A 115,343-nucleotide genomic window follows, 5' to 3' on the forward strand; every position below is an offset into this window, starting at 1 on the left:
GAAATCACGACGTTTTAAATCCTCTTCTAATGAACGAACAAATTGAACACTACTAGGTCTTCGAAAATCTTCATATTCGCTCTCTGTTCGAAAAGTGGTTACCTCATAAGGTTCACCATTTTCTACCACAATTACAGTTCCATGCTCAAGACCAACAGGAACATGTCTTGGAAATATAGCCATCACTTCTTCTGGTAAAGCAGATGTTGCAATATCAATATCTCCAATCGGTCTATCGATAATAAGATCTCGTACGCTTCCACCGACAAAGTAGGCCTCATGTCCTTGTTGCTTTAAAGTCTCAATAATAGAACTAGCTTTTTTAAATCTTTTCATTTTTGTCATCCCTTAGTACATCATAATAAATCGTTTCATATTGTGAGACGATTTTTTCAGAGCGGAACTGCTCGTAAACACTTGCTCTTGCTCGCTCTCCCATATCACGGTGAAGTTCTTCATCCTTTAATAGCTGAATGGCTTGATTTGCCACTCCTGCTGGATCGCCAACTTCACATAAATATCCTGTTTCACCATGTTGAATGACTTCTGGAATACCTCCAACCCTTGTTCCGATACAAGGTACACCACACGCCATCGCTTCTAATAAAACAAGACCAAAACTCTCCTTCTCTGATAGAAGTAACATTAAATCACTCATCGCAAGTAGCTCTGCAACATTATCTTGCTTTCCTAAGAATAAGACGCGATCTTCAATATGTAGATTTTTCACTAACTGTAAAATCGTGCAAAATTCTGGTCCATCTCCTACAAGAAGTAACTTCGCATCTACTTCTGTAACAATTTTAGCAAATGCCTGAACAACATCTTGCACGCGTTTCACTTTACGGAAATTTGAAATGTGAATGAGTATCTTTTCACTCTCACTTATACCGTATTCTTTCTTTAATTGAGACATATCACGCTTAAAATATACACGTTCGTCTATAAAGTTATATACCGTTTCAATGTCTTTATTTGGTTTTACTAGCTCATGCGTTTCGTTAATTAATGAATGCGAGACAGCCGTCACAACATCAGATTGCTCAATACCAAAACGAATTAAATTATTTAACGAAGGGTCGGAACCTAACACGGTAATATCTGTTCCATGCAAGGTTGTAACAATTTTAATTCGCTCTCCAATCATTTGTTTTGCTAAATAAGCACAAATTGCATGTGGTATTGCGTAATGCACATGTAAAATGTCTAAGTTTTCTCTTTGTGCAACTTCTGCCATTTTACTCGCTAACGCTAAATCGTATGGTGGATATTGAAATACAGAGTATTGATTTACCGTCACTTCATGAAAATAAATGTTTGGATACACTTTATTTAACCGGAATGGTAAACCCGATGTAATAAAATGAATTTCATGCCCGCGTTCCGCTAATTGCTTTCCTAATTCTGTTCCAACAACCCCAGAACCACCTACAGAAGGATAACATGTAATACCTATTTTTAATTTCATTTACATCCCCCTATTAAATCAGCATGTAATAAAACCGGTTTCTTACTCATAAATCCCTCGGCATATAAAACTCCAACTTCTTTTCCAAACATTTTCTCTCGAGCGACCACAGTTTCAACATAACCTTCTGTTAACGGCGTTTTCACACCATCACTCCCTGTTGAAAACTGACTTTCATACGCTTCTAATGCTTTCACTTTTATAGAAAGGTACTCACTTATATCTATACAAAAATTCGGTTTATGAAAACCATTAATCATATAATGATAAAAAGACTCCACACGATGTGGTGGAACCTCTGGCATATATTTACGAATTCCCGCTGAAAAAATAGCTTCTTCCACAAGTTTTGCACAATTTGCATGATCTGGATGACGATCTTCATAATACGGTGCAAAAACTAGTTTTGGTTTATATGTACGAATCACCTTTACAATTTCACGTATATACTCTTCTTTCATATACAAACCACGGTCTGGCATCGCTAAATTCAGTCTCGTTTTTACTCCCATTATACGAGCTGCCGCCTTTGCTTCTTCTTTTCTCAACTCTATTGTTCCATTAGAAGAAAGATCAGCTTCTGTTAAATCACAAATACCTACTTCATACCCTTGCTTCGTATATTTAGCAATGGTACCAGCCATGCCGATTTCAACATCATCGGCATGAGCACCAAACGCTAATATATGTAATCCACTCATAATTGTTCCCCTCATTTTCTTAACTTGCGGTAATCTAAATCTCCTCGCTCTAATGCGTGCATTAACATTTCAGCACTTGCCATATTCGTTGCAAGTGGAATCGCATATACATCACATAGACGAAGCAATGCATTTACATCTGGTTCATGCGGCTGAGCAGTTAGTGGATCCCGGAAAAAAATCACCATATCCATATCATTTTTTGCAATCATTGCACCAATTTCTTGATCGCCACCAAGAGGACCCGATTGAAATCTTGTTACAACTAAACCAGTCGCTTCCATAATACGAAGTCCTGTCGTTCCCGTTGCAAATAATTCATGTTGTTCAAAAATTGGTTTATATGCGTATGCAAACGAAACCATGTCATTTTTCTTTTTGTCATGTGCGATTAAGGCAATTTTCATCCGTTGTCTCCCCTTTAGTCGATAATATTTTCTAAACCGTACACAAGATGATCTAGATTCATTACTGTATCAATTGATAGTTTTACACCCGACATAAATGATGCACGATTGAATGAATCATGGCGAACCGTTAACATTTGTCCATCTCCACCAAACATTACTTCTTGGTGTGCAATAAGTCCTGGTAAACGTACACTATGAATGTGAATGCCGTCTACATTTGCACCACGAGCACCTTCTAGTTGTTCTACTTCATTCGGATGACCTTGCTGCTTTGATTCACGGTTTTGACGAATTAATTCTACTGTTTTTACAGCTGTACCAGATGGCGCATCTAATTTTTGATCATGATGCAATTCAATTACTTCAACATCTTGGAAGTACTTCGCTGCCATTTGTGAGAATTTCATCATAAGAACTGCACCAATTGCAAAGTTTGGAGCGATAATAGTTCCTACTGCTTTTTCTTTCGCCTTCTCTGTTAATTGCTTTAGTTCTTCTTCTGTAAATCCAGTTGTACCAATAACAGAACGAAGTCCACGCTCAACTGCAAGTGTAACGTGTTGTTTTCCAACTTCTGGCGTTGTTAAATCTAACAACACATCTGCTTCTACTTCCTCTAAACAAGTATGTAAATCTGCGTAAATAGGTACATTTAGCGCTGGCATGCCCGGTAAATCAGAGATTTTCTCTCCGCCATGCTTATAATCCACTGCTGCTACTAAATTAAAATGCTCCGTTCTTTCCATAAGAAGGACTGCCTCATGTCCCATACGTCCTCTTGGTCCAGCGATAATTACTTTAATTTCTTTCATTATTCTTTCTCTCCCTCATCAATACGTGTCCAGCGATCTTTATCACGTGTATTAAATTTATTCATTACAATGTTATGCGCTGTTTCTAAATCAATATTTAAACTATTTGCCATACAAATCATAACAAATAATACATCTCCAAGCTCTTCTTCAATACTACGTTCTTTTTCAGTTGTTTTCTTCGGTTTCTCACCATAATAATGATTAACCTCTCTTGCAAGCTCCCCCATTTCTTCCGTTAAACGAGCCATCATTGCAAGTGGACTGAAATAACCTTCTTTAAACTGACCAATATATGCATCTACTTCTTTCTGCATATCCTTCATCGTTTTCGCTTCCATACAACTCACCTCTAATCCTTCCTCTTTCATGTTAGCCAATTCATCGCGATTTGACAAATATTATTCCCTGCCAAACACCTATTTGCGACCCTTTTTGGGATAGACTATAATAAAGTGAAACTTTCTTTTGTGATTTTTGCAAAAGATTAGCCCAGATCCATTATTTTTATAGCCTTCTTTATTTTTACTAACAACTAGAAATTACTTATCATTATGTTTTACCATATCAGCGGAGCAATGCAATCTACATAATTAGGGGGATTTCTATATGACATCAAATTTGAAGATTCGAAATATCATTTTCATTTTAATCGGTTCCGCTATTTTTTCTTTCGGTATTGTGAATATCAATATTGAAAATCACCTTGCAGAAGGTGGATTTACCGGTATTACACTATTATTGTATTTTCTATTTAAGTTTGATCCTTCTTACTCAAACTTAATTTTAAATATCCCTATATTTTTCATTGGTTGGAAGTTACTTGGAAGAACAACATTTATCTATACACTAATCGGCACCTTTAGCGTATCTTTATTTCTATGGATTTTTCAGCGTTACGAAGTTCTCAACTTACATTTAAATTTACAAAATGATATGACACTCGCAGCTTTATTCGCCGGGGCATTCATTGGTATAGGTCTTGGAATCATATTTAAATACGGCGGGACTACTGGCGGTGTAGATATTATTGCGAGACTCGCTCATAAATATGTTGGCTGGAGTATGGGGAAAACGATGTTTATGTTTGATGCTATCGTCATTATCGTCTCGATTCTTACCTATTTATCATACCGCGAGGGCATGTATACGTTAGTTGCTGTTTTTATCGGTGCGAAAGTCATTGATTTTATGCAGGAAGGAGCCTATGCGGCGAAAGGAGCCACTATTATCTCAGATAAAAACGATGAAATTGCTGCCAAAATTTTATCTGATATGGAGCGCGGAGCAACCTTTTTAAAAGCTGTTGGATCGTATACGAAAGTGGAACGGAATGTATTGTATTGCGTTGTCGCTAAAAATGAAATCGTGAAATTAAAAAATATAATTACTTCTGTAGATCCTCACGCCTTTGTTGCTGTAAGTGACGTACATGATGTAGTTGGTGAAGGTTTTACATTAGATGAAAATAAAAATCCGTTACATACATAAACCGAACTAGAAAAGCTCTTTAGCTTTTCTAGTTTTTTATTACATATTTTTCAAGTTTCTCTAAATCCTCATAAATAAGCTCCAATAAACTCCGATTATAAAAAATGGAAGCAGGATGAAAAGTCGGGAAAATATGATATTCTTTCTCTGACCATGTAAACTCTACACTTTGCATATCCTTTAATTTTTGAATAGGCTTTTTTAATAATTGTCCGTGCACATCTGTGATTTTTGTATTTTTTCCTATTAAACGTTGAAGGCCGATATTTCCAAGCGTGACGATAAGCTTCGGGTTTATTTTCTCTAATTCATAATCTAACAAAGGGGCATGGGCAAGTATTTCCCCTTGATTTGGCGTTCTATTATACTTTTTCTGTATGATTTCACCATTTCGTTCTTTTTTCTCTCGCCACTTATAAGGTCTACTCCGAACAGTGCTCGTAATATATACTTCTTCCCTTGTAACGTGAATCCGTTCTAAAAACTCCATTAATTGTTTTCCCGCTCTCCCGCTAAATGGAATCCCATTATGAATTTCTGTTTCACCAGGCGCTTCTCCTAGCAACATAAATTTTGGATTTTCAGGACCTTGTCCACTTAAAAATCCTTCTAGCTGATAAGAAGCACTTTGTTCTCTCACTTGTTTTACTAAATGGCTTGGATATTTCATTTCCCTCACCACCTTTCCGCATTACTTCTATTATTTCTATTTACAATACATTATATAATTCAATCCACAAAACAAAAAAAGACTATCAAAATTGATAGTCTTTAGTCGTCGCTACGCTGCATACCAGTATACATTAATACGAGACGTAATAATTCAAATACCGCTACAGCTGCAGCTGCTACATATGTTAATGCTGCCGCATTTAATACTTTACGAGCTTGGCCATATTCATCTGTTGATACGATACCTAATGCTTCAATTTGTTGCATTGCACGCTTTGATGCATCAAACTCAACTGGTAATGTTACGAGTTGGAACACAACACCTGCTGCCATTAAAATAATTCCTAATAACAATAGTTTTGACATTGTCGCAAATATACCAATCATAATAAATACCCATGATATATTCGATCCAAAATTCGCCACAGGCACTAACGAATGACGAATACGCATAAAGTTATAATCTTTTGCATCTTGAATTGCGTGTCCTACTTCGTGTGCTGCAACTGCTGTACCAGCAACTGAATGACCATAATAGTTATCTGTTGATAATCGAACTGTTTTTGCAGTTGGATCATAATGGTCTGATAAATGACCTGGTGTTTCTTCTACAGCTACGTTGTATAATCCATTTTCATCTAAAATTTTTCGAGCCACTTCCGCTCCTGTCATACCTGATGTTGAATAAACTTGTGAATACTTGCTATAAGCACTACGTACTCTTGACTGTGCATACAACGGTATGATCATTATGATCGCGAAGTAAATTAAATAAAACATCATGAACCTCCATTGAAGTTTTAATTATAGTACTACTCATTCTATTTTCTTCTGCCATCATTGTCAATGAATAAACCTTACAATCCGTATCTTTATTTATTGCATTATCTATTCTTAGAGTGTACATTACCCTTTCTTTTTTCTCTCTCTCCTTTATACTTTCTCCACCCAACATAAGTTAATGTGAATAAAATAAGACCCCCAGTAATTGTCATAAACCAAATGAGCGAGGGTGCAATTTCATCTTTTTTTACTGTGTGAAATATTTTTTGCAAATCCCCTTTAATGATTCCTAGTTGCATTTGCCCACCTTTCGTTTTTAACATAACGTTACGAAATTCATCCAAATAAGATAAATGGGCATTTACACGCTGCACTTCGTTTTCTGGCAAAGCAATCATTAAGCTTGGATAAATAATATTAAATTCATGTAAAAATGTGTTTAACGTTTGTTGAAACTGTCCCGTATCTTCTTTTTTCATCGCTTTTTCCATTTGAGAAAAGGCACCCATTATTTTTGTTTCTCTTTCCATCCAAAGTGGTTGATATTTCGACACTTGCGCATCAACAGCGAGCTGCAGGGCTAACACATTATCGATTTTAACTTGTTTACTTAAATCTGTTTCCACGAGAGATTGTTTGGCCTTGTCGTAAGCTAAAGAAATAACTCTAACTTGATCTGGCGTTACTTCTTGCTTCTTTTCATTCCCCTTTATTACAAACTGCTCCGAGAAATGTTGTAATACTTGTACTGCTTTTTCATCTTCATTACGCTTCACTAATTGTAATGAGTCATCTAACAACCCTGTTAGTTCACCCCACTCTTCAGCATATATACGTAACGGAAACATTATAATTAGAAATGCTATCAATCCAATTAATGTTCTCTTCATCACGGTCCCCCCTATAACTACTAGTACAAAATATGTTAATTTGGACAAGAATAGAACAGAACTGAACCGAAAAATATATTATCGTTTTACAAACAAAAAAAATTCTCTTTAAACAGAGAATTTTCCCTTTGAAACCCTTTTCTTTTTTACGAAATATCTATACAAGCTATAACAAAGTATGCTGCCACATAAAATAAATAATAAAATAGCACACGCTGCATGCATAAAGAATTCTTCTGGTAGCATTAATATAATCGGATCCGTTTCAATATCAAACATCCAATAATCATTACTAAATAAAAGTTTATGAAATAATACAAAACTCTTTTCAAAATTAATAGCGATTGGTAGCATCAGCGCTATCGGAAAAATAATTGTTAAAATCGATCCGTGTAGTAAAAACTTTTCATTTTTCTTTTTTAATAAATAAATCCCGCCTATTATAGCAATCATAATTGTCGCATACATCACATATTGAATCTTTACTAAAATATTTTTAACATCTACAAAATGAATACGGCCATTTGTAGACATATCTAATGTTGGCAACTGCAATACACCATCATAAAACGGCGATAAATATGTGATAAGCACATCATAATTTCTTTTAATATCATCCTTCGTCATATCCGCTAAATCTGGAATGTTTAAAAAATCAATTTCAAAATAATACAGCCATTTCCCGTATACAACCGCCGTTGTTGCGAGTGCAAATATAGAAAATGCTATGCTGTATGAAACAGCTATCGTAATCAATCGGTCCCATATTTTTGTACCACTCTTATTTTTCTTCATTTTCTCCCCCTATATGTTTTAACTATCATAAAGAAAACTGTTTTCGGTTCTCACGCAAGCAAGAATAATATGTAATACATAGTGTAGCGATGCTTAGCCAGAACGTAAAATAACCAATTTCTTCTACAAACAAATGCATAATTCCATATCTCGGCATTTGCCAAAATAAATAATCAATTGCATCATTATGTAATGTCCATATAGCTGCTACCGCAAAATGCCATTTTTTTATACGGTAAAACGGTGCATATAACAATCCTTGTACTGCCATCGCAAAATGCGAAAGCATTAACATATACCCTATAACACCAATAGGACCTTTTACATAGATCATAATTGCATTTACAACAACAGCCCATATACCATATTTTATTAAAGTAACAATCGCTAGCGCCTCTATTAATCCCCAATTTCTCTTTATTAAAAAAGCAATTAAAACAAAGACAAAAAAGAGACTCGCCATCGGGCTATCAGGTACAAACGGCCAAAAAATAGGTGAAGTTTCTTTTAATTGATTTCCATACCATATAAATCCGTATATTGTACCTAATATGTTAACAACTAATAAAAATAATAATACGGAGCGTTGTCTTAACATTGCATACAAGTAAACCAAGCTGTATGTCCAACACCTTTCAAACAAAGTCATTCTTTCCTCAAACTCTACTCTATTATATAGTAAACTTTCTTTCATCAAAATAAAAAGCTGACTACAATTTTTTTGTAGTCAGCTTTTTATTATTTTTTATTATACTTTGCAACGAATTCCGAAAGTTTCTTCAGTTCCTCATCTGTACCTTTAAATACACCTTTAGGCATTGAACCTTTTCCGTCTTTCGCAATTTTAGCAATTTCTTCTGGCTTTAAAGTTAAGTTTTGCAGTGCAGGCGCTGCTGCCCCGCCCTGTAAATTGTCACCGTGACACGTTAAACAAGTATTTTTTTGCATTAATTTATAGCCGTCATCATTTTTATCAACTGGTGCTGTTTTTACAATTGCTCCTTGTTTTTTTGCAGCTTCCCAATCGTGGTGCGCTACAGATTCCCAAGTTAAAAAGATAATCGATGCAATTGCTAAAAGCATGAATCCAGTTGCTACAGGACGCTTCAACGGGCGTCTTTCTGGTCCTCGATCGAGAAATGGAGCTAGCAGTAATGCGCCAAACGCAATCCCTGGCATAATAAACGCTCCAATTACAGTAAATGAACCAGAAGCATAAGAATACTTTAATAACTGATACAAAAATAAGAAATACCAATCTGGAAGTGGTATATATCCAGCATCAGTTGGATCCGCCATTCTCTCAAGTGGTGACGGATGCGCCACTGTTAAACATAAATAACCGATTAAAAAAACTGCACCAACCATCCATTCTTTTAACAAGAAGTTCGGCCAAAATGCTTCTGTTTTCCCTGGGTATTCAGAATAGTCTTTTGGAATATTTGGTTTCCGAGCTACTGGTACCCGAGAATCTCCTACAAACTTCATCCCTTTGCCGCGATGCATAATCTCCCTCCTTTAGTTCTTTCCCCTTTTATTTAGCAATCTCTTATAGCGGACCGGAAATACCTTGTTTGCGAATCATGATGAAGTGGAAGGCCATTAAACCTAGAAGTGCTGCTGGTAAGAAGAAGACGTGAATAGCAAAGAAGCGAGTTAATGTTTGAGCGCCAACAATTTCGGAATGACCAGCGAGTAATGTTTTAATATAAGGACCAATGAGCGGTGTTTGCTCTGCAATTTGAATCCCTACTTTCGTAGCAAATAAAGCTTTCATATCCCACGGTAATAAATATCCAGTAAATCCAAGACCTAACATAACAAAGAAAATAAGAACACCAACAATCCAGTTTAGCTCACGAGGCTTTTTATACGCACCCTGGAAGAAAACTCTAAGTGTATGTAAAAACATCATTACAATGACGAGACTAGCACCCCAGTGGTGCATACCACGAACAATTTGTCCGTATGCAACTTCATTTTGTAAATAATAAACCGATTCCCAAGCATTTTTAATATCAGGCACATAATACATCGTCAAAAACATTCCAGATAAAATTTGAATTACAGTAACGAAAAAGGTCAGTCCTCCAAAGCAATAAACGAATGCAGAAAAGTGATGTGCCGGGTTTACATGTTCAGGTACTTCATGATCAGCAATATCACGCCATATCGGTGTAATATCTAACCTTTCATCTACCCAATCATAAATTTTATTTAGCATCTACTTTGCACCCCCTCTTGGCTTCGCTTTTCCTAAATACAGCGTTCCATCTTTCACTTTAGACTCGTATACATCAAGTGGAGCAAGCGGCGGCGTGCCTTTAATGTTCATCCCGTCTTTTGTGTAACGGCCCCCGTGGCATGGACAAAAGAATTGATTCGGATGTGCTTTGTCCGAATTCCAGTTCACTGTACATCCTAAATGTTTACATACCGGAGAGAACGCAACAATGTCTCCGCTTTCATCTTTATGAACCCAAGCTGATTTTGGCTCTTCGGACTTGTACCAACCATCAACCTGCTTCACCTTAAAGTCGAAACGTTTCGGCTCTGTTGTAATATCCTTTACTTGTGCAACAGCAACCATATCCGTTCCCGCTTCTTTTCTTAACACCGGATCAAGCGCAAATCGCGTCATCGGCATTAAAATACCCGCTGCCATAAAGCCTCCTACCCCTGTAAGGGTGTAATTTAAAAACTGTCTTCTTGATACACGATGTTCTTTCTCGCTCACGAAAATTTCCCCCCTCTATCAGAAATTGTCCCCTCGTGATAAATTATATAAAAAATAAAAACTAGGACACTATCATGATATAATACGGTCATGCACAGGTCAATATCATACTACTCATAATAATAAGAACTTTCTGTTTATTATTATTTTCCCCATTTTTCTTCTAACATCACCATTATATTTTTTATATGCGCATGAATAACTTCTCTTTTCGCTTGATCACTAAATTGTTCTAACGCTAATGAAGGAAACCAAAATAAATCTCCCTGCAATTCTTGCATATCTTCTTTCCATGAAAAATCACTTGTAACATATGCAATATGCTTAAAACCTTGCTCTTGTAAATGATTTGTCCATTCTTGCAAACGAACTTTTTCGTTTTTTTGACTTTCTACTAAATACGTAAATGCAGGTAGTAAAAGCACTCTTCCTTTATATTCTCTTTCCAACTCCATACTCAACAATTCGATAAATTCACCTTGTTCTACTACCATTTTCATTTCTTTTGCTGCCGAAATTGATAAAAGTGGTATAACACCTGTATCTACATACTCTCTTGCTTTCTCAAACTGTTCCACATCTTTTACAATCCATTTCAAATTTCTTCCCTCCCCTCACCTACAAATGACAGAACTTTCACTTTATATATATTAAACCATACTAAAAGAGGTAAAAAAAGAAAAACTACCTATATTAAGGTAGTTTTTCTCAAAAAGTCTGAAATTTGTAAAATTTTATAAATCCAAATGAATTCTATAACATCTTTAACTCAGCTGTTAACCTATGAAACGCTTCCTGATCTTGCTTATCCAGCGCTTCATCAATTTGTTTCAAAAGACGTTCTCTTCTAAAAGAAAATACACTTTCTTCTAAAAATCTTTCTGCAAGTAAACGATCTTTTTCATTTACTTCAATATGCTTCGGTAAATACGGGTTTTCTTCTAATACAGCTACATAATTGGCATTTTGAAACGATGATTTAAAATTGAGTTGAATATAAATATCCTCATCTCGATTTAAACGAATATCATGAAACGATTTTTCAGCATCTGTTGTCATAACATTTTGTTTAAAGAAGTGAAACGGTGTATCTTTTACACAATTCGCGGACATCACTAAGCCACGCGGACAATATTTTGCATGCTCTACGAAGTGGACTTTATGCATTAATTGGTCGTGACTCATTAAATAATTCAAAATCCATACACATTCACGCTGTTTCAGTTGGTAATTATTCAAAAACCATTTTACAAAATCCTTCTTCTCGTTTACAGAAACAGGGGTATTCATAGCAATTAAGTCCCTCCTCTGTCTTTCTCTTTTCTTTTTAGATTCAAGAAGCGGCATTCAGTTTCCTTCCAACTTATGAAAAATCCTCTAAATTATATAACAATTCTTCAATATGAATTTGTGTCGGGTCTAGTTGTATTAACTGAGTAAATACTTCTTTCGCCTCTTTTCGCATACCTTCTTCCAATAAGAAATAACCGTACTCTTCCAAGAAGTCTGGATGATTCTTAAAAGAAGTATATGCACTTTCATAGTGTTTTAATGCATCCGAATACATTTCTAATTGTTTTTTTGCAAACGCAAGATCCCAAAGTAGTTGTGTATCTGGTTCTCCGCTATCAATCGCACGCTCTACAACTGCAATTAGCTCTTCATACTTTTCTTGTTCCTTTAAGATATAAGCATATTTTAATATTGCACCTAAATGTCCTGGATCTAACTCAAGCGCTTTTTGAAGCACTTCCTCTGCTTCCGCTATTTTTCCTAATTTCGCTGCAATGTTCGCTAATTCTACATAAAATGGTACAGAAAGCTCATCTACTTTAATTCCTTCTTGAAGTGTTTCATAGCTTTCTTGAAGCATTCCTTCTTTTTCATAGCTTTTCGCTAAATACATGTAAAGCGATGCATACTCCGGATCTAATTCTTTTAGTTCTTGCCAAGCACCAATTGCTCTTTGGTATTCTTCGCCTTGGTATAATGTGAAGGCATATCCAAATAATGAGTGGATATCTTTTTGTTCCTCTAAACCTGCTTCATAGTAAGAGATCGCTTCTTCCCAATTCCCAATCGCACTTAACGTTTCTGCGAGGCGAAGTGCAATGACAACACCACCCATTACTTTATGTTCCACTAATAGCGACTCATAATGAGTAATTGCCTTTTGTTCTTCCCCTTTACTACTATATAACTCTGCTAATCCAAACGTAATAACAGGTTCGTCAGGCATCATTTCTTTTGCCTTTAATAGTTTTTGTTCTGCTACATCATCGAAACCTTGCATTTGGAATAAATCCGCAACAAGTAATAACGATTGAACATACAATTCATCAGTTTCTGGAATATCATGAAGTACTTCAATCGCTTCATCTTCTTTGTCTAGATCAATATATAATTCTGCTAAAAATACAGTGAATTCACTTTCTTCCGGGTACAATAAACGCAAGTCTTCTGTAATAGCTAACGCTTCATCCGTAAATCCAAGTGTATGATAGTAACGAGCAATATCATACTTCTCTTCATCATTCGCAATTTTTAATTGTTCTTTTAATAATTGTAATCCTTTTTCCGCTTCACCATTTTCAATATATGAAACAGCTTGTTCAAACTTTTGCATAAACGTCTCCTTTAATTCTAACAAATATTATTTTCTGTTCATTTATCATAAGCAACTAGGTGTAAGAACGCAACCTTTAGAATGAGCATACTTCTTCTTGTACTTTCACTAATAACGATTCGAATATGACACCGATACCGCATTACTACTTTCTATTGTACCGTTTTCTTTCATTACCGTGCAAATAACTTCCCTTATTAATTATTAACACGCACGGATCGAGCTTTACAGGCCTTCATTTAAATAAAAAAGACTCCTATAATAGGAGCCTTCACACACTCTTAAGAGTATGTTTCTTCTTTCTTTACTTGCTCTTTTACAAGCTCTGTCAATAATTCTATAATTTCATCATTTTCTTCTTTCAAACCGACAGTAATACGAATACCATCATGTATACCAAATGCAGCACCAGAACGAACAATGTAGCCTTTCTTCATTAATCGTTCGAAAGCCTCATTACCAGGAATACCTAGCTTTAAGAAAATGAAATTTGTTTGAGATGGATAATAGAATACATTATATTCCTTACAAAATGCGTAATATTGATTTAATCCTTCTTCATTCTTTTTCACACATTCTTGTAAAAACGCTTGATCTTCTAATGCAGCAAGGGCTACAGATTGGGCTACAGTCGATGTATTAAATGGTAACCTTGCTACTTCTAGCTGCCCAATTAACTTCGCATTACCAACCGCATACCCGATACGGAAAGCAGCTAAACCATATGCTTTCGAAAACGTACGTAAAACCATAAGATTTTCATATTTTTTAAGAAGTGGTAATGTTTGTGGATAGTCTTCTGCTCCCGCATATTCATAGTATGCTTCGTCCATAATAACGAGCGCTGACTTAGGAACTGATTCTAAAAATGAAAGTAAATTTTGTTTCTCTACATATGTACCTGTCGGATTATTCGGGTTACAAATCCATACAATCTTCGTTTTATCATCTACTTGCTGTAACATCGCATCTAAATCGTGAATGCCATCTTTAAGTGGTACTTCACGAACTTCTGCTCCTTCAATTACAGCATGGTGATGGTATTGCGAGAATGTTGGATTCGCCATTACAACATTTGTTCCTTCTTGTAGTAATGCACGGCTAATCATTTGAATGACTTCATCTAATCCACTACCAAATAACAGTTGTTCTGCTTTAACACCTAACTGCTCTGCTACTTTTGTCCGAAGTTCAAAGGCATATCCATCTGGATAAAGAGCGTATTGACTCACTAAAGAAGTTAATGCTTCTGTTACACGTGCTGAGCAACCGAATGGATTTTCGTTCGATGCTAATTTCACAATTTTTGATAATCCATATTCCCTTTTTACTTCTTCAATGTTTTTCCCAGGTACATATGCTCTCAAAGTTAACAATTGCTCTTTCACTCTCATTTTTCTTCCCCCAGTCATTTTATTCAATTCGATTACAATACGGTGGTAATCCCGCACTGTAATCGTTTATCTTAACCGTCACTATTACGAGAATACCTCAAAACAAGCACTTCACACTTCTTAAGCCATATCCTTTTGAAATGCCTCTAACGCAATATGAACAGTCTCATCTGGAATAGATACGACATTCACTACCCCATATTCCTGCATTAGCACCATATGAATTGCTCCAGCATTCGCTTTCTTATCTTGTTTCATCAGCTGGACGAGGCGCTCTACATTCAAATCACTTGGTATTTTTGGATAGCCGTACTTTAAGAACCACTGCTTCATCTCTTCATAGGAAAGATCAACCTTGTACACTTGCTCACTTAAAAACAAGGCAAATAACATTCCAACCGCTACTCCGTCACCATGAGTAATATTTCCATATCCTAGCTCTTTTTCAAGAGCATGGCCTAACGTATGTCCAAAGTTCAAATGAGCACGTACACCTTTTTCTGTTTCATCTTGAGCTACAATATTCGCCTTTACAGGAATCGCCTTCGTTAATATATGGATTAACTTTTCATCACGAAGGTCTGCTAATGTTTGCACTTCTTCTTTTAGCCAATGATACAGATTTACATCACCAATAAGAGAATGTTTTATCACTTCTGCATAACCTGAACGCCACTCTTTTTCAGGAAGAGACTGTAAAAACGGCGTATGATATACAACTGCTTCTGGTTGATGGAATGCACCGATCATATTTTTACCTAACGGATGATTGATCGCTACTTTCCCACCTACTGCGCTATCATGAGCTAATAAAGTTGTTGGAACTTGAATAAAGCGAATTCCACGCATAAACGACGCAGCAACAAAGCCAGCTAAATCTCCAATCATCCCGCCTCCAAGTGCAATAATTAAAGAATTTCTATCTAATTTATTTTCAAGAGCTGACGTATGAGCCGCATAGAAGTTTTCAAAAGACTTCTCTTTCTCGCCACTCGGTACAACGAATGAAAATACGTTTTGCTCTATTTTCAATGCATCTACAACTGTCTGTAAATGGAAAGATGCAACAGCTTCATCTGAAATGATCATAACGTTTGATACAGATGGCTGCATATTTTGAACGATTGTTTTCAAATGTGACAATGATTCTTTTCCTACGTGTACATCATATTCTTTTGATTTCGTTTGAATATGTATGTTTCCCATTAAAATCCCCTCGCATATTCATTATGTTTCTCAATATTTTCACGAATAAGGTCCATACGATCTAATCCGAATTGTTCTATTAAAGCTGTCGCTAACTCCCAAGCCACAACCGCTTCTGCAACGACACTAGCTGCTGGAACAGCGCAACTGTCAGAACGTTCAATACTCGCTGTAAAAGGCTCTTTCGTATCAATATCTACACTTTGAAGAGGTTTATATAGTGTAGGTATCGGTTTCATCACACCGCGCACAACAATTGGCATTCCAGTTGTCATACCGCCTTCTAATCCACCTGCATTATTTGTTCTTCGTGTATATCCATGCTCTTCATTCCACAGAATTTCATCATGAACTTCACTTCCCGGTCTATGCGCTGCTTCAAAACCAATTCCAATCTCGACACCTTTAAACGCATTAATGCTCATAATTGCGGCTGCTAATTTTGCATCCAGTTTTCGGTCATAATGCACATAGCTACCAACCCCAATTGGCATTCCTTCTACAATCACTTCAACCGTTCCACCGATTGAATCACCATTTGCTTTCGCATCATCAATTGCTTTCATCATTTGGTTACCAGCTTCTTCATCTAAGCAACGTACAGGTGATGCTTCTGTAATACTTTTTAATTCTTCAATTGAACGATACATCATTTCCTTAGCCTGTACACCGCCAATTTCAATCACATGGCCCGCCACTGTAATACCAAGTTCTGCTAACACTTTTTTAGCAACCGCACCAGCAGCAACACGCACTGTCGTTTCGCGCGCTGAAGAACGTTCCAGTACATTTCTCATGTCTCTATGTCCATATTTAATCGCACCATTTAAATCAGCATGTCCAGGTCTTGGCTTTGTTACTTTTCTTTTCATTTCTTTTTCTTCTTGTTCCGTTAAAGGCTCTGCGCCCATAATTTTTGTCCAATGTGCAAAATCACGATTTTCAACAACAAGTGCAATTGGAGAACCTAATGTCTCTCCATGTCTAACACCACTTACAATTTGCACTTGATCTGTTTCAATTTGCATGCGTCTACCACGCCCATATCCCTTTTGCCTTCTAGCTAACTCTTCATTTATATCATCTGCTACTAAAGGTAGACCTGCTGGTACACCTTCTATAATCGTTGTAAGTTGTGGACCATGAGATTCACCAGCTGTAATATATCGCATACGTTATTCCTCTTTTCGTATATGTATTTATCCCGCTATATTAAGCAATGATATTATCCTTCATTACTCTAAAAATATGAAAGAAATTATATAATACATCAGCCATTCGTTTATTCTCCGATAGGCCTTTTACTTTACATATCAATATATCATAACCGCTCTAAATTCGTAACTAAATGAAATAAAAAAAGTGCAAGAAGAATACCCCTATTCTCCTTGCACTTTCTACTATTATCACAGTTATTAAAGCGTTTACAAATTATTTCAAAATAATTAGTAAATCCATTCATTCATTAATTTTGAGTAGTCAACTAATTCTTCTTCTTTAAAGAAAATAGCAATCTCGCGCTCTGCACTTTCTAACGAATCAGAACCATGGATAATGTTTTTCGCAACAGTTACACCGAAATCTCCACGAATTGTTCCAGGAGCTGCTTCATGTGGTCTTGTTTTACCCATCATGTTACGAGCTGTATCTACTACACCTTCACCTTGCCATACCATTGCGAATACAGGGCCAGATGTAATAAAGTCTACTAATTCACCAAAGAAAGGTTTTTCTGTGTGCTCAGCATAGTGTTGTCCAGCAATTTCCGGAGTTACTTGCATTAATTTTGCACCAACTAATTGAAAGCCCTTCTTCTCAAAACGAGCTACGATTTCCCCAATGAAGGCACGTTGTACACCGTCTGGTTTTACCATTAGAAATGTTTTTTCCATAAAAAATCTCTCCACTTCTGAATTATGTATGTAATTGTATATCCCCACACACATATTAACACCCTTATCACAATTGTGCAATAGTTTTGAAATAGAGAGATTATTTTATTTTTTAGAAAAAACACTAAAATTTTCGTTTTCCAATATACTTTGCTACATTTTGTAATGCATACTTCGCTTGTCCACGTGGAAGTGGTTTTATAATTTCTAATGCTTTATGTAAATAACGTTCACTAAATGCAAATGCTTTATCAATAGCGGCACTATTCTTTACAGCCTCAATAATTTCTTTCATTTCATCCGCTGTTGTATTTTCATGTACAGATGTAATTTTTTTGCGAAGTATCGGATCTTCCATAGCGTATAGAGCAGGAAGCGTAATATTTCCTTGTAACAAATCACCACCAGCAGGTTTGCCCAGTTTCTCTTCTGTGGAAACGAAATCTAAAATGTCATCAATAATTTGATACGACATCCCTACGAAATATCCGTACCAAAACAGACGACTTACCGTATCACGATTAGCGCCAGCAGCAATTGCTCCTAGTTGGCAACTCGCAGCAATTAATAACGCTGTTTTTCGCTTTATTCTTCTTAAATACGTTCTTAAATTTTGATCATAGTTATATTTATCTTTAATTTGTTCTATTTCACCTTTACATACTTCTAAAATGGTATGCGATAGCGCCTGATGCGCCTCTGGAATTTCGATATTTGTTATACATTCAAGAGACTTAGCAAATAAATAGTCCCCTGTATACATTGCAATACGATCTCCCCATTTCGCATTCACAGTCGCACTACCACGTCGTAAAAAAGCAGCATCAATAACATCATCATGAACAAGAGAAGCCATATGAATAAGTTCTAATGCAACAGCTACATGCTTAATTGCATCTAACTTATAGTCTCCAAACTTTCCCGCAAGCAACACAAATACAGGACGAATTCGCTTCCCACCAGCTTCAATAAGTTGTAATGCCGCCTCTTCTACTAATGGCTGTTCAGAAGCAACTGTCTTTTTTAATTCTTTTTCTATTACATTAATATCCGATCGTAAAAAAGAGTACATAAGTTGTAACTTCATATTGTTCACCTTAACCTAAAACTTCTTTTTTCTATTTTGATTCTGGTTTCATACCTAAATGCATCGCTGCTACCCCAAAAGTAAACGGCTTCACTTGTACACGTTCAAGTCCAGCTTTTTCAAACATATTAGCCAATTCTTTCATACCTGGGAATGTACTAGCAGATTCTTGCAGCCATGAATATTCTTTATAACTTTTCGCAAATAACTTTCCAAATAACGGCATGATATATTTAAAGTATAAAATATATCCTTGTCGAAAACCAATCATTGTTGGTTGAGATGTTTCTAAACAAATTACTTTTCCACCTGGTTTTACTACACGCGTCATTTCTTTTAATACGTGCATATAATCCGGTACGTTACGCAAACCAAATCCAATCGTTACATAATCAAATGTGTTATCTTCAAATGGAAGTTCCATTGCATTCCCGTGAAGTAGTTCTACTTGTTTTAATTGTAACGCCTCGACCTTTTGTTTACCGACAGATAACATATTTTCACTGAAGTCTAAACCAACAACCTTGCCCTGTTCACCTACTGCTCCAGCTAGCGCAATTGTCCAGTCCGCTGTCCCGCAGCAAACATCAAGTGCCTTGTTACCTGGTTTTACATCCATAATGCGCATCGTCTCTTTACGCCACGCTTTATGTCTTTGAAAACTAATTACAGAATTCATCACATCGTATTTATCAGAGATTTTCTCAAATACATCATGTACTCTTTCTTCTTTTGATTGTTGCATGCTCGTACCTTCTTCCAATGTAAAATTGCTTATGTCTTCGATTTATCTCTTAACACAGAGTTTATTTCGCTTATATCTGTGTGGTTTTCCAAAAATTGATTTTCTTTCTTTCTGAGTTCCATCATCCATCCATTAATAACTGTTTCTACCTCCGCTTGATCCTTCATAATCCCTTGAACAGCTTGAAAAACAGGTGAATGTTGTTTTTCAGCATGCAGTTCACATTCTTTTTGAAGACGGTTTTTTCCTAGTACATACGTTATAAATGGCTTCCAATGCGATAAATGAAAATGATCACATGTTTTTTGCAAAAGTGCAGACTCAATCGCAACTACACTTTCCATTATGTCATCCATCGTTTCATGCGCTTTTTGATATAACATTATTTTGTGTTCATTAATTTCTTTAATTCCTTCAGCAAGCGCACGAATTAAAACAATATCACGATTCATAGACAATAAGTAATAATATAACCCGCTATAGTAATCACCAGCAAGTACTGTTAGCTGACGACGTTTATGCGATTCATTTGCTTCTTCCCCTGCTTTATTTGATACTCTTTCATGTGTATCAAGCGCAATTTGCACAAGCATAATCGTTACTACATAATGCTCAATTTGTTCTATATGTAAATTTGCACTTTTTAAAGCACCATATAACAATGCTATTTTCTCTTCATCAATAAATGGTTCTTCAATATAGTTTATAAAATAAGGATGGCGTAATTTCTCCATCAATTTCTCTCTTATACCCGCATACCCTCCGTAGATGTCACACACAAAAATCACCCTTGTTTTCTAATTCATAAAACTTATTATAACACATACATACTATTTTCTATAACCAAAACTTGGCTACTCTTTCCAAACTTCCACCGAACGAAATAACATCTTCCATTCTTTTTAGTAGTCTTTCTATTCTCACTCTGCCTTGCTAAAACTATATCATTTATTTACATAAAAAAAAAAGAAAAGCAGTTTCCTACTTTTCTTTACTTCGATTTAATAAAAGATAAAATTTCACTACGCGCTGCAGCATCATTTTCTAGCACACCACGCACTGCTGTTGTTACTGTTTTCGCGCCTGGCTTCTTCACACCGCGCATCGTCATGCACATATGTTCCGCTTCTACTACTACCATTACACCATGCGGCTCTAGTACTTCCATAATAGAGTTCGCTACTGTTGATGTAATACGTTCTTGCAGTTGTGGACGACGTGCAATTGTATCTACAGTTCGAGCTAATTTACTTAACCCTGTCACTTTTCCGCCTTGCGGAATATATGCAACGTGAGCAACTCCATAGAATGGAACTAAATGATGCTCACACATCGAATAAAACGGTATATCTTTTACTAGTACAAGCTCCTCGTGATCTTCTCCGAACACTTTATGCAAATGTTCTTTCGGATCTTCATGCATACCCGCGAACACTTCTGCGTACATTTTTGCAACACGCTTTGGTGTATCAAGTACTCCCTCACGATTTGGGTCATCTCCGATTGCCTCTAAAATAAGGCGTACTGCATGTTCAATTTGTTCTAAATTAACTTTTGCCATCCGCTAGCCCTCCCGAAAACCTAAAAGTGATACGAACACATTCTAGCATATTTATGTTTTTAAAAGCAAAAAGAAGAGTTTCCAAAAAGGAAACTCTTCTTCCCTGTTAATATGTAAGGATTATTTAACCGCATCTTTTAACGCTTTACCAGGTTTGAATGCAGGTACTTTACTTGCAGCGATTTCAATCTCCTCACCTGTTTGTGGGTTACGACCTTTACGAGCCGCACGCTCACGAACTTCGAAGTTACCGAATCCGATCAGTTGTACTTTATCACCTTGTTTTAAAGCTTCTAAGATAGAATCAAAAACAGCGTCTACTGCTTTTGTTGCGTCCTTTTTAGAAAGGGAACTTGCTTCTGCAACAGCATTGATTAAATCTGTCTTGTTCATGCCATTCACCTCCTCCCAAAGATAAGACTGTATAATGATCATAAAATGAGTCTTACTTTCATTTGTAGGCAATTTTTGCAAATTCTATACTACAAAGATGTAGATAAATCATTATCAACGCCTATATTATACGATTCTCCTTTATAATTCAATATTTTTAAGGAAATTGTTACTCTTAAAATGTGAAAATCTGATGAAACTTGACAATTTACAACATTATATTAGATAATGACTGTTTATTTTTCTATTATATACGCGAAAATTAAAAAAATCCCTCTGCGATGAGAGGGATTTTTTCTTATAATATAATCGCAATTAATCCGCCAGATCCTTCGTTAATAATTCTTTCTAGCGTTTCTTTTAATTTATATCTCGCATTTTCTGGCATTAAAGATAGTTTCGCTTGTATGCCTTCTCGAACAATAGAGCTAAGCGAACGTCCGAATATATCAGAATTCCAAATTGATAATGGGTCATCTTCAAAATCCTGCATTAAGTAACGAACTAATTCTTCACTTTGCTTTTCAGTACCAATGATTGGCTCAAACGTTGACTCCACATCTACTTTAATCATATGAATAGATGGAGCTACAGCTTTTAATTTCACACCAAACCTTGAACCGTGACGAATAATTTCTGGCTCATCTAAGCTCATGTCAGCTAGCGCAGGCGCTGCTACACCATATCCTGTTTGCTTTACCATACGCAGGGCATCCGCCACTTGATCGTATTCTATTTTTGCATGAGATAAATCGAGCATAAGCTTCAATAAATGGTCTTTCCCTCTAATTTCCACTCCTACTACTTCTTTTAAAATTTGATCATATAATTCATCTGGTGCATATAAATCAATCTCTGCTACGCCTTGCCCCATATCAATGCCAGCTAGGCTCGCTCGATCAATAAATTCATACTGACTAAACTGCCAAACTACGCGGTCCACATCACGAAGGCGTTTTATATCCTTTACAGTCTCTTGAACAGCTTCTTGATAGCTTTGGCGTAACCAATGCCCTTCATTTAACACCATCACCCAGCTCGGAAGGTTAACATTCACTTCTAAAACCGGGAACTCAAATAACGCTTCTCGAAGCACATTGTACACATCTGTTTCCCTTAAACTCTCTACACTCATCGCAATGACTGGGATATCATATTCTTCAGATAAACTTTGGCGCAATTGCTCTGTATCTGGATGATACGGCTGTACAGTGTTGATGATCATAATGAAAGGTTTTCCGACTTCTTTTAACTCATTTACTACGCGTTCTTCTGCCTCTATATAATCTCTTCTTGGGATTTCACCAATCGTTCCATCTGTTGTAATTACAACACCGATTGTGGAATGTTCTTGAATTACTTTGCGTGTTCCGATTTCTGCCGCTTCATGGAATGGAATAGGTTCTTCATACCAAGGAGTATTAATCATGCGTGGGCCATTCTCATCTTCATAGCCTTTTGCTCCTGGAACCGTATATCCAACGCAATCTACCAATCGAATATTCACTTCAAGACCTTCATCTACTTCGATAGAAACCGCTTGGTTTGGAACAAACTTCGGTTCCGTCGTCATGATTGTACGACCAGCAGCACTTTGAGGCAGTTCATCCTGCGCCCTTTGACGGTCAGACTCATTCTCAATATTAGGAATAACTACAAGTTCCATAAATTTTTTAATGAATGTTGATTTCCCTGTTCGAACAGCTCCTACAACTCCAAAATAAATATCACCGCCTGTGCGTTCCGCAATATCTTTAAAAATATCTACCTTTTCCAAGTGATTCCCTCCCTCAATATTTTTGGGAATAATTCCACGTTTATAGTCAACTAATACCTTCTCTAATGTTGCCTATAATATCTGATATAATATAATGGTATTCTAGAAGTTCGGACAATATATCATATAATTTTGTCCAATTTCATATGACTATTAAAAAATACCTTTTGTTTGCATCGTAAGTTGTGTAACATAAAAAACCTTTCTTCTAGAACTTATTCACTAAAAGAAAGGTTCATGACTTATGATTTTAAAAAAATTGGTTCTCCATTCTTTACCGTATACGGTAAAGAATACGCAGGTACAAATGGAGAATCTTTCGAAAGTATATTCCGAATATCTTCCCCCTCCTTAAATTGTCCTTCATTTTTTTTCAACACTTCATATAAGTCGATTCGATAATCAACATAAATTTCTCCCTTTTCATTGATTACAAAAGGAAGCCCTTTACCAGAATACGGACTTGTCACTTGCGGTACATCTTTATATCCTAGTTTTTTGAAATCTAATTCATACACACCATCTGAAATTACCTTTTTAAAAGGTGGGTATTGATGTTCATCCCGATACATCCTAAGCTTTAATGATAATTCCTGAATTTGTTCAGCCATCCTAACATCAATTAACTTTACTGTCGGATTTGTTTCAACGTCTATTAATACGTATTGGTACACCCCTCCGCTTTCATACGCATTTCCTGGCGCTTCTTGTATGTAACGCGGAGCAATCTTTTGAAAATCGATTGGATACTTTTGATAAATAGGCGTATTCATATCCCGCGTCTTAATTGGCAATATCCCATCATTTTGCTCCTTAAATGTCGCTACAGCCTTTTGAACAACCTGTAGCTGATCTTCATAAGGAACAGCATTTTGTCTCATATTTTCTTTCGGATACAAACACCCCGTTAAAAGGCTCATACAACAAAATATTAAAATAATATGGACTTTTTTCACTAGCGATCACCTTTTCATACTAATATGACTTGCTCCGTATGTAACATTTTCGGACCATCCCCTTTACTGCTGTACAGGTCCACTAAATACAACAAGAAAAATAACAATTCCTGACACAATCATAAGGGTGTACGCTACTAATGCTGTAATCCCTTTCAAAAATTTATTCTTTATTTTGTATCTACTTAGTAAAATAAAGCTTACTGCAAAAAACATAAATCCAATTGCCCCTAAAGCAAACCACATTTTTAAAAGCCCTTCTGACATATACACACCCCTTTTTATTAATCTATTTTTATACTATTTTAACAAATTAAAATCTTTAAACAAATACAAAAAGAATATTTTACTACAAATTACGAATATATAACTTTAATCAACAGGTTTTTTCGCATCTTCCACTAATCTAGATAAAAATAAAACCGAAGCGAGTGTATCTCTCGCTTCGGTTGACCAAATATGCCCAAAACAGCTCTATTCCCATACTTTCATGGCTATCATATGCAATCTACAAACTCTTTGTTTCTCATATATTTTATTTTTTAAACATTTTACTTAACGAACCAAAATCAGCGGGCATATTATTGTTAATAATCGCTTTTACAATTTGATCCTCTTGTTCTTTCGGCACTTCACGTCCTGCCATAAGAGCCACTTGATGAATCAATTGACGAAGCACAGTCTCATCACGTAAATTCGCATTTTGTACAGATGATGCTAATTTAAAAATATCTTCTTTATTCACTTTCGCTTCTTTTTCAATGTTATTAAAAATGTTATTATCCATTCTTTTCACCCTCTCCTCAAGTTACTCTTCATCCTATGCAAAAATAAAAAAATGGTGAAAATACCCAAAAAAATAAAAAGCGACAGAAGTACAAATGTACTTCTGTCGCTTTTCTTTAAAGTAAGTCTGGTATAGCTTCTACTTCATGTTTTCGAACACGTCCCATCAATGAGCCTACTGCATCTTTCACATTATTCCCATTGAATAGCACGTCATATAAAGCAGCTGTAATCGGCATTTCAACTTCCATTTTCTCCGCTAATTCATGAGCAGCCTTCGTTGTTCTTACACCTTCCACAACCATACCCATGCTTTCTAACACTTCTTCTAAAGAGTGTCCTTTTCCAAGCATATTTCCAGCACGCCAATTTCGGCTATGAACACTTGTACAAGTTACGATTAAGTCTCCCATACCAGTTAGACCAGCAAACGTTAACGGATTTCCACCCATTTTTCTGCCTAAACGAGCAATCTCCGTTAAACCACGTGTCATTAATGCCGCTTTCGCATTATCACCTAATCCAAGACCATCAGTTATCCCAGCAGCTAAGGCGATAATATTTTTTAAAGCACCACCAAGCTCAACTCCAACGATATCTGGATTTGTGTATACACGGAAGTAGCTATTCATAAACAAGTCTTGTACTTCCTCAGCCGCTTCCATACGCTTTGCTGCAGACGTAACTGTCGTCTCTTGACGTAAACCGACTTCTTCAGCATGACTCGGTCCAGACAGCACAACAACGTCTTTAATCAAGTTCTCTGGAATTTCTTCCTCAATCACTTCCGAAATACGTTTTGACGTACCAGGTTCAATTCCTTTACTTGCATGAACCCAAGTAATCGGACCCGCTACATATTTCTTCATATCTTGCAATACTTCTCTGTACGCTTTCGTTGGCACTACAAGAAGTACTACATTTACATCTACTAATGCTTCTTCTAAAGAAGAGTAGGCTACGATTGTGCTTGGCAATGTAATTCCTGGAAGGTATCGACTATTCTCATGTTTCGTATTAATCTCATCCATAAGTTCAGATCGATTTCCCCAAATTCGTACATCATGTCCATTGTCAGCCAATACCATCGCTAACGCTGTTCCCCAGCTACCTGCTCCTACTACTGTGATTTTTGTCATAAAATCACATCCTCTCCATTAGTCTCTTGCTCTAGCGATAATGTGAATCGGCGTTCCTACAAAACCGAACGCTTCACGTAAACGATTCTTTAAGAAGCGCTCATATGAGAAGTGCATTAACTCTGTATCGTTTACAAATATAACAAATGTTGGTGGTTTTACCGCAACCTGTGTCGCATAGAAGATTTTCAGACGGCTACCATTATGAGTTGGCGTTGGATTCATCGCTACCGCATCCATAATTACATCATTTAATACGTTCGTTTGAATACGAATGCTATGGCTTTCATTTACTTCATTAATAACTGGTAATAATGTTTGTGTACGTTTTTTCGTTTTTGCAGATAAGAATACAATCGGTGCGTACTCTAAAAATTGGAAATGAGCACGGATGTTTTCTTCAAATGCTTTCATTGTTTTTTCATCTTTTTTCACTGCATCCCATTTGTTTACGACGATAATAACAGCACGTCCTGAATCATGAGCATATCCAGCAATTTTTTTATCCTGTTCAATAATTCCTTCTTCTCCGTCTAAAACGACTAAAACAACGTCAGAACGTTCAATCGCTCTAAGTGCACGAAGTACACTATACTTTTCTGTGCTTTCGTATACTTTCCCTTTTTTACGCATACCAGCTGTATCAATGATTACATAATCTTGGCCATCTTTACTATATGGCGTATCAACAGCATCACGTGTTGTTCCCGCTATATTACTTACAATTACACGTTCTTGACCAAGAAGTGCATTTACAAGTGATGATTTCCCTACATTTGGACGTCCAATTAAAGAGAAACGGATTGTTTCATCGTCATACGCTTCTTCTTCAATCTTTGGAAAATGATTTGCAGCTTCATCTAACAAATCACCAAGTCCTAAACCGTGTGTACCTGAAATCGGGAATGGCTCGCCAAATCCTAATGCATAAAAATCATAAATATCACTACGCATTTCTGGATTATCAACCTTATTTACCGCAAGTACAATTGGTTTTTTAGAACGATATAAAATTTTAGCAACCTCTTCATCTGCTGCAGTTACACCATCGCGACCATTCGTCATAAAAATGATAACATCTGCTTCATCAATTGCTACTTCCGCTTGTTGACGAATTTGTGTCAAGAACGGCTCGTCTCCAATATCAATTCCACCTGTATCAATAATGTTAAACTCATGATTTAACCATTCTCCCGCACTATAAATACGGTCTCGTGTTATACCTGGTATATCTTCTACGATTGAAACTCTTTCTCCAACAATTCTATTGAAAATAGTAGATTTTCCTACGTTCGGGCGGCCTACTATTGCTATTACTGGTTTCGGCATATACTTTCATCCTTTCAACTTGCTTCTGTTTATTATGTAAAAAACCCTTCTTTGTGCAAGAAGGGATTTGCATTCCAGAATATTTCTCAGCGTATCAAAACACCTCACATTATACCACACGTTGCTAATGTTTCACAATAATATATACATTCTCTTGTAAGCGATGCGCAATGCCATCTAAAATTGCCTCTAAATTATTTGCAACAAATTCTAATTCCTCTGTCGATTCACAAGTAAACAAAGGGGCACCACCAGCAAATTTCTCCGGCGTTGTTGTAATAACCGCGAGAATTACACTTTCTAACATCATCCCTTATCTCCCCTTCCTTTCGGGGCTTCCGATGACATATGAACAGCACTTTCTAATGTCGGCACATTCCCTATGACACCTATCGCTTTCTCCGCATCTTGATCTTGTGGCAAGACAAAAATTCCAACCCTACCATCTTCTAAATCACGCTTTGCTAACGGCACAAGCGCCGGCGTACCAGAATCTCTATAAATCCCTAAAGCGACAGAAACATCATGTAAAATAGCCTGTCGTTGTCCTAAGTTTGAGATGGTCACCATCGCATCAATTGATTTCGGCCTTAAAATAAAGCCCATTCCATATTTCATAATTTCCTCTTGCCTTGCCGGCAATCCAATATTCATAATGTAAATATTATCAATATACAGCCCCGCTCCTTCAAAACGAAGTGGAACATGCTCGATATCAACAAGATCATGTAACCTTCTGCCCGACATTAATGTTTTCGCGATAAAAAATGCGATGATAGCCATAATTACTCCAGCAATCCATGAACGGAACCCTATATACGCAAACGTCGTTGCAAACGACGTTAACATCGCCAAATAGTTGCGACTTTCAAAAACTAATGCAATTCCTTCAATGTATGTATTTCCACGCGGTACGAGCTCATATCCATCTAATTGTTGAAGTGTATTTCTTTCCATATTACGCACATCACGAAACTGTGTTGCTGCCAACGTAAGAAACGTAATAGCAGAAAAATCTTTTTTCAAAATTGACGGAATCGCAATCGCACCTAGAGCCGCTGCAATTAACCCCATCGCAATGTGAATAATTTTCCCGTGGAGCCTTGTCGGATATTGCCGCGTATCTGTCCTGAGCATTAGCACTCTCGTTACTGTCCCCGCTATTACGCCGCATAAAATGGCCGGTGTATATTCAGTCATGTATTACCCTCGCCTTTCTTTTACGTGTTTTCCCTTTGAACCGTTCCATATATACTGATGCTTTTGCAATCCAAAACAAAATTGCCATGAACAATGTAGAAACGGCGACGATATCAAAAAACGCTAAACTACCGTAATCATAAGGAAAGTGTAGTTTTCGAAAAATAATTGTCACAAACAATTCTCCCTGTAACATCCCTACATAAAGAGAACATAATCGTAATATACGATCTTCGTGTAATAAAACCGATGCATACACAAGAGCACTACTTAACAAAAACAACCTATCCACCACAATCCAAATTGGATCATATACTTCTAACAAATGAAAACTTGTATATAACATTGCAATAATAAGTGCCGAAAGTAAGGTATATAATTTTTTCCAAATAGAATAGAGCGTGATTCCTATAAAAGCAACCATACAAAGCAAAAGTGCATTTACTGATACAGTGAATGCAGCAATCGTTACATGCAACGGAGAGCAAATAATAAAAATCAATATACAAGCGCTTAGCTTCCACCGAATAGAATCCTTTTTCATAAAAAAAGTTACGACAATCCACCCTATCCAAGCTATAAAATAAAAAGTACTCCCTTCCATCATTTCACCTCCTATGTTTTCCATTATGGGAACTTTTTATGAAAGTTAATCCACTTTCTTCGCGCATAGTTTTTTCATATAACAGCAACACTTTTAATAAGGAGGTGCTATTCATTATGGGTAAAGATCGTCAAGAACGAAAACTAAGAGAATCACGCCGCGTTGAGTCTGACCGTGACCAATCACTACAATATCCAGGTGCAACTGGACTGGATACACCAGAGCAAGCTCGCAAGCAGAATCAGCACTAATGAATACAAAAAGACGGTTTCGATATTGTACGAAACCGTCTTTTACATTTTTATTTATATCGAAATAACATTTCATATATAAATTTTTCTAGGATTTTTTTACCTTCACCTATTTTCTTCGGCAAAATTAAACCCTTCCCAATCATTCATCAGTACAATCTTTACATTTTTCATCCTCTATTTCAGTCGTATTTTTCCCAAGCTAATGTTTATATACATAATAATAATTTTATTTTGATAGAATATTAATTCATTCCTCACTTTACATTACTAAAAAGAACAGAAAACAAAAAAAATCAACCGTTTGGTTGATTTTTTATCTTCTACTATAATGCGTCGTATCAATACCACGCTGCGTTAACCAATGATATGTTTCGCCCTTTACAACAAGAGGTACAGCCTGTAACTCTTCTATCGTCTTCGCACCAAGAGCTGTCATAATAAATTTCAAATCTGTATGTAAAAGATCAATTTCATCCACTAACTTCTCAATACCATCTTGCATTAAAATACGTAAAAAGTAACCAGCAAACGCAGTTGTATTCGCCCCTAATGCGATTGCTTTCGCTACGTCAAGCGCTGTTTGTATACCCCCAGATGCAATAAAAGAGAGGTTATTATTTGTAGAGGTTGCTTCAATAATCGAGGTTGCTGTTTGTATGCCCCAGTTATTAAAATAAGAAAGCATTCGCTGACTTCTTTCATTTTCAACAGCAGCAAAATTCGTACCACCTTGTCCGCCAATATCAATTGCCGTTACACCTACGCTCGCTAACTGTTGTACCGTTTCCTTACTCATCCCAAATCCAACTTCTTTTACAATGACAGGAACTTTACTATTTAAAACAATTTTCTCAATGCGCTGAAGTACACCAGTAAAGTCACGGTCTCCTTCTGGCATCGTTAACTCTTGTATGACATTTAAATGAATTTGCAATGCATTCGCTTCAATCATATCAACGGCACGCTCTGCCTGTTCGATAGTTGCCTCACTACCTAAATTAGCAAAGAAAATACCCTTTGGGTTTACTTTTCTGATAATCTTATAAGAAGCAGCCTCACTTTCATCTTTTAACGCCGCCATTTGCGAACCTACAGCCATAGCAAGATTATGATATTTCGCTACATATGCTAATTGCTCATTAATATGTAACGTTTTCTCTCCTCCACCACCAGTCATCGCATTGATAAAAATCGGCGAACTTAGTGAAAGTTCGCCGATTTTTGTTTCACATGTTATTGTGTCATAACTTGAATTTGGCAAACCTTGATGCACAAAATCAATATCATGAAAGCCATGCGTACGAGACTGACCAGTAGAAAGAGCATATTCAATATGATCTAATTTACGTTTTGCCCTTACCACTTGTACCCCTCTTTATTTCTTTAATTTTTTCAGTTGTTCACCAATAATATCACTTAATTGGAAAGTAGCAGAATCAGCATTTGGTTCATACTGACTGTAATCTTCAATTACATTATTTTCCTCAAGCGCTTCTTTTATACTTAAAGAAATACGTTTCTCTGCTACATGGACTTCAAGCACTTTCACTTTTACTTCCTGTCCCATTTCCAATACTTCACTTGGATTTTTCACGTGACGATTTGCAATTTGAGATACGTGCACAAGACCTTCAACGCCAGGTAAAACTTCAACGAATGCACCGAATGTAACAAGACGTTTTACTACTCCCTCACGAATATCTCCAGCTTTTAGTTCGCCAGCAACATTTTCCCAAGGTCCTGGTTGAGCTGCTTTAATTGATAAAGAAATACGTTGTGTATCAGCATCAACAGATAACACCTTTACCTTTACCTTTTGCCCTTGCTCTAACACTTCAGAAGGTTGCTCTACACGTTCGTGTGAAATTTGTGAAATATGAACTAAACCGTCCACACCACCAACATTTACGAAAGCACCAAAATCAGTTAATCGTTGTACTGTTCCTTCAACAACGTCGCCTTCTTTTAATGAAGAGATTGCTTCTTTTTTCTTAGAATCTAGCTCTAATTCTACTACTGCTTTATGCGAAAGGATTACACGATTTTTTTCGCGGTCTAATTCAACAATTTTCACGGCTAATGTTTTGCCTTTATAGTCAGTAAAATCTTCTACATAATGTACTTCTACAAGTGAAGCTGGGATAAAACCACGAACACCAAGGTCCACAACTAATCCACCATTCACGATATCTTTTACAGTCACATCAAATACATGACCAGAAGTAAATTTCTCTTGTAATTCTACCCATGCCTTTTCTGCATCAACAGCACGTTTAGATAAGACAAGATCATCCTCTTCTAATTTAATAACCTTTAATTCTAGTGTTTGATCTAATTCTACTACATCGCTTGCTTTTTCAATATGAACGTTAGCTAATTCACTAATTGGAATTACGCCATCTGTTTTGTATCCAACATTTACAAGCACTTGTTTCTCTTCAACCTTCGTTACAGAACCTGTAACAACGTCACCAACTTGTAATTCTTTTGAATCCATAACTTCTTCATTCATTTTCTCTACCATGGAAATACCTCCCTACAGAATTGACAAAGCATTTTTTATGTATATACGAAATGAAAACGAATGTTTTCATTTGCATGTTTAAGAATTTATCATCACATACTCAGTTTTCATACATTTCACTAGAAAATATATTAAACCTATATAAATAGTATACAGCAAAATCATCTTGAAGAAAGTATGTTTTGAAATATAATAGCGAATATATTCTGAAAGTTTTATCCCTCTTTTACTAACTTCTTACAAATCCGATCATTTGTCAAGGAAAGAGGTTCACAATTCACGTATCCTTTACATTTCTATACAAACAAAAAAGAAAGAGGCTATCCCCTTTCTTTATTTCGCAAACACTCCTGAAACAATACTCATAATTTTTTGGACAACTTCTTCAATTGATAAAGAAGTTGTATCTAATTCCAATGCATCATCAGCTTTTTTTAGAGGAGAAACTTCGCGTTCTGAATCTAATTTATCACGCTGAGCAATTTCTTCTTTTAACTGCTCTAAATTAGAATCGAAACCTTTATTCATATTTTCTAAATGTCTTCTTTCTGCTCTTTCTTCAACAGAAGCAAGCATAAAGATCTTCACTTCAGCATCCGGTAACACATGTGTACCAATATCACGGCCATCCATTACAACGCCGCCTTTTTCCGCTAACTCTTGTTGACGACGTACCATTTCTTCTCGAACAAGACGATGTTTTGCCACAATAGATACTCGATTCGTCACATCAGGTGTACGAATTACTTCAGAAACATCTTGTCCATTTAAAAATACAAGTTGTGTATTTTCACCTTGCTGAAACTCAATATTCACATTTTTTACAACTTCCATTAACTGCTCTTCATTTTCAATGTCCACTTTTTGCTCAAGGGCTGCATATGTAATCGCACGATACATTGCGCCTGTATCAATATAAACGTAAGAAAGTTTCTTCGCTACTACTTTCGCAACTGTACTTTTTCCAGCAGCTGCTGGACCATCTATAGCAATTGAAATTCGTTTATCCATTGTAACACCTCATTTTTTCACTTATAAAACAAAACGAAAAGCAGGTATTCTCCTGCTTCTTCTCATTTGCTTCACGTCATTAAATCCTCAATTATTGTAGCATAATCCTTCATAGAAGAAAATGAAAACTACCTATTCACCTGTAAGGTTTCTACTTTGTTTTTTACCATGACACCTTCATAATAAACAATTTTAGATAAATATTTCACTGATGACTTATGTATAAATAACAATTGCACAACCGAAAGACAAATGAATTGTATTACTAATATACGAATAATAATTTGCTCCACCTTTTTCAACGTAATTGCTCCCTCCTATCCTATATTTACACTTTCCGTTTCGTGGTTTTACACATCGTACATATAGCAGTTAATTTTATTGTCATTTTCGAGGCATACTTTTATACATTTCCATTGTCGAATTTACTCAAAACATGTTATGTTCTAAATGTATTTTTTTACTTGAAAGGGGTATAAGCATTGAAAAGAATCCTAGTTTTACACACAGGTGGAACAATTGCAATGGAGGAAGATAAAGAAACTGGGGTCGTACAACCAGGTGAAAAAAATCCTCTTTTAAAATTTATTCCTGATTTAGAAGGCGATGTTGATTTAATCGTTGAAGACGTGTTCCATCTACCATCTCCTCATATGACACCGAGCGAAATGTTACAATTACAAGTCATCATCGATGAAAGAGTAAAACAAGACAACATTCATGGCGTAGTCATTACGCATGGTACGGATACATTAGAAGAAACAGCCTATTTCTTAGATTTAACAGTACAAGCAACTATTCCAATCGTTGTAACAGGCGCAATGCGTTCTAGTAATGAATTAGGCGCTGATGGTCTATATAACTTCTTATCGGCTGTAAAAGTCGCTAGCTGTAGTGAAGCAGCTGAAAAAGGTGTTCTAGTCGTATTAAACGACGAAATTCATTGCGCTACAAATGTAACAAAAACACATACAAGTAACGTGGCCACATTCCAGAGTCCACAGTATGGACCAATCGGTATGGTAACAAAGCGCGGAGTTGTATTCCATCACGCCTTAGTACATCACGAAACATATTCAGTAAATAAAGTTTCTAAAAACGTAGTTGTTCTAAAAGCATACGCTGGTATGGACGATACATTGTTAGCAGCAATTGAAAATCTTCCAGTAGACGGGATTGTTATTGAAGCACTTGGACAAGGTAATTTACCTCCAAGAACACTTCCTAGTCTAGAACGATTAATAAACAAAGGAATTCCTGTCGTATTAGTTTCTCGTTGTTTCAACGGCATCGTTCAAGATGTATATTCATATGAAGGTGGCGGCAAGCAATTAAAAGATATGGGTATTGTATTCACATACGGTTTAAATGCTCAAAAAGCACGCATTAAATTATTAGTTGCATTAGAGAATACAACTTCTCATGAATCAATCCAAAATATGTTTATGCACGATTAAAAAAGAAGCTGTCGAAGTTTATTTCGACAGCTTCTTTTTACATTTCTCTCGTTGCAATGGTTTGCGCAATCGCATCCCCATGAAATCGACCGTTCTCAATAAATATTTCATTTGCATTATTTCCAGCAGCAATTACACCTGCAATAAAAATATTTTCAGCGTTCGTTTCCATTGTATCCTCTGTATAAATCGGGCGTCCTGTTTCCTCATCAATCCGAACACCCATCCTCGTTAAGAAACTATGATCAGGATGGTAACCAGTCATCGCAAATACAAAATCATTTTGGATTGTATATGCCTCATCATCAACTGTAAACGTTAATGTATGTTCAGTAACTTCTTTCACGTGAGCCCCGAAATGCATTTGAACTGTGCCACTTCGTACTAATGCCTCAAACTCCGGCAAAATCCACGGCTTAATGCTCGGAGAGTACTCACTTCCGCGATATAAAACTGTTACACGCGCACCGGCTTTAACAAGTTCTAACGCCGCATCTACACTCGAGTTTTTCCCACCTATAACTACTACATCTCGATCAAAATAAGGATGTCCCTCTTTAAAATAGTGAGCTACTTTCTTCAATTCCTCACCTGGAACATTCATATAATTTGGATTGTCATAATATCCAGTTGCTACAACAATATATTTCGCTATATATATTTCTTTACTTCCGTCACGCTTTGTCGTTTCAACTTGAAAAACGTCTCCATCCTTTTGAACTTTCTCCACTCGCTCAAAAGCATTTACACGTACAGATTTACGCTTTACTACTTCACGATAATACGCAAGCGCTTGATTTCGAACAGGCTTACGATTTTCTGTAATAAAAGCTACATCACCAATTTCTAATTTTTCACTAGAAGAGAAAAATGTTTGATGTGTTGGATAATTATAAATCGCATTTACAATGTTTCCTTTTTCAATTACTAACGGGTTTATCCCTACCTTTTGCAACGAAATTGCTGCTGCTAATCCGCACGGACCGCCTCCAATTATGATAGCTGTTTCTTTCTGCATACTCAGCTCACTCCTAGTCTTCTACCAATACGCTATTTATAAAAACAAGAAAAAACCTACTTACAGCAGTAGGCACCTATCTTTATTGTATTCATTTTTCATATATTTGTCATCTAAACGAAACGTACATCCGATAGACATCTGCTAAAAACTGCTGAAATTTAATACCTTGTTTCCCTAATACATTTTCAGGATCAATCTTTCTAGCTGGGTCAAGTGTTTTATGTGATACGATATCTTTTTTCGGATTCAAGCCGAAGTTTTGACATAAATACGCATGATACCACGTAAAACGGGTATATGCTTCCCAAAAGTTAACATCACCGCCATAACAAAGTTCCACTCCAATGGCAGCCTTATTGGCATCATAACCATATAAGTCATTATCTGTCGGCACACCATATCGAACATGATAGGCTACTTCATTTATAGGAACAATTTCCAATATTGTTTTATCATCTATAAATGTATGTGCCGAAGCTTTCGGTTGTATTTCATTAAAGTAATCCCGATTCCCTATCGCATTGCTACCAGGGTTCCCCGTATCATGACTTACAATAAATCTTACTTTAGAAAGAGGAATTCCCGGTCGTGAACTTCCATACCCAATATAGTTACGCTCTATAGGAAACATCGCCATTACTACCAACTCCCACTTCAGAAGATTACCTTACTTCTTTATATATGTATTCGGTAGCAATGTCCTTATCGCATATTTCTTACGCGAAGAGAAAATCGAAAATATTTGATGTGAATACCATAAATAATAAAATACTTACAGCAACTCCATAAAAACCGTAAAACCAAACACAATCTTCTTTCGTATCTAATCCGAAAAATTTATTTACTGATTGTAATAATGTGCCACGCTTACTTTGTTTGTTTCTTAATACTTCCACTCGTTCTACAACATCTGCTGGCATCATAAATCTTTGGTCTACTGTCATTTTCATCATTTATCTCTCCTTAAAATCATTTCCGTTTTGTTTATCTAAGGAAAGTATAGCACGTTTGTTCGTGCAGAACAAGCGTTCTTTTTTATTTTTATTTTATTTTTCAACAAACCAATTAATAATTACCAATATAACAGCGATAATTGGTCCTACTATAACCGCACCAAATATTAAAAACAGCAGTCCTTCCCCGAACACCCGAACGATACTTGTTTTTGGGGCTTTCGTCGTTCTCGCGAGTTCTCCCTCTAACCTCTTAACTTTTTCTTCTAATTGTTCTACTCGTTCCATCATTTCATTTTCCATATACACCACCTCATTCTTATACTTCAACAAAAAAACGTGATTCCCTCGAAAGGAATCACGTTTTCTCATAATATAATATTATACCCAACCTCTGAAGCGACTTGCTTCAGCCATTTTACGAACACCAACCATATACGCCGCTAAGCGCATGTTCACTTTACGAACTTGTGCTGTTTCATAAATAGAATCAAATGATCTTACCATTACTTTTTCTAAACGTTGTTCTACTTCTTCTTCAGTCCAGTAGTAACCTTGGTTATTTTGTACCCACTCAAAGTAAGATACCGTTACACCACCAGCACTTGCTAATACGTCTGGAACAAGTAAAATGCCGCGATCTGTTAAAATTTTAGTTGCTTCTAATGTTGTTGGACCATTTGCAGCTTCAACAACGATTTTCGCTTTAATATTGTTAGCATTTTCTTCTGTAATCTGGTTCTCAATTGCAGCTGGAACTAAAATGTCACAATCAAGTTCTAACAATTCTTTGTTTGAAATTGTATTATTAAATAGTTTTGTTACTGTACCGAAGCTATCACGACGGTCTAATAAATAATCAATATCTAATCCGTTTGGATCATGCAATGCACCGTAAGCATCCGAGATTGCAATAACTTTCGCGCCTGCATCATGCATAAATTTAGCTAAGAAGCTTCCAGCATTACCGAATCCTTGAACAACAACGCGTGCACCTTTAATATCAATGTCGCGTTTTTTTGCAGCTTCACGAATACAAATTGTTACACCTTTCGCTGTTGCTGTTTCACGTCCATGTGATCCACCTAATACAAGTGGCTTACCTGTAATAAATCCTGGTGAATTAAATTCATCGATACGGCTATACTCATCCATCATCCATGCCATAATCTGAGAGTTTGTGAATACATCTGGAGCTGGAATGTCTTTTGTCGGTCCTACGATTTGGCTAATTGCTCGTACATAACCGCGGCTTAATCTTTCTAACTCACGGAATGACATTTCACGTGGGTCACAAATAATTCCACCTTTACCTCCACCGTATGGTAAATCAACAATACCACACTTTAAACTCATCCAGATTGAAAGTGCTTTCACTTCATTTTCTGTTACATTCGGATGGAAGCGAATTCCACCTTTCGTTGGACCAACAGCATCATTATGTTGTGCACGATATCCTGTAAATATTTTAACAGTCCCGTCATCCATACGAACTGGTATTTTCACTGTCATCATACGAATTGGTTCTTTTAATAATTCATATACTTCGTTTGGATAACCCAATTTTTCTAATGCTTCACTAATAACAATTTGTGTCGAATTCAATAATTCAAAATGTTGTTCCCTTTGTTGTTGTGTTTTTGTTTGAGTTCCCTTTTCGGCTACCATAGTAAGTAAACCCCCTGTAATTTCACTTGTTTAGTAAACCTTCATTGCCTAGTATACACCGTTAAATTTGGAATGCAATAGAAAACGCTAACAAATATATACAAACTATTTTCTGTTGCAAGCGTTTTCACTATCATTATAGTCCTTTTATCACTTTTAGAAAAGTAAAATACTTAAATATTTAAATATTTTTTATTTTACTTATATACAACACCTTAAGAAGATACTTTTAAGCAAAAAACGCCCCAGTATTTATGATTCCCACTTTACCATTGATCGTTTTGACATTTCCAGACCAATATTTTAGATTTTTCCAAATAAAAAACAAAACCTTAGCTTTGTTATATTAGCTAAGGTTTTGTTTTTTCACAAAGTAATTGTGTATTTGTTCAATTGCTTGAGAAGCCATTAATTCTTTACCATACTCCATTAGACGATAAATAGTTGCTGTAGACGGATTACCATATTCCGCTAAAATAGCTATAAAATCTGCCTTCAGTAATTGAACTTGCTCCTCTTCTTCCATCCAAAGATAGAAACGACCATCCCACGTATATAGTTTTCCGCCAGTTACATCAAGGTTATATAAACGATTCGACAGGTTAATTACGTCATCTAGTGTAGCAAACTCATAAAGTATATGCTCGCTTTCATCTAGAGTCACTTGCATTTCAATAAACTCGTCACGGAACTCATCATCTGTATCCACATCTTGATGTTCTTTCGTTACAATTACGACCATTCCTTGCGCTTGTAGAGAAAATACTTCAACTGCAATCGGACCATCCGCTTCAAATCCTAGTTCCTTATTTGCTTCCTGCATCATATCACGAAATAATTGCTGTACTTTCGGTGCATTTCTCCACAAATCTTCTTTCGTTAATCCTCGTTCAGATAAATCATCAAATGTTAAGAAAATTTTTATCTTATTGTAATTTAATCGTTCCAGCCTCATCTCATACCCTCCCTACGTAACCAATGAATATAATTTTTATTATATGAAATAGAAAATAGATGGTTCTTTTCGAACAACTATTCTAACATTTTTAACCAATCATCCCATTCTTCTTTCGTATCACCAATTAGGCGTGTTTGAATGTTCAGCTGATCTCGAGCACCTATTTCTCCTATAAACCCAACCGAAAGGTTCTCATTTTTTTCTTGCAACAAATTCATGTCGTCCATCACGTTCTTAAGTTCTCGTCCGTCAGCAAAAGAGACTACTACATATGTAGGTTGTATTTGCTCAACAGCTAACAAAATACCATCTTCTGCTAAGCTTGACCTAATATATATCACCTCATATCCCTTTAAGCGTAAATACGTTGAGAAAACAAACCCTTTCAACATATTATTTTCTAACACGACAACTTTGTGTATAGAAGAAAATGATGATGCATTATGATACACCATTCCTAGACGAGTTTGTAAAAATGATACGACATATTGGAATTGCACCAATGTAACTTCATTATTATTTTTTAACGTTAACAATTTATTTGACAATTGAAGAACAATACTTGCTATAACTTTTTCTGTTGCATAAATACTAAAAGCCTCGTTTAACAATGCAGAAGTTGTAATTTCATCAAATTTTAACAAAGCTTGTAGTAAGTCGTCCACTAAAACAACTTCTCTATCGGAATATATTTCTTTTTGAACACTACGCTGCAAACGATTCCCTTCTAATAATTGAACTGCTTGTCCAATCATCATGCCGGAAGAAACCTTGTCCATTAACCATTTCAAAATTTGAATATGCTCTTCTGTATATAATCGATGTCCCGCATGATTCCGCTTTGGGGCAATAATTTGATATCGTCTCTCCCATGCACGAAGCGTACTCGGCTGAATTCCAATTATATTTGAAACAGCTTTTATGTTATATTTCCCGTTTAGAGTTGGCATCATTTCCCTCCGCATAACGTAATAATATGTGTTTGAGCAGGTGCTCGGAAGCGAAGTGGAATCAACGTTGTTCCATACCCATTACTAACAAAAAGAGTCATATTTGAATGCTTATATACGCCACCTTTTAAATATTTTTTAGATGGGAATAATCGAATCTGTCCTCCATGTGTATGTCCACTTAAAACAAGTGAAATTTGTTCTTTTCCAGACATTTTATTTATTATATCAGGGTTATGGCTAATTAATATGCGAAAACCATCTTCTTTGCAATCAGCCAACGCCAAATCTAAACGATCACGTTTCAAACCAACATCATCTACACCAAGTAAACAAATTTGTTCTCCTAGTTCAGACTCAAATACAACTCTTGTATTATCTAAAACTTTCACATTATTCTCTAATAACAAAGCATCTAATTCATGATACTCAATCTCATAATCGTTATTTCCCCATACAAAATATACAGGAGCTATCTCTCTTAATTTTTGTATATTCGCAGAGATTTTCGATAAAGGGACGCCTCTTTCCGCTAAATCACCGCCAATAATTACAAGGTCTACTTTTCCTTTTACTTGTTCAATTAACGAACTTGAAATGACCCTTCTATGAATATCAGAAATAAAAAACACCTTTACTTTTTGAAAACCTTTCGGAAATTCTTCAAATATTAAAGTATGTTCTAACACAGTATTACGCATCGCTTCTGTATACATTACAAGAAGAAATATAATACCAATACATATGAGAGTACTTAATAAGATAATCCATATCATATATTCTTTACTCCCCTCCTCATAAAGATAATCCTCAGTTTTTATAGCAAGTATGTTACTAACTCTCCTGCTTTGCGGACTTATCTTTTATCGGAATTTTTATTTCTTGACCTACACTCACTTCGTCTTCTTGTAAATCATTATACTTTTTAATCACTTCGATTCCAGTATCATCTGAAAAATATTGCTTCGCTATACTTTCTAAAGTTTCTCCCTCTTTCACCGTATGCGTTACAACTTTCTCAGATGGTGCCCCTGATTCAGATTTAGCTGAATCAAAGAAAATGACCTCAAACGCACTTTTCCCAGCGTTATTACCATCACTTTTCACCTGAATATATTTATCTGTATACCATAAGATACTAATTGGTAGTAATATGAATAGAAATGTTAAAACTCGTACGAAAATATGATTCATTTTAAACTTTTGTTTTTTCTCTTTATTTCTATGAATTTCACTACGCGGCGGTAAACTTTCTTTTTCTTCCACTCGCTCAACTTCTAATTCCTCTTCAAAATCAGGAATTCGTTTTCTCATGTTGTTCACCACCACCTTCCATTTATTTTCTTAATTGGAGTCCCATTATAAAATCAACAAGAAAGTGTGCAAAGATTGTTATAAACAAATTTCCTGTCCATTGAAATACATAACCAAAGACAAAACTAATGAAACAGACGAAACAAAACAAAAATGGCTTTTTTATATACCGAATATGTAACACTGCAAATACTAAACTCGCTATTATAATTCCAAAGTGTGTCTGCACTACACCTCTAAATAAAAATTCTTCTGCAAAACCGATAATGAACGTAATAACGAGTAGATGCATAACTGACATTCCTTGAAACATCCTATCGTTAATACCACCATCATCAAACCAAGACTCTGGAAACACTCGCATTGCAACATAATCTAATAACACAATACCAATTGCTAATAAGCCACCTATTATAAGTATAGACACCGGTTCCCATTTCCACAGACTATACACCGATTTTATATCTGGGAATAATATATATGCTAGCAAACAACCGATACCGATAATAATGAACTGTGTAATATACAGATTCAGCCTTATTTCTTTCGGACTCATATCTTCAATATTATGCCTTTGAATGTTCATCATTCCCCCATCTTTTCTAGACCGAAAAGCTTTTGTAACTCTGTTTCCCAATTATAGTCGAAATCCGATTGTTGCGCTTGTCTTTTTTTATAGTCTGTTTTTGTAATACTACAATAGTCACAGCAATTTTTTAACTCGGTCTCTTTTCTATAACCGAACTGTTGCAGCAAATATTCACGTCTACATCCTTTCACTTGTATCCATGATTTCATGTTTTCTAGCTCACTATATTTATTACGCAGCCTTATCTCTACTTCAGCTATTAATCGGTTCATAATTTCATCTGACAAGCTCTCTAATTTTAATTTTCGCTGTTGTATGATTCCAAGCTGCTCAAGATGATAGCGGGTGAAGCGCCAATATTGTTCATTAAATCTTGCTGCATTATAACAAATTTCTTCTACCTCTTCTATTGGCAATTCTTTCGTTTGAAACATTCTTTCTTGTAGTAAAGAAAATAAAAATTGTATTTGCGACTGACTCGGCAATTCATCTTCAATTATTGAAATTGGCAAATCGTGATCTAACGGACTACATAGTAAGATAGCTATACTCGGTTCACCATCTCTTCCAGCTCTTCCGATTTCTTGTAAATAGGAAGCTATATTAGTCGGATAATGGAAATGAATAATATATCTCGTATTCGACTTATTTACTCCCATACCAAAAGCACTTGTACATATTACAAGCTGCAACTGGTCATTCATAAACTGTTGTTGAATTAACATACGCTCTTCATGTTCCATACCACCATGATAAAAAGCGACACCAGTCACGCCTTTTCCTCTTAAATATTCCGTTAAACGTTCTGTCCACGCTCTGCTTGAACAATATACAATTCCTGGCCCTTGTAAATACATCACCTGGTCCAAAAGCGCTTCTTTCTTCTCTTCTATCGTATCCACAAATTGTACTTCCATTGCAATATTTGGACGATCAATAGAGTATACATGTTGCGTCACATTCTTCAAATCTAAACTCTCTGCTATATCTCGGAGTACATCTTTCGTCGCTGTTGCTGTTAATGCTAGCACCGTAGGAGACCCAATATTCCCAATGACTACATTTAGTTTTTTATAGTCTGGCCTAAAATCATAACCCCATTGTGAAATACAATGAGCCTCATCCACAACAAATAATGAAATATGAACTTTCTTCAATTCTCTTATTAACACTTCCGACTGCAACATCTCTGGTGAAACAAAAATAAATTTATATGAAGCTAATTTTTTCATCGCTTCTCTTTTTTCATGCAATGTCCGAAAACTATTAAATGCAATCACTCGGTTTTTCACAACATATTTTAATTGTGTAACTTGATCTTCCATCAAAGATAATAATGGTGATACAACAAGTACTGTTCCTTCTTGCATTAGCCCTGGAAGTTGATAGCACATAGACTTTCCTCTTCCAGTCGGGAGCATTGCTATAACATCTTTTCCTTCTAATAAATCTGTAATTACCCCTTTTTGCCCTGGACGAAATTCAGAATATCCAAACCATCTATATAAATATTCCTCAAGCTTCATTTATAACCTCCATCCGCGCCAATACAAGACGGACCTCAAAATAAGAAATCCCCTCTCCAACCGCTTGTTTCAACTCACGCAACTTACGTGTTTGTAATGCCACAATTACTTTTGTTACTTTATCTATTTTATCTTTTTCCATAAACATCTCGATTGAAAACTCTTTTTCTCGTAAAGCAATTTCAACAAAATGATCTTCTATCGTTGCAACCTTTAAATTTCTAATTGTCGCTATTTCTTCTAAAGAACGTCCTTGTCTCCAAAAATTATATGTTTTTTTCGTTGATAAACTAAATAATTCAGCTCTCTCATTTGGGTAAGATATAATTTCCGCTAACAGTGGAAATTCATTTTCTTTATCGCGAACTTCTTGTATAAAGAAGTGAATTGTACCCCAAAATAAAAAATACACCCGAAATATATCTTGTTTCGTAATTTCCGCTAATTGCTGCAATGTACAACCGATACGTTCATATCCTGTTAATCGATATGTTACAATTGTCGCTTCTACCACATCACCTTTTCCTAAAAGATTATGTATTTCTTTCCATAATCTTTTAGCCAATTCACTTCTCCTATACGGTATACCTGTTAAAAAGCGTTTCACCCACACCGTTATTTCTGTATCTTGTTGAATGGGAATAAACTTCGTATTATTCTGTTGTAAATTAGATATAGTTTGAATGATTAATGATACTCTTTTCCAAAATGTTTCACCTAATTCGCCATAGTGCAAACCATGTAAATGCGCGGGAAAAGCATACACTTCCTCCCATGTTTGCAACTGCATTTTACCTTTAGATGTTAACAAATATGTATTTTCACGTATTTCTTGAATCAAATCTGCTTGCAACAACTTTGCAACTTCACGATCATAGTCTGTTCTATTTAACGATTTATATATTCCAAACAAAAAAGAAATTCGGAACATATTTCCATCTTGTAACGTTTGTGAAGATCGTTTTCCTTTTAATAAATAATAAATAGAAGAAACGGTCCTTTCACCATTCAATTGTTTTAAACAATACAATACTGTATATTGTAGTTGCATTACCGCTTCCACCTTTCAATCTAACTTAGTTACTTTTTAGTATGATCGCATTATTAAACTTATCATATCGGCACTATGTACTTGTATATAGTATATTGTACCAAACGAAATAACATTTACGTATTTTGAAAATCTTGTGACATAATGCAAAAATTAGTTGACACTCTAATTGATAAGGATTATCATTATAATTTTATGTTGAAAAGTTTTAAAAACCGTTTTACAATAAGGTTATAATTTTTATGGCGAGCTTTTCACATACATATTATCAGGAGGGAAAAAAGATGGCAAAATATACAATCGTTGATAAAGATACTTGTATCGCATGTGGTGCTTGCGGCGCTGCTGCACCAGACATTTATGATTATGATGATGAAGGTATTGCATTTGTAACGTTAGACGATAACCAAGGTATCGTTGAAATTCCAGATGTATTAATTGAAGATATGATGGATGCATTCGAAGGTTGTCCAACTGACTCAATTAAAGTTGCTGACGAATCATTCGACGGCGACTCTTTAAAATTCGAATAGTCTTTTATTAACTTCAAAAAATATCCCTCATTAATATGAGGGATATTTTTTGTTTTCTATTTTCATTCTACTTAATAAAAAACCATTAGTAGTTCCATACTACTAATGGTTTTTTTATATTTTATGCATTTTTCATTTTTGCAAACACCCATACTTTCAGGCGTGAGAATAACGCTACAAATACAATTGTCACAACAATTCCTTTAATCAAATTAAATGGTAAGATTGCCGTTACAACCGTTGTTCTTATAGCCTCACTAGACATAGCTGGTGAATTTAAAAACCAAGTGTAAGCTGGGAATATAATGATGTAATTTAATACACTCATGATGAGCGCCATTGTAATTGTCCCTAGCATTAATCCTGTCGTTAAACTCTTAACAGTACGATACTTTCTAAATAAGAAAGCTGCCGGTCCAATAAATAAACATCCTGCAATAAAGTTAGCAATTTCGCCAACTGGTACTCCCGTTAAACTCCCTTGAATCCCGTAATGTAAAATATTCTTTATCGCCTCTACAATTATCCCTGCAACTGGCCCAAAAATAATCGCAGCAATTAAAGCTGGTACATCACTAAAATCAATTTTTAAAAATGGCGGAAGCCCTGGAAACGGGAAATCCAACATCATCAGTAAATATGCAATACTACTTAGCATCGCTACACTCACCATCTGCACTACACTGTTTTTTTGTTTCATCTTTCTCTCTCCTTTTCCATCGATCATCTCATGGAAAGTGGAAAGGTTCTGCTATGCCTATTTTTTCATAGAACGAAAAAACCCTTTGTGTTTTACACAAAGGGAGAATTTAAGGCACATCAAACAGACGTTCAAATCCATATCTTTTTTGAACGCTTGAACCTCCATCTTCTCCCATCCAGACTATACTGTCGGCTTTGGAATCACACCAAATCCTGCCTTAACGGCTCGCGGGCTTAGAACAAAATCACATATAGTTCATCACCGCCGGTCGGGATTTTCACCCTGCCCCGAAGATAGACCGATATTCTATTTTCCACTTCATTATACAACAACATGATCATGTTGTGAACAAAAAAAGTGTAACTTATTAAAAATAAGTTATTAATTTTATATAACCGAAACCAATCACTATATTTTACAATACACCCCATATTTTTTAGTATTAGGCATTTCTCCTATGAATCCACTAGTCATATATAGTTAAAAGTGATAAGATGTTGAATTGTTAAGATAAGAACATTTTCTGGATTATGGAGGAAATGTCATGAAAAAAGAAAAGAGACACTCTATTCGAGAAGTAATGAAAAAAAACTTAAGAAAAGAATACTTTTACTTAAAAAAAGAATTACTTTTCTACTGTCCAATTGATTTAGGCACATTCTCAAGTGAGACATACTATGCTGCTTTCGACGAAGATGGCATCAGTATTTATCAGTATGATAAAAAAACAGAGAGTAAATTAAAACTGTGTGAGCGTCACCAGTGGAAGAGTTGGAATAAAGTGAAGGTGGATCATTATTTGACAACTTCTCAATTTATTTTTCAAGGTGAGCGAAACTGGATATTATCCCTTTTCCAAAAAGGAAAAGAAGCTCAAAAAATAATTGAAAAGCACACATCTTTACAAACTGAAGTTGTTTCCCGCTCTTTCTTAAAAAAACTTCCAGGGTTCCGTTCTAATGCACCGTTGAATAAATACATCGGCAGCATTTGCTACACTGCACTTATTGCATTTTTATTAAAATGGATGATTCCATTTCAAGCACCACAAATTGCCCTGTACTCCATTTCAATCGGTTGTATGCTTCTTGGTTTACTTTGTTTGACAATCGGTTTAATTGAACCGACTATTGTACTATTTCGAACGAACGAAAAAACAAGAACGAAAGTATTTTACTTATATAGCTACTTAGCTATTTCTGGATTTATATGTGTCTTTATTTTTTGGTAAAAAAAGAGCTAGTTTAACTAGCTCTTTTTTTACTTTACGTATAATTGTTGATTTGGATAAATCCGATCTTGCTGCAGTCCATTTTTTTCTTTAACTTCCTTAACTGACATACTAAATTTCCGTGCAATACTAACTAAAGTGTCCCCTTTTTGGACGACATATAAGGATGAGGAAACAACTTCATTTCTCTGTTCATTTAGAACAAGCAATGGATTCATCGCATTCTTTTTCGCCATCGTCCATCTTCCTTGATGAACTTCTAAATGTAAGTGTGCACCTCTCGATTCTCCTGTATTTCCTACTTCTCCAATTATTCCTCCTTTTGAAATATAATCCCCTTGAACTACATATCTCTTATTTAAATGTGCATACACGGCCTCATATTCTCCATGTTTAATAAATACAACGTTTCCATAACTACTTGAATAATAAGACTTTGTTACCTTACCTTCTTGAATAGCTGCCACAGGCGCGCCAATCGGTGCCGCTATATCTATACCGTAGTGTTTTCCATGCCTTGTCCCAAAATAATCACTTATCTGCCCTTCAACAGGCCATGTCCATTGGTTTCCCTCTGCGTACACATGTAATTGAGATAAAAACAGTACTGTCAATAACATGACGCCACATTTTAACACTTTCATATACATCCTCCGTTTTCTAATTAACACCATACCTTCTCTATTTTGGTATATTACAGAAAAAAGTATACAAAAAAAGAAAGTGAATCACTCCACTTCCTTCTCTTTTTTATCACGAAAAACGATTGCACTGCGATTATACTCCACGTCTTTTACTTGTAATCGAGCATTTATTACTCTAGCTACCGCAAACAAATAATCCGATAGTCTATTTACATACTTTAGAACAACTTCATTTGTTTCCCCTTCTTTTTGCAAGGACACTACACATCGTTCTGCTCGCCTTACAACTGTACGTGCAATATGAATAGCAGCTGCCGCTTCGCTTCCACCTGGTAAAATAAAACGCTCTAACGGCGGTGCTTCTTCTATATACGAATCAATCCTTCTTTCTAAGCTTTCAACCATTTCAAGCGTTACTTTATAAGGAGCTTTCCCCTCTACTATCGCCAAGTCTCCCCCGCAATCAAATAGTTCATGTTGAATATTTTCAAGTTCATTGTAAATATCTCCAAAAGACCCGCCTTGTAGCTTCGTCATTGCATATCCAATATGAGAATTCGACTCATCTATCGTGCCATATGCTTCAACTCTAATATTATCTTTATCCACTCTGCCGCCTATTACACTTGTTGTACCTTTATCTCCTGTTTTCGTGTATAATTTCATCGCTTCACGACACCCCTCTTATTATTCTTCATTCGACTAAGATAGAAAAAAGTTCTACTATTATTTATTTAATTGATTTTACAAAAAAATAAAAAACAGTAGAACTTTATTCATTATCAACTTTAAAAACACATATCTAAATTATACGATTCGGTAAATATACAGAGAATGTAGTTCCCTCTCCAACAACACTTGAAACAGCAATTTTACCATCATGGCCTTGCACAATATTTTTTGCAATCGCAAGCCCGAGCCCTGTTCCACCTTTTTTCCCACGTGTTCTTGCTTTATCAGCTTTATAGAAACGATCAAATAAAAATGGAATATCTTCTTCTGGAATGCCAGCGCCCGAATCTTGTACTTCAAAAGTAAGACCATTATTTTTCGTATCAATTACAAGCGTTACATGTCCGCCTGCATTCGTATGACGAATTGCGTTATCAATTAAATTCGTCAATACTTGTTCCATACGATCTGCATCAAACGGGTATTGCTCAATTGGATTTTGGAAATCAACCGTTAATGCGACTTCTTTATCCTTTGCAATTCCTTGGAATTTACGACCTATTTTTTCAACGAAAGGATGAATATCAACTTCACCTATATGTAACTCTACATTACCACTTTCCATACGCGCTAAATCTAATAATTCATTTACAAGTTTACCTAAACGAACGGATTCATCATAAATGATTTGAACAAACTCATTAATTTCTTCTTTCGTTTGCACAATATCATCTAAAATTGCTTCACTATATCCTTGAAGCATTACCATCGGTGTACGGAGTTCATGTGATACGTTCGCAATAAAGTCTTGACGCATTTTCTCAAGACGACGTTCTTCCGTCATATCACGCAATACAGCTACCGCCCCGCGAATTTTCGTTTGGTTGTAAAGCGGCGTCATAAGAACTACATAGTTCCCTTTTTGTAAGTTAATTTCAACCACTTGTTGTTGTTCACTTTCTACAACGAGATGGAATAGTTCAACAAGTTCAGAAGGTAGCTTTTTACTTAGCTCTATTTCTTTTTCTTCTTGCCAAACTTGTAAGAAATGTTCAGCCGGCGGATTGATTACAACGACTTCACCTTCTTGATTTAACGTAATAACCCCATCTGCCATACTACTTAAAATACTAGCTAACTGTTCTTTTTCTTGCTGCAGAGCATTCATATTAAACTTCAACTGTTTTCCCATTTGATTTAAGGCCGTTGCAAGCTCACCAATCTCGTCCTGAGACACCATAGGAGCTTTCGCATCAAACTTCCCACGCGCCACCTCAAAAGCAACCTCACGCATTTTACGGAGTGGTGCTGTAATTCGAGTAGATAAGAAGAATGCAAAGAACGTTGTTAAAACAATCGCAATCCCTGCTGATAAGAAAATAAAATCAGTCGTTCTCTCCATACCTTGTTTTGGAACTTGTAAAGATTCATATACAAACACAGCACTTTGATTTTTGGACTGCACTGGTTTCCCAACAATCATAATATCATCTTCAGTGTTTATATTTTTCCTACTATTAGAAGCTTTTCTAATGTTATTCTTAATTTCCTTTTTATCTGTAAAAACAGCTGCTAACTCTTTATCATTTTTTAAATCATCTATTGTAAGAGTGACTAATCCTTCTTGCTTAGGAGAAGAAGAAATTTCCTTACCATCTTCTACAATAATAATTCTTGAGAGTTTATCAGAGAATTTGTAAGCAACATTCTCAATCGTTTTTACATCGGCACCCTCTTCAATTAATTGCGTAACACTTGTTGCAACTTTTTGAAGCTTATCTTGACTCATATCAACATAATACGTTCTAAAGTACTGCGAAAGTAAAATCGCAACAAATCCAAGCACAAACGAAACGAGAAGTAATATGGTCATCCATAATTTCCCTACTACACTTCTCCAAAGCATCAGTCGTTCACAACCTCAAACTTGTAACCTACGCCCCAAACGGTAACAATCATTTTCGCAGCATCTGGTGATTTTTTGCTTAACTTCTCACGTAAACGCTTTACATGCGTATCAACTGTACGTAAATCTCCGAAGAATTCATATTGCCATACTTCTTTTAACAATTGCTCACGATCAAATACCTTATCAGGCGCTTTCGCTAAGAATAATAGTAATTCGTACTCTTTCGGTGTTAAGTTTACTTCATTACCATCTGCTGTAACACGGTGTGCATCATTATCAATTGTTAAATGAGGGAACACAGTAACATCTTTTGTCGTTGTATCTTGTGTAAAGAATGTTGTTGGTACAGAACGGCGTAATACCGCTTTCACACGAAGCACTACTTCACGTGGGCTAAATGGTTTCACAATATAATCATCAGTTCCTACCTCAAACCCTTGTACTCGGTTTACTTCTTCACCTTTCGCTGTCAACATAATAATTGGCGTCGCTTTCTTCTCACGAACCCCTTTACACACTTCAATACCATCTTTACCAGGCATCATAAGATCTAATAGGATCAAATCGTAATCATTTTGTAACGCCATTTCTAAAGCTGTATCACCATTATCCGCTTCTTCAATTGTGTATTGTTCTCTTTCTAAATACATTTTCAACAAACGACGAATACGATCCTCATCGTCTACAATTAAAATTCTTGATTCATTTTCCATTTTTACCCGTTGCGTACTTTTACGACAACGGTTTACACCTACCCTTCTACACTATTATGTTGCGCTATTCTCGTTTATTTAAGCAATCTTCTAAATGTTTCGCTTCCCATATTATGCTTCACAAGAATAATAAAGTTTGTTCAATTTTTTTCCAAAACTATGTATTTTTTTTGAACAGTATATAATGTCCTCGACATCATTTTACAAAATCAACCGCTACTTTGTCATGTTTTTCTCAAAAAAGAAGAAAAGTTGACAAAAATAAAATAGGAAAGTGACATTCACTCTCCTATTTTATTTCTCTATGCGTATGAATGTAAACCCGCGATAATTAAGTTTACTACAATAAAGTTAAACATAATGATCGCAAAACCAATTACCGCTAACCACGCTGACTTCTCTCCATGCCACCCTTTTGATAAACGTAAATGTAATACCGCCGCATAAAAGAGCCAAGTAATAAGCGCCCAAACTTCTTTTGGATCCCAGCCCCAAAAACGTGTCCACGCTATTTGTGCCCAAATCATCGCAAAAATTAATGCACCTAATGTGAAAACTGGGAATCCAATTGCAATAGATCGATATCCGATTTCATCTAGTAAATCACTATTCGTATGCTTTACTAACGGCTGAAGCGCCGCTGATACTCGTTTCCGTAAAACAAGTCTTAATACAATATAAAGTAACGTTCCTACTAACACAGACCAAATTACAGTATTTAATTTTTTCGCATTTACAATCGCTGGAACTTCAACTGTCGGCTCTAATTTATTTTCTGTCAATAACTTCCCTTCATGCGGTCCAACTAAAGCAGGAAGGTTGTACTTCATCTCCACTTGTTGTTCATTTTTATCAATCCATTGAAATTTCGCTTCATATTTCATACTAGAAAATACCGTTGTTACTCCAATAAATCCAACTGTACAAACAAGTGTGAACACGACCGCTTCTAACCAAAATGTACGTTTCGTTCTTTTTGATTGATCTACATTTTTCAATAAATACATAACGCCTGTAATAAAACTAATCGCTAAGATTGCTTGTCCTGCAGCCGCAGTCGTTACGTGAATATGTAACCAATTACTTTTTAAAGATGGAATAAGCGGAGATATTTCCCGCGGAAACATACTCGCATAGGCAATTAATAAAAGCGCAACTGGTAATGCAAATAGTCCGATTATACTTACACGGTACATAAAATACATGACAATAAATGCTCCGACAAGCATCATGCCGAAAAACGTACCGAATTCAAAAAAGTTACTAACCGGTGCATGTCCTGATGCAATCCATCTCGTAACAAAATATACTGTTTGTGCAATAAACCCTAAAATTGTAATCGTTATTCCTATATTTGCCCATTTATGACCTTTTTCTTTAATTGCTCCCCCGAAAAATAGAGTTGCAATTAAATATAAAATAAATGCGGTAAAGAGAAAGTTACTACTTATTTGCACCATATCGTTTCCCCACCTTAACTAATTTTTTTATCTACTACTTTATCGCTTGGCTGCGGAATTGCTGTACCTTCTAGTACTCTTTCAATATCTTTCTTTAAACCGAACCAATTTTTATTCGTATGTCCTGCAATCCACCATTCATCATTAACGCGTTGTATCCAAATACGGCGATGATTCCAATACATGCCTTGAATGACACCAACCATAAATATAAATCCTCCAATACCGAGAATCCAAAGCGTTAAATCTTTCCTTACAGTAAGTGCTGTTGCATTTTGCATTTCCACACCTGCAAACGACATTTTATATTTATTATTTCCATCAGGTTCTATATTTTGCTGAATACCAACAAAACTCACTTCACCATCTGGTGTTTCAGGCGTAAACATTTTAAACACAAATGCAGGGTTGTTTGGTAATTTCGTTTTTGTATTTGGTCTTCCACTCTCATCAAAATAAAAATCAGGGAAATAGCTTAATAATTCTAAAGAATAACCGTTTCCTAAATCATATTTTTCTGTAGGATTCGTTAAATCAACTTTAATCGGTCCCCACTTTTGATTATTTTCTTTGTTTTGCAAGTTAAAGGACATACTTTTAAATTCATTTTCTTTATAATCCACTTGATAAACAGCAAATCGATCAAATTTCATTGGCTCATTTACTCGAATTTCCGCTTCTTTTACTTTTTCTAATTTTGGTTTTTGTCCTGCTATATTTTCGCCGACCGCTTTATACAATACAGCATTCGTTTGGAAGTTTTTCGCAATCATCTTATCGCCTACACGATCAATCGCTTCATCATAAACTTCCTTGTCCTTACTTTTATCATAAACTTCCTTTATAAACTTCTCGTTTTTTAAATAGTATTGTCCATCCGTTCCGGGTATTTCTTTCGTTTCACCATCACGTAACCAAAGCGCTTCATCTACGTACATACTCGGTAAAAAACGGAGCATTGCACCGAATAAAAAGATAATGAGACCGATATGATTCACATATGGACCCCAGCGTGAAAACCGTCCCTTTTCAGCTAAAATGTTACCGTCTTCCACTTTCACGTTATAGTTCGTTTTCTTTAAATTCATTTGGATTTTTTCCAAATCACCATCTTGCGTTGTACCAGTGCCGTATAATCTTTGTCTCTTTAAAAAACTAGGGTGTCTTTTCACCCCTTGCTTCTTTAAGGCTTTATAAAGCGGAATGACACGATCTAAACTGCATATCACAAGTGAAATACCAATTGAAGCAATTAAAATCATATACCACCACGAACCGTATAAATTATTAAATCCTAATTGATAGTATAATTGCCCTAAAAATCCATATTCTTGCTTATAATATTCAGCTGGTGCAATCCCTGGAGTTATGTACATTTCTTGCGGAAAAATAGTTCCAATCGCCGATGCAGCTAAAGTAATTACAATGAGCCATACACCCACTTTTACAGAAGAGAAAAAGCTCCAAATTTTATCGACTATCGTTTTTGTTTGCGTGAGAGATCTCCGAGCACTTCCCTCATAGCGCATATCCAATAGTTTTATATTTTCATTGCTTTCAAATGGTTTCCCACATGCTTCACAAAAAACAGTTCCTATTGGATTAACATGTCCACATTCACACTTAATTTCTTTCAACACTCTCACCGCCCCTGTATCTATATGTACTATTGTATATTCTAACCTCAAGTTACCGCAATACTCAGAATTTTTAAACCAGAGGCACTATATGAATGCACCTCGTATGTAAAGGCTTTCTTTATTACGGAGTAATTTTCTTTAAATACTCCTCTAATTGTTCTATCGTTTGTTCACCTTTAATCTCTTGAATCACCTTACCATCCTTATCAATCAAGAAGCTTGTTGGTAATGGTATTACTCCATACGTTTTTATAATTTCTCCACCTTTATCAATTGCGACTGGGAACTTAAGATCGTATTGTTTCACAAAATTCTTAACAGCAATATCTGTTTCATCTGCATCTAACGCAATAATTTCAACTCCTTTTTCTTTATACTTTGGATATAATTCATTCATATAAGGCATTTCTTTTTCACACGGTTTACACCAAGTGCCCCAAAAGTTTAAAAATACACCTTTTCCCTTTAAATCTTTTAATTCAATTTTCTTTCCTTCTAAATCTGTTACAACAAAATTAGGTGCTTCTTTTCCGATTTGCATTTTCTCTTCTTTAGTGAAATATCCTTGATAAAGTGTAAATCCTACAGCACCGCATAAAATGAGTAGAATAATAATGCGAAATAATAAGCGATTTTTTTTCATATTGTCTCCCCTCTCTTCGACGAGTGATAAATATATGTATGTTTTAATAAATCACCAGCGGAACATTCCACTGGTGAAAGTTTCACACTATCGATTAGCGCGGCTTTGTAGAAGCCAATGCACGTAATTGTTTCACCTCATGTGGTGACAATTCTCTCGCATCACCAGGGCGCAAGCTACCCACTTCTAAAAAGGCGTAGCGTTCACGCTTTAGTTTCACTACTTTACAATCTAACGCTTCAAACATGCGGCGTACTTGACGATTACGTCCTTCGTGAATCGTTAATTGTACAATCGCAGTCTCTTTACGCTTGTCCCAAGAAATAATTTTCACTTGTGCTGGTGCTGTTTTCCCATCTTCTAATGCAACACCTCGTTCTAACATGCGAATTTTCTCACCTGTTAATGGCCCTTTAATTTTTGCAACATACGTTTTTTCAACTTTATATCTTGGATGCATTAATACATTTGCAAATTCCCCATCATTTGTCATCAATAATACGCCAGACGTATCATAATCTAAGCGTCCGATTGGGAATAAACGTTGTCTAATTTCAGGGAAAAAGTCTGTTACAACACTTCTTCCTTTATCATCTGATACACTTGAAATTACGCCAGTTGGTTTATATAGTAAAAAATAAACAGGTTCTTCTTTTTCAAGAGGGATGTTATTTACTTCTACTTTATCTTGAGGAGTGACTTTCGTTCCTAACTCCTTCACTATTTTTCCATTTACTTTTACTTTTCCTTGCTGAATTAATTCCTCAGCCTTTCTTCTCGATGCAATACCTGCTTGCGCAATCACTTTTTGTAATCGTTCCATTTCTTTTTTTCACCTCGAATTTATCTTACCTTACATTAGAAAGACTTGGCAACCGCATACACTTAACGGCTTTTTGCTTCATCTTACTTAAACAACATAGCGATGATAATAAACATATAAAGGGCAAATCATGTTTTTACCTTTTATTATTGTCCATATTCTTCATATTGCTCACAATAAAAGTTCATCATTTTGTCAAAAATACCGCATAAAAAAACCACTATTAAGCAACACCTTAATAGTGGTCGTATACGTATTATAAGCGAAATATCATAAAAAATGAATAGCCGCCTTACTTAAACATTAAAGAAACAAACACAATCGAACAAATAATTCCTATTAAATCGGCGAAAAGTCCTACTTTTAATGCATCTCCCATTTTTCTAATTCCAACAGCTCCGAAGTATACTGTTAAAATATAAAAAGTCGTATCTGTACTCCCTTGCATCGTAGAAGCCAATCTTCCAATAAACGAGTCTGGCCCATATGTGGCAATTAAATCGGTCGTAATACTTAAACCAGCAGAGCCTGAAATAGGGCGTATAAGTGCTAGTGGAACAATTTCTGCTGGGACATGAATTAAATCTAACATCGGCTTCATTACTGATATCATTGCATCTAATGCACCTGAAGCTCGAAATATTGAAATAGATACAAGCATCCCAACCATAAACGGTAAAATGGAGATTGCAATTTGAATTCCTTCTTTTCCTCCCTCAACGAACGATTCATAGGTTGGCACTTTCTTTATCGTGCCATATAAAAGGATAAAACCAATTACACAAGGGATTACCCATAATGAAATTGTATTTACAATACTCATTTTTTCCGCCCCTTCCTACTCCTTCTTCGGTAAAAATAGCGGTCAATCCAAATCGCTCCGATCATAGAGAGTACTTGTGCAATGAATGTTACCCCAACAATTTCAGTAGGATTCGCTGATTCATACGTCATTCGAATCGAAATGACAGTAGTAGGAATTAAAGTAATCGCTGATGTATTTAACGCGAGAAACGTTACCATAGAACGGCTCGCCGAATCCTTCCCTCCATTTAATTCTTTCAATTGTTCCATCGCTTTAATACCAAGAGGGGTCGCTGCATTCCCTAATCCAAAAAAGTTTGCCATCATATTCGATAAAATAAATCCCATTGACGGATGATCTTTCGGTATTTCTGGAAACAATCTTTTTACCATCGGCATAAAAAGTGACACTAACTTTTTTAACAACCCTGCTTCCTCTGCAATTTTCATTAAACCAAGCCAAAATACTAAAACACTAATGAGTCCTATACAAATTGTTACTGCGTCTTTTGCTCCGTCAAATACAGCTTTATTTATTGCTTCCATCGTTCCATTTATCATGGCATATACGATCCCTATGACTGCCATCGCTACCCATACGAGATTAACCATCGCTCCCAACACCTATCATATGAGAAAAAATTTCTTTCACATTATTCCAGTACATTCCCGTTGTAGCTACTAACTTTCGTTTACTATAAAATAAATTCCGTTCTCCAACTTTCTCATTGCCAACATAAATTTCTGTCTTCCCAACCTTTACGCCATCCTTAAGTTTTGCACTTTTATCGAGTTCAACTTTTAATACGACATCCTTTCTTTCTTGCTCAGTTAATGGCACCGCAAAACTATTTTTCGTATAAACATGATTGGCATATTTCTTTTCAGTTATTTCAGCAAGGGCTCCTTGTCCTACAACGTTCGTTTGCTTGAAACGTTCAAAACCTTTATCAAATAAATTCATATGATCATCCCAATCGCTAGAAGCACTCAAAGTTACGACAATTAGATCTAGTCCATCTTTTGATGCTGTTGTAACAAGCGTCCGCCCTGCTTTCTTCGTAAAACCTGTTTTTCCTCCTGTTGCAAATTCATAATACGACGTCACGAGTTTATGTTTGTTTTTCCACGGATAATCCCACGAATCTGATTTATACGTTTTGGTCCCAAAAATCTTCTTAAATGTTTCGTTCCCCATTGCATACTTCGTTAAAAGTGCCATATCATAGGCCGACGAATAATGGGACCCATCTCCATCCAAACCATGTGGGTTTGAAAAGTGAGTATCTTTCATTCCAATTTGTTTCGCCTTTTCATTCATTAAATATACGAACCCTTCTATACTCCCTCCTACATTTTCAGCAATTACTTGTGCTGCATCATTACCAGATCTAAGCATGAGTCCGTATACTAAATCCTCTAACTTCACTTTCTGTCCAGGTTTTAAATAAATTGCTGAGCCTTCTACTCTCACCGCTTCATTACTAACCGATACCATTTCTTTCATTTTTCCTGATTCAGCAGCTAACAACGCTGTCATAATTTTTGTTATACTAGCAATTTTTTGTGACTCATGTTCTGCTTTCCCGTATAATACACGACCTGACTGTTGTTCCATTAATACAGCATTTCGAGCACTGACATTACTGTTCATCTTTGCATATGTAGGAATTGGCATAACGCTTGCGTACATAATAAGAAGCATGATTATTACACAAATTCGTCTCATATTTCCCCCCACGTCCTTTTGGCACTTTTTGTACAAGTGTATGCTTGGCCTTTTAAAATATGAACGAAATCTCTTGTCCCTCCCAATAAAAAAGACGCAGAAAACCTGCGTCTAATACGGTGTCCATTCAATTTGTTTCGCACTTTCAAATCTTTTTTCGACATCAGGCCAATTTACAACATTCCACCAGTTTTTAATATATTCATCTTTTCGATTTTGGTATTGTAAATAATACGCATGTTCCCACACGTCTAGTACGAGGAGCGGTATGGTATCCCATTGTGTAAATAATTGATGAAGTGTACTCTGCAAAATTTCTAATCTTCCAGATCGTGGCACCCAGACGAGAATCGCCCATCCTGATCCTTCTACTTTAGAAGCTGCTTCTGTGAAATGTTTTTGAAAACGTAAAAAACTCCCAAAATCTTGTTCGATCTGTTGCGAAAGAGCCCCTCTTGGACTTCCGCCGCCATCTTTTTTCATGTTATTCCAAAATATCGTGTGTAAGTAATGACCTGATCCATGAAAAGCCGCTTCTCTTTCCCAATGCTTAATTAAATCAAATTGATTCGTTTTTCTCGCTTCTTCCATCATCTTCTCTGCCTTATTTAATCCTTCCACGTAACTGCGATGATGTTTATCATGGTGTAACATCATAATTTCTCTAGAAATATAAGGTTCTAATGCATTATACGGATAAGGTAATGGTGGAAGTGTGTGCCCTCCAATTGGAACAGCTCGTTCACTATCCCCTCTTTCATATAGTTCATATTCCTCTTCTCCTTGCACGAATACTTCCTGCAAATGATGCTGAATATGTTCTACATCATCACTTATCTCATACATAAACTCTGCATCTGTATCATACTCATGCTCTTTCATACGATCTAATAACGTTTGAATTTTATAAGCAAGCATATGGACATCATACACTTCCATTGCACGGCTATCTAATACGTGAAGAACACTTTCACACCAGCTTTCTACTTCATGAAAGTAATCTGTAAATACACCTTGCTGACTCATGTTACACCTCCTTAATGCTATCCCCATAAATATATTCAAAGGAAATCCCTTATATAACTTTACAAAAGGAAAAGAAGCTAAGTTCCCTTAGCTTCTTTTTCGCAATTAATATTTGTGTAACATCTTTGTTTGGTAATCCGTCTCATAATATTCTAGTTCTTCACGCATCAATTGAAATTTACCTTCTAAACTCTTCATCACTTGCTCTACAGACGCTGGTGGCGTTTGTTGAAAAACGATGGAGTTTTTCCCTGTATAGGCAGACCTACTATTTTCATACCAATGATCACTCTTTGGTGAGAAAAACTCTGCAATTACTTGATGATAAATTTTATATAAAATTTTTTCAGCTGCTGTTTTTCGAAATGGCTGGCTATTTAACAAAACAAAACATGCATCATGTCCTTCTTCACAAAAAACGAGAAGACGTCTCATTGATGCTAATAGCCCTTTATAATATTGCTCGTGCCCTGCCGGTGTTTCTTCTAATAAAGAAGGTAACGTATGATAATTTACATAATTGGTTATCAGTGTAATAACATCTTCTAAAAACATAGAAACTTGTTCCGTTTGATTTTCAACCATAAGATTAGACATTTTTCCCTCTCCTTTGCCATTTCACGCTATTTCTACTCTTTTATTTTTATGTAATTCAGCCAATATTTCTTGTACTTTCACCACTGTTCCCTCATCAAAATATTGTTGGAATTCTTCTATATTATTTACATACAAACGTTTTCGCAGGCGATGCTCATTCTCTTTCAGTAAACAACATATCGCTACAATATCCCGTAAATATATGTCTTGTTCTTCTACTTTATATACTGGATTTCCTTCAAAAGGAGTAATTTCTTGTAAAACTTCTTCAAAATATCGAACGTATAAAACAGAAAAAGTTCTCTCTTTATTATTTAATATATATGTCACTTCAGATCTATTAAAGAAATCTTCTGATGTATTAGGCTTTGCTTTCTCTAACTCATATCCCGCATAACCTATTATAATCATCTGCTTCCCCTCTCTTCCTTCTTTCAATTCATTTTAACTTAATTTTCTGACAAACGAAATACTCTTTTAAATATAACCGTTATAAAAAATAGCTACCTATACAGGAATTTACCTTTTTATTTTTCTTGAAGTTTGTCATAATAATATTATTGTCTCAGTTTTCTTATACAAGGAGAGTTGTATTTATGTCGTTTTCATGGAAACGTTTCTTACAAATCGGGAAAATTATCTTCCCATTTGTTGTATTAACAATTGTATTCTTTCAAGCAAAAAAAGAATTAGCAGGCATTTCTTTTTTAGAAGCAATCAATACAATTAAAAACATTCCAACCGGAGGAGTCTTTTTAGCAATTACACTTGGCGCATTTGCCGTATCAACAATGTTCTTTTATGACTATGTTATGCTTCGTTATTTAAAAGCTGATATACCAGTCCAAAAGATTTTCCGTATCTCATGGATTGCTAATACTTTAAATGGATTTATTGGATTTGGTGGTCTCGTTGGAGCTGGTGTACGCACAATGCTTTATCGTCCTTACATAAAAGAAAATGGCAAACTTATTAAAAGTATCGCCTGGATGACAACTGCTTTTATTAACGGATTAGCCATTCTTTCATTCCTCGGTCTTATTGGAATATTAGACACAAGTTTTATTTTGCATGAAAAACCGTGGCTATGGCCTGTTCTTATCTTTTTCGCTCTTTTCGTCCCTATATATATCGGTTTTTCTAAACTTAAAAATAGAAAAACAAACCAAACCGAAGGACAAGAAGAAGCAGAAGAGAAAAACCCAACTGTTTTATACTCATTAGTTTCATTAGTCGAGTGGGTATCTGCTGGTATTGTTATGTACGTCATATTAATATTATTTGGCATCGATATCGAATTTCAAAAGTTTTTAGGTGTGTATGTAATTGCTGCTTTAGCTGGCGTTGTGAGTCTTGTGCCTGGTGGCCTTGGTTCATTTGATCTTGTCTTTTTAACTGGACTCGGACAGTATGGCATTGATACAGGCGTATTATTACCTGCTATGTTATTATATCGCCTCGTCTATTACATTTTACCTTTCTGTCTTGGTCTTATTTTTGCAGCTTTTGAAATGACAGGCGTGGCCATTAAAAAGTTTGAAGATAAACCTTTTATTGCGCCTGCATTAGAAACAACTGGTGTTATATGGACTTTGCAGCGTGATTTTCTAGGAAAATTAGGTTCATGGGCATCTGCTGCCTTAACAGTATTTGCTGGACTAATGGTTATTTTATCGACCATTCTACCAACAAGTATAAACAGAGCACACGCCTTACATATTCTAGCTCCAAAACCTCTTATTCAATTTTCTTTTAGCTTATCACTAACATTTGGTATTCTCCTGCTAATCCTTTCACGAGGCATATATTATGGAACAAAACGTTCTTACTATATGACGATTATTTCTTTAATCGGAGCAGCAATCTTTAATACGCTAAAAGGAATTGATATTGAAGAAACGTTTATTTTATTAATCGTACTCGCTGTATTATATATGCTTCGTAAAAGATTTGTACGCGAAAAAATGGAAGTCTCACTTTCTGATATGGTAAAAGTTTTTATATTCCTACTTATAACTTTATATTTATATAAAAACTTAGGTATTTTATTTGCAGGTGCAAAAGAAGCCTTTAAACCTGATTTTGTCGTTCGTAATATTACACAAGTGAAACGAAGTGCATTAGCAGCTGCCTTTTTCGTTCCTACTTTTTTACTGATTGGCTCACTCATTGCCAACCGTTATCGAAATGAATTTCCCGGGCAACCAGCGAATGATAAAAGATTGCAAAACTTCTTAGATGAACATGACGGAAATGTACTTAGTCATTTAGGATTTTTAGGGGATAAACAATTCTTCTTCAGTAGTGATGGGAAAGCGCTCCTTCTCTTCTCTATAACGGGAAAACGTCTTGTTGTGCTAGGTGATCCAATTGGGGATCCTTCCTCCTATCGTACTGTGTTACAAGAGTTTTTAGCTGAGGCTGACCGATTTGGATACATTTGTGTATTCTACCAAATCGAAAGTAAATGGATGAGTTTATATCATGATTTTGGTTATAACTTCTTTAAGCTTGGTGAAGAAGCTGTCGTTGATTTAAATACATTTACAATAACAGGAAAAAAACGCGCCGGTATGCGAGCGACTTTCAACCGTTTTGAAAGAGAAGGCTATACATTCTCTATTCACCAGCCACCATTCTCAGATGAACTTTATGAAGAGTTAAAAAAAGTTTCAGAGGCATGGCTCGGCGGTAAAAAAGAGAAAGGCTTTTCACTTGGATACTTTGATCGTGAATATATTAGCCGAGCACCTATCGCTACATTATCTGATGCAGATGGAAAAATCATCGCATTTACAACCTTTATGCCGGTATATCAAGACGGTTCATTGTCTGTTGATTTAATGCGATATTATCCAGATGCACCTAGTGGCATTATGGATGCAATTTTCATTCACCTATTCCAGTGGGCCAAAGAAAATGAATACCATTCCTTTAATATTGGTATGGCACCACTTTCAAATGTAGGTTTATCGACACAATCTTTCTGGTCTGAACGAGTTGCTGCTGCCATCTTTAATAATGTTCGTTATACGTATAGTTTCAGCGGGCTACGTCATTTTAAAGAAAAATATAAACCAGCATGGAGCGGCAAATATTTAGCATTTAGAAAGAATCATTCTTTACCAATTACAATGCTCTCTGTAACAAAATTAATAGGAAAACGAAAAAACAGCTAAACATTTAGCTGTTTTTTCGTTTTTGAACTTGTACAATAAATTCTTTTTCATATTTCTTACCATTTATATAGAAATCTCCCCATATTTTATACGTTCCTTCGACAGGAAATGTAATACGATATTGTAATTGCTCATCTGTATCCACAGGTATTGCATATAAAAAGGTCTCTCTTGTTTCGTCCACGATATAGAGCGCCTCTACTTCTCCTCTCTCTGAATGTAATTTCAATTTTTCACCCTTTTTCGCTTGGAATTGAAATGTTAACGTCGCTGGTTCATTCGGATGCAAGGCACCAAATAATAGAGAAACTTCATACTCCCCTATTTTTTTTGTAAGCACACTATCGATTGGAAATTTTACTTTTTTCTTATTTTTCTCCTCTATTTCTCTCCCAAAATCTTTCTTTGCAAATGATTCTACAGACTTATTTTTGTCTTCATATAAAAATATTGTATATCCTTCATCTTTCACTATTTTGGAAGAAACCTTATATGATCCATTCCCTGCAAATGTAGGTTTCATTTGTTGTACATGTTTTAATTGTCCGTCTACAATAACTGCCCGAATTTGATCATTCACACCACGAACTTCGTTATTTTTATTATTTAGTAATTGAAACGAAATAGCTACTTTCTCATTTCCTTTTCCATTTGACACATCCCATTTTACTTCCTGAACATCACCTACAGTCTCTGTAGTTTCCTGATACTTCTTTATGTAAAATCCTCCTACTACAATAAAAAGCAAAGCAACAAGTCCAATGACAAGATTTTTCAAAACATCACCTACCATTTTTATTGTCTCTGTTCATACAAAACTTCTTACATATATATTCTAGATTATGATTTATGAAATCCTCCTGCTTTGCACATATTACAAATAATTAAAAGATTTTAATTGAAAGGATTGATAGTGTATAATGCAAATGATATTGATTTCTATCAATACATTATAAGGAGGACTTTTCATGAGTGTACATATTGAAGCCAAACAAGGCGAAATTGCTGAATCTATTCTATTACCTGGTGATCCATTACGTGCAAAATATATTGCTGAAACATTTTTAGAGGACGTTACTTGCTATAATAACGTGCGTGGTATGTTAGGTTTCACTGGAACTTATAAAGGAAAACGCGTATCTGTTCAAGGTACAGGTATGGGTGTTCCTTCTATTTCTATTTATGTAAACGAATTAATCCAAAGCTACGGAGTTAAAAATTTAATTCGCGTTGGAACTTGCGGTGCGATTCAAAAAGACGTAAAAGTACGTGACGTTATTATTGCAATGACAGCTTGTACGGATTCTAATATGAACCGTTTAACATTCCCAGGTTTTGATTTTGCACCAGCTGCAAACTTTGACCTGTTAAAGAAAGCTTACGATGCTGGAACTGAAAAAGGCTTACACGTTCGTGTTGGTAACGTTTTAACAGCAGATGTATTTTACCGCGAAAGCATGGACATGGTTAAAAAACTTGGAGATTACGGTGTACTAGCAGTAGAAATGGAAACAACTGCTCTTTACACATTAGCAGCGAAATATGGTGTAAATGCGTTATCTGTATTAACAGTAAGTGACCATATCTTCACTGGTGAAGAAACAACATCTGAAGAGCGTCAAACTACATTTAACGAAATGATTGAAATCGCTTTAGATGCAGCAATTCAACAATAATACATTAAAGAACTCGTCATACGTCTGTCGAGTTCTTTTTATGTGACTTTTTATATAAAACTACTTTCGGAAGAGACAGATTTTCTCCTCTACTTTTTTGTAACGTTTGTTATAATAAAGAAATCATTTACAGTATTTCTCACAAGAGGTGACGCAGTGAAAAACAGAAGTATAGTCTTTAAACTATTTTTATTAACATCAACATTATTTACAATCATATTCCTCCTTTTTTTCCTAGGACAATCTCTATTTTTAGAGAAATTTTATATTAATAAAAAGGTAAAAACCGTTCAAACTTCTTTTGAGAAGTTCGTAGATAATTACGAAAAAAGTGGTAAAAGTTATGAAGAAATTCGAAAACTAAAACAAGAATTTCATGATAAAACAAATGCCGAAATGCAGTTTTTAAATACGAACGGCATTATTAAAAGCGACAATAATTTTTACATTGATGTAATTAACCCTAAAAATAATAAACCATATTCCATTCCACTCAATAATCTTTTAACGCCCGAAGAATATAATAAATTCGAAAACTTAGGACTGAAAAAAGATGGGGTGATAAACGTCGTCGGTTTTGTACAAGATTCCACCATAACACCAATAGAATTGACGACAAACTATAATCGATGGCAAAACGAATATATCAACTCAGATTTTCAATCCATTAATGGCAACCCTGCTAAAAATAGACTTACAAGTCGATCCAAAACTGTAACTCAAATTGAGTTTACTGGTATTGTGTCTAAGTTACAGCTTCCATCCAAAGCGGATGTTCGTCTTGCAAATGACCTTGAAACATTACAAGCCGTTCAATATTTTGCAGAAATTATTAGAGATGGCACTACTAGCCCACAGCAATTAAGCCATTTCCTGCTAGATAGTGGAGAAAATATAAAGAATAGTATCTTTGTAAAACCTATTATGGAAAATGGAAAGATTAAAGAATACGCTTTTGCGGTAGCATCCTTGCAACCTGTTAATGAAGCAATGCTTGTTTTAAAGGATTATTATGTCTATGCCTTAATCATCGTTTTTCTAGTAATTATTTTGTTATCCTTCTACTACTCAAAAATCATTGTGAAACCATTGATTAAAATGAATCGTGTTACAAAAAAAATGGCCAATTTTGATTTTAGCGAGAAATTACCTGTGACAGCAGACGATGAAATTGGTGGGCTTTCCGGCAGTATTAATACGCTATCTGTAAACTTAAAAGACCGAATTGATCGATTAAATGTTGCGAATACAAAATTACAACAAGATATTGAACGTGAACGTCAATTAGAGAAAACGCGAAAAGAATTCATTTCTGGTGTATCACACGAATTAAAAACACCACTCAGTGTAATTAGAAGTTTCGCTGAAGGAATTAAAGATGGCGTTAGTAAAGATACGACGTATTACACAGACGTTATTTTAGAAGAAACCGAAAACATGAACAGACTTATTGTTGAAATGTTAGAATTAGCAAAATTAGAATCAGGTACGTACAAACTAGATATGACGACATTCTCAATCGGTGAATTAATTCAACAAGTCTATACAAAGTTATTATTTAGCATGGAAGAAAAGCATCTACAAGTGAACATAGATGTAGACTCTTCTATATTTGTGAAAGCGAATCGTAGTCGTATTGAGCAAGTGGTTGTGAACTTACTTAGCAATGCAATTCGATATACGCCAGATGGAGAAAAAATACAAGTCTCTGTTATAGAAATGGAATATACTGTAAAAGTCGAAATCGAAAACACTGGAAACCCTATCCCAGAAGACAGTCTTGAAAAAATTTGGGATCGTTTCTACCGTTTAGATGCATCTCGTAGCCGTCATACTGGTGGTACTGGTCTCGGATTATCTATTGTAAAAAACATTTTAGACCTCCACCATGCCGAGTACGGTGTATATAACACGAATAACAGTGTTGTATTCTACTTTAATTTACAAAAAGTAAAAGAAGTCAAATAATTTGTCTTAATTTCACTAGGAGTTCACATGAAATTCACACTCTCCCTTTATAGTAAGAAACAAGTTAATCCTTTCCTTTACACACATAAAAGAGGAGAGTGCGTGAAATGAAACAAGCAGGACAACCTATTCAAAATGAAAAACAATTAGAAACTATCAAAAATATACTTTTACAATCTTCGAAACGTGATGGCTTATTATTCGTATTAGCTGTAAATTCTGGCTTAAAAGTAAGTGAAATCTTACAATTAAAAGTTAGTGATGTAATCGATGAAAATGAAAATGTTCGCCATTCCATTTTATTTTACAATGAAAAAGTAAAGAAACATAAATGGTTTGCTGTAAATGAAGACTTACAGCACGCGATCGAAGACTACATGAAAGAACGTAAAACTTGGAAACGTAATGAACCATTATTAAAGTCTCAAAAAGGAACAAAATCTATTACGAGACAACATGCATGGTACATTTTAAACAAAGCTGCAAAAGAAGTTGGATTAGAAGGGATTAGCTCACATACACTTCGAAAAACCTGGGGATATTGTGCATACAAATCAGGTGTTGATATCGCATTTTTACAACATTTCTTTGATCATAGTACTCCATCAAAAACTTTAAAGTATATCGGTATTGCTTAATAACTCTTATACATAAAAAAGGTTACCATTTATAAAATGGTAACCTTTTTTATGTTTCACATTCTCTTTTCTTGTCTCTCCTATATTGTAGTGGTACTCTAATAATAAGGGGGAGAAATTATGAACACATTAACAATTGAATTACCGAAAGAAACGGCTGAAAAACTTGATTTATTAAAACAAGCTTATGAAAAGAAAACAGGTGCTTCCATTTCTGAGAGTACTCTTGTTCAAACACTTATTTCAAAAGAGTTTATCCAAGCGATAACTCCTTTTGATTTACAACAATTCGTTACTGGAAAAGAACAGCATTAATTGCTGTTCTTTTTTTGATACTTTATCAGGAGTTCACTAGCATTCTCCCCCGAAAAACTTCTTTGCTTCTGCCTAACTTTTTATCAGGAATCTTCCTAACCGTTACTGTCTCATAAAAAGTTTTTTATTTATTTTTCGGAAAACTATTGACAATGATAATGATAACCATTATCATTTATTACGAAGCCAACAATTGATGAATCAACCAAACGCTCAGTAACATTGTTACCCCTCTTTTTCATATAGAAAGGCATTGTACATTCCCCCTGTTTGTACAGTGCCTTTCTTGTTTATTATCATTCAAATAAATTTAATTGCTCGGGCTTCGGCTCACCATATGTAATGTTCATCATTTTCATAAGTTGTTTCGCATTATCCGCTGCATCTCCGCCCGAATTATTGTTAAATAGTACATATATGCCCTTTGTCTTCTTTTTCAATTGCTCTAGTCTTTCTACCCATTCTTCTAATTCTTTATTGTTGTAGCGATATAAGCAGCGAACCGCTCTCCAATTTTCCCCTTTATCCAGCCAGCCATGAACATTTCGACCATGAAAACGTATTAACACCATCTCTGCATTCGTTACTTCTAAAACGAGCGGTACCGAACCTATCCCCGCCTGTGGCTCGTCACAAATTGTATGAATCCATTTCTCCTGTTCCAAAAACCGTAAAGTCTTATCTCTCATTTCTGGATAAAACCATGTTTGATTTCGAAATTCTATGGCACACGGCAAACCTTCCATTTTCTCTTTCGTATATCGAAGAAAATCCACATTTTTCTTTTTACAATCAAACCATGGTGGATATTGAAATAAAATCGTTTTTAATTTATTAGCTTCTATTAAAGGAAGAATAGATTGTTTATACACATCAAACATATCGTCGAACGTAGAAAACGGAATTTCACCTTTCATATGTCCCGTCATCCCTTGATATGCTTTTACGACAAAAGAAAAATCTTTCGGTGTCTCCGTTGCCCATTTTGTATAGTTTCGCGCAGGTTGCATCGCATAAAATGAACTATCCACTTCCACAATAGGAAAATGCTCACTATATGTTCGCAATTTATTTCTATTTTCATAGGGATCTATATATAAAGAATCATGATCTCCCCACCCTGTCACTCCAATGAAAAGCAAATATATCCCTCCCTTTTTAACTTCACCTTCTATCCATTCCACTCACTTACCGAACACTTCGACTAATCAATTTCATTAAGTAGCCCCTTCTTTAAGAGTATCCGTATAAAAATATGATATACTAGATGGAAGAATTTTTAAATTGAGGGGTTATTTATTTATGCTTCCAAACGATGATACTGTATCTCATGAAAAACGAATAGAAGAATTAGAAAATAAAGTACGTTTTTATGAAGAACTTGTGAATCAATTACCACATCATTTTACATATAAAAATCCACATATTGGTTTACAAATAAAGAAAACGAGAACGACTCATTCCATCCAAAACATAAAAAGAGAAAATAAAGAGGCTGAATTTCAACTTACTTGTGATTCATTATTTTTATTTAAACAACTTGAAACATACTTTGTTCATATTTTTGATGCTTTTTCACATCATGTAACCTTTGTTGATAGTAAAGGAAATATAACTTTATGTAATCAAGCTGCAGCAGATGATTTTGGTGTAGTACGAAATGATATAATCGGAAAACCAATTCAACAATTATTAAAATTGCCAGAAGAAAAAATTAAAGCTCTTGAAACATTAAGAACGGGAACAGAATTATATAATGAAGAAGTTTTAGACAAAAACTACGGCATATTAAATAACCGAATTATTCGTGATTATAACGGAGAAATATTTAGAGTTATTAGTGTCTTTCATTATTTAAACACAGAACGTGATGCAGAGAAATTTTCGTTAGCAGGGCGAATTGCAGCTGGGATTGCACATGAAGTAAGTAATCCTCTTACAACCGTACGGGGTTACTTACAATTTTTACAAGAAAGTGTTTCTCCATCTAATAAAGAATTATTCGAAAACTTACTCATTCCTGAATTAGACCGCGCAAATGGTATTATTACAAAATTTTTAGCTATTTCAAAAACACGGGAATTTACAAGAGAACCGTTTCCTATTAACACATTTTTACGTGAATATATTCAACAGTTACTAGCTAGTGAAGTCTTTTTACATAACATTGCAATTGATTATAATTTTTCTACCGAATTGGATGATGTATTAGTCCATATTGATCGTCATGAACTGGTGCAAGTTTTTTTAAACCTATTTCAGAACGCTGTCGATGCTCAAGGCGAAAAGAAACTTTCTATCCAAATTACTAGTTATCGCCTTGATAATTTTGTTCGTATTACTTTCACTGATAATGGAATTGGTATTCCACCAGCCATTCAAGAATATATCTTTGATCCATTCTTCTCAACAAAAGATTCAGGTACAGGACTGGGCTTGTCAGTAACAAAGAAAATTATTCAAAATCATAACGGTACATTAAAAATGACCAGTAATGAAGATGGTACAACTTTCGCTATTTCAATTCCAATTTTACCTAAAACGACCCTTGAAAGATTAAATGAATACTAATGAGGTACTCCTCCACAAGAAGCATGCCAATTGTTATATACTCTCAACAATTGGCATGCTTTTTTATGTTGAAATAATCTTCTTTAAGTTCTATAAATCTTTCTCCATAACTTAATTGTTTTTGCTTGGTAGGCAAACTTCTTATTTTTTTAGAAATGGTAGTTTGTCCATCACGAATTCAGTATGAATTTCATTTTAATATATAGTAATGGCTATTGATTCTATGAAAGAAAGGAATGAAAAGATGAACAATAAAAATAAAGGAAAAGTATTTTATGGTAATGATTGTTGCGAAGTCAGAGCTTGTAGTCATATTAACATCTCTAAGTCCGAACTTACAGAATTCGTTAAACTTCTTCAAGCTCTTGGCCAAGCTATTCAAGCTGTCTTTCAAAACCCTTCTCAAAATAATATCGATAACTTGATTGCTACCCTAAATAACCTACAAAAATTCCTCAATTGCTTAGATTTGTCTCCAGCACAAAAACAAATTGGAAATTCTATTATCGCTAATCTATTAACTATTTTAAGAACAAAACCTTTCTCATGCGGAGCATTGTATGTTGAGCTGCAAAGCTTGCTTAATTATTTATTGTATATCGCCAAATTATTCAAGGTAGATTGCTGTACGATCGACAAACTAGTTAAACTCATTACAGAAATCCAAACTATCCTAGTTCAATACGGATCAGGTTGCCTTGGAGGAGGAGCAACAGGCGCTACTGGTGCTACCGGTCCTCAGGGGGCTACTGGACCTCAAGGACCAGCGGGTGCTCAAGGTGCTACTGGTGCTCAAGGACCGGCCGGCGCTCAAGGGGCTACTGGTGCTCAAGGACCTCAAGGTGCACAGGGACCAGCGGGTGTTCAAGGCGCTACTGGACCTCAAGGACCTCAAGGTATTCAAGGGCCAGCTGGCGCTCAAGGTGCTACTGGTGCTCAAGGACCAGCCGGCGCTCAAGGGGCTACTGGACCTCAAGGACCTCAAGGTATTCAAGGGCCAGCTGGCGCAACAGGTGCTACTGGTGCTCAAGGACCAGCTGGCGCTCAAGGTGTTACTGGTGCTCAAGGACCAGCGGGTGCTCAAGGTGCTACTGGTGCTCAAGGACCGGCCGGCACTCAAGGTGCTACTGGTGCTCAAGGACCAGCTGGCGCTCAAGGTGCTACTGGTGCTCAAGGACCAGCTGGCGCTCAAGGTGCTACTGGTGCTCAAGGACCAGCGGGTGCTCAAGGTGCTACTGGTGCTCAAGGACCAGCTGGCGCTCAAGGTGCTACTGGTGCTCAAGGACCAGCCGGCGCTCAAGGTGCTACTGGTGCTCAAGGACCAGCCGGCGCTCAAGGTGCTACTGGTGCTCAAGGACCAGCCGGCGCTCAAGGTGCTACTGGTGCTCAAGGACCAGCCGGCGCTCAAGGTACTACTGGTGCCCAAGGACCAGTGGGCGCTCAAGGTGCTACTGGACCTCAAGGACCAGCCGGCGCTCAAGGTGCTACTGGTGCTCAAGGACCGGCCGGCGCTCAAGGTGCTACTGGTGCTCAAGGACCAGCGGGTGCTCAAGGTGCTACTGGTGCTCAAGGACCGGCCGGCGCTCAAGGTGCTACTGGTGCTCAAGGACCGGCCGGCACTCAAGGTGCTACTGGTGCTCAAGGACCAGCTGGCGCTCAAGGTGCTACTGGTGCTCAAGGACCAGCCGGCGCTCAAGGTGCTACTGGTGCTCAAGGACCAGCCGGCGCTCAAGGTGCTACTGGTGCTCAAGGACCAGCCGGCGCTCAAGGTGCTACTGGTGCCCAAGGACCAGCCGGCGCAACAGGCGCTACTGGTGCTCAAGGTGCTACCGGCGCAACAGGACCAGCGGGTACTCCAATTCCTATAACTATCGCTGCAATTGGAAACTCCAATGCTCAAACTATATCACCTGGAATGAATATCCAATTCAATCAAGTTTTTGAAATAAATAATATTAATTTTAATGACACTACAGATACTTTAACAGTTTTAGAAACAGGCGTATATGATATTAGTTTCTCAGCGTCTACAACTTTCCCAGGATCTTCACCATTTGGATTTGGTATTTCATTCAATGGTCAACCACCTACTCGTAATTTCTCAACTAATGTTATCGGTAGTGCTGTTTCGTTCTCTACAATCGTTACTTTACAAGCTGGTACAACGATTTCTATACAGCCTACAGCAAACACTATTTCTATTCCTAACACAGGTGATACAACTGCAACACTATCAGTATTCCGCATTTACTAATTTTCACTAAATAAACATATTTATAATAATATGTATCGTTTTACCGTGCATTAAATCTCTCTTTATATAGAAAGGAGCACTTATTTGGGAGGATAAGTGCTCCTTCTTTACGTTTCTTTACCTCAAATTTACTCTACCTTAATCCTCATTCTGTATGATAAATAGTGAAGTCAAAGATATGAAAGAGGGATGAAAATGAGAGTTATGTCACTAATACGCATTTGGTTTGCTCTTATGGTATGCATTATTTTATGTGTAGGATTTTTTTTAACTCTAAAATATTCCACTATATCACAAGCAGAGAGAAAAACTGTTCCATACAAACTTTTGTATACGAAACAAAGCAACATCCCTTATTCCAATACCACAAAGAATGAAAAAAAAGTTATAAAAGGAATGCTTATTACGAAAGCTTCTAGTTCCGAAGCGTTACTTCAAATTGCTGAAACGATTAAAAATCAATATACAAATAAAGAAATCGATGAAATTACACTTTCTATCCACAATGAAAATAATGGTAATTATGAAGAAGAATTACCTTACGAACCTATTAGTAAAGGAAAAATAATCGTCACATACGATCCCGAATCCTTTGGCAGTACGAACATTCTACTTAACGAGTAATATCTTGTATCTCAATGGATATCGATTAATAGCTAATAGGGATAGACAAAAATCCCCACCGATTAAAGTTTCATTTTGTTTTTCATACAAAAAAGAGGCGAATTTTGTTATTCGCCTCTTTCTTTTACCAAAATGAAGGAATCCATTCTTTCACTTTATCAATCCACTCTTGTTGCTCTTTTTTTCTTTGTTGTTCCTCTTCTTTCCTTCTCTTCTCTTCTTCTTTTCTTCGTTTTTCCTCTTCTATTGTATTCAATTGTTTTTTATAATCAGCCTCAGATATGAGCGATAACTGGAATGCTTTTTGAGCTGGATTGGCATTCGCTTTTTTCATAATATCCCGGAACATTGTCGTAGTAATTTGACTTCCCCCCGGAACATAATGATCACTATCTGTTTTATCATATCCTACCCAAATCGCACCTACTAAATCTGGTGTGTATCCAACAAACCATGAATCCTTTGCACCAGTGCTCGGTCCATTTACAATTTGAGTAGTTCCTGTCTTACCTGCCGTATCAACGTTATAAACTTTCGCCTTTTCCCCCGTTCCCTTTTCAACAACACCTTTTAATAAATATGTCATCTTTTGAGCAATTTTCTCGCTCGTCACCCGCGTCTCTTTCTTATACCACTTTCCAATTGTTTCACCTTCAGCATTTTGTATCTCCCTAATCGCATGAGCTTCCACTTGAACACCGTCATTTGCAAATGTACTATACGCTTGAGCCATTACAAACGGAGAGGTTCCCACATGCATCCCGCCTAAAGCAATCGGATACGTACGATCTTCTGGCACTAATGGAATACCAAATCGCTCTAAAGATTTCAATCCTTTATCTAATCCAATTTGCTCCAATAGCCAAACAGCTGAAACATTGTACGACTTTGCCACGGCTTCATACATTGTCACATCACCGTGAAAAGTATGATCACTATTTTGCGGTTTATATTCTTTAATATTAAATGGTTCATCTTTTAATATATCGTATACTTCATACCCTTCCTCTAACGCTGGTACATATACAGCCAGAGGCTTTAACGTTGAGCCCGGTTGTCTTTTTAATTGGGTTGCATGGTTAAACTGTAAAAACTGATACGGACCTCTACCTCCAACTAAAGCTGGTACACCACCTGTTTTTGGATTCATAAGAACTACACCCGTTTGCATAAGCTGGTCCGACCCATTATCTTTGAAATAACTCTCATTATTCACAACGTCTTCCACAGCCTGTTGTTTTTTTGGATCAAGCTCTGTATAAATACGATAACCACCCGCTAAAATTTCATTTTGTGTTAATTCGTACTTGTCCATCGCTTCTCTAACAATATAGTCTACATATTGAGAGTATTTCCCCTTGTATTTATCATCCACACCACGTTTTAACACAAGGCCGCTCTCTTTTTCTCTATTATACTGTTCGTCAGAAATATATCCTTGCTCTTTCATTAAACTTAATACAACATTACGTCGTTCGATTGACTTGTTAAAGTTTTTATAAGGCGAATAGGCAGACGGTGCTTTAATCAATCCAGCAATCGTCGCAGCTTCTGAAACTGTTAAATCTTTTACATCTTTATCAAAATAAGATTTAGCTGCCCTTTTTATACCCCAAGCTCCTTCACCAAAATAAATTTGATTCATATACATTTCAATAATTTCATCTTTCGTATACGTACGCTCTATTTTTTTTGTTAAAAAATATTCCTTTATTTTTCGAGAGTATGTGCGGTCTTGTGTCAGAAATACGTTTTTCGCAAGTTGTTGTGTAATTGTACTTCCCCCTGCTACAACTTCTCCTGCTGTAATATTTTTAAAAACTGCACTTATAATTCCACTATAGTAAATACCGTGATGGTTAAAAAACCCCTTATCTTCTACTGCAACAATTGCCTGAACCATAATGTCAGGAATATCTTTCCTTTTAACACCTTCTGTTTTAGAGGAAGCTAATTTAGTCGCAACTTCATTATTTGCATCATAAATTAAGGTCGGTTGCGGAACAGCTTGTTTTAATTCAGATATGTCTTGAATGGAAATTATTATATTTATAGCAATAAATAGAGTAGCAAGTAAACTTCCTAATACAATTAATGAATTACGAAGTTTCTTCCTCTTATTGAACCACTCCTGCATTTTTTTTAAGTGAGTGTTCTTCAATTTCATTCGTTCACTTCCTTCGTTTGTTTACACTCTTCTTTTCAAAAGGAAGAATATACCTCCTTTTAAATTTATTATAATAACGTAGTCTTTCCTGTAGTGTAAAGCTTTTCTTTCACATTCATACTTTTTGTAGGAAAAGGACATTCTACAAGTAAGATATTCAATATTGATTATTAATATTATTAATACAACAATGAGAGTTATGTTAAGTTTTTGTAAACTTTTCGATAAAATGTTTTAAAAAACGACAGTTTTTTGTTAGAATTGACTAGCCAATATATTTTACATATATTACTTTTGTGGGGGTAACTAATAATGGTATTTAAATCAAAAAAAGATAAATTTTCTGAAATGTTAATGAATGTTTCCGAAAATTTAAAAGAAGGCGCGCAGTTTTTCGTGGAGTATAAAATTAAAAATGCTAGCGATTTAAAAGAGTTTTCTATGCGCATGAAAGAGTATGAGTCAAAAGGTGACTCATTTATTCACGAAATCATTATGGAGCTAAACAAAGCGTTTATTACTCCAATTGAACGTGAGGACATCCTACAACTTGCAATGAGTATGGATGATGTATTAGACGGATTAGATCATAGTGCTGGTCTATTCGAAATGTATTCTATTACAGAAGCTGATGAATACATGATTAAATTCGTTGAAGCAATTAATCAATGTGCGATTGAGATTGCAAATTCTGTTGAACTACTGTCTAAAAAGAAGTTAGTCGACATTCGTACGAACGCGATTAAGATTAAGGATTACGAATCACAATGTGATGATATTCGCCGTCATGCGATTAAGCACTTATTCTCTCGTGAGAAAGATCCGATTAAAATTATTCAATACAAAGAGATTTACGAAGAGCTTGAAGAAGTAGCGGATAGCTGCCAAAGCGTTGCAAACGTATTAGAAACAATTATTATGAAGAACGCGTAAGGAGTTTGATCATGGATACACTCTTGTTACTGACCGTTTTAGTAGTCATTTGCGCTTTAGCTTTTGACTTTATTAATGGATTTCACGATACAGCAAACGCTATTGCAACGGCTGTTTCAACAAAAGCTCTAAAGCCTAGACATGCAATTATTATGGCAGCTATTATGAATTTTTTAGGTGCGATGACATTTACAGGTGTAGCAAAAACGATTACAAAAGATATCGTTGATCCATTTGCCTTGCAAAATGGTTCTCTTGTAATTTTAGCTGCTTTACTTGCGGCAATAGCATGGAATTTAATCACTTGGTACTACGGTATTCCAAGTAGTTCTTCGCATGCAATCATTGGCTCGATCGCAGGTGCAGCTATCGCTGCGGCAGGTATTAGCTCATTAAATCTTAAAGGGTTCATAAAAATCCTTGAAGCTTTAATCATTTCACCGATTATCGCTTTTGTTATTGGTTATATCGTATACAGCATATTTAAAGTAGTCTTTAAAAACTTTAATTTAACGAAGACGAACAAAAACTTCCGTATATTCCAGATTTTCACTGCTGCATTACAAGCTTATACACATGGTACAAATGATGCGCAAAAAGCAATGGGAATCATTACGATGGCTCTTATGGCTAATAGCTATCATACTTCTAGCGACATCCCGTTCTGGGTACAATTATCTTGTGCGATTGCAATGGGTCTTGGTACTTCTGTCGGTGGATGGAAAATTATTAAAACTGTCGGTGGACAAATTATGAAAATTCGTCCTGTAAATGGGGTAGCTGCCGATTTATCATCATCACTTGTTATTTTCGGTGCAACATTCATTCACTTACCAGTTAGTACGACGCACGTTATCTCTTCTTCTATTTTAGGGGTTGGTGCTTCTCATCGTGTAAAAGGTGTAAAATGGGGAACTGCAAAACGCATGTTAATTACTTGGGTTATCACACTTCCTATTTCAGCTTCTTTAGCTGCTTTATTTTACTCTTTATTACAATTAATCTTTTAATCAAAAGTCGTCTTCCTTATTATTCCAGGAAGACGACTTTTTTGTGAACAAACCTTTTTCTCATGAAAAAGCGTGTATAATAATTGGTGGATAAGTTATATAGAGGAGTTGGCAATTTTGGAATACATCATGTTACTTTTCATCGGGCTAATCGCCGGGACAGTCGGGAGTCTAGTCGGGCTTGGTGGCGGAATTATTATTGTCCCGTTATTAATCGGATTACACAGTCTATCACCACAACTTGCAGTAGGAACTTCAATGGTAACAGTCGTTTTTACAGGACTATCTTCCACCCTTACTTATATGAAGCATAAACGAGTAGATTACAAAAGTGGACTTATTTTATTTATCGGGAGTGGCCCTGGTGGTATCATCGGCTCGTGGGCAAACAAATTTTTAAACCAAGATACATTTTCTTTATATTTTGGGATTTTCCTTATTTTCGTCTCTATTCTTCTTATGTTACGAGACAAATTAAACCCTCTTTCTTTATCAAATATGACGGTAATTAAACGTTCTTTTACAGATAACGAAGGAAACACTGTACACTATCAATTTCCACCACTTCTCGCTATCTTTATCGCCTTTATAGTTGGTTTTATATCTGGGTTATTTGGAATTGGTGGCGGTGCCTTACTTGTTCCAGCAATGATGCTACTTTTTGCATTCCCAGCACATATCGCTGTAGCAACTTCGATGTTTATCGTATTTCTATCAGCCATTGTAAGTTCTGCAACTCACATCTCCCTTGGAAATGTCAGCTGGATTTATGCATTAATTCTTATTCCTGGTGCATGGATCGGTGGAAAAATCGGGGCTTATATCAATACAAAATTAAGTGGTAAAGCCGTAATTAATTTATTACGTATCACATTAATTATTCTCGGGACTAGATTAATTATTACTTCTTTTTTATAACGTGTTCTTTTTAGAATACGTTTTTTCTTATACACATGAATATAAAAATCCTCCTAAGAGAACAAATAAAATTAAACAAACACATAATAGCATATAATTTGAAATATGTACTTTCTTCAAGTTGACCACTCCTATAACTGCGACTATTATCTTTATGATAGCGAAAAAATAGTTTACTTGCAGTTACAAAGTGCTAACAATGCAAAATCATTTATTACAAATTTTATCCTTATATTTCATTTCTTTGTATATTCTATCGGTTTAATAAAAAAAGATGTCATATTGACATCTTTTTTAATGAAGAAGTGACCATCCCATAAAATCCTCATGTACTTGGCACGCCCTCTTATCGTTTCGATCATATAATTCAGCATAACTATCTGTTTCTTCATCATAAGCCATCGTATAAATAATTTGGCCATCTACTTCAACGGATAATACGACTCCACCTTTCATCTCTTCTACATGAATGATAGCATTCGCCGGAATTCTCATATCCGTCATTTTTATCGCATCTAACAATATACTAAACCCCCTACAGCGTATTCATTGCTAGTACTATTACACACTAAATAGTATACTACTGTAATAGCATACATTTCGTCAATGAAATTGCTGTTTAAATAGCATATTGTCTTTATACATATACGCTACAATAAAAGAAATAGAAATGTTTAAATGGGGGGCTAACATTGATTCTACACAAAGGAGATGTACTATTTCGTCAAGGCGAGGACGGTCCTTTATATTTTATAAAAACAGGCTTATTAAAAGTAGTAAGGATCGAAGAAGATGGAACACCATTTTTATTCAACATTATTGTTCCAGGTGAAACGATACCTCACCATTCTTTAATTTCACCGAAGGAGTATCACGGTACAGCAATCGCTTTAATGAAAACAGAAGTTGAACCTATCATTAGTAGTGAATGGTACGATCAACTTCAGGCAAATCCCGCATCATACGCAAATATCGCTATGCAATTACAATCAAAATTAAGAATGATGCAGCAGCGTATCGATCAATTGACAACCGTCTCTCCGAAAGAACGTCTTCATCGTTTACAAGAATGGTTCACACTATATTTAGGTGACATTCCTATATATGAAATATTAACGCAAACTGAAATCGGCCAACTGATTGGTATACGCCGTGAAACGGTAAATCGACTATTACGAGAACAAATAAAAAACGAGGTAAAATAATACCTCGTTTTTCGCTTATTCAAATCTATCTTATTGTAAACTTGCTGCTGGACCGAAAAATTCATAATGAATATGCTCTTGTTTCACACCTAAATCAGTTAGTGCAGCATTTATATGTTTCATAAATGGTACGGGACCACAGAAATAAAATTCTGCTTCCGTTGCCGGAATAATAGTTTGTAACCATTCTGCTTCAACGAAACCTTCTTTATCAAAGGTCTTCATTTCCAAATCTTTTTCAGTTGGTGCAGAATAGCAAGTGTACGCTTTAACTTGCTCGTATTTATTATCTACTGCCTCAACATGTTCTTTCATTGCATGTGTATTACTATTTATCGCTGCATGAACAAAACATACATTACGTGTTGTGTCTTGTTCAATTAACGTATTTAGCATACTCATCATCGGTGTAATCCCTACTCCACCACTAATTAGTACAACTGGTAAAGTTGAATCCATATTTAATACGAAATCTCCTGCTGGTGCACTTACTGGTAACATATCCCCTTCTTCTACATGATCATGTAAGTAGTTAGATACTTTACCATCCGGTGTATCTACACCTTTTTCTTTTTTTACACTAATACGATAATATTCTTTTCCAGGAGCATCTGATAAGCTATATTGACGATTATGTGTATATGTTTCACCTTCGATATTTATTTGAATCGTTACATATTGTCCTGGGATGAATGAAGAAACTTTCCCGCTATCTTCAGGTTTTAAATAAAATGACGTAATAACATCGCTTTCCGTAACTTTTTTAACAACTACAAAGTTACGGAAATCTTTCCATCCACCTTCTTTATGTGCCGCTTCTTCATACATCTCTGCTTCAATGCTAATGAATGCATCAGCAATGACACCATAAGCTTCTCCCCATGCATTTAAAACTTCATCAGGTGCACCTGCAACCTCTTTAATTGCGCGTAGTAAACATGTACCTACAATCGGGTAATGTTCCGCTTTAATACCTAAACTTCTATGCTTATGACCAATTTGTTTTACAACTGGAATAATAGCTTCTAAATTATCAATATACGTTGCAGCTGCATAAACAGCATTCGCTAGCGCTTGTTGTTGTCTTCCCTTTTTCTGATTTGTATGGTTGAAAATATTCAATAACTCCGGATGTTCCGAAAATAAAATTTGATAAAATCTCGTTGTAATTTCAACGCCTTTTTCTTGTAATAATGGTACTGTTGACTTTACGATTTCAATTGTTTTTGTACTTAACATTGTATCCCACTCCTCTATTTCCTTAACTGTTTTTAGTTTAACTGAATTGTATAGTACATATTGTGATTTTAATCACTATTCACACGGTGTTTTTGTGAAAAATATATGAACATTGCACTTACAAAAGAAAATAAGCCAACTAGAATGCTAGCTAGCTTATTATTTAGACTGAATAGCTTGTTCAATTACCCTTATATCTTTCCCATCTCCAAATTCTGTATACCCCCAGATATTCGTTTCACCTCTATATTTATTTACGATAATATCCAAGTCGTGGTATACACGATGCGCATAAACTACATACTCAACATTTTGAAGTTCCACACCTTTTTTTGCAATTTCATAGCTTCTATTTACATCACGTTTTATTTTTTCATTCTTTATTTCCGTATGTATATTTTTTAAAGAGGATTCTTGCTGTTGAAACCATTGTTTCAATTGGTTCCAGTCCCCTTCTGTATAATTCTCTGCTTTACCATAATTTAAGAAATTATTATAACTTTCATGTGTCATACGAATAAAATCCAGTACTTTTGTTTCTTCTTGTACATCTTCTATTTGAGCTATCGTATTTACCTCAGCAGGCTTATTCGCATAATGTAACAGCACTTTCATAAGACTATAACTCGCAATGATCATCACGATAATAATCCCGAATACACGTAACAATTTCTTCATATACAGAACCCCTTCTCTACTAGAGATATTACAATGTAGTACTATACTTGTAACATTCTCTCGTAGAAATATAATTCCTGTATAAATTCTTCCTATCATTTCGACAATATTTTTCTATACATTCCTCGTTGGCAAATGTTCTTGTAAAACCATATACCCTTCATAAGCTGCGTAACCGAGTATAGCCATTAATCCGATATAACTAGCAAATACCGTCCATTTCGTTTTCGTATCCACTTTGTAATAGTTTTCCTGTTGTCTCTTTTCTGTATCCCATTCTTGTAATTTTCTTTCTGATATTTCAAATGCTTCTCTTATATGAATTGTATGCGTTTCTTGTTCATCTTCATATGGAACGTAATCAAGCGGCTCAAACTTCGGTAAAAGATACTCTAACACTTCAATCTTTTGAAGTTCTCCTGTTTTTAATTCTTTCTCTCTTTCTTTATGCCTTAATACATTTATTTCATGTTGCATCATATATATATTTCGATGTACTGCACCCGTTTCTTTTAATTCCTCTTCAAGCCTTGCAATATATTCTTTCATTCCATCAATTCTATATCCTAATTCCTTAATCGGCTCATCTCGCTTTATTACTCTATATAATTCCATACAGCCGATAATAACAATAAATCCTCCTAAAATACTTTTAAAGTAAATGGAATAACCGAGCAATACAATAAGACCCGCTCCCCAAATCTTTGTACTTACAACTGAGATAATTCGTCCACCATCTAATGGAGAAACTGGAATCAAGTTAAAGAAGTTAATCATACTTCCAAGCAAAATAATTAATGCCCAAAATGGCTCTTTCGTTATTATATAAAGTGGAATTGCAGGCAAAAATGACAACAATCCGAAAAGAGGTCCCATATAGGCGATATAAGCTTCATCTTTTGCATTTTTCGGCATCTCTTTCATCCCAATAAGAGCACCCATAAATGGAATAAATATTGCTGGTGATGTTGGTATACCTTTTCTTTTCGCAGCCCATAAATGGCCCATTTCATGGATAAACAACAAATAAATGAGCGCTACTCCAAATTTCCACCCATATATAACTGCGTATGCACCAAGTGATAGAAACATACTAAATACCGTTGAAAACTTTGCTAATTTAAAGATTGCAAATACCCACTTTAACTTAGAAAGTAAAAATAAACCTATGGCAACAACAATTCCCCATAATCCTTTTTTATTATTTTTCATATTCCTCTCCTTTATCTCTCATTAATGAATCATATTTATTCATTAACGCCGGTTCTTTCTCTATTATGACATATTTTTTTCTATTGTTAGAAATAATGTTTATATAATCCATTTTTAGACAAAAATATAAATAAAAGGAGGTGTATACGAATGAATTTACAATCACTCATAATAGGCGCTCTATCATTTTTAGCTTCAACTCTTATTTTTTATACCGTTAGCTACGTATTATTATTAGATTTGTTGCCAAATCACATATTTATTGCTTTTATCATCCTTTCCGCTCTTATGATTTCTTTTCTTATTACGCGAAAATCAATGAATGAGCCATCTGCAAAAGCAAAGTAATAGAGAGGGGACTCCCCTCTCTATTATCATTTCCTAGGAAAGGTCATATAGACTTTACGACTTTACATTCATCCCGATCCTCCAGGACTAATTAAAGTTTCACTTTATCTTTGTAAATCCATTTTTTCACCATACTCTTTAACAATTTGGATGATATTTTGAAAAACACCTATTTTCTCTTTTTTACTATTTAATATTTTTAAATCATAATTTTCATAATAGGTTTCTAATGACTTTAATTGTGATTCTGAAGCATCTTTTATCGGAACAGTAGCATGTAATTCATACTGTTTATATCCTTCCTTTACCTTTTCACCTAAAATTTTCCCACTCTCTTTTGCTCCAATTAATTTTTGAACTTTTTCTGGGAAAATGACTTGCAAATAATATTCTTGTTCCTTCTCTAACTTGTTGTATAGTGATTGTGAAATCGTATACCGTACCGTATAATTCACATTTTGATCACCTGCTTTAATATGAAACGCGGTAATCTGCAAATCTTTTTTTGTTACTTCCGTTAAAGGACCTGCCTGCATCTCATCTTCTTTTGGTTCTGAAACATTTGGAAATATAGCTAATAGCTTTTCCGTATCTTTTTTATTTAGCATGTACATAGCGTTCTTATATTGTAGCCATCCTCGTCTATCTTCTCCTCTTAGCCAAGCATAATAGGTTTCTTTTTTTCCATCTCTACTAATTTGCATTTCATATTCCGGCTCACCAAAACTACCTGTTACGTCTTGTTTTTCCGCTTTATCTATAATGTCTATTACTAACTTAGCTTCTGATTCCTGTAACTTTTTCTCTTTATGTTTTTTTTGTATAACGGTTACCCCTATTGTTTCTTTCACTTCATTCACCGTCTCTTCTACTTTTTTTGTTTCTTTTTTTTGCTCAACTTGACTACAAGATGCTAGTAACATAGCAAACAACAATAATAATACATATTTCCTTTTCAACTTAATCCTCCCTTTACAATAAGAAATCCTTATAATCTTCATACAAAAAACAAAAACGTGACACACTATAAAATACGCTATACTAAGCATTGAAAGGGGGTCTTTTTCATGTCCATTAATTTTCACGATGCAAATAATAAATACACATACGCACAGCGAGACGCCCATATTTCTTGGGGTGAAATGATAAAGAGTATTACAAATATACAAAACAAGCAAATAATCGATATCGGCTGTGGTGGCGGTATTTATACGAAAGAACTCGCCCTTATGGGAGCAAAAAGTGTTGTTGGGCTTGACTTTTCAAAAGAGATATTACAGGCAGCAAAAGAAAATTGTAGCGGTTTTCCAAACATTTCTTTCATTCACGGTGATGCACATAGCGTCCCATATCCTAATGAAACATTCGACATTGTTATTTCGCGCGCAGTTATTCATCATTTACAAGACATTCCTACATTTCTACGTGAAGCTTCTCGTATATTAAAGAAAAACGGTGTACTCATTGTACAAGACCGCACCATTGAAGATTGTACAATTCCAGGAAGCCCCGAACACATTCGTGGATATTTTTTCTCCATCTTTCCAAAACTTATTGAAATAGAAGCAACAAGGAGACCAAAAACCACCACGATACAACAAGAATTACAAAAATATTTCCTTCACGTGTTCCCTACTCAAACACAATGGGAAGTACGCAAAATACATGATTCTGTAGAAGCATTGTTACAAGATTTATCACCTCGAACAGGTCGGTCCATTCTATACGAATTAACAGACCATGAACTTTCTCAACTTCTACAACAGATCCAGACCGCCTTACAAAACATCTCTCCTATCATTGAAAGAGATCGGTGGACAATTTGGAGTGCCATGAAATTGTAAGGAAGGAAGCCTCACAAAATAATGTGAGGCTTCCTTCCTTCATAATCTAATTTTGCAACACTCTTGATATCCTCCACTTCTGGCCTGTGCACTTCCACACTTCGGACATACTAAATATCTAGACTGATTTGTCAATAAACTACCTTTTTGAAAGAGTAAAACTTCTGCTTGTTTAAACGAACGCGAATAATATAACCACATAAAACCAATTATAGCAATAATGCCAAATAATACTCCCATCGCAAGCATTTCAGTCACCTCTTTTGGTTTGTTCTTTCCAGCAAGTGGATTGTTGTATTATTCTCTGTAAATTCAAACAATACCTTCTTCACTCCTATAAATATCAACTTTCTCTACAAATTTTACAATTCTCTACAAATTTTTACTCCCGTTTTACAATTCACTATTCCCTTCACATCAACGAATATCACATCCAATATTTCCGTATATAAATATGCCTTTCAAAAAATATATTGACTTTCAAAAAAAAACATGCAACAATACTGTCAGAATACTTGAATAAAAATTCATTGACGAGAACGAGTACGTTATAGGACTGTCCCCCAGAGAGTTGGCGAATTGCTGAAAGCCAACGTTCAGTGCGTAGCCGAAAATCATCTCCGAGAAGTAGAACCGAATGTTACAGTAAGTTCTTACCGGCTGTCCCCCGTTACAAGGAACACGTATCATGTTGTACGTTGTAAAGCCGTATACATATAGACTCATTTCTACATGTATAAATTAGGGTGGTATCGCGGGTAAATATAACTCGTCCCTTTCTTTAGGGACGAGTTTTTTGTGTTCTTACAAATGAATTTAAAAAAGGAGGAAAAACAATGAACACTGTATCAAAAAAACACATTTTTTTCACGGGTCTTATGCTATTTTCTTTATTTTTTGGGGCAGGTAATTTAATTTTCCCTCCCATGCTTGGACAAAATGCAGGTGAAAATTTTTGGCCGGCAATGATTGGATTTTTACTAACAGGAGTCGGTTTACCATTATTAACTGTTATTGCAATTTCTTTATCAGGAAACGGTATGCAACAACTCGCAAGTCATGTTCACCCATTATTCGGAATTTTCTTTACTGTAGTTGTATACATCGCAATCGGTCCTTCTATGGGAATTCCACGTGTTGCGAATGTCGCTTATGAAATGGGCGTTAGTTCCTTCTTACCAGAAACAATTCGCTCTAGTAACCTAGCACTATTTTTATACACTGTCGTCTTCTTCGCTATCGTATTTTGGCTTAGTTTAAATCCATCTAAACTTGTCGATCGCATCGGAAATATATTAACACCTATTTTATTACTTTCTATTTTCTTATTATTTGTTAAAAGTGTATTTACACCACTCGGGCAATCCGGACCAGCAATGCAAGAGTATCAAACTTCTCCAATCTTCAAAGGCTTTATGGAAGGATACTTAACGATGGATACCATTTCTGCACTTGCATTTGGAATTATCGTTGTAAATGCCATTCGCTCTAAAGGTGTAAAGGATCGTAAATCCATTGCCATCTCAACAGCGAAAGCAGGACTTATTGCCGCTACTGGTCTCGTACTTGTATATGGTGCACTTGGCTGGCTCGGTGCAACTAGCGTCTCTCTCGGATATGCAAAAAATGGAGGACAATTACTTACTGTTATCGTACAACAATTATTCGGTCCATACGGTTTACTTCTATTATCTCTTATCGTTACACTCGCTTGCTTAACGACATGTGTTGGACTTGTATCTGCATGTAGTCAGTATTTCTCAACCTTATTGACTACATTTTCATACAAAATATTCGCGAGCATCATTTGTGCATTAGGATTATTAGTTGCCAACTTAGGATTAACAAAAATTATCGCCATCTCTGTTCCAATTCTACTTGTTGTATATCCAATTGCAATTGTACTTGTTCTACTATCATTACTTCATAAATATTTCGGTGGATATCGCTCTGTTTATGTAGGTGCTTTAATTGGAGCAGCAATCGTAAGCGTATTTGATGGATTAAAACAAGGTGGTATTTCAGTTTCATTTATCACACCATATTTTGAACTTATCCCTTTATATAAGGAAGGAATAGGTTGGCTCATACCAGCATTAGCCGGAGCTCTTATTGGCCTTATAATCGCTAAGTCAAGTGGTGCGAAAAGAGTGCCCTTACTAACCGAATCTCATGAAGTAAAAGCATCCTAAAAAAACTCCCTTTCGGGAGTTTTTTTACATTTGAAAAGCAGTATGGTTAAAACTGCTTATTTTATAAGCTTTCGTATAATAGTCGATATTTGTATCCACTGTTTCTACTTTGACAACATCGTAGCAATCTTCTTGTTTCACTAAAAATAAATAGTACTCTTCTGTCGCCTCAACAATTGCAATTTTATCGGTTTCTACATTATATTGTTCACAAAGCGATTGCAATGCGTTCACATAATCCCCTAATTTTTTAGACTTATCCATGCCAAATATAGTTTGAACTAACATATACATTCTCCCCTTTGTATGTACTGTTAACAACTTAACGATAACGCTTACATTAATTAACGTCAATAAAAAGATTTGGCGCAAACTAATAAGCAGCGGGATCCCCCTACTGCTTAAAGTTTCACTTTATCATTTCGTCAATTGGTGTCTAAACGCATAAATAACCGCCTGCGTCCGATCACTTACATTTAGCTTATTTAATATATTACTTACATGTGTCTTTACTGTTTTGAGGGCAATAAACAATTCGTCTGCAATCTCTTGATTACTTTTCCCCTCTGCAATTAATAACAAAATTTCAGACTCTCTTTCTGTTAGGTCCTCATGCAAAGGTTGTTCTTTCTTCTGACGCATACGAGACATCATTTTACCAGTAACTTTTGGTTCTAATACCGTTTCTCCATCATAAGTAGCTCGTACAGCGTCTGCTATATCACTCGCTCTTGATGTCTTTAATAAATAACTAGTCGCTCCCGCCTCAATAACAGGATACAATTTCTCATCATCTAAAAAGCTCGTTACAACTACAATTTTCGCTTCTGGCCATTCCTGAATAATAGCACGTGTTGCTTCAACCCCATCCATCTCGTCCATGACAAGATCCATCAAAATAATATCCGGTCTTAATTGCAAAGCTAACTCTGAACCTTTTCTTCCATTTTCAGCTTCTCCAACTACTTCAATATCTGGCTGCGTTGATAAATATGCTGATACACCCATTCGAACCATTTCATGATCATCCACTAGTAATACCTTTATCATGACTCTCCCCCTCTCTCAATCATAATCGGTACTTTCACTTCTATTTGTGTACCTTTATTTGGAAAACTAAGTACTTTTAATGTACCACCAATTTCATGAACTCGCTCTTGCATTGATCTTAAACCATACGAACCAGCCTTATTAACCCCTACTTTAAAACCGACACCATCATCAATAATTTTCAATATTGCATATTGCTCAATTTTGCGTAGACGTACTTCCGTTTTCTTTGCCTTCGCATGCCGTAAAGTATTAGACAGCGCCTCTTGTACAATACGGAATAAATGATCTTCTACACCTTTTTTTAATTGAATTGGTTCAATTAACCATTCAATTTTCATATGTTGCTTTCTAGACAGTTCTGTTAATAATTCTTCTATACCCTCTGTTAGTTTCTTACCTTCTAACTGCACTGGGCGTAGATGAAGAAGCAATGCTCTCATTTCTGACTGTGCATTTACAACCATATTTTCAACGAGCTGCAACTGCTTTTTCGTCATTTCTGGAATTTCAGCTACTTGTTCATTAATAGCCGACATCATCATCGACATTGCAAAAAGCTGCTGACTTACAGAATCATGCAGCTCCCTCGCTAATCGATGCCTTTCCTGGGAAATCGCTTCTTGTCTCATCTCTTCATTCCAATGAGCTCGTTCATTCGTTACTTTTTGAAAGAGTCCAGCTTGCTCCTCTAATCGACGAGCCAGAACGATTACTTTTCGTTCCACTTCATGAAATTCATCATCTGCAGTAAACGAAACATCGCTCGGAAAATTCCCTCGCTCTACTTCAAATAGAAAAGTATTTAATCCTTGTATACGCTGCTCTATATAGTAACCGATTGCATATCCTACAATTCCCCCGATAAGTAAACTTGTAGTCATAATAAACAAGCCAATTGGAACAGAAGCGATGGATTCCTTCCATAATAAATCATACACTTGTTGCTCGCTTTTCCATACATATACAATTGTACAAATAAGTGCGATACTAACAGAGGACAGCATAGAATAACGAATATACATCCATGAAATATTTTTTTGTTTTTTCATTATACTTTCCTCACTTCCGTATCGCCTACGACAAGCGAAGAAATAATTTTAATACGACGAGGAGCCTCTTTATACTGCTCTGTTCTAAATGTAACATTGCGGTTAAATCCTGTTTCTTCATGACCTGGCAGAAGCACACGTCCGACAAGAACAGAATGATTTAAAGACAGTTCAATATCATATGGCACATATAAACGGATATTACCAACGACACCGCGAATAACAATTACCGTCTCCCCTTCTGGGATCATAGCAGTTGTTAAATCTATTTCCACATCACAAGCACCATATTGAACATTAATATCCTCAAGTTCATAAATATGATCCATCATTCGTATATTCCCTACAAACATATTTTTTAAATACGGTTCTGTACGGTATATTTGCTTCTCTTCGTCTATAATCCCTTTTTCTTTAATTTCAACCTTCATTGCTTTTTGCTGATGTCCTTGTTGAATCAGTTGATAACCAATTAAAGCTAAACAAGCAAATACGACAAGAACAAATGCTGCTGATGAAAATAAGAAGAATAAAAATACGATACCACCAACAAATAAAAATACATTTCCCCGTACATAACGATTCTTTTTACGATAATGCCTTCCAAACATAAGCATAATAAATGCAAAAATGAGACCACCTGGTTCAAAATGTCCAAGTATCATATCAAGAAAAAGACCGAATCCAAATATGATGAGGAGCATCCCCATTAATTGTGTTTTTGAAAAATGCTTCTTCATTTCAGCTCCCCCCCTTCTTTTCACATATACATAGAAGAAAAGGCATTGCTTTCCAACACCTTTTCTCCTATCACTATATCATAAGCCTGTTTTATAATATACTACTATTATTTTGTTAACTCTTTCGTTAACGATACATCATTCTTTTCTTTCATTTCACGCTCAAGCTTTGCAATCTTCATATCAAATGTGTCACGTTCATGCTCCTCATTCATACGAGTTTCTAAGTCACGAATATGATCTTCAATTTCTTCAAAGCGTAAGAACGGATTGTTTTCATCCATTTTATGCATCGCTGTATTCATACGGCGATTTGCATGTGCCATATTTTCACGTGCCATTAGTTCCATGCGCTTTGCGTGCATTTCTTTTAATTTATTTTTCATGTCAGAAAGACGACGCTCTAACTCATCGATTTGCTCTACAACACCAGCATACATTCCTTCTAATCGAGTTACTTGCCCTTCATAATAAGCTACTTCTTCTAATGCACGTTCGTGTAACTGTAATTCGCCTGCTTCTTGAGCGATGATAGCCTGTTTTGATCTTTTATTAACGAAATAACGCGCTTGCTCAAGCTCACGAGCGAAATTAGATTTTAATGTTTTATGACGCTGAATTAACTTCTCAATTTTTGTTGTTTCACGCTCACTATCGCGTAAATATTGGTTTAACATAGCGATTGGATTTTTTCTTTCTTTCTCATCTAACACATTATGAAAATCTGCTAAAATTGCATCGCGTACACGTCCGAATAAAGATTGTTTCATTATAATCTTCCTCTCTTCTACTTTATAAATTTGATTTGATTTTTATTAGTTTTTCATTAACTTGTTCCACTCATCTTCAAAGTTGCTATATGGTTTAGAACTTTCTGGTGCAGAATCAACAACTACATTTTTTTCTTTTTTCCACTCACGATATCCGTAGTATAAAACTACTAATGCTGCGATACCGATTAGTGCTGGGGAATGAGAAAGGGCGATGGACAAGCCGATCAAACCAACAATACCCCAAGCTAACTTTCCAAAAAATGATTGTGCTCGCACAAATGATTTATAGCTCCAGTACACAACTCCTGCTCCAATTGCGAACCCTATAATACCAGCAAGACTGCCAAGAGCAATTAAAGCTAAAATACCAGCCGCGATAAACGCTAGAAATTGTTTCATCTTGTGCTTGCCTCCCTTCGATTTGATACTCTTATCTTAACTATTTTTTCATCTTTCCATAACGAGCTTAAGAACCGTTTTTAACTCAGACTTAAGACCGAGTCGCATTCAGCCTTGTGCAAAAACTACGATTGGATAGGATGTTTCACTCTTTTATTGCACATAAAAAGCCGTACAGAGAATACTCTCTGTACGGCTTTCATTGCTATGCATAAACTTCATTTTTCATTATGCTGTTTTATGATATTCTTTCTTTCCCGCCACTTTAGAAAACCTCGGGAAACCAATTAATATAGAAATGATTCCACATACTCCAACTAAGATTGGATAAAACGCATATGGTAACAATTCAATCGGAGATAACGCCGCAAACCCTGCTGCTGTTAACATTTGAGCACCATACGGGATTAACCCTTGCACACAGCATGAGAAAAGATCTAATACACTCGCTGATTTACGAGGATCAATTTCATACTGATCTGCAATGTTTTTCGCAAGCGGACCTGTAAAGATAATAGAAATCGTATTATTTGCTGTACACATATTCGTCATACTTACTAAGCCAGCGATACCGAACTCTGCTCCTTTTTTCGAACGAATGTTACGCGTTAAAATATTCATTAAATATTGAATGCCACCATTATATTGAATCAGTTCGACCATACCGCCAATTAAAATAGCAAGTAATACTAACTCCATCATACCGCCCATTCCAGTCGTTACACTTTTAAAGAAACTCTCTAACGTGTAACTTCCATCTAAAAGACCGATAACGCCTGATAGTACTGTCCCACCAGTTAACACGATAAGTACATTCCAGCCAAGTAACGCTGTAATAAGTACTCCTGCATACGGTAAAATCTTTATCCAGTCAAAGCTATGCGCTTTAATCTGCGTATCACTTCCTAAGGTAACGATTACTAATAGTACAATTGTAATAACCGCTGCTGGTAATACAATTAAAAAGTTCGTTTTAAACTTATCTTTCATTTCTGTTCCTTGCGAACGTACAGCTGCGATTGTTGTATCTGAAATAAATGATAAATTATCACCAAACATCGCTCCACCAACAACAGTAGCCATCGTAAGTGCAATGGAGATATCAGTTTGCCCACTAATCCCTACAGCAATTGGTGCTAATGCAGCAATCGTTCCCATTGAAGTTCCCATCGCTAATGAAATAAATGCCCCTATAACAAAAATTCCAGCTACGATAAATCCTTGCGGCAAAATGGATAACGCTAAGTTAACTGTAGAATCAACGCCGCCCATCCCTTTTGCTGTTTCAGAAAATGCTCCTGCAAGCACAAATATTAGAACCATAATCATAATATCTGGGTTCCCTGCACCTTTAGCAAATCGTTCTACTTTTACATTAAAGCTTTCTTTACGATTCATTGCTAAAGCGACCCCTACAGCAATTGAAATTGCTACAAGTATCGGCAATTTATAGAAATCACCTGTAATAATTCCAGAACCAATAAATAGCGCCAAAAATATCCCCAGTGGTAATAAAGCCAAACCATTTCCTCTCGTTTCTTTCAAAGTACCATCTCTCCCTAGTTTCAACCTTTTTCTAATGAATAACAAAAGACCTCTTCCAATGAGAAGAGGTCTTATACATCTATAAGAAACGCTCTTCTCATCTTTCAAGCACATGCTTGCTGGATTTGGCACAGCACTCTGAAATCGAGTCCGCTGCCGAGGCATCGTAGGGCCAGTCCCTCCGCCTCTCTTTATAAGAAGGTTTCATATTTATTTTTTAATAATAATTTCTTCCCTAACTTTACTCGCTTACAAAACAAAAGTCAATTATTTTTTGTATAGATTTTTTTGGTAATTATGCAAAAATTTGAATACAACAATCATTTTAACTTTTTGATTTCTTCTTCCAATATTGAAATCCAATAAAATTCACTATTTTTTATTGCAGCTATTATCCATTTCGTAGTGCACCAAGCTAACTCATACTCTTCTTTTGTAACATCGCCACTTTTATAAGCATCCTCTAACTCATCTTCATCCAATATATACATTTTACCGTTCGGTAATAACACTACATCTAAATATAAATCATCAAAATAAGGTAAACCACGATCGTCTATTTCATATTCTTTCGCCACATCAATATAATATTGCACTAATTTTTTCTGATCATCTAACATAGCTGTAATCGCAAAGTTTTTCCCGTCTATGAAATATTGAATCCACGTAAACTGATTCCCTGCAATACAAAGTTCCTTACCATCATATTCTTTACAACTAGGTTCTTTCACCTTTTTTATTTCCAGTATTCCTAGCATTCCTTCTTCTATTTGCTTAACTGTATAATCTTTCTCTATTAGTCGCTTCCACGAAGAACCGTCACCATATTTACGTTTCATTACGTCCGCTTCCCTTCTATATAGAAAAGCCCCCACATATTATGTGAGAGCTTGTTCAAATTATAATTAAGCTGCTTGCTTATTAGAAATCTCTTTCAAATAGGCCTGTCCTTTTTCAGCGTCATACTGACCTTCCCACTTAGACATAACTACAGCCGCTAAAGAGTTACCTACAACGTTAACTGCTGTACGAGCCATATCTAAAATACGGTCAATACCAGCGATGAAGGCTAAACCTTCAGCTGGAATACCTACTGTACCAAGTGTCGCTAATAATACAACGAATGATACGCCAGGTACACCCGCAATACCTTTTGATGTAAGCATTAATACAAGTAATAATGTAATTTGTTGTGTAATGGATAAATCAATACCGTACATTTGCGCTAAGAAAATAGCCGCAATTGCTTGATATAAAGTTGATCCATCTAAGTTAAATGAATAACCTGTCGGAATAACGAAAGATGTAATTGCCTTCGGACAACCGAACTTCTCCATTTTCTCCATGATTTTCGGTAAAACTGTTTCTGAACTTGCTGTAGAGTATGCTAAGATCAATTCGTCTTTTAAAATCTTAAAGAATTGGAAAATGTTAATTCCAAATATTTTCGCTGTAATTCCTAATACGACTACAACGAAGAAAATCATTGCTCCATATACTACAATTAATAATTTCCCTAATGGAATTAATGAAGAAAGACCAAATGTAGAAACTGTAACTCCAATTAGTGCAAACACACCAAATGGTGCAAATTTCATAACTTGGTTTGTTACGTAAAACATTGCATCAGCTACACCTTGGAAAAATTGAAGAACCGGTCTTCCTCTTTCACCAATTGCCGCTACACCTAAACCAAATAATACAGAGAAGAAGATAATAGCAAGCATATCTCCGTCAGCTAATGACTTCATAATGTTCGTTGGAACAATATTTACAAATGTATCTGCAAATGAATGACTTTGTACTTGCTCTGTCGTATGTGTATATTTTGAAATATCTGTCTTTGTTAACTGCTCCATGTTTACGCCTTTTCCTGGTTGGAAAATATTCGCAATCAATAGACCGACAATAATTGCAATTGTTGTAATAATTTCAAAGTAAATAATTGTTTTTCCGCCTAGTCGGCCTAATTTTTTAACATCGCCAACACCAGCAACCCCAACAACAATACTTGCTACAACAATCGGTACAACGATCATTTTAATTAATCGGATGAAAATATCACCAATTGGTTGTAAGTAACTCACCACTGCCGGATTGCCAAAGAAAATCGCCCCAACTGCAATACCTAGCGCAAGTCCTATTAATATTTGCCATGCAAGTCCTATTCTTTTCATATTTGTTGTAACCCCCTCTTCGATGTGTCACTCTATCTCTCATTCTATCTCTATAAAACTTGAAATTAAGAGTATTACATATTATTCGACAATTCACTACATTTTGTCCCTGTTAAAAATCATAAATCAAAATTTTAAATCTGACAACAAAATAAGTTTGCCCGAACGCAAATAATTTTCTTGACAAAAACAAAACCCATGTCAGAAAACCTCACATGAGAACGATTCCTTATCAGTGTTTTATTGGATTCCTATCTACTATTTTACTATATAAAACAAATATTTTTTCCCTTTATTTTACAAATAAATCCAAAAAATACATCCTTTTTGCACGAATAAAAAAACGCATCCAACATGACAATTATCATTAAAAGATGATAAATTCCGACAAAACTTAGCAATTTTATAAAATTTTCTTTACATTATGATTACAACGATAGACACTCTTCTTCTTATGATATATAACATTCATAGGGAAAGGAGCCAGACAACCATGAAAAAGAAATTTGCAGCGTTTAGTGTTTTAGCAGCAGGAACGATTTTTGTTTCTCCGCTACTTTCACCCGTATACGCTGAAACGAATCAAGATAAATTATCTAATATTCAATCTGAATTAGAAGGAAAACAAAATGACTTACAAAATAAATCAGCTGAGAAAGACCAAATAGAAAAAGAAATTCAAGAATTACAAAAGAAAATTGACGATTTAACTACTTCTATTAATAAAAATGAAGCTGAATTAAACGATACAAAAAAAGAAATTAGTAAAACACAACAAGTAATTGCTGAAAAAAAGAAACATATAGAGCAATTACAAACAAACATAGATACACGTCAGGAAGTTATTAAGCAACGTTTACAATCTATGCAAGAAAAACCTCGTACAAATATTATTACAGAGGTAATAACAACTTCTACAAATATCGCTGATCTTGTTGATAATATGTACTCTGTAAGCTTAATTTTAAACAACGATACTGATATTGTGAAAAAACAAACAACTGATCAAAATGCTGTGACGAAAGAAAAAGAGGCTGTTGAGAAAAAAGAGCACCAACTAAAAGAAGCTGAACAGAAATTAGTTCAAAAACAACAAGAGTTGCAAACGAATCAACAACAACAGCAAACATTTATTAGCGATCTACATACGAAAGTAGCAAAAGTAGATTCAGAGATTGAAGGATTAGAAGAATCCAAAGGTATTTTAGAAAATCAGCGTCAAGCCGTTCAAAAAGCAATTGAAGAAGAAAAACGTGCAGAAGAAACTCGTAAGGCTGAAGAGGCACGTAAGGCAGAGGAAGCTCGTAAACAAGCTACTACATCTGCTCAAACAGCTCAAGCAGCTCCAACACCACACGATACAAATATTGGCGGCTTTATTAAGCCAGCAGCTGGATCAAAAACTTCTGGTTTTGGCGTGCGCTCTATAGATAACCATAAAGGAATCGATATCGCAGCTTCAGGAACTGTTCCAATTATTGCCGCTGCTGACGGCGTTGTGATTCGCTCAGAATTATCATCTAGTTACGGAAATGTTGTTTACTTATCTCACCGTATAAACGGAAAAACATACACGACAGTATATGCTCATATGAGTAGCCGTTCTGTATCAAATGGACAAACTGTAAAACAAGGCACTCAACTTGGATTTATGGGGAATACTGGCCAATCATACGGACAACATTTACACTTCGAACTTCACCTTGGAGAATGGAATGTCGGCAAAACAAACGCAGTTGACCCCTCTCCTTATATTGGATTATAAAAAACTCGGTGCATACCGAGTTTTTTATTTATACTTCACACAATATAGGCTTTCCACATAGACTAAAACTAAATGCCTATAGTTTATGGGGTGATCAACTATGAATACACAATTACTACAAGAAATAGAAGAAGCTAGAGAGACGTATATCGGCCGGATATTTACATTTGGCGGCTCCGCATTATTTTTAATCGGATCATTCATCGCAGTCGTCACAGCCTATAAAGCATATAATCGTTTATTAAATACACCTACAACATAATAAAAAGACGGAGATTTCTCCGTCTTTTTATTATGCAAACATTTTAAATACGCCTATCACATTTAAAAATACAATAATTACCGTTACTGGAATAACATAACGAAGCAAGAAGAACCAAATATTAAATAATGTTTTCCCTTTCGTTTCCGTAACTTCTAATTCTTTCATTAACATTTCTTTACTCATTTTATTTGGTACGAATAGCGAGATGGCTAGTACGCCAAGCGGCAGTAATACATTACTTACCGAAAAATCGACGAAATCAAAGAATGTCTTACCAAATATTTTCACATCACTCATAATTCCAAACGATAATGCTGACGGGATTCCAACTGCAAAAATAAGAATACCAATTAATAATGATGCTGACGGACGCTTTTTCTCATTATCTTTCGCAACAGATGCTACTACAATTTCAAGCATAGAAATCGCAGATGTTAACGTTGCAAAGAAGAATAAAACTAAAAACATAATGAAGAAAAATTGTCCAAATGGTATTTTTGCAAATACTGCTGGAAGGACGATAAACAGTAGTCCTGGTCCTTCAGTCGGCTTAACGCCTAATGCGAAAATCGCCGGGAAAATTGCTAATCCTGCAAGCACTGTAATAAAAACAGTTAAACTTACAATAGATGTTGCTGATTTAGCTAAATGTTCTTCTTTCTTCAAATACGAACTATACGTGACCATTACTGAAGCACCTACTGTTAGCGAGAAGAACGATTGTCCCATCGCGTATAAAATCGTATCTGCTGTTAGCTTTGAAAAATCTGGTTTCAAGAAGAACTCTACTCCAGCAAAAGCACCATCAAGTGTTAAAGCACGAACTATAATCGCAATAAACAAAATAAATAATAGCGGCATCATATACTTACTTGCTTTTTCTATCCCTTTCTCGACACCTTTACTTACAACAAAAATAGTACAAAGCATGAAGATAAATTGCGCTCCAATCGCGCTTACTGGATTTGAAATTGTTTCACCAAATAATTTCCCGTAATCAACAACACCATTCCAGAAGCTTCCTGTAACACTATAGTATAAGTACAGTAAAATCCATCCACCTACAACACTATAAAATGATAGTACACTAAAACAAGTAACAACTCCCATGCGACCAATCCAAGGATATAACTTACTATTTGGCACCAATACTTTATATGCTGTAACTGCCTCTTTTTGCGTGCTACGTCCAATAACAAATTCAGCTAAAAGAAGTGGCATACCTATAAATAAAGTTAATAGTAAAAATACAAGGAAGAATGCGCCTCCCCCACCATTACCTGCAACATATGGAAATTTCCATATGGCCCCAAGACCTACTGCGGCTCCGGCTGCTGCGAGTACAAAGCCTATTTTCGACGTCCATTGCTGTGTTTCTTTCATCATAATTTCCCCTTTTCTGAATATTTAAACTTTTGTTAATTATACACTTTCATTTCATACTCGCACACCTCCTTTAGAAAATAAAAAAGTCCCCTACACGCAAATATGCATGTAGAGGACGATATATGTAATGTAAATACCGTGGTACCACCTCAATTGGATTGATAAATCCCACTTGTTCAAGTACAGGAAAAATTCCGATACTCTATCCTTTTAACGGCGGAACCCGGGTTGCCTACTACAATGTTCAACATACCTCTCGCAAGCCCATTCTGTATATTTTATCGTACCGGGCTCACACCTTACCCCAGCTCTCTGACCGTATCAAATATACGTACTCTTCTTGCTCATCGATTTCATCTATTGAAGTTACTTGTGATTATAAATTATATTTTTATAGTTGTAAAGTACAATTTATTCATTATCCTATATGAACTCTTCTCTCTAATTCTTGTAAAAACAATTCTCTTTTTTGTTCATTTTGAATGTATATCGATTTTAACACTTCTTGCAACAATATATTTCTCTGCTTTTTCTCTATTTGTAATTCTTTCACTTTTATTCTAACTTCGTATAAAAAATCAAGATACGCTTCATACGCCTCATCATATTTATTTGCGATATCATCACGAATTTTTTTTGCCAGTTTCGGACTCGCTCCTCCAGTAGAAACAGCCACATTCAGTAATCCACGATGAATCGCCGCCGGAAAATGAACATTCCCACTTTCCGGGTTCGTAATAACATTTACTAATTGATTCTCTGCACTATCTTCAGCAACTTGTTCATTTAATACGGCATCGCCACTCGCTGCAACAACTAAAAAAGCACCTTGAATATCACTTTTTTCATACTCCCTTTGATACCAACGAATTTGCTTATGTTCCACTAGTTTCACTAAATCCGCATCCAATTCAGGACTTATCACAATTATATCTGCACCTTGTTTTAGTAAAGGAATAATTTTAAATCCCGCGACTTTCCCTCCACCAATGACAACAACACGTTTCTTCTCAACTCGCACTGTAAGTGGATACATATTGATCTCCCTTCAATAATTTCTTCGTTTTCTGAATTAACATATATTGAAACGCTTCATTCTTTCCTAAATAAGGACTTATTTTTATCTCATCCGACTCATATTGGCGCACTTCTTTTTCAATATGTTTCATAAGTAAACCGGTAAATAATAAGTAAGGCAGTACAACGATATTCTTTTCTTTTCGTTCTACAACTTCCTTTAACTTCTCCTCAAATTTCGGCTCGGCAGCTGCTAAATAGCAAACCTCTACTTTTTTAATTTTCTCTTCCGTTTGAAATAAAGAAGCGATCCAGTTTATATCTTTTAATACTTCAGGATCGCTACTACCTCTTGCAACGAGAAGTAACGTCACTTCATTCTTATCTTCCTGTTCGATACCACTTCCGTTATACACTGATTTAACGAGTGTTTCTGATACACCAAACGGATTACCATAGGTCACTTTAACACTTGAAAATTGATTATTTAACTTTTCTAATTCAAACGGGATATCTTTTTTCACGTGACCTGCCGCTAATAGAAAAACTGGAATAACAATAATCTCTGTAGCACCACGACTCACACATGTACGGAACCCTTCATCAATCGTTGGACTCGCTAACTCTAAAAAACAAACTTCTTGAATACTTGCCTCTACACGGTTCATGCATGACGTAATAAACGTAATCGCTTCTTCTTTAGCGGCTTTCAAACGACTTCCATGACATATATATAAGATGGCTTTCATTTTATAACACTCCGCTTACTCGATACGTACTTTCCGTCTGTTTCTCAAACCAATGGATCTTTTCCCTAAAACGGACCACTTCTCCAATTACAATCATACTCGGATTTTGAATTTGTTCTTTTTTCGCAACATCTACAATTGTCCCTAACGTCCCGACAACTGTGCGCTGCATAGAAGTCGTTCCCCTCTCAATAATAGCAGCAGGCGTACTTGTATCTTTTCCATTTTTGACCAGTTGTTCACATATGTAGGGTAAATTACTAACCCCCATATATACAGCTAAGGTCTCTACACCTTTCGCTAAATGTTCCCACTTCACTTCCTCTTCAGCATCTTCTTTCCTATGCCCTGTCACAATAGCAAAACTTGCACTCGCATCACGATGTGTCACTGGAATGCCAGCATAAGCAGGAGCAGCTATTCCAGCTGAAATACCAGGAACAATTTCAAACGGTACACCTTGCTTCGCTAACGCTTCAGCTTCTTCTCCCCCTCTACCAAATACAAATGGATCCCCGCCCTTTAGCCTCGTTACAACTTTTCCTTTTTTCGCGTATTTAATAAGAAACGTGTTAATTGTCTCTTGCTTCATCGTGTGATAATTTGGTAGCTTTCCACAATAAATTAAATCCGCTTCAGGCTTTGCGTATGAAAGCAACTCTTTATTTACGAGACGGTCGTATAAAATAACGTCTGCTCTCTCAATACATTTCGATCCTTTCACAGTAATTAAATCTGGATCACCAGGACCTGCTCCAACGATATAAACCTTCCCCATCATCTCTCCTCATTTCTACTATTAAAGTGAAACTTCCATCCTTATATACGAATGGAAGTTTTCATCATTTCCTATTACCTGTTCCCTACTCATGAATAACAAATGCCGCACCTTTTCGAATCTTCTTTTTTTCAAATAGAGAAATTTCCTTTACTTCTGGCAGCGGTAAAAAATGCTTTTCAAGCTCCATCTCCGCGAGCTTAAATGCCTGTTCTTCACTTTGAGCAACGACAACAATCGGAACAATACTATTCACTAACACGGCTTCAAATCGATATAAATCCATATTGTCCCTCCTAAGACGCTAGTACTTCTTCTAACACGGTATTTAACGCTATTTGTAGTGTGTCTACACCGATACGACCAACAAAATCATAAAACGTTTCAGCTGGTAATTTATTCTCTTTGAAATAACTTATAAATGATGCAAGTACATCAGGTAGATCCTCGCCATCTATTTTCCCTTTTAACTTTTGATTGTAAGCACCGCCATCTAACAACGTTCCACCTACGTATATTTCAAATGCTTCAACAATCCCTTTTTCCTTCGTTTTCATTTTCACCCCTTGTAATCCAATGTCAGCAATTTGACGTTGACCACATGAATTCGGGCATCCTACCATATGAATACGAACCGGAACATCGAGTGCAATTTGTGTATCTAAGTATTCGGCGATTTTGCGTAATCTTTCTTTCGTTTCTACTAATGCAAGATTGCAATATTCAATACCAGTACAAGAAACCGCATGACCAATAAACGATTTCGGACTTGCTGATATCGCTTCAAACAATGGTTCATTTAATAAACCCGTTACATTTTCTGGCGGAACATTCGGAATAATAAAGTTTTGCGAGTTACATGTGCGAATTTGTCCATTTCCATACTGCTTAGCAATTCTCGCAATCTCAAACATTTCTTTTGCATGTAGACGTCCTACTGGTACATTAAAACCTACATATTTAAGGCCATCTTGTTTTTGATCTTGAACTCCATAAAAGTATCCCGCATTCCAGCCTTTTAGAGCACCTTCTCCTTTACTTTGCAATGGTCCTGTATACTCTATTAGTTTCTCTTTAAATTTCTCTGCTCCCCAGTCTGCAACAAGAAATTTCAAACGAGCTAAATGACGTTTTTCACGGTATCCAAAATCACGGAATATCGTAGCAATCGCAATCGCTACCGTCTTCACTTCTTCTGGTAAAACGAATACATCTAATTCATCAGCTAAATATGGACGAGCTGATAATCCACCGCCTACTTTTATATGAAAACCAACTTTTTTCTCACCATCTATTTCTTTCGTAGCAGGTGTAAATGCAACACAGTTAATTTCTGCGTTTGCTGAATTATAAATATTAGAACTAATAGACATTTTAAATTTACGTGGTAAGTTAGAAAACTCCTCATTATGTTGGAAATAGTCATATACCTCTTTCACAATATGCGTTGTATCAAATAGTTCATTTGCATCAATGCCAGCAAGTGGATTCCCTGTAATATTACGCGTTATATCACCACAAGCCCCAGCTGAAGATAACCCAACTCTTGCTAATCTTTTAAAAATATCTGGCATTTGATGAATTTCTAGCCAATGAAACTGAATTGCCTGTCTTGTCGTAATATCTATTACGTCACGCCCATAATCCTCAGCGATAGAAGCAAGCACTTCTGCCTGTGCATTCGTAATAATCCCTGACGGAATATTTACACGCATCATAAAATAACCCGCTTCTTTCGGTCTTTGTAAATACAACCCAGCCCATTTGAATGCGTCCCACTCTTCTTTCGGAATAGATTCAAAGCCATTCTCTGCATAGTAAGGAATATCATTAAAGATTTCCAATCCATCTTTTTTTAATTTATTTTTCTCAGCTTGATTTAATTTTTCATTGTTAGCCCATACTTTTTCATAACTCATTTTTTATCCCCCTATATAAAACTACGCTCTTGTAAGTACTTCACGATTTGTTCTGCACATTCTTCAATAGAATACTTGTGCGTTTCTACAATTAATTCTGCTTGCTCTGGTTCCTCATACGGTGAATCAACACCAGTAAACTCTTTAATATCACCTTGTCTTGCTTTTTTATAAAGCCCTTTCGGATCACGCTTCTCACACTCTTCAATTGGGCACTTTACAAACACTTCAATAAACTCATCTGCAGCTAATAAATCCCTCACTTGTTTTCGGTCTACTCGAAATGGTGAAATAAACGCTGTAAGAACAACCGTACCTTGATCTACAAATAGCTTCGCCACTTCGCCAATCCGTCTTATATTTTCCATACGATCACTTTCAGAAAAACCTAAGTCTTTATTTAAACCGTGGCGTATATTATCACCATCTAGTACATAGTTTCCAATATTCTTTTCAAATAGTTTACGAGCAACCGCGTTCGCCACCGTAGATTTACCTGAAGCTGATAGACCAGTAAACCAAATTACAAAACTATGATGCCCATTTTTTACTCTTCTCTCATCTTTTGAAACAGATGCCGTATGCCAAGTAATATTTGTATCCATCTCATTCTCTCCTTATTCTGTTACTACTTCTTTTTTCAAACCTTTAATTAGTACTTCTACTACTTCTTTACGACTAAATGTACTTGGCGGAACCTCACCATTTCTTAATAGCTCTCTTACTTTCGTACCCGATAAAATAACATGATCTTCTTTGCCGTGCGGGCATGTTTTCGTCGAAGCCATCGCTTCACATTTCGTGCAGTAAAAACTATGTTCAAAAAATAACGGTGTAATTCCTAACTCTTCCACTGTAAAGTTTGTAAAAATTTCTTGCGCTTCATAAGTACCGTAATAATCTCCTACCCCTGCATGATCGCGTCCTACAATAAAGTGAGTACATCCAAAATTCTTTCTAACTAATGCATGGAATATCGCTTCCCTCGGTCCTGCGTAACGCATCGCTGCAGGAAATACACCTAAAAAGACACGATCTTTCGGATAATAGTTTTGAAGTAATACTTCATAGCTTTCCATCCTTACATCAGCAGGAATATCATCCGACTTCGTTTCCCCAACGAGCGGATTTAAAAAGAGGCCATCTACAATTTCAAGAGCAGATTTTTGAATATACTCATGAGCACGATGTACCGGGTTTCTCGTTTGAAATCCGACTACTGTTTTCCAACCACGTTTCTTAAATTCTTCTTTCGTTTCAATTGGATCTAAATGATAAGAAGGAAATGGATTATTTTCAAAACGTTTTGTAAGAATAATAGCTCCACCGACATAAACGTTCGGTCGCTCATATAACTTCTTCACTCCTGGATGAGCCTCATCCGTCGTTTTATATACAAGTAACGCTTCTTTTTCTTTATCTGGTACAAAAATATCTTCTATTTGAATGACACCATATATATTTCCATCACTGACAAGCTTTACTTTCTCTCCAATTTTCAGACTCTCTGCTACGTCTTCTGTTACCGGTAATGTAATGGGGATACTCCAAACGCTCCCATTAGCTAAACGAATCGTTTCTACGACCGAATCGTAATCTTTCTTTCCTAAAAAACCTGTAAGTGGGCTATATCCCCCTGTCGCTAATAGCTCTAAATCACTTAATGCAATGTTGTCTAGCCCAATTTCTTTTTCAATTTGTGATACGTCGTATGTCTCGTCTATTCGATTTATTAATTCGTTTCTTTTACTCATTTTCTATACCCTCTCTTAGCTTTATTTTCAAATTCATCTTATTGGTAATGAAGACCACATTCTGTTTTCACTTTCCCGGCCCACCTACCATCTCTCGAATCGCCACCCTCTCCTACAGGTAACGTACATTTCTCACACCCAATACTTGGATACCCAATATCATGGAGCGGGTTATACGGCAAGCTATGTTTGTATACATATCGCCACACTTCTTTCCACGTCCAATGAATGAGTGGACAAACTTTAATAGATTGAAAGCGATGATCTTGATTTATAAACTGTGTATGCTTACGTGTTTCTGATTGTTCCCTCCTTAAGCCCGATATCCACGCTTTTTCTGCTGCTAATGATTTTTCTAACGGTAAAATTTTTCTAATTTTACAACAAAGATTCGGATTACTTTCCCATAATTTCTCACCATGCAACTTCGCTTGTTCATCAAGTGTAAGTTCCGGCTGTTTTTCTATAATATTTAATGAAGGAAATCGTTCCCGCACTTTTTGAATTAATTTATACGTTTCGCGAAAATGAACATTTGTATCTAAAAATACAACTTTAGCAGATGGATTTACTTGGTTTATAAGGTGCAGTAGTACCATCCCTTCCACTCCAAAGCTACATGCGTATACAATTTCACTTTCATATTCTTTATAAGCCCAACTTAAAACAGATAGCGCGCCTTTTGTTTCATCTTCTTCTGAAAATGAAACATTATTTTCTTCCCACGTTTCATACGTCAACATGTTTTTTCCCCCTGTAAAAGCAAAAAGACGGTTTTAACCTAATCAAAATAGGTTAAAACCGCCTCTAGTTTTTCTAGTCAGCGCTTTTTACTTTAAACGTACTTTTTCACTTTTCTCTAATTGAATGACTTTCCCATCCTGCACAACAATTGTAATTGAACCATATTTCATATCAGCAAGCATCGCTTGAATTTTCTCAGATACTTCCTCAAAATGTTCCCGTACGCTCACGCGAACAGCCCCCCTTTTTATTCATAAAAAAAATCTTTCCCATTTCGAAAAGACTGTTCGGTAATATATTTTACCTTATCTTTCAAAATGGATTCCATTTTGCTGGATTTAGCACCTTGCTTTCTATAAGCAGGTTGCCGAGCTTCGTCGGGCCAGTTCCCTCCGCTTCTCTTGATAAGCTTTGTATTTGTATTTTATCACAATTCTGATTTTTTTCAATCCTAGTTTTCCGATATATTTTAATTATTTTATTTTATAAAAAAGGAATTGTCCATCCGAACAACTCCTTTTTCCTCATTTTAAACCAATTCTTTAATACGTATGCGATCGTTCCCAATAATATTTTCATATGTTTCGCGCTCTACAACAATTTGTGATGTGCCGCCTTTCGCGAAGACGACAGCTGGTCTACGAATCCGATTATAATTATTCGCCATCGAGTACCCGTATGCCCCTGTACAAGAAATTGCTAGTAAATCGGCAGAAGCAACTTTCGGTAGAGTAATATCCCAAATTAACATATCTCCACTCTCACAACATTTCCCAGCAATCGAAACGACTTCCTCATTCTCATCATTTCCTCGATTCGCTAACATCGCTTCATAACGCGCGTTATATAAAGCAGGTCTTAAGTTATCAGTCATCCCACCATCCACTGATACATATTTCCGAATACCAGGAATGTCTTTCACAGATCCAACTGTATAAATTGTCGTTCCAGCATCACCTACAATACTACGGCCTGGTTCAACCCATATTTCTGGCAAGGGATAATTACATGCTGTAAATTGTTCCCTCACTGCACTGGTTACAGCTCGCACATATGTCTCAAGAGTTAATGGTGTATCTGACTCTGTGTAGCGTATTCCGAATCCTCCGCCCACATTTAATACTTTCACTACATAGTTCGCTCTCTCTCTCACTTCTTCTAAAAATTGATGAAGAACTTCAATCGCCCGAACAAATCCAGCCGTTTCAAATATTTGAGATCCGATATGTGAATGAATTCCTAACACATTATAATTTGATTTTTGTAAAGCAAGCTCAATTGCTTGCATCGCTTGACCATTTGACACGCCAAATCCAAATTTTGAATCATCTTGGCCTGTTGTAATATATTCATGTGTGTGCGCCTCTACTCCAGGCGTTACACGGATTAATATGTTCACAAATTTCCCATGTTGCCCTGCTAAATCATGCAAAATTTCTAATTCTAAGAAATTATCGACAACAAAACAACCAATATTCGCCTGAAGCGCCATCACAATCTCTTCTTCTGTTTTATTATTGCCGTGAAAATGAATACGCGATGCTGGAAATCCTGCTTGAAGCGCAGTATATAATTCCCCTCCAGAAACAACATCTAATGACATATTCTCTTCACGAGCTACTCGGCACATCTCCATGCACAAGAACGCCTTGCTTGCATATGCTACTTGATAAGAGAACCCACTTTCTTTAAAAGCACGATGAAACGCGCGGCACTTTCCTCGAATAGACTCTTCATCGTATACATAAAGTGGTGTTCCGTATTGTTTTGCTAGCTGCGTCGTATCGCACCCTCCAATTTCTAAGTGTCCTTGCCCATTGATTCGGCTTGTGCCGTGTAAATACATTTGAATTCCTCCCTTATTTCCTCTAAAACTCATAACCCCAATCTTCTATTCATTGCAGCACGCTTTTAGATAGACAAAAAACGCGCGGAACAATGTTCACACGCGTTTCTTATTAGGAAAAATATATATTGAAAAAATAAACGAGTTGTTATCTCCTCAAAATAAGAAACCGCATCAACATCTCCAAATAGCTCTCCATAAAAGAAATCTTATGACAGTACTACATTTATTCAATGTAGTCCCAATATATGAATAAGATGGTTATTCTTATATTTCGGCAATAGTCCCTTTCAACCTATGATCACAGATTCCATTAAATCTCCCATAGCTTACTCTTTCCTATTGCGGCCTCTACCTTTGAGAGTAGATGAGGTAAGTCTATTTAATTTTCAAACATCTAATTGTTGCTATTAACAATACCAAAGGACCATTTTATTTGTCAAACAATTTTTTATATTGTTTTTTTACAGTTTAATTTCGTATCATTTGGTAAGCGCTTTACTAAAATCTTTGTCACTTCCCATTCGCCTTCTTCATTATTAAAAGTAATTGTTACTTTTTCAAATGGCGGAACAATTTTCCCACCAACCTGTTCATATTTCGTCACTTCAATAACCGCTTGAAATAAATATGTACCGCTATATACTTTTTTTAAACTAATAATTTTAGGACATTGATAAGGCTTTAAGCTCCCATATTGTTTTTCAATGGCTTTATTTATTTTGGGAAACAAAACAGAATAAAGGGCATCTTCCATAAGAGGTGCATCATATTGGGCTACCGACACACTTGGTGAAGCAAAAAGTATAACACTACTGCATACTATAAAATATAATAATTTTCGCATGATAACCTCCGTATTGTTACACGATTCTTTCTGCACACGATAATAATCATACATAGAAACTCCGTTTTATTGTCTCCTACTGCCCTTTTTCTACTCAATTATTATAAAAAAGCCCACAACTCTCTTTTATTTTCGTATAATGATACTCATAGTATAATAAACATAATAATAAAGGACTGTTCGTATATATAAAATGAGGTGCTAATCAAACCAGCTCACAAGAACGGTCATGCTTTTTAGGAGAGGAGTATATTATGCTACAACGTCTGTTTCCAAAACTGCGATTTGCACTCGTTGCAGTCGTTTTATTATGGATAAAAACATATATTGTGTACAAGCTAGCATTTGATATTAAAATTGATAATTTCTTTGAAGAATTTATGCTTTTTATTAATCCACTAGCTGCGTTACTTTTATTTTTCGGTTTTGCTTTATTTGCATCTAAACACCGAAACCGCATTATAGTTGGAATCAGTTTTATACTGTCCTTTATTTTATTTGGAAATGCAATGTTTTATGGGTTTTATAACGATTTCGTTACATTCCCAGTTTTATTCCAAACAAATAATATGGCTGATTTAGGGACGAGTATAAAAGAACTCTTTACGTACAAAACATTACTTTTATTTGCAGATGCGATTATTTTAATGTTTCTTTCACGTAAATTCCCGGCATTTTGTGACAAGACGCCGCTTTCTCGCTCTGAGAAGCGAACTTTCTTTAGCGGTGTAACAGCTTTATTAGCACTACAAATTGTTGTTTCCGTTATTTATAAACCACAAATGTTCTCACGCTCATTTGATCGTCAAACAGTCGTGAAAAATTTAGGTTTATACACATATCATCTATTTGATATAACACTTCAATCTAAATCTTCAGCTGAACGTGTATTTGCAAGTGGAGACGGGTTCTCTGAAATTAAAAACTATACAGACTCAAAAGATAAGCAAGTTGATAAAGACTTATTCGGAGCTGCAAAAGGTAAAAATGTTATTTTGATTTCCATGGAATCTACACAAAGTTTTGTTATTAATAAAAAAATAAATGGAAAAGAAATTACTCCATTTTTAAATGAATTTATTAAAGATAGTTTTTATTTCGATAACTTCTATCATCAAACGGGACAAGGTAAAACTTCTGATGCTGAATTTATCGTTGAAAATTCACTTTATCCGTTAGACCGCGGTTCTGTATTCTTTACTCACGCAACAAATGAATATACAGCTACACCAGAGCAATTAAAGAAATACGGATATTCTTCTGCTGTCTTCCATTCAAACGATAAAACGTTTTGGAATCGTGATGTAATGTATCCTGCTCTCGGATATGATCGTTACTTTAATTTAAATGATTACGTAGGCACAGAACAAATGTCTGTCGGCTGGGGATTAAAAGATAAAGAGTTCTTTGAACAATCGATTCCAAAGTTAAAATCTTTACCACAACCGTTCTATACAAAATTTATTACTTTAACAAACCATTTTCCATTTCTTCTAAATCCAGAAGATCAATATGTTGATGAGTTTAATTCGGAAAGTGGTGTTGTAAACCGCTACTTCCCAACCGTTCGTTACACGGATGAAGCTCTTAAATTATTTATTAAACAGTTAAAAGATGAAGGGCTGTATGATAATTCTGTTATTGTCATTTATGGAGATCATTACGGCATTTCAGAAAACCATAATGCAGCTATGGCCCAGTTCCTTGGGAAAGACGCTATTACACCGTTTGATTCTATGCAATTACAACGCGTCCCTCTCATTATTCATGTACCTGGTCAAGAAGGAAAAGTCATTTCTAAAGTATCTGGTCAAATTGATATTAAACCAACGCTACTTCATTTACTTGGTATTAAAACAAATCAATCCATTGAATTTGGAACTGACTTATTTATTAAAGAAAAAGATCCACTTATGGTAATGCGTGATGGTAGCTTCGTTTCGGAAGATTATGTGTATACAAAAAACATGTGCTATAAACGAAATACAGGTGAAGAAGCTGACATTTCATTATGCCAACCAAATATTGAAAAAGCGAAAACTGAATTGAAACTCTCCGATAAACTCATTTATGGAGATTTATTACGTTTCGATCCTAACAATCGTTATAAAACTGGAACAATGACAACGAAATTTGAGTAGTACTAGAAGCAACTTTATAAAAGTTGCTTCTTTTTTTACTTATTTTTCAAATCATTCTTCTATGAAATCTTTCACAAATTGGGAATTTCTTTCGTATGAGGAAGAAATTTATGGTATGATAAAATAAGTAAAATTTCATACACTAATTAAGAATTTATTACAGAAAGCAAGGGATCAGATTTTGTATAGAGCAGCTATTCCAAACTTATTTACGCTCGGAAATTTATATAGTGGATTCTTGTCAATCGGCTATGCATCTTTAGGATATTATAAATCAGCTGCTATTTTAGTACTTATCGGGATGATGTTAGATAGTCTTGATGGGCGTGTTGCTCGTTTATTACGCGTTGATTCACAAATGGGAAAAGAGCTTGACTCACTTGCGGATGTCGTGACATTTGGTGCCGCACCTGCTGTTCTTATGTATTACACATCTTTCTCCAATTACGGAATCATCGGACTATACATAGCGGGACTATTCCCTCTTTTCGGAGCATATCGTTTAGCACGATTTAATGTAACACCATCTTCTACTTCAATGAAATATTTCACTGGGGTACCGATTACAGCAGCGGGAGGGCTTGTTGCTTTCTTAACATTATTTTCACATATCATTCCAAAAATCGTTCTTATTACAGTCTTTGTAACGTTCGCATTTTTGATGGTGAGCCGCATTCGTATCCCAAGTTTAAAAGATGTACCACTTCCACGATATAGCATCATTATTACACTATTTTTAGTTGGAAGCATTATCACAATGTACCAAACAGGGATCGGTAACTTTTCTGTTTTCTTATTCATTGCTATTCCACTATATATTTTGTATATGCTATCTCAATTTCTTAGACAAAGACCATCTAAAAGAGCAAATAAAGAAAAATAAGAAACCTTCCGATTTCGGAAGGTTTCTTTTTATTTTGTAACTACTGCTTTTTGATTTACAGGTGTTACAGGCTCTTCACCGTTTAATACGGCTAAAATATTTCTTACTGCCATTTCAGCCATCGCATCACGCGTTTCGAATGTTGCATTTCCTACGTGAGGAGCAAGTACTACATTCTTTAATCCTTTTAGCTCTTCAGTAATTTTTGGTTCAAATTCAAACACGTCAAGAGCCGCTCCTTCAATTTCATTCGTTTTTAATGCATGAGCAAGTGCCGCTTCATGCATTATTGGTCCACGTGAAGCATTTACAATATACGCTGTTTTCTTCATCATTTTAAACTGTTCTTCATCAATCATATGATGCAATTTCGGATTATACGCACAGTTAATTGTAATAAAGTCTGCTGTTTGTAATAATTCTTCCAATGTTACATATGTTGCTTCCAGTTCACTTTCAGCTTCAGGTTTTCGATTTGGCCCTGTATATAAAACATTCATTCCAAACGCTTTCGCACGCTTTGCAACTGCCTTTCCGATTTCTCCAAGGCCAATAATTCCAATTGTTTTCCCATGTACTTCACGGCCTAAGAAAAATAATGGTGCCCATCCGTTAAATCCAGTTGTACGACATAGCGTATCACCTTCCGGAATTCTACGTGCAGCTGCTAAAAGAAGTGCAAATGTTAATTCTGCTGTCGCTTCAGTTGATACTTTCGGTGTATTCGTTACCGCAATGCCTTTTTCTCCGGCATACGAGTAATCAATATTATCGTAACCAGCACCGTAGTTTGCAATAATTTTCAAATTAGGTGCCGCATCAATTACTTCTTTTGTCACCTTTGTAGAAAGTAGGCTTAACAATGCATCTTTATCTTTTGCACGCTCTGTTAATTCATCTAAAGAAATTAAAGCCTCTTTATCGTACATTTCTACATCATGATCCTTTAATAGTTCTAATCCGATTGCTGGAATTTTTCCTGCTACTAATATTTTCGCCACTACTAACACCTCTTCTATAGAAAATAAGATACCTCTTATCTTTCATTGTAAGAAATCCACATATAAAAACCAAGGAATTTGATTATAGTTTTGAAAATCGACACTTTTCCATAAAAAAAGAGGAGATGCAAGTCTCCCCTCTTCTTATGCTTTTTCTTGCGATTCTTTTCCAAGCTTCACATCGATCGTTCCTTCTGCAACTGTATCACTAATTTGTTCCTCAATAACGGATTGAGATGTAGCATTCGTTTCAGAAGTATACGCTTGTTGCTGTGCACTTTGTACATTTTGTTTATTTTGTTGTTTCGCCATTTCTTACCCTCCTTTTTATTCTTTCTTATTTTGAACAAAAAGGAGAGTTTTCATCAAAAAATCGTGATCATTTTGAAATGGATACTTCTTCTTCCAGTAATCTCATCGTTCTTACTCGTTTCGTAAAGGTAGCTAAGTGTGAAATATCATGATTACGTAACGTCTTTATATTCTCTTCCACATATTTTCCTAAATCATGCGGATAATGAGCATCTGAGGAGAGAGTAATCGGAACCTCGTGCTTAGCTAATACTTGTAAATATAGTGGACTCGGACACATTTCGCGCACAGGATAGCGATAGTACAATCCTGCATTTATTTCCGTTGCCGTATTAGTTTCTACTAATGCACGCGCAATTTCCTTATAATACGAAAGTTGTTCATTCTCATCTAACCGATGATTAAATACTTTTATGTTATCAAGATGAGCTATTATATCAAATAACTGAGAGCGAACTGCACACTCAACCGTTTTGAAAAACGTATCATATAAAGCATATAAGTCATGCTCCTTAAAATATTCTTTCGTGTCTGGATTATCAAATCCCCAGCCATTTAAAAAATGGACAGAACCAATTACATAATCAAAGTCTCCTAATGCTAGTAAAGATTGTAATTCTTGTTCACCACCAATAAAATAATCCGCTTCAATTCCAAGTTTAAGCGTCACGCCTCGTTTACTCCAACGTTCTTTCGCTTCTTCTATTGCCTTTGTAAAATCATGTAGTGATGCTACCCTTACTTGATCTAGCCATTCCTTCTGTAAACGACCAAGCTTAGAATCACTAATATCGACATATCTTTCATAGTATTCTTTCGCTTCATAAAAACGGTATAAATGATCGACAATACCAACTTCTTTTATACCTTTTCGCAAAGCTTCTTCTAAATATAAATCAATCCATTTTGTTGTAAATGGCCCTTCTTTCACACGTCTTTGCAGGCGTTCTTGTGTTTTCACAAGCCATTCCATAGAATGTTTTTCTTCTTTAAGCGGTTCATACTGTTGCAATGATTCATTTATTTTAGCTAGCCACCCTATTGAATATGGCCCTTCTTCTAAATGAATGTGATAATCCACCTTCATCTATATTCCCCCTTATAATGTATCTATGTCTCTTCTGTCCCCTACTCGCGAAAGCTTCCCATTTCTTTCTGTCACTTCCTCCATAACATCTTCTAATGATATATTTTTTTCGGCTAATAAAACGAAGCAGTGATACAATACATCCACCATTTCTTTCACTAATTCTTCTTTATCATTATTTTTAGATGCGATAATTACTTCCGTGCATTCTTCACCAATTTTCTTTAAAATTTTATCTTCTCCTTTTGAAAACAAGTAATTTGTATACGATTCAGGAAGTGGATTTCTCTTTCGTTCTTCAATTGTTTCAAATAGTAATGTAAAGGCGTTTCCCATATGTATCCCCCTATATAATTTTATAATGAAAACACGTTTTCTCTCCTGTATGACAAGCAGGTCCTACTTGTTTTACGACAACAACGATTGAATCTTGATCACAATCTAGATAAAGCGATTGCACATATTGGACATTTCCTGATGTTTCTCCTTTATTCCATAACGACCTTCTTGAACGAGAATAAAACCATGTTCTTTTCGTTTCTAGCGTTTTTTCATATGCTTCTTCATTCATATAAGCTAGCATTAAAACCTCGTTTGTACCTTCTTCCATTACAACTGCTGGTAGTAATCCTTTTGCAAAGTTTGGTTTCATAACCGCACCTCAACGTTTGCATTTCTTAATTTTCTCTTTACGTCTTGCATTGTCGCCTCACCGTAATGAAAGATGGATGCCGCTAACGCTGCATCAACTGTTGTCTTTTGAAAGACTTCTATAATGTGATCAACATGACCGCACCCGCCTGACGCGATGACTGGTACGGAAACGCTTTTTGAAATTTCTTCTATTAAACCAAGGTCATATCCATTTTTCGTTCCATCTGCATCCATACTCGTTAACAAAATTTCGCCTGCCCCTAGCTCGGTAACGCGCTTTGCCCATTCAATTGCATCCATTCCCGTATCAACTCTTCCGCCGTTCACATATACATTCCACTTATCTTCTGCTATTTTGCTAGCATCAATTGCGACAACAATACATTGTGAGCCAAAGTGTTCTGCCCCTTCTTTGATTAGCTTTGGATTTCGCACTGCCGCTGAGTTAATTGAAACTTTATCCGCTCCAGCTCTTAGTAAATTGTACATATCTTTAACACTTGAAATCCCCCCACCAACTGTAAGAGGAATAAATACTTTCGCAGCTGTTTGTTCTACAACATCGATAATTGTTTTTCGTCCTTCATGCGTTGCCGTAATATCTAAAAATACAATTTCATCTGCTCCCGCATCATTGTATAAAGCAGCTATTTCAACAGGATCACCGACGTCTTGTAATCCTATAAAATTTACACCTTTTACGACTCGCCCTTCTTTCACATCTAGACATGGAATAATTCGTTTCGCTAACATAACTTTGTTACCTCTAACACTTCTTCTAAATTAATCATTTTCTCGTAAAGAGCCTTACCAATTATGACGCCGTATATATTCATATCATTTAATTTTTTCACATCTTGAATAGATGCCACTCCTCCAGAAGCAATAAGACGAATAGTAACACTTTTTTGTAGTAACTCCAATTGCTCTACATTTGGCCCTGCAAGTGTTCCGTCTTTCGAAATGTCTGTAAACACAATCGTTTGAACACCTACATTCTCCATTTGCTTCGCTAAATCAATGTAAGAAATTTCAGACACGTCGAGCCAGCCTCTCGTTGCTACGAAACCATTCTTCGCATCAATTCCAACAATGATTTTTTCTTTATATAGACGAACTGCTTCCTCTAAAAATTCCTTATCATAAAGAGCAACTGTTCCTAAAATCACTTTATCTACACCTACTGACAATAACTTCTCTACCGCTACAAGTGATCGAATACCTCCTCCTACTTGCACTGGAATACGTACTGCCTTGCAAATCCTTTCAATAACGAGCAAATTTACTGACTGCCCAGCAATTGCACCATCTAAATCAACAATATGCAGTGTTTTCGCTCCTGATTTTTCGAATATAATCGCTTGCGCAACCGGGTCTTCATTCATTACTGTTTCTTTACTAAACTCTCCTTGATACAGTCTAACGCATCGTCCCTCTTTTAAATCGATAGCTGGGAAGATTTCCATGCTTCTACCACCCCTTTGAAATTTTTCAACATTTGCATCCCAATGTCACCACTTTTTTCAGGATGAAACTGTGCGCCGTATATATTTCCTTTCGCTACAAAACCAGGTACTTTCAATCCATATTCACTTATTCCATATACAATTTCATTAGGACAATCTGCGTAA

General features: G+C 35.8%; 128 protein-coding genes, 4 riboswitches and 2 other annotated features (2 of these 134 running past the window's edge). Of the genes, 24 read left to right on the forward strand and 104 right to left on the reverse strand.

Annotated features, from left to right (window positions below; genetic code table 11):
- The 6 genes in view from AABL52_RS19190 to AABL52_RS19215 are tightly spaced (at most 14 nt apart) and all read right to left on the reverse strand, a layout consistent with a single transcriptional unit that may run on beyond the window.
- Positions 1 to 336, reverse strand: partial view of a CCA tRNA nucleotidyltransferase gene (locus AABL52_RS19190; protein WP_341518212.1) — the 5' end (the start) only. Its footprint begins 858 nt before the window's first position; 336 of the gene's 1,194 nt are visible here — the first part of the coding sequence; it begins with the start codon at positions 334 to 336; its stop codon lies beyond the left edge, outside the window.
- Positions 323 to 1,468: an N-acetyl-alpha-D-glucosaminyl L-malate synthase BshA gene (bshA, locus tag AABL52_RS19195; protein WP_341518213.1), complete on the reverse strand. Its 1,146-nt coding sequence runs from the start codon at positions 1,466 to 1,468 to the stop codon at positions 323 to 325. Before bshA ends, AABL52_RS19190 begins: the two co-directional genes overlap by 14 nt.
- Entirely contained in the window at positions 1,465 to 2,169 is a 705-nt protein-coding gene (bshB1, locus tag AABL52_RS19200) for a bacillithiol biosynthesis deacetylase BshB1 (protein ID WP_000015663.1), read from the reverse strand. The genes bshA and bshB1 overlap by 4 nt, the downstream gene beginning before the upstream one ends.
- Positions 2,170 to 2,180: 11 nt before the next feature.
- Positions 2,181 to 2,576 carry a methylglyoxal synthase gene (locus tag AABL52_RS19205; protein ID WP_000684763.1) on the reverse strand — a complete coding sequence of 132 codons (396 nt, stop codon included), beginning with the start codon at positions 2,574 to 2,576 and terminating at the stop codon, positions 2,181 to 2,183.
- A 14-nt stretch (positions 2,577 to 2,590) separates the two neighbouring features.
- Entirely contained in the window at positions 2,591 to 3,391 is an 801-nt protein-coding gene (dapB, locus tag AABL52_RS19210; RefSeq protein ID WP_341518214.1) for a dihydrodipicolinate reductase, read from the reverse strand.
- Positions 3,391 to 3,732, reverse strand: coding sequence for a nucleotide pyrophosphohydrolase (locus tag AABL52_RS19215; RefSeq protein WP_002108639.1), 342 nt, complete (start codon positions 3,730 to 3,732; stop codon positions 3,391 to 3,393). Before AABL52_RS19215 ends, dapB begins: the two co-directional genes overlap by 1 nt.
- Before the next feature lie 268 nt (positions 3,733 to 4,000).
- Between AABL52_RS19215 and AABL52_RS19220 the strand changes: the two genes are divergently transcribed.
- Positions 4,001 to 4,882: a YitT family protein gene (locus AABL52_RS19220; RefSeq protein ID WP_000203304.1), complete on the forward strand. Its 882-nt coding sequence runs from the start codon at positions 4,001 to 4,003 to the stop codon at positions 4,880 to 4,882.
- 28 nt (positions 4,883 to 4,910) lie between these two features.
- Here the strand turns inward: AABL52_RS19220 and AABL52_RS19225 are convergent, their stop codons facing one another.
- The 29 genes from AABL52_RS19225 to AABL52_RS19365 form a co-directional block, all read right to left on the reverse strand.
- Complete coding sequence (locus AABL52_RS19225) at positions 4,911 to 5,552, reverse strand: uracil-DNA glycosylase (protein WP_097845488.1); 642 nt, start codon at positions 5,550 to 5,552, stop codon at positions 4,911 to 4,913.
- A 101-nt stretch (positions 5,553 to 5,653) separates the two neighbouring features.
- Positions 5,654 to 6,337, reverse strand: coding sequence for a zinc metallopeptidase (locus AABL52_RS19230; RefSeq protein WP_073517780.1), 684 nt, complete (start codon positions 6,335 to 6,337; stop codon positions 5,654 to 5,656).
- Between the two features lie 101 nt (positions 6,338 to 6,438).
- The gene (gene ypjB / locus AABL52_RS19235) at positions 6,439 to 7,227 is read right to left on the reverse strand and encodes a sporulation protein YpjB (protein WP_341518215.1); all 789 of its coding nucleotides are present in this window, start codon (positions 7,225 to 7,227) and stop codon (positions 6,439 to 6,441) included.
- Positions 7,228 to 7,335: 108 nt separating this feature from the next.
- Complete coding sequence (locus AABL52_RS19240) at positions 7,336 to 8,022, reverse strand: TIGR01906 family membrane protein (RefSeq protein ID WP_000739744.1); 687 nt, start codon at positions 8,020 to 8,022, stop codon at positions 7,336 to 7,338.
- A 25-nt stretch (positions 8,023 to 8,047) separates the two neighbouring features.
- Positions 8,048 to 8,638: a DUF1405 domain-containing protein gene (locus tag AABL52_RS19245; protein ID WP_000262824.1), complete on the reverse strand. Its 591-nt coding sequence runs from the start codon at positions 8,636 to 8,638 to the stop codon at positions 8,048 to 8,050.
- Positions 8,639 to 8,760: 122 nt separating this feature from the next.
- Positions 8,761 to 9,528: a menaquinol-cytochrome c reductase cytochrome b/c subunit gene (gene qcrC / locus AABL52_RS19250; RefSeq protein ID WP_000554601.1), complete on the reverse strand. Its 768-nt coding sequence runs from the start codon at positions 9,526 to 9,528 to the stop codon at positions 8,761 to 8,763.
- Between the two features lie 43 nt (positions 9,529 to 9,571).
- Positions 9,572 to 10,246, reverse strand: coding sequence for a menaquinol-cytochrome c reductase cytochrome b subunit (gene qcrB, locus AABL52_RS19255; RefSeq protein WP_000932700.1), 675 nt, complete (start codon positions 10,244 to 10,246; stop codon positions 9,572 to 9,574).
- On the reverse strand, positions 10,247 to 10,759 hold the full coding sequence (gene qcrA / locus AABL52_RS19260; protein WP_001290420.1) for a menaquinol-cytochrome c reductase iron-sulfur subunit: 513 nt from the start codon (positions 10,757 to 10,759) through the stop codon (positions 10,247 to 10,249).
- A gap of 143 nt (positions 10,760 to 10,902) precedes the next feature.
- Positions 10,903 to 11,358: a YpiF family protein gene (locus AABL52_RS19265; RefSeq protein WP_000871300.1), complete on the reverse strand. Its 456-nt coding sequence runs from the start codon at positions 11,356 to 11,358 to the stop codon at positions 10,903 to 10,905.
- Positions 11,359 to 11,512: 154 nt separating this feature from the next.
- On the reverse strand, positions 11,513 to 12,049 hold the full coding sequence (locus AABL52_RS19270; protein WP_001095929.1) for a ReoY family proteolytic degradation factor: 537 nt from the start codon (positions 12,047 to 12,049) through the stop codon (positions 11,513 to 11,515).
- Positions 12,050 to 12,122: 73 nt separating this feature from the next.
- Positions 12,123 to 13,385 carry a tetratricopeptide repeat protein gene (locus tag AABL52_RS19275; protein WP_001168678.1) on the reverse strand — a complete coding sequence of 421 codons (1,263 nt, stop codon included), beginning with the start codon at positions 13,383 to 13,385 and terminating at the stop codon, positions 12,123 to 12,125.
- A 281-nt stretch (positions 13,386 to 13,666) separates the two neighbouring features.
- Positions 13,667 to 14,779, reverse strand: a complete 1,113-nt coding sequence (hisC, locus tag AABL52_RS19280) for a histidinol-phosphate transaminase (RefSeq protein ID WP_001264035.1) — start codon at positions 14,777 to 14,779, stop codon at positions 13,667 to 13,669.
- A 120-nt stretch (positions 14,780 to 14,899) separates the two neighbouring features.
- Positions 14,900 to 15,985: a 3-dehydroquinate synthase gene (gene aroB, locus AABL52_RS19285; RefSeq protein WP_341518216.1), complete on the reverse strand. Its 1,086-nt coding sequence runs from the start codon at positions 15,983 to 15,985 to the stop codon at positions 14,900 to 14,902.
- Positions 15,985 to 17,157, reverse strand: a complete 1,173-nt coding sequence (gene aroC, locus AABL52_RS19290) for a chorismate synthase (RefSeq protein ID WP_341518217.1) — start codon at positions 17,155 to 17,157, stop codon at positions 15,985 to 15,987. Before aroC ends, aroB begins: the two co-directional genes overlap by 1 nt.
- A 273-nt stretch (positions 17,158 to 17,430) precedes the next feature.
- The gene (gene ndk / locus AABL52_RS19295) at positions 17,431 to 17,877 is read right to left on the reverse strand and encodes a nucleoside-diphosphate kinase (RefSeq protein WP_000415885.1); all 447 of its coding nucleotides are present in this window, start codon (positions 17,875 to 17,877) and stop codon (positions 17,431 to 17,433) included.
- A gap of 124 nt (positions 17,878 to 18,001) precedes the next feature.
- Positions 18,002 to 18,964, reverse strand: coding sequence for a heptaprenyl diphosphate synthase component II (gene hepT / locus AABL52_RS19300; protein WP_000776085.1), 963 nt, complete (start codon positions 18,962 to 18,964; stop codon positions 18,002 to 18,004).
- Between the two features lie 31 nt (positions 18,965 to 18,995).
- Positions 18,996 to 19,709 carry a 2-heptaprenyl-1,4-naphthoquinone methyltransferase gene (gene menG / locus AABL52_RS19305; protein WP_001187661.1) on the reverse strand — a complete coding sequence of 238 codons (714 nt, stop codon included), beginning with the start codon at positions 19,707 to 19,709 and terminating at the stop codon, positions 18,996 to 18,998.
- Between the two features lie 29 nt (positions 19,710 to 19,738).
- Positions 19,739 to 20,488, reverse strand: coding sequence for a heptaprenyl diphosphate synthase component 1 (locus AABL52_RS19310; protein ID WP_120449751.1), 750 nt, complete (start codon positions 20,486 to 20,488; stop codon positions 19,739 to 19,741).
- 212 nt (positions 20,489 to 20,700) lie between these two features.
- Positions 20,701 to 21,270 carry a GTP cyclohydrolase I FolE gene (gene folE / locus AABL52_RS19315; protein ID WP_001151477.1) on the reverse strand — a complete coding sequence of 190 codons (570 nt, stop codon included), beginning with the start codon at positions 21,268 to 21,270 and terminating at the stop codon, positions 20,701 to 20,703.
- A 120-nt stretch (positions 21,271 to 21,390) separates the two neighbouring features.
- Positions 21,391 to 21,663, reverse strand: coding sequence for an HU family DNA-binding protein (locus AABL52_RS19320; protein WP_001043860.1), 273 nt, complete (start codon positions 21,661 to 21,663; stop codon positions 21,391 to 21,393).
- Positions 21,664 to 21,961: 298 nt separating this feature from the next.
- Positions 21,962 to 23,440, reverse strand: a complete 1,479-nt coding sequence (gene spoIVA / locus AABL52_RS19325; protein WP_000416519.1) for a stage IV sporulation protein A — start codon at positions 23,438 to 23,440, stop codon at positions 21,962 to 21,964.
- A gap of 242 nt (positions 23,441 to 23,682) precedes the next feature.
- Positions 23,683 to 24,396 carry a hypothetical protein gene (locus AABL52_RS19330; protein ID WP_341518218.1) on the reverse strand — a complete coding sequence of 238 codons (714 nt, stop codon included), beginning with the start codon at positions 24,394 to 24,396 and terminating at the stop codon, positions 23,683 to 23,685.
- Between the two features lie 63 nt (positions 24,397 to 24,459).
- The gene (locus AABL52_RS19335) at positions 24,460 to 24,663 is read right to left on the reverse strand and encodes a DUF2768 domain-containing protein (protein ID WP_001289002.1); all 204 of its coding nucleotides are present in this window, start codon (positions 24,661 to 24,663) and stop codon (positions 24,460 to 24,462) included.
- 268 nt (positions 24,664 to 24,931) lie between these two features.
- A complete protein-coding gene (locus AABL52_RS19340; RefSeq protein WP_000369753.1) occupies positions 24,932 to 25,183 on the reverse strand; it encodes a stage VI sporulation protein F in 252 nt (83 codons plus the stop codon).
- Between the two features lie 115 nt (positions 25,184 to 25,298).
- Positions 25,299 to 26,321 (reverse strand): NAD(P)H-dependent glycerol-3-phosphate dehydrogenase, encoded by a 1,023-nt coding sequence (locus AABL52_RS19345; RefSeq protein WP_000161774.1) that lies wholly within the window; start codon positions 26,319 to 26,321, stop codon positions 25,299 to 25,301.
- Between the two features lie 18 nt (positions 26,322 to 26,339).
- Complete coding sequence (der, locus tag AABL52_RS19350; protein WP_001125888.1) at positions 26,340 to 27,650, reverse strand: ribosome biogenesis GTPase Der; 1,311 nt, start codon at positions 27,648 to 27,650, stop codon at positions 26,340 to 26,342.
- Between the two features lie 124 nt (positions 27,651 to 27,774).
- Entirely contained in the window at positions 27,775 to 27,960 is a 186-nt protein-coding gene (locus AABL52_RS19355; RefSeq protein WP_000979054.1) for a capping complex subunit for YIEGIA, read from the reverse strand.
- Positions 27,957 to 28,850, reverse strand: coding sequence for a YIEGIA family protein (locus AABL52_RS19360; protein WP_341518219.1), 894 nt, complete (start codon positions 28,848 to 28,850; stop codon positions 27,957 to 27,959). The genes AABL52_RS19355 and AABL52_RS19360 overlap by 4 nt, the downstream gene beginning before the upstream one ends.
- The gene (locus tag AABL52_RS19365; RefSeq protein ID WP_341519738.1) at positions 28,843 to 29,454 is read right to left on the reverse strand and encodes a YphA family membrane protein; all 612 of its coding nucleotides are present in this window, start codon (positions 29,452 to 29,454) and stop codon (positions 28,843 to 28,845) included. The genes AABL52_RS19360 and AABL52_RS19365 overlap by 8 nt, the downstream gene beginning before the upstream one ends.
- A gap of 116 nt (positions 29,455 to 29,570) precedes the next feature.
- Between AABL52_RS19365 and AABL52_RS19370 the strand changes: the two genes are divergently transcribed.
- A complete protein-coding gene (locus tag AABL52_RS19370) occupies positions 29,571 to 29,705 on the forward strand; it encodes a YpzI family protein (protein ID WP_000513900.1) in 135 nt (44 codons plus the stop codon).
- A gap of 316 nt (positions 29,706 to 30,021) precedes the next feature.
- Here the strand turns inward: AABL52_RS19370 and AABL52_RS19375 are convergent, their stop codons facing one another.
- The 4 genes from AABL52_RS19375 to AABL52_RS19390 all read right to left on the reverse strand — a co-directional run bounded on the left by AABL52_RS19375 (position 30,022) and on the right by AABL52_RS19390 (position 33,545).
- Positions 30,022 to 31,071: a type 2 isopentenyl-diphosphate Delta-isomerase gene (locus tag AABL52_RS19375; protein ID WP_341518220.1), complete on the reverse strand. Its 1,050-nt coding sequence runs from the start codon at positions 31,069 to 31,071 to the stop codon at positions 30,022 to 30,024.
- A 12-nt stretch (positions 31,072 to 31,083) separates the two neighbouring features.
- Entirely contained in the window at positions 31,084 to 32,232 is a 1,149-nt protein-coding gene (gene rpsA, locus AABL52_RS19380) for a 30S ribosomal protein S1 (protein WP_000229568.1), read from the reverse strand.
- A 333-nt stretch (positions 32,233 to 32,565) separates the two neighbouring features.
- Positions 32,566 to 33,243, reverse strand: a complete 678-nt coding sequence (cmk, locus tag AABL52_RS19385) for a (d)CMP kinase (protein ID WP_000361261.1) — start codon at positions 33,241 to 33,243, stop codon at positions 32,566 to 32,568.
- Positions 33,244 to 33,371: 128 nt separating this feature from the next.
- On the reverse strand, positions 33,372 to 33,545 hold the full coding sequence (locus AABL52_RS19390) for a YpfB family protein (protein WP_088029087.1): 174 nt from the start codon (positions 33,543 to 33,545) through the stop codon (positions 33,372 to 33,374).
- 180 nt (positions 33,546 to 33,725) lie between these two features.
- Between AABL52_RS19390 and ansA the strand changes: the two genes are divergently transcribed.
- Positions 33,726 to 34,700: an asparaginase gene (gene ansA / locus AABL52_RS19395; RefSeq protein ID WP_071721983.1), complete on the forward strand. Its 975-nt coding sequence runs from the start codon at positions 33,726 to 33,728 to the stop codon at positions 34,698 to 34,700.
- A gap of 37 nt (positions 34,701 to 34,737) precedes the next feature.
- Here ansA and AABL52_RS19400 read toward each other — a convergent pair whose 3' ends face one another.
- From AABL52_RS19400 to AABL52_RS19455, 12 genes are all read right to left on the reverse strand, one after another.
- Positions 34,738 to 35,718, reverse strand: coding sequence for a YpdA family putative bacillithiol disulfide reductase (locus tag AABL52_RS19400; protein WP_341518221.1), 981 nt, complete (start codon positions 35,716 to 35,718; stop codon positions 34,738 to 34,740).
- A 109-nt stretch (positions 35,719 to 35,827) separates the two neighbouring features.
- The gene (locus AABL52_RS19405; RefSeq protein ID WP_001240648.1) at positions 35,828 to 36,358 is read right to left on the reverse strand and encodes a peptidoglycan recognition protein family protein; all 531 of its coding nucleotides are present in this window, start codon (positions 36,356 to 36,358) and stop codon (positions 35,828 to 35,830) included.
- Positions 36,359 to 36,437: 79 nt separating this feature from the next.
- A complete protein-coding gene (locus tag AABL52_RS19410) occupies positions 36,438 to 36,674 on the reverse strand; it encodes a DUF3961 domain-containing protein (RefSeq protein WP_001983018.1) in 237 nt (78 codons plus the stop codon).
- A 93-nt stretch (positions 36,675 to 36,767) separates the two neighbouring features.
- A complete protein-coding gene (locus AABL52_RS19415; protein ID WP_061677815.1) occupies positions 36,768 to 36,977 on the reverse strand; it encodes a hypothetical protein in 210 nt (69 codons plus the stop codon).
- Between the two features lie 78 nt (positions 36,978 to 37,055).
- Positions 37,056 to 38,342, reverse strand: coding sequence for an NAD-specific glutamate dehydrogenase (gene gudB / locus AABL52_RS19420; RefSeq protein ID WP_000225171.1), 1,287 nt, complete (start codon positions 38,340 to 38,342; stop codon positions 37,056 to 37,058).
- Between the two features lie 346 nt (positions 38,343 to 38,688).
- Entirely contained in the window at positions 38,689 to 39,297 is a 609-nt protein-coding gene (locus AABL52_RS19425) for a genetic competence negative regulator (RefSeq protein WP_001235391.1), read from the reverse strand.
- Between the two features lie 77 nt (positions 39,298 to 39,374).
- On the reverse strand, positions 39,375 to 40,250 hold the full coding sequence (locus AABL52_RS19430; RefSeq protein WP_341518222.1) for a MerR family transcriptional regulator: 876 nt from the start codon (positions 40,248 to 40,250) through the stop codon (positions 39,375 to 39,377).
- Entirely contained in the window at positions 40,250 to 41,026 is a 777-nt protein-coding gene (locus AABL52_RS19435; protein WP_000637809.1) for a metallophosphoesterase, read from the reverse strand. The genes AABL52_RS19430 and AABL52_RS19435 overlap by 1 nt, the downstream gene beginning before the upstream one ends.
- A 58-nt stretch (positions 41,027 to 41,084) precedes the next feature.
- Entirely contained in the window at positions 41,085 to 41,564 is a 480-nt protein-coding gene (locus tag AABL52_RS19440) for a LysM peptidoglycan-binding domain-containing protein (protein WP_001231558.1), read from the reverse strand.
- A 22-nt stretch (positions 41,565 to 41,586) separates the two neighbouring features.
- The gene (locus AABL52_RS19445; protein ID WP_001025761.1) at positions 41,587 to 42,150 is read right to left on the reverse strand and encodes a CPBP family intramembrane glutamic endopeptidase; all 564 of its coding nucleotides are present in this window, start codon (positions 42,148 to 42,150) and stop codon (positions 41,587 to 41,589) included.
- Positions 42,150 to 43,679, reverse strand: a complete 1,530-nt coding sequence (locus tag AABL52_RS19450; protein WP_098258214.1) for a RecQ family ATP-dependent DNA helicase — start codon at positions 43,677 to 43,679, stop codon at positions 42,150 to 42,152. The genes AABL52_RS19445 and AABL52_RS19450 overlap by 1 nt, the downstream gene beginning before the upstream one ends.
- Positions 43,669 to 44,730, reverse strand: a complete 1,062-nt coding sequence (locus tag AABL52_RS19455) for a helix-turn-helix domain-containing protein (protein WP_341518223.1) — start codon at positions 44,728 to 44,730, stop codon at positions 43,669 to 43,671. Before AABL52_RS19455 ends, AABL52_RS19450 begins: the two co-directional genes overlap by 11 nt.
- Before the next feature lie 284 nt (positions 44,731 to 45,014).
- Here AABL52_RS19455 and AABL52_RS19460 point away from each other — a divergent pair, with 284 nt between their 5' ends.
- The gene (locus AABL52_RS19460; RefSeq protein WP_001151994.1) at positions 45,015 to 45,263 is read left to right on the forward strand and encodes a ferredoxin; all 249 of its coding nucleotides are present in this window, start codon (positions 45,015 to 45,017) and stop codon (positions 45,261 to 45,263) included.
- Between the two features lie 121 nt (positions 45,264 to 45,384).
- Here the strand turns inward: AABL52_RS19460 and AABL52_RS19465 are convergent, their stop codons facing one another.
- Positions 45,385 to 45,963, reverse strand: coding sequence for an ECF transporter S component (locus tag AABL52_RS19465; RefSeq protein ID WP_000810851.1), 579 nt, complete (start codon positions 45,961 to 45,963; stop codon positions 45,385 to 45,387).
- A gap of 162 nt (positions 45,964 to 46,125) precedes the next feature.
- A riboswitch (FMN riboswitch) is annotated at positions 46,126 to 46,265 on the reverse strand.
- 245 nt (positions 46,266 to 46,510) lie between these two features.
- On the opposite strand from AABL52_RS19465, the gene AABL52_RS19470 reads away from it, so the two are divergent.
- On the forward strand, positions 46,511 to 47,197 hold the full coding sequence (locus tag AABL52_RS19470; protein ID WP_098237435.1) for a hypothetical protein: 687 nt from the start codon (positions 46,511 to 46,513) through the stop codon (positions 47,195 to 47,197).
- A 29-nt stretch (positions 47,198 to 47,226) separates the two neighbouring features.
- Here AABL52_RS19470 and AABL52_RS19475 read toward each other — a convergent pair whose 3' ends face one another.
- The 14 genes from AABL52_RS19475 to AABL52_RS19540 form a co-directional block, all read right to left on the reverse strand.
- Positions 47,227 to 47,841, reverse strand: coding sequence for a peptidoglycan DD-metalloendopeptidase family protein (locus AABL52_RS19475; RefSeq protein WP_341518224.1), 615 nt, complete (start codon positions 47,839 to 47,841; stop codon positions 47,227 to 47,229).
- Positions 47,842 to 47,925: 84 nt separating this feature from the next.
- The gene (locus tag AABL52_RS19480) at positions 47,926 to 48,507 is read right to left on the reverse strand and encodes a cob(I)yrinic acid a,c-diamide adenosyltransferase (protein WP_341518225.1); all 582 of its coding nucleotides are present in this window, start codon (positions 48,505 to 48,507) and stop codon (positions 47,926 to 47,928) included.
- Between the two features lie 136 nt (positions 48,508 to 48,643).
- Complete coding sequence (resE, locus tag AABL52_RS19485; RefSeq protein WP_341518226.1) at positions 48,644 to 50,419, reverse strand: sensor histidine kinase ResE; 1,776 nt, start codon at positions 50,417 to 50,419, stop codon at positions 48,644 to 48,646.
- Positions 50,419 to 51,135, reverse strand: coding sequence for a DNA-binding response regulator ResD (resD, locus tag AABL52_RS19490; protein ID WP_000426862.1), 717 nt, complete (start codon positions 51,133 to 51,135; stop codon positions 50,419 to 50,421). The genes resE and resD overlap by 1 nt, the downstream gene beginning before the upstream one ends.
- A gap of 302 nt (positions 51,136 to 51,437) precedes the next feature.
- Positions 51,438 to 52,595, reverse strand: a complete 1,158-nt coding sequence (resC, locus tag AABL52_RS19495; RefSeq protein ID WP_000250070.1) for a cytochrome c biogenesis protein ResC — start codon at positions 52,593 to 52,595, stop codon at positions 51,438 to 51,440.
- Positions 52,596 to 52,609: 14 nt separating this feature from the next.
- Positions 52,610 to 54,235 carry a cytochrome c biogenesis protein ResB gene (resB, locus tag AABL52_RS19500; protein ID WP_098258219.1) on the reverse strand — a complete coding sequence of 542 codons (1,626 nt, stop codon included), beginning with the start codon at positions 54,233 to 54,235 and terminating at the stop codon, positions 52,610 to 52,612.
- Between the two features lie 121 nt (positions 54,236 to 54,356).
- Positions 54,357 to 54,878, reverse strand: a complete 522-nt coding sequence (resA, locus tag AABL52_RS19505; protein ID WP_097845513.1) for a thiol-disulfide oxidoreductase ResA — start codon at positions 54,876 to 54,878, stop codon at positions 54,357 to 54,359.
- Between the two features lie 94 nt (positions 54,879 to 54,972).
- On the reverse strand, positions 54,973 to 55,701 hold the full coding sequence (gene rluB / locus AABL52_RS19510) for a 23S rRNA pseudouridine(2605) synthase RluB (protein WP_000440552.1): 729 nt from the start codon (positions 55,699 to 55,701) through the stop codon (positions 54,973 to 54,975).
- A gap of 292 nt (positions 55,702 to 55,993) precedes the next feature.
- Positions 55,994 to 56,524 (reverse strand): spore maturation protein SpmB, encoded by a 531-nt coding sequence (gene spmB, locus AABL52_RS19515; RefSeq protein ID WP_000029511.1) that lies wholly within the window; start codon positions 56,522 to 56,524, stop codon positions 55,994 to 55,996.
- Complete coding sequence (gene spmA, locus AABL52_RS19520; protein WP_341518227.1) at positions 56,521 to 57,117, reverse strand: spore maturation protein SpmA; 597 nt, start codon at positions 57,115 to 57,117, stop codon at positions 56,521 to 56,523. The genes spmB and spmA overlap by 4 nt, the downstream gene beginning before the upstream one ends.
- Positions 57,110 to 58,234 carry a D-alanyl-D-alanine carboxypeptidase DacB gene (gene dacB, locus AABL52_RS19525; RefSeq protein WP_341518228.1) on the reverse strand — a complete coding sequence of 375 codons (1,125 nt, stop codon included), beginning with the start codon at positions 58,232 to 58,234 and terminating at the stop codon, positions 57,110 to 57,112. The genes spmA and dacB overlap by 8 nt, the downstream gene beginning before the upstream one ends.
- A gap of 111 nt (positions 58,235 to 58,345) precedes the next feature.
- Positions 58,346 to 59,260, reverse strand: coding sequence for a superoxide dismutase (locus AABL52_RS19530; protein ID WP_000082672.1), 915 nt, complete (start codon positions 59,258 to 59,260; stop codon positions 58,346 to 58,348).
- 105 nt (positions 59,261 to 59,365) lie between these two features.
- Positions 59,366 to 59,857, reverse strand: coding sequence for a YpuI family protein (locus tag AABL52_RS19535; protein WP_000067571.1), 492 nt, complete (start codon positions 59,855 to 59,857; stop codon positions 59,366 to 59,368).
- Positions 59,858 to 59,878: 21 nt separating this feature from the next.
- Positions 59,879 to 60,268 carry a hypothetical protein gene (locus AABL52_RS19540; protein ID WP_000583793.1) on the reverse strand — a complete coding sequence of 130 codons (390 nt, stop codon included), beginning with the start codon at positions 60,266 to 60,268 and terminating at the stop codon, positions 59,879 to 59,881.
- Positions 60,269 to 60,453: 185 nt separating this feature from the next.
- On the opposite strand from AABL52_RS19540, the gene mprF reads away from it, so the two are divergent.
- Positions 60,454 to 63,036: a bifunctional lysylphosphatidylglycerol flippase/synthetase MprF gene (gene mprF / locus AABL52_RS19545; RefSeq protein ID WP_097845515.1), complete on the forward strand. Its 2,583-nt coding sequence runs from the start codon at positions 60,454 to 60,456 to the stop codon at positions 63,034 to 63,036.
- 4 nt (positions 63,037 to 63,040) lie between these two features.
- Here mprF and AABL52_RS19550 read toward each other — a convergent pair whose 3' ends face one another.
- Positions 63,041 to 63,829, reverse strand: a complete 789-nt coding sequence (locus tag AABL52_RS19550; RefSeq protein WP_341518229.1) for a hypothetical protein — start codon at positions 63,827 to 63,829, stop codon at positions 63,041 to 63,043.
- Positions 63,830 to 64,004: 175 nt separating this feature from the next.
- On the opposite strand from AABL52_RS19550, the gene deoD reads away from it, so the two are divergent.
- The 4 genes from deoD (at position 64,005) to AABL52_RS19570 (ending at position 67,633) form a co-directional block, all read left to right on the forward strand.
- Positions 64,005 to 64,712, forward strand: coding sequence for a purine-nucleoside phosphorylase (gene deoD, locus AABL52_RS19555; RefSeq protein ID WP_000110707.1), 708 nt, complete (start codon positions 64,005 to 64,007; stop codon positions 64,710 to 64,712).
- A gap of 156 nt (positions 64,713 to 64,868) precedes the next feature.
- Positions 64,869 to 66,680 carry a sensor histidine kinase gene (locus AABL52_RS19560; protein WP_341518230.1) on the forward strand — a complete coding sequence of 604 codons (1,812 nt, stop codon included), beginning with the start codon at positions 64,869 to 64,871 and terminating at the stop codon, positions 66,678 to 66,680.
- A 107-nt stretch (positions 66,681 to 66,787) separates the two neighbouring features.
- Positions 66,788 to 67,318 (forward strand): tyrosine-type recombinase/integrase, encoded by a 531-nt coding sequence (locus tag AABL52_RS19565; RefSeq protein WP_000806236.1) that lies wholly within the window; start codon positions 66,788 to 66,790, stop codon positions 67,316 to 67,318.
- 120 nt (positions 67,319 to 67,438) lie between these two features.
- The gene (locus tag AABL52_RS19570; protein WP_001094861.1) at positions 67,439 to 67,633 is read left to right on the forward strand and encodes a DUF3924 domain-containing protein; all 195 of its coding nucleotides are present in this window, start codon (positions 67,439 to 67,441) and stop codon (positions 67,631 to 67,633) included.
- A 296-nt stretch (positions 67,634 to 67,929) separates the two neighbouring features.
- On the opposite strand, the gene AABL52_RS19575 is transcribed toward AABL52_RS19570, so the two are convergent.
- The gene (locus AABL52_RS19575) at positions 67,930 to 68,775 is read right to left on the reverse strand and encodes a DUF72 domain-containing protein (RefSeq protein ID WP_000897336.1); all 846 of its coding nucleotides are present in this window, start codon (positions 68,773 to 68,775) and stop codon (positions 67,930 to 67,932) included.
- Between the two features lie 160 nt (positions 68,776 to 68,935).
- Between AABL52_RS19575 and AABL52_RS19580 the strand changes: the two genes are divergently transcribed.
- The 3 genes from AABL52_RS19580 to AABL52_RS19590 all read left to right on the forward strand — a co-directional run bounded on the left by AABL52_RS19580 (position 68,936) and on the right by AABL52_RS19590 (position 73,082).
- Positions 68,936 to 70,204, forward strand: coding sequence for an ATP-binding protein (locus tag AABL52_RS19580; RefSeq protein ID WP_341518231.1), 1,269 nt, complete (start codon positions 68,936 to 68,938; stop codon positions 70,202 to 70,204).
- A 244-nt stretch (positions 70,205 to 70,448) separates the two neighbouring features.
- Positions 70,449 to 72,458: a Gly-Xaa-Xaa repeat protein gene (locus AABL52_RS19585; protein ID WP_341518232.1), complete on the forward strand. Its 2,010-nt coding sequence runs from the start codon at positions 70,449 to 70,451 to the stop codon at positions 72,456 to 72,458.
- A gap of 195 nt (positions 72,459 to 72,653) precedes the next feature.
- Positions 72,654 to 73,082 (forward strand): hypothetical protein, encoded by a 429-nt coding sequence (locus tag AABL52_RS19590; protein ID WP_001265571.1) that lies wholly within the window; start codon positions 72,654 to 72,656, stop codon positions 73,080 to 73,082.
- A 124-nt stretch (positions 73,083 to 73,206) separates the two neighbouring features.
- On the opposite strand, the gene AABL52_RS19595 is transcribed toward AABL52_RS19590, so the two are convergent.
- Positions 73,207 to 75,249, reverse strand: a complete 2,043-nt coding sequence (locus tag AABL52_RS19595) for a transglycosylase domain-containing protein (protein WP_341518233.1) — start codon at positions 75,247 to 75,249, stop codon at positions 73,207 to 73,209.
- A gap of 312 nt (positions 75,250 to 75,561) precedes the next feature.
- On the opposite strand from AABL52_RS19595, the gene AABL52_RS19600 reads away from it, so the two are divergent.
- The 3 genes from AABL52_RS19600 (at position 75,562) to AABL52_RS19610 (ending at position 78,110) form a co-directional block, all read left to right on the forward strand.
- Positions 75,562 to 76,182: a DUF47 domain-containing protein gene (locus AABL52_RS19600; RefSeq protein ID WP_000231446.1), complete on the forward strand. Its 621-nt coding sequence runs from the start codon at positions 75,562 to 75,564 to the stop codon at positions 76,180 to 76,182.
- Positions 76,183 to 76,193: 11 nt separating this feature from the next.
- On the forward strand, positions 76,194 to 77,192 hold the full coding sequence (locus tag AABL52_RS19605; protein ID WP_000380286.1) for an inorganic phosphate transporter: 999 nt from the start codon (positions 76,194 to 76,196) through the stop codon (positions 77,190 to 77,192).
- 117 nt (positions 77,193 to 77,309) lie between these two features.
- Positions 77,310 to 78,110: a sulfite exporter TauE/SafE family protein gene (locus tag AABL52_RS19610; protein ID WP_000455763.1), complete on the forward strand. Its 801-nt coding sequence runs from the start codon at positions 77,310 to 77,312 to the stop codon at positions 78,108 to 78,110.
- A 294-nt stretch (positions 78,111 to 78,404) separates the two neighbouring features.
- Here the strand turns inward: AABL52_RS19610 and AABL52_RS19615 are convergent, their stop codons facing one another.
- A complete protein-coding gene (locus AABL52_RS19615; RefSeq protein ID WP_000882907.1) occupies positions 78,405 to 78,632 on the reverse strand; it encodes a hypothetical protein in 228 nt (75 codons plus the stop codon).
- A gap of 170 nt (positions 78,633 to 78,802) precedes the next feature.
- Here AABL52_RS19615 and AABL52_RS19620 point away from each other — a divergent pair, with 170 nt between their 5' ends.
- On the forward strand, positions 78,803 to 79,315 hold the full coding sequence (locus AABL52_RS19620; RefSeq protein ID WP_000600576.1) for a Crp/Fnr family transcriptional regulator: 513 nt from the start codon (positions 78,803 to 78,805) through the stop codon (positions 79,313 to 79,315).
- A gap of 30 nt (positions 79,316 to 79,345) precedes the next feature.
- Here AABL52_RS19620 and hmpA read toward each other — a convergent pair whose 3' ends face one another.
- From hmpA to AABL52_RS19635, 3 genes are all read right to left on the reverse strand, one after another.
- Positions 79,346 to 80,554 carry an NO-inducible flavohemoprotein gene (gene hmpA, locus AABL52_RS19625; protein WP_341518234.1) on the reverse strand — a complete coding sequence of 403 codons (1,209 nt, stop codon included), beginning with the start codon at positions 80,552 to 80,554 and terminating at the stop codon, positions 79,346 to 79,348.
- A 159-nt stretch (positions 80,555 to 80,713) separates the two neighbouring features.
- On the reverse strand, positions 80,714 to 81,232 hold the full coding sequence (locus AABL52_RS19630; RefSeq protein ID WP_000735431.1) for a hypothetical protein: 519 nt from the start codon (positions 81,230 to 81,232) through the stop codon (positions 80,714 to 80,716).
- A gap of 114 nt (positions 81,233 to 81,346) precedes the next feature.
- The gene (locus tag AABL52_RS19635; RefSeq protein ID WP_341518235.1) at positions 81,347 to 82,444 is read right to left on the reverse strand and encodes a site-2 protease family protein; all 1,098 of its coding nucleotides are present in this window, start codon (positions 82,442 to 82,444) and stop codon (positions 81,347 to 81,349) included.
- A gap of 150 nt (positions 82,445 to 82,594) precedes the next feature.
- Between AABL52_RS19635 and AABL52_RS19640 the strand changes: the two genes are divergently transcribed.
- Positions 82,595 to 82,792, forward strand: coding sequence for a hypothetical protein (locus AABL52_RS19640; protein WP_001053351.1), 198 nt, complete (start codon positions 82,595 to 82,597; stop codon positions 82,790 to 82,792).
- Between the two features lie 104 nt (positions 82,793 to 82,896).
- Here AABL52_RS19640 and AABL52_RS19645 read toward each other — a convergent pair whose 3' ends face one another.
- A complete protein-coding gene (locus AABL52_RS19645; RefSeq protein WP_000824717.1) occupies positions 82,897 to 83,751 on the reverse strand; it encodes a hypothetical protein in 855 nt (284 codons plus the stop codon).
- A 108-nt stretch (positions 83,752 to 83,859) separates the two neighbouring features.
- Between AABL52_RS19645 and AABL52_RS19650 the strand changes: the two genes are divergently transcribed.
- Positions 83,860 to 84,636, forward strand: coding sequence for a class I SAM-dependent methyltransferase (locus AABL52_RS19650; RefSeq protein WP_341518236.1), 777 nt, complete (start codon positions 83,860 to 83,862; stop codon positions 84,634 to 84,636).
- Positions 84,637 to 84,675: 39 nt separating this feature from the next.
- Here the strand turns inward: AABL52_RS19650 and AABL52_RS19655 are convergent, their stop codons facing one another.
- On the reverse strand, positions 84,676 to 84,885 hold the full coding sequence (locus tag AABL52_RS19655) for a hypothetical protein (RefSeq protein WP_000880630.1): 210 nt from the start codon (positions 84,883 to 84,885) through the stop codon (positions 84,676 to 84,678).
- A 272-nt stretch (positions 84,886 to 85,157) separates the two neighbouring features.
- Positions 85,158 to 85,416: a binding site (T-box leader), on the forward strand.
- 56 nt (positions 85,417 to 85,472) lie between these two features.
- Between AABL52_RS19655 and brnQ3 the strand changes: the two genes are divergently transcribed.
- A complete protein-coding gene (gene brnQ3 / locus AABL52_RS19660; RefSeq protein ID WP_341518237.1) occupies positions 85,473 to 86,828 on the forward strand; it encodes a branched-chain amino acid transport system II carrier protein BrnQ3 in 1,356 nt (451 codons plus the stop codon).
- A gap of 24 nt (positions 86,829 to 86,852) precedes the next feature.
- On the opposite strand, the gene AABL52_RS19665 is transcribed toward brnQ3, so the two are convergent.
- The 9 genes from AABL52_RS19665 to gltP form a co-directional block, all read right to left on the reverse strand.
- Positions 86,853 to 87,191, reverse strand: coding sequence for a DUF3922 domain-containing protein (locus AABL52_RS19665; protein ID WP_341519739.1), 339 nt, complete (start codon positions 87,189 to 87,191; stop codon positions 86,853 to 86,855).
- 54 nt (positions 87,192 to 87,245) lie between these two features.
- Positions 87,246 to 87,878: a response regulator gene (locus AABL52_RS19670; RefSeq protein WP_000598708.1), complete on the reverse strand. Its 633-nt coding sequence runs from the start codon at positions 87,876 to 87,878 to the stop codon at positions 87,246 to 87,248.
- Complete coding sequence (locus AABL52_RS19675) at positions 87,875 to 88,930, reverse strand: sensor histidine kinase (RefSeq protein ID WP_000744332.1); 1,056 nt, start codon at positions 88,928 to 88,930, stop codon at positions 87,875 to 87,877. The genes AABL52_RS19670 and AABL52_RS19675 overlap by 4 nt, the downstream gene beginning before the upstream one ends.
- Complete coding sequence (gene liaF, locus AABL52_RS19680; protein ID WP_000716092.1) at positions 88,930 to 89,670, reverse strand: cell wall-active antibiotics response protein LiaF; 741 nt, start codon at positions 89,668 to 89,670, stop codon at positions 88,930 to 88,932. The genes AABL52_RS19675 and liaF overlap by 1 nt, the downstream gene beginning before the upstream one ends.
- A 107-nt stretch (positions 89,671 to 89,777) precedes the next feature.
- Positions 89,778 to 90,440 carry a PspA/IM30 family protein gene (locus tag AABL52_RS19685; protein WP_097843808.1) on the reverse strand — a complete coding sequence of 221 codons (663 nt, stop codon included), beginning with the start codon at positions 90,438 to 90,440 and terminating at the stop codon, positions 89,778 to 89,780.
- Positions 90,441 to 90,485: 45 nt separating this feature from the next.
- Entirely contained in the window at positions 90,486 to 90,842 is a 357-nt protein-coding gene (locus tag AABL52_RS19690; RefSeq protein ID WP_000808634.1) for a hypothetical protein, read from the reverse strand.
- A 228-nt stretch (positions 90,843 to 91,070) separates the two neighbouring features.
- On the reverse strand, positions 91,071 to 92,387 hold the full coding sequence (locus AABL52_RS19695; RefSeq protein WP_341518238.1) for a Na+/H+ antiporter NhaC family protein: 1,317 nt from the start codon (positions 92,385 to 92,387) through the stop codon (positions 91,071 to 91,073).
- A gap of 94 nt (positions 92,388 to 92,481) precedes the next feature.
- Positions 92,482 to 92,587, reverse strand: a riboswitch (SAM riboswitch).
- 120 nt (positions 92,588 to 92,707) lie between these two features.
- The gene (locus AABL52_RS19700) at positions 92,708 to 93,226 is read right to left on the reverse strand and encodes a DUF402 domain-containing protein (RefSeq protein ID WP_341518239.1); all 519 of its coding nucleotides are present in this window, start codon (positions 93,224 to 93,226) and stop codon (positions 92,708 to 92,710) included.
- Positions 93,227 to 93,292: 66 nt separating this feature from the next.
- Positions 93,293 to 94,564 carry a glutamate/aspartate:proton symporter GltP gene (gene gltP, locus AABL52_RS19705; protein ID WP_000821135.1) on the reverse strand — a complete coding sequence of 424 codons (1,272 nt, stop codon included), beginning with the start codon at positions 94,562 to 94,564 and terminating at the stop codon, positions 93,293 to 93,295.
- A gap of 493 nt (positions 94,565 to 95,057) precedes the next feature.
- On the opposite strand from gltP, the gene AABL52_RS19710 reads away from it, so the two are divergent.
- Both AABL52_RS19710 and AABL52_RS19715 read left to right on the forward strand, forming a co-directional pair.
- Positions 95,058 to 96,329: a murein hydrolase activator EnvC family protein gene (locus AABL52_RS19710; protein WP_341518240.1), complete on the forward strand. Its 1,272-nt coding sequence runs from the start codon at positions 95,058 to 95,060 to the stop codon at positions 96,327 to 96,329.
- A 100-nt stretch (positions 96,330 to 96,429) separates the two neighbouring features.
- On the forward strand, positions 96,430 to 96,591 hold the full coding sequence (locus AABL52_RS19715) for a hypothetical protein (protein ID WP_002071034.1): 162 nt from the start codon (positions 96,430 to 96,432) through the stop codon (positions 96,589 to 96,591).
- 30 nt (positions 96,592 to 96,621) lie between these two features.
- Here AABL52_RS19715 and AABL52_RS19720 read toward each other — a convergent pair whose 3' ends face one another.
- The 12 genes from AABL52_RS19720 to AABL52_RS19775 form a co-directional block, all read right to left on the reverse strand.
- A complete protein-coding gene (locus AABL52_RS19720; RefSeq protein WP_341519740.1) occupies positions 96,622 to 97,977 on the reverse strand; it encodes a sodium-dependent transporter in 1,356 nt (451 codons plus the stop codon).
- 111 nt (positions 97,978 to 98,088) lie between these two features.
- Positions 98,089 to 98,337: a binding site (T-box leader), on the reverse strand.
- A 61-nt stretch (positions 98,338 to 98,398) separates the two neighbouring features.
- Positions 98,399 to 99,016 (reverse strand): NAD(P)-binding protein, encoded by a 618-nt coding sequence (locus tag AABL52_RS19725; RefSeq protein WP_341518241.1) that lies wholly within the window; start codon positions 99,014 to 99,016, stop codon positions 98,399 to 98,401.
- Positions 98,991 to 99,746, reverse strand: coding sequence for a sirohydrochlorin chelatase (locus tag AABL52_RS19730; RefSeq protein ID WP_000644350.1), 756 nt, complete (start codon positions 99,744 to 99,746; stop codon positions 98,991 to 98,993). Before AABL52_RS19730 ends, AABL52_RS19725 begins: the two co-directional genes overlap by 26 nt.
- 1 nt (position 99,747) lies before the next feature.
- The gene (gene cobA / locus AABL52_RS19735) at positions 99,748 to 100,524 is read right to left on the reverse strand and encodes a uroporphyrinogen-III C-methyltransferase (RefSeq protein WP_341518242.1); all 777 of its coding nucleotides are present in this window, start codon (positions 100,522 to 100,524) and stop codon (positions 99,748 to 99,750) included.
- A gap of 85 nt (positions 100,525 to 100,609) precedes the next feature.
- Entirely contained in the window at positions 100,610 to 100,810 is a 201-nt protein-coding gene (locus AABL52_RS19740) for a DUF3906 family protein (protein WP_000366917.1), read from the reverse strand.
- Between the two features lie 10 nt (positions 100,811 to 100,820).
- Entirely contained in the window at positions 100,821 to 102,443 is a 1,623-nt protein-coding gene (locus AABL52_RS19745) for a nitrite/sulfite reductase (protein WP_341518243.1), read from the reverse strand.
- 11 nt (positions 102,444 to 102,454) lie between these two features.
- Complete coding sequence (gene cysC, locus AABL52_RS19750) at positions 102,455 to 103,048, reverse strand: adenylyl-sulfate kinase (protein ID WP_061678641.1); 594 nt, start codon at positions 103,046 to 103,048, stop codon at positions 102,455 to 102,457.
- 12 nt (positions 103,049 to 103,060) lie between these two features.
- Positions 103,061 to 104,197: a sulfate adenylyltransferase gene (gene sat / locus AABL52_RS19755; RefSeq protein WP_341518244.1), complete on the reverse strand. Its 1,137-nt coding sequence runs from the start codon at positions 104,195 to 104,197 to the stop codon at positions 103,061 to 103,063.
- Positions 104,198 to 104,235: 38 nt separating this feature from the next.
- Positions 104,236 to 104,940, reverse strand: coding sequence for a phosphoadenylyl-sulfate reductase (locus tag AABL52_RS19760; protein WP_341518245.1), 705 nt, complete (start codon positions 104,938 to 104,940; stop codon positions 104,236 to 104,238).
- 87 nt (positions 104,941 to 105,027) lie between these two features.
- Positions 105,028 to 105,171, reverse strand: a complete 144-nt coding sequence (locus AABL52_RS19765) for a YezD family protein (protein ID WP_000116163.1) — start codon at positions 105,169 to 105,171, stop codon at positions 105,028 to 105,030.
- 72 nt (positions 105,172 to 105,243) lie between these two features.
- A riboswitch (SAM riboswitch) is annotated at positions 105,244 to 105,352 on the reverse strand.
- 118 nt (positions 105,353 to 105,470) lie between these two features.
- The gene (lysA, locus tag AABL52_RS19770; RefSeq protein WP_000280653.1) at positions 105,471 to 106,787 is read right to left on the reverse strand and encodes a diaminopimelate decarboxylase; all 1,317 of its coding nucleotides are present in this window, start codon (positions 106,785 to 106,787) and stop codon (positions 105,471 to 105,473) included.
- Positions 106,788 to 106,967: 180 nt separating this feature from the next.
- A riboswitch (Lysine riboswitch) is annotated at positions 106,968 to 107,149 on the reverse strand.
- An 89-nt stretch (positions 107,150 to 107,238) separates the two neighbouring features.
- A complete protein-coding gene (locus AABL52_RS19775) occupies positions 107,239 to 107,634 on the reverse strand; it encodes a DUF3888 domain-containing protein (RefSeq protein WP_001228835.1) in 396 nt (131 codons plus the stop codon).
- Between the two features lie 254 nt (positions 107,635 to 107,888).
- Between AABL52_RS19775 and AABL52_RS19780 the strand changes: the two genes are divergently transcribed.
- The gene (locus tag AABL52_RS19780; RefSeq protein WP_341518246.1) at positions 107,889 to 109,775 is read left to right on the forward strand and encodes an LTA synthase family protein; all 1,887 of its coding nucleotides are present in this window, start codon (positions 107,889 to 107,891) and stop codon (positions 109,773 to 109,775) included.
- Between the two features lie 181 nt (positions 109,776 to 109,956).
- Positions 109,957 to 110,658 (forward strand): CDP-diacylglycerol--serine O-phosphatidyltransferase, encoded by a 702-nt coding sequence (pssA, locus tag AABL52_RS19785; protein WP_000285414.1) that lies wholly within the window; start codon positions 109,957 to 109,959, stop codon positions 110,656 to 110,658.
- Between the two features lie 29 nt (positions 110,659 to 110,687).
- Here the strand turns inward: pssA and AABL52_RS19790 are convergent, their stop codons facing one another.
- The 8 genes from AABL52_RS19790 to hisH all read right to left on the reverse strand — a co-directional run.
- Positions 110,688 to 111,659: an NAD(P)-dependent oxidoreductase gene (locus AABL52_RS19790; RefSeq protein WP_001062818.1), complete on the reverse strand. Its 972-nt coding sequence runs from the start codon at positions 111,657 to 111,659 to the stop codon at positions 110,688 to 110,690.
- Between the two features lie 144 nt (positions 111,660 to 111,803).
- The gene (locus AABL52_RS19795) at positions 111,804 to 111,971 is read right to left on the reverse strand and encodes a DUF4025 domain-containing protein (RefSeq protein WP_001118891.1); all 168 of its coding nucleotides are present in this window, start codon (positions 111,969 to 111,971) and stop codon (positions 111,804 to 111,806) included.
- A gap of 67 nt (positions 111,972 to 112,038) precedes the next feature.
- On the reverse strand, positions 112,039 to 113,058 hold the full coding sequence (locus tag AABL52_RS19800) for a histidinol phosphate phosphatase domain-containing protein (RefSeq protein ID WP_341518247.1): 1,020 nt from the start codon (positions 113,056 to 113,058) through the stop codon (positions 112,039 to 112,041).
- Positions 113,059 to 113,070: 12 nt separating this feature from the next.
- Positions 113,071 to 113,394, reverse strand: coding sequence for a phosphoribosyl-ATP pyrophosphatase (hisI, locus tag AABL52_RS19805; RefSeq protein WP_000525958.1), 324 nt, complete (start codon positions 113,392 to 113,394; stop codon positions 113,071 to 113,073).
- Positions 113,395 to 113,404: 10 nt separating this feature from the next.
- On the reverse strand, positions 113,405 to 113,710 hold the full coding sequence (gene hisI / locus AABL52_RS19810) for a phosphoribosyl-AMP cyclohydrolase (RefSeq protein ID WP_000803954.1): 306 nt from the start codon (positions 113,708 to 113,710) through the stop codon (positions 113,405 to 113,407).
- Positions 113,707 to 114,465: an imidazole glycerol phosphate synthase subunit HisF gene (gene hisF, locus AABL52_RS19815; RefSeq protein WP_341518248.1), complete on the reverse strand. Its 759-nt coding sequence runs from the start codon at positions 114,463 to 114,465 to the stop codon at positions 113,707 to 113,709. Before hisF ends, hisI (AABL52_RS19810) begins: the two co-directional genes overlap by 4 nt.
- Positions 114,459 to 115,178 (reverse strand): 1-(5-phosphoribosyl)-5-[(5-phosphoribosylamino)methylideneamino]imidazole-4-carboxamide isomerase, encoded by a 720-nt coding sequence (gene hisA / locus AABL52_RS19820; protein ID WP_341518249.1) that lies wholly within the window; start codon positions 115,176 to 115,178, stop codon positions 114,459 to 114,461. Before hisA ends, hisF begins: the two co-directional genes overlap by 7 nt.
- Positions 115,151 to 115,343, reverse strand: partial view of an imidazole glycerol phosphate synthase subunit HisH gene (gene hisH / locus AABL52_RS19825; protein ID WP_097843828.1) — the end only. 437 nt of this gene lie beyond the right edge of the window; only the last 193 of its 630 coding nucleotides appear in the window; the start codon falls outside the window, past its right edge; the stop codon is at positions 115,151 to 115,153. The genes hisA and hisH overlap by 28 nt, the downstream gene beginning before the upstream one ends.

The organism is Bacillus paramobilis (assembly GCF_038096195.1).
GTDB classification, from domain to species: Bacteria; Bacillota; Bacilli; order Bacillales; family Bacillaceae_G; genus Bacillus_A; species Bacillus_A mobilis.

What these genes read in the sequence shown, in the direction of transcription:
- bshA (WP_341518213.1), bottom strand. Translation starts at nt 1,468, where the DNA reads ATGAAATTAAAAATAGGTATTACATGTTATCCTTCTGTAGGTGGTTCT.
- bshB1 (WP_000015663.1), bottom strand. Translation starts at nt 2,169, where the DNA reads ATGAGTGGATTACATATATTAGCGTTTGGTGCTCATGCCGATGATGTT.
- AABL52_RS19205 (WP_000684763.1), bottom strand. Translation starts at nt 2,576, where the DNA reads ATGAAAATTGCCTTAATCGCACATGACAAAAAGAAAAATGACATGGTT.
- dapB (WP_341518214.1), bottom strand. Translation starts at nt 3,391, where the DNA reads ATGAAAGAAATTAAAGTAATTATCGCTGGACCAAGAGGACGTATGGGA.
- AABL52_RS19215 (WP_002108639.1), bottom strand. Translation starts at nt 3,732, where the DNA reads ATGGAAGCGAAAACGATGAAGGATATGCAGAAAGAAGTAGATGCATAT.
- AABL52_RS19220 (WP_000203304.1), top strand. Translation starts at nt 4,001, where the DNA reads ATGACATCAAATTTGAAGATTCGAAATATCATTTTCATTTTAATCGGT.
- AABL52_RS19225 (WP_097845488.1), bottom strand. Translation starts at nt 5,552, where the DNA reads ATGAAATATCCAAGCCATTTAGTAAAACAAGTGAGAGAACAAAGTGCT.
- AABL52_RS19230 (WP_073517780.1), bottom strand. Translation starts at nt 6,337, where the DNA reads ATGATGTTTTATTTAATTTACTTCGCGATCATAATGATCATACCGTTG.
- ypjB (WP_341518215.1), bottom strand. Translation starts at nt 7,227, where the DNA reads ATGAAGAGAACATTAATTGGATTGATAGCATTTCTAATTATAATGTTT.
- AABL52_RS19240 (WP_000739744.1), bottom strand. Translation starts at nt 8,022, where the DNA reads ATGAAGAAAAATAAGAGTGGTACAAAAATATGGGACCGATTGATTACG.
- qcrC (WP_000554601.1), bottom strand. Translation starts at nt 9,528, where the DNA reads ATGCATCGCGGCAAAGGGATGAAGTTTGTAGGAGATTCTCGGGTACCA.
- qcrB (WP_000932700.1), bottom strand. Translation starts at nt 10,246, where the DNA reads ATGCTAAATAAAATTTATGATTGGGTAGATGAAAGGTTAGATATTACA.
- AABL52_RS19270 (WP_001095929.1), bottom strand. Translation starts at nt 12,049, where the DNA reads ATGAATACCCCTGTTTCTGTAAACGAGAAGAAGGATTTTGTAAAATGG.
- AABL52_RS19275 (WP_001168678.1), bottom strand. Translation starts at nt 13,385, where the DNA reads ATGCAAAAGTTTGAACAAGCTGTTTCATATATTGAAAATGGTGAAGCG.
- hisC (WP_001264035.1), bottom strand. Translation starts at nt 14,779, where the DNA reads ATGAGAGTGAAAGAGCAATTGTTAACTTTGAGAGCATATGTACCTGGG.
- aroB (WP_341518216.1), bottom strand. Translation starts at nt 15,985, where the DNA reads ATGGGAAACATACATATTCAAACGAAATCAAAAGAATATGATGTACAC.
- aroC (WP_341518217.1), bottom strand. Translation starts at nt 17,157, where the DNA reads ATGCGATATATTACAGCTGGTGAATCTCATGGTCCACAACTTACAACG.
- ndk (WP_000415885.1), bottom strand. Translation starts at nt 17,877, where the DNA reads ATGGAAAAAACATTTCTAATGGTAAAACCAGACGGTGTACAACGTGCC.
- hepT (WP_000776085.1), bottom strand. Translation starts at nt 18,964, where the DNA reads ATGAAGTTACAACTTATGTACTCTTTTTTACGATCGGATATTAATGTA.
- menG (WP_001187661.1), bottom strand. Translation starts at nt 19,709, where the DNA reads ATGCAACAATCAAAAGAAGAAAGAGTACATGATGTATTTGAGAAAATC.
- folE (WP_001151477.1), bottom strand. Translation starts at nt 21,270, where the DNA reads ATGGCAAAAGTTAATTTAGAACAAATTGAACATGCAGTACGCCTTATT.
- AABL52_RS19320 (WP_001043860.1), bottom strand. Translation starts at nt 21,663, where the DNA reads ATGAACAAGACAGATTTAATCAATGCTGTTGCAGAAGCAAGTTCCCTT.
- AABL52_RS19335 (WP_001289002.1), bottom strand. Translation starts at nt 24,663, where the DNA reads ATGTCAGAAGGGCTTTTAAAAATGTGGTTTGCTTTAGGGGCAATTGGA.
- AABL52_RS19340 (WP_000369753.1), bottom strand. Translation starts at nt 25,183, where the DNA reads ATGGATAATAACATTTTTAATAACATTGAAAAAGAAGCGAAAGTGAAT.
- AABL52_RS19345 (WP_000161774.1), bottom strand. Translation starts at nt 26,321, where the DNA reads ATGACAAAAATCACAGTAGTAGGAGCAGGTAGCTGGGGAACAGCGTTA.
- der (WP_001125888.1), bottom strand. Translation starts at nt 27,650, where the DNA reads ATGCCGAAACCAGTAATAGCAATAGTAGGCCGCCCGAACGTAGGAAAA.
- AABL52_RS19355 (WP_000979054.1), bottom strand. Translation starts at nt 27,960, where the DNA reads ATGATGTTAGAAAGTGTAATTCTCGCGGTTATTACAACAACGCCGGAG.
- AABL52_RS19360 (WP_341518219.1), bottom strand. Translation starts at nt 28,850, where the DNA reads ATGACTGAATATACACCGGCCATTTTATGCGGCGTAATAGCGGGGACA.
- AABL52_RS19365 (WP_341519738.1), bottom strand. Translation starts at nt 29,454, where the DNA reads ATGGAAGGGAGTACTTTTTATTTTATAGCTTGGATAGGGTGGATTGTC.
- AABL52_RS19370 (WP_000513900.1), top strand. Translation starts at nt 29,571, where the DNA reads ATGGGTAAAGATCGTCAAGAACGAAAACTAAGAGAATCACGCCGCGTT.
- rpsA (WP_000229568.1), bottom strand. Translation starts at nt 32,232, where the DNA reads ATGGTAGAGAAAATGAATGAAGAAGTTATGGATTCAAAAGAATTACAA.
- cmk (WP_000361261.1), bottom strand. Translation starts at nt 33,243, where the DNA reads ATGGATAAACGAATTTCAATTGCTATAGATGGTCCAGCAGCTGCTGGA.
- AABL52_RS19400 (WP_341518221.1), bottom strand. Translation starts at nt 35,718, where the DNA reads ATGCAGAAAGAAACAGCTATCATAATTGGAGGCGGTCCGTGCGGATTA.
- AABL52_RS19405 (WP_001240648.1), bottom strand. Translation starts at nt 36,358, where the DNA reads ATGGCGATGTTTCCTATAGAGCGTAACTATATTGGGTATGGAAGTTCA.
- AABL52_RS19410 (WP_001983018.1), bottom strand. Translation starts at nt 36,674, where the DNA reads ATGATGAAAATGACAGTAGACCAAAGATTTATGATGCCAGCAGATGTT.
- AABL52_RS19415 (WP_061677815.1), bottom strand. Translation starts at nt 36,977, where the DNA reads ATGGAAAATGAAATGATGGAACGAGTAGAACAATTAGAAGAAAAAGTT.
- gudB (WP_000225171.1), bottom strand. Translation starts at nt 38,342, where the DNA reads ATGGTAGCCGAAAAGGGAACTCAAACAAAAACACAACAACAAAGGGAA.
- AABL52_RS19425 (WP_001235391.1), bottom strand. Translation starts at nt 39,297, where the DNA reads ATGAGGCTGGAACGATTAAATTACAATAAGATAAAAATTTTCTTAACA.
- AABL52_RS19430 (WP_341518222.1), bottom strand. Translation starts at nt 40,250, where the DNA reads ATGCCAACTCTAAACGGGAAATATAACATAAAAGCTGTTTCAAATATA.
- AABL52_RS19435 (WP_000637809.1), bottom strand. Translation starts at nt 41,026, where the DNA reads ATGATATGGATTATCTTATTAAGTACTCTCATATGTATTGGTATTATA.
- AABL52_RS19440 (WP_001231558.1), bottom strand. Translation starts at nt 41,564, where the DNA reads ATGAGAAAACGAATTCCTGATTTTGAAGAGGAATTAGAAGTTGAGCGA.
- AABL52_RS19445 (WP_001025761.1), bottom strand. Translation starts at nt 42,150, where the DNA reads ATGAACATTCAAAGGCATAATATTGAAGATATGAGTCCGAAAGAAATA.
- AABL52_RS19450 (WP_098258214.1), bottom strand. Translation starts at nt 43,679, where the DNA reads ATGAAGCTTGAGGAATATTTATATAGATGGTTTGGATATTCTGAATTT.
- AABL52_RS19455 (WP_341518223.1), bottom strand. Translation starts at nt 44,730, where the DNA reads ATGCAACTACAATATACAGTATTGTATTGTTTAAAACAATTGAATGGT.
- AABL52_RS19460 (WP_001151994.1), top strand. Translation starts at nt 45,015, where the DNA reads ATGGCAAAATATACAATCGTTGATAAAGATACTTGTATCGCATGTGGT.
- AABL52_RS19465 (WP_000810851.1), bottom strand. Translation starts at nt 45,963, where the DNA reads ATGAAACAAAAAAACAGTGTAGTGCAGATGGTGAGTGTAGCGATGCTA.
- AABL52_RS19470 (WP_098237435.1), top strand. Translation starts at nt 46,511, where the DNA reads ATGAAAAAAGAAAAGAGACACTCTATTCGAGAAGTAATGAAAAAAAAC.
- AABL52_RS19475 (WP_341518224.1), bottom strand. Translation starts at nt 47,841, where the DNA reads ATGAAAGTGTTAAAATGTGGCGTCATGTTATTGACAGTACTGTTTTTA.
- AABL52_RS19480 (WP_341518225.1), bottom strand. Translation starts at nt 48,507, where the DNA reads ATGAAATTATACACGAAAACAGGAGATAAAGGTACAACAAGTGTAATA.
- resE (WP_341518226.1), bottom strand. Translation starts at nt 50,419, where the DNA reads ATGCTTTGGAGAAGTGTAGTAGGGAAATTATGGATGACCATATTACTT.
- resD (WP_000426862.1), bottom strand. Translation starts at nt 51,135, where the DNA reads ATGGAAAATGAATCAAGAATTTTAATTGTAGACGATGAGGATCGTATT.
- resC (WP_000250070.1), bottom strand. Translation starts at nt 52,595, where the DNA reads ATGGTGCAAATAAGTAGTAACTTTCTCTTTACCGCATTTATTTTATAT.
- resA (WP_097845513.1), bottom strand. Translation starts at nt 54,878, where the DNA reads ATGAAAAAAAATCGCTTATTATTTCGCATTATTATTCTACTCATTTTA.
- rluB (WP_000440552.1), bottom strand. Translation starts at nt 55,701, where the DNA reads ATGGAACGATTACAAAAAGTGATTGCGCAAGCAGGTATTGCATCGAGA.
- spmB (WP_000029511.1), bottom strand. Translation starts at nt 56,524, where the DNA reads ATGAGTATTGTAAATACAATTTCATTATGGGTAATCCCTTGTGTAATT.
- spmA (WP_341518227.1), bottom strand. Translation starts at nt 57,117, where the DNA reads ATGGTTAATCTCGTATGGGTAGCGATGGCAGTCATAGGGATCGTATAT.
- dacB (WP_341518228.1), bottom strand. Translation starts at nt 58,234, where the DNA reads ATGAGACGAATTTGTGTAATAATCATGCTTCTTATTATGTACGCAAGC.
- AABL52_RS19530 (WP_000082672.1), bottom strand. Translation starts at nt 59,260, where the DNA reads ATGAGTCAGCAAGGTGTATTTACAGATTACTTTCATGAAGTAGAAAGC.
- AABL52_RS19535 (WP_000067571.1), bottom strand. Translation starts at nt 59,857, where the DNA reads ATGTCTAATCTTATGGTTGAAAATCAAACGGAACAAGTTTCTATGTTT.
- AABL52_RS19540 (WP_000583793.1), bottom strand. Translation starts at nt 60,268, where the DNA reads ATGATTATAATAGGTTATGCGGGATATGAGTTAGAGAAAGCAAAGCCT.
- mprF (WP_097845515.1), top strand. Translation starts at nt 60,454, where the DNA reads ATGTCGTTTTCATGGAAACGTTTCTTACAAATCGGGAAAATTATCTTC.
- AABL52_RS19550 (WP_341518229.1), bottom strand. Translation starts at nt 63,829, where the DNA reads ATGGTAGGTGATGTTTTGAAAAATCTTGTCATTGGACTTGTTGCTTTG.
- deoD (WP_000110707.1), top strand. Translation starts at nt 64,005, where the DNA reads ATGAGTGTACATATTGAAGCCAAACAAGGCGAAATTGCTGAATCTATT.
- AABL52_RS19565 (WP_000806236.1), top strand. Translation starts at nt 66,788, where the DNA reads ATGAAACAAGCAGGACAACCTATTCAAAATGAAAAACAATTAGAAACT.
- AABL52_RS19570 (WP_001094861.1), top strand. Translation starts at nt 67,439, where the DNA reads ATGAACACATTAACAATTGAATTACCGAAAGAAACGGCTGAAAAACTT.
- AABL52_RS19580 (WP_341518231.1), top strand. Translation starts at nt 68,936, where the DNA reads ATGCTTCCAAACGATGATACTGTATCTCATGAAAAACGAATAGAAGAA.
- AABL52_RS19585 (WP_341518232.1), top strand. Translation starts at nt 70,449, where the DNA reads ATGAACAATAAAAATAAAGGAAAAGTATTTTATGGTAATGATTGTTGC.
- AABL52_RS19590 (WP_001265571.1), top strand. Translation starts at nt 72,654, where the DNA reads ATGAGAGTTATGTCACTAATACGCATTTGGTTTGCTCTTATGGTATGC.
- AABL52_RS19595 (WP_341518233.1), bottom strand. Translation starts at nt 75,249, where the DNA reads ATGAAATTGAAGAACACTCACTTAAAAAAAATGCAGGAGTGGTTCAAT.
- AABL52_RS19600 (WP_000231446.1), top strand. Translation starts at nt 75,562, where the DNA reads ATGGTATTTAAATCAAAAAAAGATAAATTTTCTGAAATGTTAATGAAT.
- AABL52_RS19605 (WP_000380286.1), top strand. Translation starts at nt 76,194, where the DNA reads ATGGATACACTCTTGTTACTGACCGTTTTAGTAGTCATTTGCGCTTTA.
- hmpA (WP_341518234.1), bottom strand. Translation starts at nt 80,554, where the DNA reads ATGTTAAGTACAAAAACAATTGAAATCGTAAAGTCAACAGTACCATTA.
- AABL52_RS19630 (WP_000735431.1), bottom strand. Translation starts at nt 81,232, where the DNA reads ATGAAGAAATTGTTACGTGTATTCGGGATTATTATCGTGATGATCATT.
- AABL52_RS19635 (WP_341518235.1), bottom strand. Translation starts at nt 82,444, where the DNA reads ATGAAAAATAATAAAAAAGGATTATGGGGAATTGTTGTTGCCATAGGT.
- AABL52_RS19640 (WP_001053351.1), top strand. Translation starts at nt 82,595, where the DNA reads ATGAATTTACAATCACTCATAATAGGCGCTCTATCATTTTTAGCTTCA.
- AABL52_RS19650 (WP_341518236.1), top strand. Translation starts at nt 83,860, where the DNA reads ATGTCCATTAATTTTCACGATGCAAATAATAAATACACATACGCACAG.
- AABL52_RS19655 (WP_000880630.1), bottom strand. Translation starts at nt 84,885, where the DNA reads ATGCTTGCGATGGGAGTATTATTTGGCATTATTGCTATAATTGGTTTT.
- brnQ3 (WP_341518237.1), top strand. Translation starts at nt 85,473, where the DNA reads ATGAACACTGTATCAAAAAAACACATTTTTTTCACGGGTCTTATGCTA.
- AABL52_RS19670 (WP_000598708.1), bottom strand. Translation starts at nt 87,878, where the DNA reads ATGATAAAGGTATTACTAGTGGATGATCATGAAATGGTTCGAATGGGT.
- AABL52_RS19675 (WP_000744332.1), bottom strand. Translation starts at nt 88,930, where the DNA reads ATGAAAAAACAAAAAAATATTTCATGGATGTATATTCGTTATTCTATG.
- liaF (WP_000716092.1), bottom strand. Translation starts at nt 89,670, where the DNA reads ATGAAGAAGCATTTTTCAAAAACACAATTAATGGGGATGCTCCTCATC.
- AABL52_RS19685 (WP_097843808.1), bottom strand. Translation starts at nt 90,440, where the DNA reads ATGAAACAATCTTTATTCGGACGTGTACGCGATGCAATTTTAGCAGAT.
- AABL52_RS19690 (WP_000808634.1), bottom strand. Translation starts at nt 90,842, where the DNA reads ATGAAACAATTTCTAGCGTTTATCGCGGCTGGTATTTTAGCTTTAATT.
- AABL52_RS19700 (WP_341518239.1), bottom strand. Translation starts at nt 93,226, where the DNA reads ATGAAACGTAAATATGGTGACGGTTCTTCGTGGAAGCGACTAATAGAG.
- gltP (WP_000821135.1), bottom strand. Translation starts at nt 94,564, where the DNA reads ATGAAAAGAATAGGACTTGCATGGCAAATATTAATAGGACTTGCGCTA.
- AABL52_RS19710 (WP_341518240.1), top strand. Translation starts at nt 95,058, where the DNA reads ATGAAAAAGAAATTTGCAGCGTTTAGTGTTTTAGCAGCAGGAACGATT.
- AABL52_RS19715 (WP_002071034.1), top strand. Translation starts at nt 96,430, where the DNA reads ATGAATACACAATTACTACAAGAAATAGAAGAAGCTAGAGAGACGTAT.
- AABL52_RS19720 (WP_341519740.1), bottom strand. Translation starts at nt 97,977, where the DNA reads ATGAAAGAAACACAGCAATGGACGTCGAAAATAGGCTTTGTACTCGCA.
- AABL52_RS19725 (WP_341518241.1), bottom strand. Translation starts at nt 99,016, where the DNA reads ATGTATCCACTTACAGTGCGAGTTGAGAAGAAACGTGTTGTTGTCATT.
- AABL52_RS19730 (WP_000644350.1), bottom strand. Translation starts at nt 99,746, where the DNA reads ATGAAAGCCATCTTATATATATGTCATGGAAGTCGTTTGAAAGCCGCT.
- cobA (WP_341518242.1), bottom strand. Translation starts at nt 100,524, where the DNA reads ATGGGGAAGGTTTATATCGTTGGAGCAGGTCCTGGTGATCCAGATTTA.
- AABL52_RS19740 (WP_000366917.1), bottom strand. Translation starts at nt 100,810, where the DNA reads ATGGATTTATATCGATTTGAAGCCGTGTTAGTGAATAGTATTGTTCCG.
- AABL52_RS19745 (WP_341518243.1), bottom strand. Translation starts at nt 102,443, where the DNA reads ATGAGTTATGAAAAAGTATGGGCTAACAATGAAAAATTAAATCAAGCT.
- cysC (WP_061678641.1), bottom strand. Translation starts at nt 103,048, where the DNA reads ATGGATACAAATATTACTTGGCATACGGCATCTGTTTCAAAAGATGAG.
- sat (WP_341518244.1), bottom strand. Translation starts at nt 104,197, where the DNA reads ATGAGTAAAAGAAACGAATTAATAAATCGAATAGACGAGACATACGAC.
- AABL52_RS19760 (WP_341518245.1), bottom strand. Translation starts at nt 104,940, where the DNA reads ATGTTGACGTATGAAACGTGGGAAGAAAATAATGTTTCATTTTCAGAA.
- lysA (WP_000280653.1), bottom strand. Translation starts at nt 106,787, where the DNA reads ATGTATTTACACGGCACAAGCCGAATCAATGGGCAAGGACACTTAGAA.
- AABL52_RS19775 (WP_001228835.1), bottom strand. Translation starts at nt 107,634, where the DNA reads ATGCGAAAATTATTATATTTTATAGTATGCAGTAGTGTTATACTTTTT.
- AABL52_RS19780 (WP_341518246.1), top strand. Translation starts at nt 107,889, where the DNA reads ATGCTACAACGTCTGTTTCCAAAACTGCGATTTGCACTCGTTGCAGTC.
- AABL52_RS19795 (WP_001118891.1), bottom strand. Translation starts at nt 111,971, where the DNA reads ATGGCGAAACAACAAAATAAACAAAATGTACAAAGTGCACAGCAACAA.
- AABL52_RS19800 (WP_341518247.1), bottom strand. Translation starts at nt 113,058, where the DNA reads ATGAAGGTGGATTATCACATTCATTTAGAAGAAGGGCCATATTCAATA.
- hisI (WP_000525958.1), bottom strand. Translation starts at nt 113,394, where the DNA reads ATGGGAAACGCCTTTACATTACTATTTGAAACAATTGAAGAACGAAAG.
- hisI (WP_000803954.1), bottom strand. Translation starts at nt 113,710, where the DNA reads ATGAAACCAAACTTTGCAAAAGGATTACTACCAGCAGTTGTAATGGAA.
- hisF (WP_341518248.1), bottom strand. Translation starts at nt 114,465, where the DNA reads ATGTTAGCGAAACGAATTATTCCATGTCTAGATGTGAAAGAAGGGCGA.
- hisA (WP_341518249.1), bottom strand. Translation starts at nt 115,178, where the DNA reads ATGGAAATCTTCCCAGCTATCGATTTAAAAGAGGGACGATGCGTTAGA.